Origin of the sequence: Ancylobacter sp. IITR112, from assembly GCF_041415945.1 — a bacterium.
GTDB lineage: Bacteria > Pseudomonadota > Alphaproteobacteria > Rhizobiales > Xanthobacteraceae > Ancylobacter.
The window spans coordinates 1021450-1135950 of the sequence record NZ_JBGCUS010000001.1 but is presented as its reverse complement, the minus strand read 5'-3'; the positions used below and the strand labels follow the sequence as shown (position 1 = coordinate 1135950).

Genomic DNA, 114501 nt, shown 5'->3' with positions numbered 1-114501 from the left:
GCATGCTCAGCGCGGCGGTGAGCCCGTTCTGGCTGAAGCCATCGCCGAACTGTCCACCATAGGCGATGTTGAGCGAGACGGCGGGCGTCAGGACCATCTCCAGCCCCGCCTCGACCACCGCAACGTCCTCGCCGAGCGGCGCGCCGCTCACCGTGAAGGGCAGTCCGCCGATCAGGAAGGATTGGGTCTGGGTGGGGATGACATCGCCGAAGGCGTGCCGCCAGCCCAGCGTGCCGTGGAAGGTGGCCTGCATCGCCGCGGACGGAAGCGGAGCGGCGAGGCGCAGGCCCAGCGTGGAGAAGGTGGTTTGCGTCGTGGAACCGTCCACCCGCAACGCCGCCGAGCTGCCTGTTTCGGTGTAGCCGTCGGTGTGCAATTGCACATAGGCAAGATTGCCGAACGGCTCCAGCCGCACCATCCCGGCGTCGAGCCCGTAGGCGAGTTCGCCGAAGGCCTGGAAGGTGCCGGCGTTGTGGTCCGCCTTCGCAGCTCCGACGAAGCCCGGCAGGGCGACCGTTCGAGAGAGGTCCACATCCTGCCAGCTATAGGCAAGCCCGGTCCGCAGCGCGAGCGCGTCCCAGGAGCGGCCGGCATAGGCGCCGATATGCCAGTTCTCGCTGCTGCCCGTGGCGGCGTCCGCCGTGCTGTCGAAGCTGGTGCTGCTGTAGCCGCCGAACATGCCGACGCGCCAGTCCTCGACCCGCGTGTCGCCGCCGATGAGGAAGCCGCCCGTATTGCTGTCGAGGCCCCGCGCGTTGGCGTTGCCGTCATAGGAACTCCAGGCGCCGAAAGCCTGCGCCCACAGCGCCGAGGACGGCGACGCGACAGGCGGCGGCGCCTTCATCGGCAAGGCCACTGCCGGGACCGACGGGGCGGCATAGGCGAGCGGCGCCACGGCGATGCCAGCGGATGCCGCGGCCGGGGTGTCGGCCGTCCTCAGCCGGTCGATCACCGCCGCGCGCAGGAAGATGCTGTCATTGAGCAGCACGCTCTTCACCGAGGCGCCGGCCGCGCCGGAAAGTGCCGCAAACCCGGCCGGGGCTGTCGAGGCGTTGAGCGACAGGACCGCATCGCCGAGCGCGCTGTCCAGCGGCGCGCTATCAAGGCTGCGCGCCGCCGCTCTCTGGTTGGGCGTCAGGGCCAACGCGGCGAAAGGCAGGCTGGAGCGGAACGTCTGGACGACAACGCTGTCTTCGCCGTAGTTCACCCCCATGTCGAGAAAGGGATAGGCCGCGGGCGGGTCGCCGCCGGCGAGGGCGAAGGTGCCGTCCACGCCGCTTTCCGCCGACAGGATCGTGTACTGCCGCAGGCCGAGGATCGTGCCGGGTGCCACCACGAGATCCAGCACCGCGCCGTTGATCGAGGCAGCTCCTCCGGCGACAATCAGGTCAGCACCGTCACGGGCCAGTTCGGCCTGATAGGTGGTGCCGGCCGCGAGTTGCACATCGCCCTCGACCTCGACCGTGCCGACGGAATTCCCCGGAGCGATGATGCCGCCGGTGATGTCGAGCGTGCCGCCGATGGTGCCCGAGCCGAAGAACAGGCCGGAGCTTTCGACATTGCCGCTCACGCGGCCATTATTGCCGAACTCTCCCGAGCTGAGCACGTTGCCGTCGATCAGCCCGTCATTCAGCGTCGTGCCCTCATTGACAACTGCGGCGGAGTCGACGGTCCCGGCATTGTAGAAGAACGCGCCGGGCGCCACGTCCACAGCCCCGAAAAGGCTGCCGGTCACCGCCAGCGTGCCGCCGAGCACCCCGGTGCCCCCGGTATAGGTGCTCTCGCCCACCAGAACGAGAATGCCGTCGCCCGCGAGTTCCAGCCGGCCGTCGCCGGTCATGTCGTTGGCCCAGACATCGAAGGCCATGTAGCCCCCGGCGGAAGCGTCCATCTCGATGGTCTGGGTGCAGTCCTCGGCCCCCTCGCCGCCGCAGTTGAGCGCGCCGAAGCCGTCCGCCGCCGCGTACAGATTCAGCCGGGCCCAGCCGCTGCCATTGTCGAAGGCGCTGCCGGAGGCAATCTCGGTGGTCGCGAGCACTTCGCGCCGTTGCGCGGCGTCCAGGTAGGGAAAGCGGGTGGCGATGAGCACTTCGGCGCCCTCGGGCACCACGGGCGCCTCGCCAGTGTCGGAGAAGTCCGGCAGGCCGTAGGTCATGTAGTAGGTGTAGAGGTCGCGGGCCTCGCGGAACTGGTCGGCGGTGGGAATCGCGCCCGCGCGGATGCAGGCGACGACATTCTCCCGGCAGGCGCCGGCATAGGGCGACGAGCCGCCGGAGCCGATATAGGCCTGCAGCGACGCGCTCGCGCCGGCGACATCGGCCGTTCCGACCCCGTAATCCGTGCCGTTCAGCCACATGGCCAGATTATAGGTCGCGATCAGGCGGCCACCGATCACGTCGAGGGGGTAGTGGACCCCGAAGATGTTGCGGCTCAGCCCGAAGTCGATGCCCGCCATGAGGAAGTCCTTGTAATATTGCGGCGCAAGGATTCCGGTGAGAATGGAAAGGGTGTTGCCGGCTGTGGAATGCCCGCTCGGAAAGGCCGGGCTATCGACATAGCCACCCCAGTTCTGGGCCTGGTAACGCGGCGGCACGTCGCTCGACTGCTGGATCGTCACCGCAAGGGCGGATGTCTGCTGCACGGTCCAGGGAGCGCCGTTGATCGCCTCCGACACCACGAAGGGGCGCGGATCGCCCGCTGCCTCGCCGGCATATTGAGGCAAGACGCCGTAGACGCTGTAGCTGGCGCGGTCCGGATCCTCGGCAAAGTGGGTCTTCATCTCGCCCGCGACCGGGCCCGTTACATCCAGCGCCTGTTCGATGATGGTCACATAGGCCGAGCCTGTGGGGAAATTGGTGCCCGGCGACAGAAGCGAGCCCTGATTGAACAGATAGCTCAGATCGGGGCGCGCGAGATTCCAGATGTTGTAATAGGGTACATTACCCTGAAGCTGACTGTTGATCGCCGCCAGCAGCTTTTGCTCGGAGGTCGAGGACGCATAGATCGATTCTTCCGTGGCGAGGTTCTGCTCAAGAATTGCCAGGCCCGCTTCCTCATGCTGGAAAGCGGCGAAGTTCTCGAGAAGCTCAACATTGCAGGAGTGGATGCTGTCGCAGCCGCTCCCTGCCAATGCCGTCCGGGGCAGCGTGAGGACCAGAGCCGCCGCGAAAGCCACACCGGCCGATACCAACTGAAAATGAAAGCGCCCGTCATCCCCATGACGATACACCATGCCCGCCCCTCGTCTCCGACCGCGCCGCAACGGCCGCCCGTAATGAGGCAGACGGCCGAGGCCACAGCCGGCAAAAACGTCCCCAAGACAGGGAAAGGCTAAGGTTCGCCAGGCCGCGCATCAACTAAACGCCGGCGTAAAACCGTCAGCGGCGGGTCGTTGCGGACCGAGTGATGCAAAAACGCCTCAGTAGAGCCCGCCCGTGCCACTGGCGCCCACCGCGCGGTCGGCATCGGGGTTGATGCCGATCGGATTGCCGGCCGCATCGGTCGCGCCGATGATCGAATAGCTGTCCGGCGGCGCGGTGCCCGGCTTGAAGGCTTCGAGAATCGAGGCTTCGCCCGGCCCGGCGCGCAGGCCGGTCTTGGGGTTGATGCGGATCAGCTTGATGCCGGGCGGCACACGGAATGGAACCGCCGGACGGTCAGCCAGCGCCAGCTTCATGAAATCGCGCACCACCGGGGCGGCGAGCGAGCCGCCGGTGGAGCCCTTGCCCATGGGCTTGGGCGTATCGAAGCCGAGATAGACCGCCACCACGAGCTCAGGCGTGTAGCCGACGAACCAGGCGTCCTTTTCCTCATTCGTGGTGCCGGTCTTGCCGGCGATCGGCTTGCCCAGCACCTTGAGTGCCGTGCCAGTGCCGCGCTGGACCACTCCTTCCAGCATCGAGGTGATCTGGTAGGCGGTCATCGGGTCGAGCACCTGCTCGCGCCGGTCGATCAGCACCGGCTCGCTCTGGCCGGACCAGGCGGCGGCGTCGCAGCCGCGGCATTCGCGCTCGTCATGGCGGTAGATGGTCTTGCCGTAGCGGTCCTGGATACGGTCGATCAGGGTCGGCTTGATACGCTTGCCGCCATTGGCGAACATCGAATAGCCGCCGGCCTGCCGCAGCGCCGTGGTTTCGCCGGCGCCGAGCGACATGGACAGCACGGGCAGGAGATTGTCGGAGACACCAAACCGCTTGGCATATTCGACGATCAGCGGCATGCCGAGATCATTGGCGAGCCGCACCGTCATCACGTTGCGCGATTGCTCGATACCGAAGCGCAGGGTCTGCGGGCCGTAGAACTTGCCGGAATAATTCTCCGGCCGCCACGTCGCCTGTCCCTGCTGGGCCAGTTCGAACGGCGCGTCCAGCACGACACTGGACGGGGTATAGCCATTGTCGATGGCCGCCGCGTAGACATAGGGCTTGAAGGACGAGCCCGGCTGACGCATCGCCTGGGTGGCGCGGTTGAACTGGCTCTCATCGAAGGAGAAGCCGCCGGCCATCGCCAGCACGCGCCCGGTCGAGGGGTCCATCGCCACCAGCGCGCCTTCGATCTGCGGCTGCTGGCGCAGGCGCCACTGGTCGGGCTTGCCGTCCACCGGCTCGACATAAACCACGTCGCCCGGCTTGAGCACGCTGGCCACGCCGCCCTTGGCGTTGCGGATCGCCCATTTGGCGCCATCGGCGGTGATCATGCCGACATCGCGCTGGGAGCTGAGCGTGCCGGAACGGTCGCGCTGCGGTTGCAGGCCGATGCGCGCGCCCTTGGCGTCGGAATCGAGCACCACGGCGAGGCGCCAGGGAATATCGGTGAAGGTGCGCACATCGGCGAGGCGCGCGCCCCAGTCGCCCGTTGTCTCGATGCGCGTCACCGGGCCGCGATAGCCGCGCTGCTCGTCATAGCGCGTCAGCCCGTCGAGCAGTGCCTGCTTGGCATAGGCCTGCAGCTTGGGATTGAGCGTGGTGCGCACCGAGAGACCGCCGCCATAGAGCTTGTCCTCGCCATAGCGTTCGAAAATCTCGCGGCGCACTTCCTCGGCGAAATACTCGGCCGAGAAGATATGAGCGCCGGTCGGGCGCACAGTGACATCGAGGTCGGTCTTTTTGGCTTCCTCGGCCTGCGCCTCGGTGATGTAGCCGTTCTCGGCCATGCGGTCGATCACCCAGTTGCGGCGCTCGACGGCGGCGTCGTGGCGGCGGAACGGGTGATAATTGTTCGGGCCCTTGGGCAAGGCGGCGAGATAGGCGGCCTCGGCGATGGTCAGCTCGGAAACCGACTTGTCAAAATAAAGCAGCGAGGCGGCGGCGACGCCATAGGAGCCGATGCCGAGATAGATCTCGTTCAGATAGAGTTCGAGAATCTTGTCCTTGGAATAGGCGCGCTCCATGCGCAGCGCCAGCAGTGCCTCCTTCACCTTGCGGTCGATCGAGACCTCGTTGGTGAGCAGGAAATTCTTGGCCACCTGCTGGGTGATGGTCGAGGCGCCCTGCGGGCGGCGGCCCGAGCCGTAATTCTGGATGAAGGCGTAGGCCGCGCGGCCGATACCGGTCAGGTCGATACCGCCATGGGAATAGAAGTTCTTGTCCTCGGCGGAGATGAAGGCTTCCTTCACCAGCGGCGGAATGTTCTGGATCGGCAGGTAAAGCCGGCGCTCGCGGGCATATTCGGCCAGCAGCGAGCCATCCGCGGCATGGACGCGGGTCATGACAGGCGGCTCGTAGTTCTGAAGCTGGCTGTAGTCCGGCAGGTCCTGCGAGAACTTCCACGCGAAATAGCCCGCGACGGCCCCGCCGACCACGAAGACGATCGTGCCCAGCGCGAACATGAAACCCAGAAACCGCAGAAGCAGCCGCATGCGGCCAGGCCCCCATAAGCTGAGGACGCCACCGCGCTCCTGCACGATGCGAGTCCAGTGTCCGTCGTCGCCCTAAGGGCAGCGTGTGCGCGGCAACTATGGCCTAATCGCGACCGTTCAAGGCCCGGTCGCGGCCAGAGGATCGCCGCCCGTCCGGCCAGTACTGGCCGGCAGCGCCACGGGGATACCCTCCACGGGCCCCTGCGCGGCGAAATAGGCGTCGATCGCCGCGACCATGGCCTCGGTCACACTAGCCTGCCAGGCGGCCGATGTCATGAGCTCAAGGTCCTTGGCGCTGGAAAGATAGCCGAGTTCGAACAGCACCGAGGGAACGTCCGGCGCCTTCAGCACCTTGAAGCCGGCCGATTTCAGCGGCGATTTGTGCATCCGCGCCACGCCGCTGACGCTGCCGGCGAGACTGCGGGCGAAAAGCGCGGAAAAATTGCGCGTCTCGCGCTGGGCGAGGTCGAACAGGATGCCGGCGACATCTGCCGGCTCCTCGGAAAGGTCGATTCCGGCAATGAGATCCGCCTTGTTCTCCGAATCCGCGAGGCGCTGCGATTCGGCGTCGGAGGCGCGGTCGGAGATGGTGTAGATCGTCGCCCCGCGCACATCGCCATCCTTGGAGCCCAGCGAATCGGCGTGCAGCGAGATGAACAGCCGCGCGCCATGTTCGCGGGCGAAGCGCACACGCTGGCCGAGCGAGACATAGGTGTCCTTGGTGCGCGTCATCAGCACGCGGTAGCGCCCGGTCTCCTGCAGGCGCCGCTCCAGTTGGCGGGCGATGACCAGCACCAACTGCTTCTCGTTCACCCCGTATTTGGCGTTCACCGCCCCGGCATCAATGCCGCCATGGCCGGGATCGAGCACGATGACCGGACGCAGATCGCCGGCGGCGGCGACCTCGGCCTGCGGCATCTCCGGCTGGTCGACCGCCCGCTGCGGCGCGGCGGCGGCTTTCAGGAAGCTTTCCCGGTCGGTCTTGACGAGGTCGATGACCAGCCGGGCCGGCTGGTCATCCATCGGTTCCAGCACGAAAGCCTTGTCGACCTTCACCGGCGCCGTCACGTCGAGCACGATGCGGGCCTTGCCCGGCGCGAACAGGCCGAAGCGATAGGCCGAGACAAGACCCCGCCCCTCCTGCCCGGCGGAGGCCGGCAGCGCGAAGATCACATCGGGAATATCAACGACAACACGGTAGGGATCGGCGAGGGTGAAGGCGCCGAGAGGTACGGCGCGTGAGAGGTCGATCACCAGTCGGGTGCGCTGGTCGTCGCCGGCCAGGCGCGCATCGCTCGCCACCACCGGAGCCTCGGCGTCGGCGGCATGGCAGGTGGAAAACCACGCCGGCAGCAGCGCCAGCGCCGCCGCGAGCCAGATATTCCGCATGCCTCTTCGCCACGCCATGGCTGCCCGTCCCTCCTCCTGTTCCGGCCGCCCGCCACGAAGCTGGGGCGCGTGCCCCGTCTTTCTAGCGAATTACGCAGAAAGGGTTAACCAGCCCTTGCGCCGCGCCGCACATCGGCGGGCGGCCGTGGCCGGCGGGCAACGGCGCGGCAGGCGACCTATCGGACGCGATCCTTGCCAAATCGGCATGCGTGCCGCTATTAAGAGCACGCATATGGTTCGCATTCCGGTCGCTCGTCGACGTCCGGCTGTCGCGACCCCTGCGGCGAAGGGCTGCCCAGCAATGGAGGAGCCCGGCACAAGGCGCGAATTCCATTCGGGACCCGTAGCCGTGCCTCGGCGGTCATGTTGACTGCGCGCCCGGGGAACGCGGCCCGGTTTCGTCATTCACGGACGATCGGACGTGAGGTTTCCGCGCGGCGCATTTCGCCGTGTAGCGCCTCATGCTTTCGCGGCTATCTGACGAGAGCCGGACCCTCCGGTCGCGGCTCGCCCTGTTCGGTCGTGTAAGGACGGCAACCAACGATGATGCGTCAGCCGGCAAGTGTGGGTCTCGTGCGCAAGGTGGTTTTCCGCCGCGCACCTGCCCGCAGGCCCGCGACCTGCGCACCGCGTCGGCGCCCCGCCTGCGAGGCTCCCCGTCCTGCCCGCCGCATCCCCTTCACGCTTTCAGTTTCCGCTTACTGGCACGGCCCCAGCCGTCCGGCGTCGCTGGCGACGTCGACGCGGCCGCTGCCCCATATGAGAGTTCAATGGCCAACAAGATGCTTATCGACGCCACCCATCCCGAGGAGACTCGGGTGGTGGTGGTGCGCGGCAACCGAGTCGAGGAATTCGACTTCGAGGCCGCAAACCGCAAGCCGCTGCGCGGCAACATCTACCTCGCCAAGGTCACGCGGGTAGAGCCTTCCCTCCAGGCCGCCTTTGTCGAATATGGCGGCAATCGGCATGGCTTCCTCGCCTTCAGCGAGATCCATCCCGACTATTACCAGATCCCGGTCGCCGACCGGCAGGCCCTGCTCGCCGAGGAAGAACGCCAGCAGCGGCGCGACGCTGAGGCCGAAAACGAGGACAAGCCCAAGAGCCGCCCCCGGCGGACGCGCGGCGCGGCCAAGGCCGCCGAGGGCGACGAGAGCGTCTCCGAGGAGGGCACGGCCGAAGCCGCTGGCGAGAGCGAGAACGAAAGTGCGGGCGAGGCCGCCCCGGCGCGCCGGTCGCGCCGGCGCCGTCCCGCCGATGACGACAGCGGCGGTGAGGCCGGCGAGGTCGAGGAAATCGCCGACGAGGAAGAGATCGTCGACGAGGTCGGCTCCGACGACGCCATGGAAGAAATGCCGGAGCGCGCCGCGCCGCGCGGCCGGGCCCGCACCTACAAGATCCAGGAAGTCATCAAGCGCCGGCAGGTGATGCTGGTGCAGGTGGTCAAGGAAGAGCGCGGCAACAAGGGCGCGGCGCTCACCACCTATCTCTCGCTTGCCGGCCGCTATTCGGTGCTGATGCCCAACACGGCGCGCGGCGGCGGCATTTCCCGCAAGATCACCTCGGCCGAGGACCGCAAGCGGCTGAAGGAGGTCGCCTCCGACCTTGACGTGCCGGAGGGCATGGGCGTCATCCTGCGCACCGCCGGCGCCAACCGCACCAAGCCGGAGATCAAGCGCGACTTCGAGTATCTCCTGCGCCTGTGGGAGAATGTGCGCGAACTCACCCTCGGCTCCACCGCCCCGTCGCTGGTCTATGAGGAAGGCTCGCTGATCAAGCGCTCCATTCGCGACCTCTACAACAAGGACATTGACGAGGTTCTCGTCGCCGGCGAGGAAGGCTATCGCGAAGCCAAGGACTTCATGCGCATGCTCATGCCGAGCCATGCGAAGAACGTGAAGGTCTACAAGGACCTGCAGCCGGTGTTCACCCGCTTCGGGGTGGAAAGCCAGCTCGACGCGATGTTCCTGCCGCAGGTGCAGTTGAAGTCGGGCGGCTATCTCGTCATCAACCCGACCGAGGCGCTGGTTTCCATCGACGTGAACTCCGGGCGCTCCACCCGCGAGCACAATATCGAGGACACCGCTCTGAAGACCAATCTGGAGGCCGCCGAGGAGGTGGCCCGCCAGTTGCGCCTGCGCGACCTCGCCGGCCTCGTCGTGATCGACTTCATCGACATGGACGAGAAGCGCAACAACCGCGCGGTGGAGCGCAGGCTCAAGGACTGCCTGAAGAACGACCGCGCCCGCATCCAGCTCGGCCGCATCTCGCATTTCGGCCTGATGGAGATGAGCCGCCAGCGCATCCGCACCGGCGTGCTGGAATCCTCCACCGAGGTGTGCCCGCATTGCGGCGGCACCGGCCATGTGCGCTCGTCCGCGTCCGTCGCGCTGCAGATGCTGCGCGGCGCCGAGGACATGCTGCAGCGCTCCAACACCCATAATCTCGTTATCCGCACCCGGGCGGAGAACGCGCTCTATGTGCTCAACCACAAGCGCGCGCATCTGCACGAGCTGGAAGAGCGCTTCGGTGTGCTTATCACCATCGCGGCGGACCCCACGCTGACCGGGCTGACGCCTTTCGCCATCGACAAGGGCGAGCCGGTGCCGAACCCCATCCCGCTGCCCAAGCCGCCGGAGCTGGTGTTCGAGCCGGAGGACGACATCGTCGCCGACGAAGCCGAGGACGAGACGGAAACCGAGGCGAACGCCGAGGCACCGGCCGAGGCCGAGGCCGGCGAGAACACGGGCCCGACGGCCTCCTCCGGCGACGGATCGAGCGAAGGCGGGCGCCGCCGGCGCCGCCGGCGTCGGCGCCGGCGTGGCGGCGGCGGCAATGGCGAGAATGGCGAGCGTCATGCCGAGGGCGAAGCGGCGGCGGACATGGCCGGCGTTGAGTTCGAGGATGATGGCGAGGATGGCGACGGCGACGAGTCCGCGCCCGAGACCGCGGAGGTCGCGGCCGAGGTGACGGCCGAGGTGTCCAGCGACGCCCCCGCCGCGCCGGAACCGGCCGAGCCGGCCGAGGCTCTGCCCGAGGACGCGGCGATCACGCCGGCCGAAGCGCAGGATGTTGCTGCGGCGGAGCCCACTCCTGAAGCCGTGACGGAAACCGCTGCGGAAGCCGCGCCCATCGAGGACGAGAAGCCGCGTCGCGGCCGTCGCGGCGGCGGACGCCGTACCAAGGCGGCGGCGGCCGAGGCCAGCACGGAGGCCGTGCCGGCCGCCGAAGCAGTTGCTGCGGAAGCGCCCGCCGTGGAAGCCCCGGCGGCGGAGGCGGCGGATGCTGCCGAAGCGAAGCCCAAGCCCCGCCGCCGCCGTTCGACGGTGCGCGAGAAGGCGCCGGCCGCGGTGGAAGGCGATACGGTCAGCGAAAGCGTGAGCGAGGCGCCTGTCGAAGCAGCCCCACCGGAAGCTCCGGTCGCGGAAAGCGCGCAGGAGCCGTCCGTTGCCGCGGAGGCGGCGCCGGTGGAGGCTTCGCCGGCCGAGGAGGCACCCGCTTCCGCCGCACCTGCTCCGTCACCGGAGCCCGACCGCCCGCGCCGTACCGGCTGGTGGCAGCGCAAGATCTTCGGCGAGTGATCGCCGGGGCGAAGCTTCGACCCGCACTTCGGCGACAGGGCGCGCACAGGCGCGCCCTACACGCCCCGAAAACTGAGAACGGCGCCTCACGGCGCCGTTTTTCTTTTCCTAGCCGCCCGCGCTCCTGCCGGCCGGAACCTCCATGCGCGCGCGGTGTTCTGCTCGGGTATGACAGCGATGCGGGGCCTTGAATGATCACCCTACAATGCGGCTACCGGATCGAGGTCGCGTGCGACCGCCCGACCGCCGCCATCACCTTGATCGACCCGCATCCCGAGAGACAGGTCGATATCCTTGATGTCGTCGCGCTCAGCGTCACCGCGCTTGGCGACGGCAGCCCCGTTGCCTCCGACACGTATCAAGACGGTTTCGGCAATATCTGCCGGCGGCTGGTCATCCCGCCCGGCGGCGCGCGCTTCGAAAGCCGCATCAACGTCGCCGATCCCGGCACGCTGGACGTGTTCGACCTCGACGCCATCGAGCACAACCCGGCCGATCTGCCGCCCGAGGTGCTGCAATTCCTGCTGCCGAGCCGGTATTGTGAGGTGGACGATCTGTCCAACACGGCGTGGGACCTGTTCGGCAGCTACGCTCCCGGCTGGAACCGGGTGCAACAGATTTGCAATTTCGTCCACGCGCAGATTCGCTTCGACTATCAATGCGCGCGCAGCACCCGCACCGCTGCGCAGGCGTTCAACGAGAGGGTCGGCGTCTGCCGCGACTTCACCCATCTCGCCGTGGCGCTCACCCGGGCGATGAACATTCCCGCCCGCTACTGCAACGGCTTTCTCGGCGATGTCGGCGTGCCGCCCAACCCGGCGCCGATGGACTATAATGCGTGGTTCGAAGCCTATATTGGCGGGCACTGGCACACATTCGATGCCCGCCACAACGTGCCGCGCATCGGCCGGGTGCTGGTGGCGCGCGGGCGCGATGCCGCCGATATCCCGATGCTTCACACCTTCGGCCCGCATGTTCTGCAGCGCTTCGAGGTGATCACCGAGGAGATCGCGGCCTGACGCCCGCGCCCGGAAATGCCGGGCGTCAGCCCCGCAGCGCCGCCGCGTGGTCCTGCGCCCATTGCGCCACGCTGCGCGGCTCCTTGCCGGTCAGTGTCTTCACCGCGTCGGTCACGCCGGCCGTCCAGCCCTCGCGCACGGGATAGAAGATGCTGGCGAGGAAGCGGGCATAGTCCGCGCCGATGCCGGCGCCGGTGAGGATACCGACGAAGGTGTCGTCATCGACCGGGGCATAGGCGACCGGCTTGCCGATCACTTCCGCAAGAATCGCGGCCGCTTCGGCATAGCTCAGCGCCTGCGGGCCGGTGAGATTGAAGGCCTGGTTGTCGAACCGGTCGGTGGTGAGAACCGCGGCGGCGCTGGCGGCAATGTCGCGCCCGTCGATGAAGCTCGACTTGCCCTCGCCCGCCGGCACGGCGATGGCGCCGGCATGGTCGATGCCCGGCTTCCAGAAGTTCAGGAAATTGTCGGTGAACCAGTTCGGCCGCAGGATCACATAGGGCGTGCCGGAGGCGATGAGCGCCAGCTCGATCTGGCGATAGGGGATGGAATCGTCGGCATCGACGCCGAGCGCGGTCTGCAGCACCACTTTCACCTTGCGGGTAGCGGCAGCCTCGATGACCGGGATCAGCCATTCGCGCGGCGTGGTGACACCGCCCGGCAACAGCACATAGGCGCGGTCGACGCCCTCGAACGCCGCCGCGTAGGTCTCCGGCCGGTCGAAGGCGAAGGCGACGCCTTCCGCGCCCTCGATCGCCGCGCCGCTGCGCGAGGCCGCCTTCACCGCCTCGCCGCGCGCCAGCAGTTCTTTCACCAGCGGCCGGCCGACATGACCGCTCGCGCCGAGAACCAAAATCTTGCCTGCCATCGTCTGTCTCCTTAGTATCTCGTGGAAACCATGTTTCGGATGACAACCTACGCCCGTCCCCCATGTACGCAAGAGAGCACTTTGCGCTCACATGGTGGCGTCGAGGAAACCGGCCCGCCGGTGTCAGCCGCGAGGGAGACCGCGATGCGCTACGCCTACAATGTCTATGAAGACCGGTGCCCCACCCGCATGGTGCTGGACCGGCTGGCCGACAAATGGGCGCTGCTGATCCTCGACCGGCTGGAGGACGGACCGGTGCGGTTCAACCATCTGCGCCGCGACATCAAGGGCATCTCGCAGAAAGTGCTGTCGCAGACGCTGAAGAAGCTGGAGCGCGACGGGCTGGTGACGCGCACAGTGACTCCGACCGTGCCGGTCACGGTGGAATACGCCCTGACCCCGCTCGGCCGCGCATTGGGGGAGACGGCCGCCGCCCTCACCCATTGGGCCGAGCACAATATGGACGCCATCCTCGCCGCCCAGGCGGCCTATGACGCGGCGCTGGCGGCGCGATAAGTCCCGGGCAGACGCCACCCCTCATCCCTCATCCCCGGGCTTGACCCGGGGACCCAGACTGTGCGGCGCAGCAGGACCGCTGGGTGCCCGGGTCAAGCCCGGGCATGAGGGCGGTAGCCCGTCATCCTGAAGCGCGAGCGCAGCGAGCCGCGACGGGCGCAGGCTTGCGCCGCCCTGCCCTCACCCCTTGCGCAGGAAATCGCCGATCCGGTGAACCGCCTCGCGCATCTCGTCCGGCGCACCGGCATAGGAGAGGCGCAGATAATGGTGGCCGCGATGCGGGTCGAAATCGACCCCCGGCGTCGCCGCCACATGCGCCTCGTCCAGCAGCCGCCGGGCGAAAGCGGCGGAATCATCGGTGAAGCGGGCCACATCGGCATAGAGATAGAACGCACCGTCGACGGGCAGGAACTCCGGCAGGCCGGCGGCGGGCAGGCCCTGCGTCAGGATCAGCCGGTTCTCCTCATAGCCGTGCTTGACCGTCTCCATCTCGCCGGCGCCGTCAAAGGCCGCCTCGGCGGCGATCTGCGAGAGGGTGGGCACCGAGATCATCAGGTTCTGCTGCAGCCGCTCCACGGCGCGCACGAGACCTGCCGGCATCACCATCCAGCCGACCCGCCAGCCGGTCATGCAGAAATATTTCGAGAAGGAATGGATGATGGTGGCCTCGGGGCTCACCGCCGCCGCCGTCGAGGCGGGGAAGGAGTAGTCGAGCCCGTGGTAAATCTCGTCGGAAATGAAGCGGATGCCCGCCTCTTCCGCCGTGCGGATCAATTCCGCCAGCGCCGAGGGCCGCATCATCGTGCCGGTGGGGTTGGCCGGGCTCGCCACCAGCACGCCCTTGAGCGGGGCGCGGCGGTGGGCGTCGAGCAGCGCCTCCGGCGTGATGACCCAGCGCGAGGCGGCATCGGTCTCGATCAGCACCGGCTCGCAACCGAGCGCGGTGAGGATGTGGCGATAGGGCGGGTAGCCGGGATTGGCGATCGCTACCCGGTCGCCGGGCTCGAACTGGGCGAGGAAGGTGAGCAGGAAGCCGGAGGACGAGCCGGTCGTCACCACCACCCGGCCAGGATCGAGGTCGAGCCCATAGGTCTCGCCATAATGTCGGGCGATGCGGGCGCGCAGCGAGGGTATGCCGAGCGCGGTGGTGTAGCCGATGCGACCATGGTCGAGCGCGCGCCGCGCCGCCTCGCGCGCGGTGGAGGGCGCCGGCGCCGCCGGCTGGCCGACCTCCATATGGATGACATGCCCCCCCGCCGCCTCGATCCGTGCGGCCCGCTCCATCACGTCCATGACGATGAACGGGGCAATCTCGCTGCGGCGGGAAGCGCCGGCGAGACGCGCGGCGGCCGCGAGGCGGGTTGACGTTGACGCTGAATCCATATTGCTGAACCTTGCCCAATCGCCGCAGCCACGCCGCATTGTCTCGCTCGTGTCGGCGGACGTTCAATAGAAGATGATGACGGGCAGGCTTGACCCTGCCGTCACGACAGCGTCAGTTCCCCCGGAAACATTTCGTGTCGATGGATGATGCCTTCCCTGCTGCTTGACAACCCCTCGCCCGCGCGGCGCCCGAGCCCCGCCGACCGCCGTTCCCGCGGGGGCATTGCCACGCCGCGCCCGACGCCTCGTCCGGGCGTTCGCCTGGCACGGGGCGCCGCATTCCTGGCCGCGGCCGCGCTGCTCGTCCCCGCTGCACCCGCCCAGGCGCAAAGCCGCCAGCCCGGCATCATCCGCGACGCCGAGATCGAAACCCTGCTGCGCGACTATACGCGCCCGATCTTCAAGGTTGCTGGACTGCAGCAGCAGAACATCCAGGTGGTGCTGGTCGGCAGCGACAGCTTCAACGCCTTCGTCGCCGACGGCCGGCGCATCTTCATCAATACCGGCGCGCTCAAGCAATCGAAGACGCCGAACGAGATCATCGGCGTTCTCGCGCATGAGACCGGCCATATCGCCGGCGGCCATCTCGCCAATATGCGCCAGCAACTGGAATCGGCGCAGACCGCGGCGATTGTCGCCATGCTGCTCGCCGCCGGCGGCGTGGCGGCCGGCGCGGCCAGCGGGGCCAATATGGGCGGGGCGGCGGCCGGCGCCATCATGGCGCCGCAGGAAGTCATCCGCCGCACCCTGCTGTCCTATCAGCGCGGCCAGGAAGCCTCGGCCGACCAGGCGGCGGTGAAATACCTCACCGCCACCAAGCAGTCCGCCAAGGGGATGCTGACGACCTTCGAGCGCTTCCAGAACGACCAGATTTTCCTCAGCCAGCGCGTCGATCCCTATGTGCTCAGCCATCCCATGGCGACGGAGCGCATCGCGCTGCTGTCGGAAATGGCCCATAAGAGCCCCTATTTCGACGCCAAGGACTCGCCCGCCCTGCAGGCGCGGCACGACATGATGCGCGCCAAGCTGGTCGGCTTCACCCAGCCGCCGGACACGGTGAGCCGCACCTATCCGCGTTCCGACACCTCGCTGCCGGCGCGCTATGCCCGGGCGATCTCCGGCTATCGCTTCGGCAGCATTCCAGACGCGCTGAACCAGATCGATTCGCTGATCGCGGAACAGCCGAACAACCCCTATTTCTACGAGCTCAAGGGCCAGGCGCTGCTGGAATCGGGCCGCGCCCGCGAGGCGGTGCCGCCGCTGCGCCGCGCCGTGGCGCTGTCAAACGGCAATCCGCTGATCCGCATGCTGCTCGGCCAGGCGCTGGTCGCCAGCGAGGACAAGTCCGCCATGGACGAGGCGGTGCGCGAACTCACCTTCAGTCTGCAGCGCGAGCCCTCCTCGCCGGCCGGCTGGCGCTATCTCGCCATGGCCTATGGCCGTATGGGCGACATTCCCAATGCCGACCTCGCCTCGGCCCAGGCCGCCTATATGAGCGGCGATTTCCGCCTGTCGCGCGAACTCGCCACCCGTGCCCGCAACGGCTTCAAGCTCGGCTCGCCGGGCTGGCTGAAGGCGGACGACATCGTCAACTACAAGCCGCCGGTGGACCCGAACGCCCGCAGCAAGAGAGCCGGCCAGTAAATGGCCGCGCGCGCCCCCTTTCCCCTGGAGAACCCCATGTCGTCCCTCAGCCTCCTCCGCCGCGCCGGCCGCGCGACCCTCGCGCTCGGCCTCGCCGCCGGCCTGCTGCTCGGCGCGGCGCACACGCCCGCCTCCGCGCTCGACGATGCCCAGCGCAAGGAGTTCGAGAGCGTCATCCGCGACTATCTCCTGAACAATCCCGAGGTGATCCAGGAAGCGATCATGGTGCTGCAGCAGCGCCAGGCGGCGGCGGCGGCGAAGCAGCGGGAGGCGGCAGTGGCCGAGCTCAAGCCGCGCATCTATGACACCGCGCGCGGCGTGGTGGTCGGCAACCCGCAGGGCGATGTCACCCTGGTCGAGTTCTTCGACTACAATTGCGGCTACTGCAAGCGCGCCCTCGGCGACATGGTCGACCTCATCAAGGGCGACCCCAAGCTCAAGGTGATCCTGAAGGAATTCCCCGTGCTCGGACCGGGCTCGGTGGAAGCCGCGCGCGTCGCCGTCGCGGTTCGCCTCACCGCCCCGGACAAGTATTTCGACTTCCACAAGAAGCTGCTTGGCGAGCGCGGCCAGGCCAACAAGGACAAGGCGATCGAGGCGGCAGTCGCCGTCGGCGTCGACAAGGCGGCGCTGGAGAAGGCGCTCGACAACCCGGAAGTCAACGCCACGCTGCAGGACGACCTGCAACTGGCCGAGGCGCTCGGCATCGACGGAACGCCAAGCTATGTGCTGGGCGACCAGGTGGTGGTTGGCGCGGTTGGCCACGACCAGCTCAAGGACGCCATCGCCTCCGTGCGCAAATGCGGCAAGACCCAGTGCTGACCGTCCAGGGTTGAACCTCCGGCGCGGACCGCACCCACGGACCGCGCCGGACGATGCCGACCCGCCGGGCCGGGGATAATCCAAGGGAAAGCACGGCAGGGCTTGGCGCGAGGCCAGCCATTGCCTATAAACCCGCGGCCGTCCCGGCATGGGGCCGCCGGCGGCTGGCTCAATGAGGCGCGATGCCCGACACGGTGCATGTTCTCAACGGACCGAACCTCAACCTGCTCGGCACGCGCGAGCCGGAGGTCTACGGCCGTGCGACCATCGCCGATCTGGAAGCCGCCTGCCGCGCCGCCTGCGAGCGCCATGGCCTCGACCTCGTTTTCCGCCAGACCAACCATGAGGGCGAGCTCGTCACCTTCCTGCAGGAAGCGCGCGGCTCGCGCGGCGTGGTGCTGAACGCGGCGGCCTATACCCACACCTCCGTCGCCATCGCCGACGCCATCAAGGCGGCCGGCCTCATTGTCGTCGAAGTCCACCTGTCCAACGTCTTCGCGCGCGAAGCCTTTCGCCACCATTCCTATATTTCGCCGGTCGCCCGCGGGGTGATCTGCGGGCTGGGGATCGACGGCTACCGGCTCGCCATCGACGCGCTCGCCACCGCCGGTGGCAAGATTAGCTGAGGGAGACGGGCGAGCGACCGTCACGGGATCATGATGAAAACCAACAAGCCGAACATTGACCCCGCGCTGGTGCGCGAGATCGCCAACCTGCTGTCCGAAAGCGACCTCACCGAGATCGAGGTGCAGCACGAGGATCTGCGCATTCGCGTCGTCCGTGCCGCCCCCACCGTCTATGCCGCCCCGGTCGCGGCCGCGCCGGCTCCCGTGGCCGCCGCTCCCGCACCGGCCGCCGCCGCGCCCGCCGCCGCCCCGGTGGCCGATGTGTCGAAGCATCCCGGCCTCGTCACCTCGCCGATGGTCGGTACCGCCTATCTCGGGCCCGAGCCCGGCGCGAAGTATTTCGTCGAAGTCGGCGCGGTGGTGAAGGAAGGCCAGACGCTGCTCATCGTCGAGGCGATGAAGACCATGAACGCGATTCCGGCGCCCCGCGCGGGCACCGTGACCAAAATCATCGTGGAGAATGCGCAGCCGGTCGAATATGGCGAGCCACTCCTGATCATCGAGTGAGGCGCGCCTGATGTTCGGCAAGATCCTGATTGCCAATCGCGGCGAGATCGCCCTGCGCGTGCTGCGCGCCTGCAAGGAAATGGGCATCGCCACCGTGGCGGTTCATTCCACCGCCGACGCCAACGCCATGCATGTGAAGCTGGCGGATGAAAGCGTGTGCATCGGCCCGCCGCAGGCCCGCGACAGCTATCTCAACATTCCCGCCCTGCTCGCCGCCTGCGAGATCACTGGCGCCGAGGCGGTGCATCCCGGCTATGGCTTCCTCGCCGAGAATGCGCGCTTCGCGGAAATCCTCATCGACCACGGCGTGCAGTTCATCGGGCCGAAGCCCGAGCATATCCGCATCATGGGCGACAAGATCGAGGCGAAGAAGACCGCCAAGCGGCTCGGCATTCCCTGCGTGCCCGGCTCGGATGGTGGCGTCACCTCCGACGACGAGGCGATGAAGGTCGCCAACGAGATCGGCTATCCCGTGCTCATCAAGGCCGCCGCCGGCGGTGGCGGGCGCGGCATGAAGGTGGCGCGCTCGGAGCAGGAACTCTCCGCCGCCCTCTCCACCGCCCGTTCGGAAGCCCGCGCCGCCTTCGGCGACGATGCGGTCTATATCGAGAAATATCTCGGCACCCCCCGGCACATCGAAATCCAGGTGCTCGGCGACGGCAAGGGCAACGCCATCCATCTCGGCGAACGCGACTGCTCGCTGCAGCGCCGTCACCAGAAGGTGCTGGAGGAAGCCCCCTCCCCGATCCTCACGCCCGAACAGCGCGCCCGCATCGGCGAGACGGTGGCGCAGGCCATGCGCGACCTGAAATATCTCGGCGCCGGCACGATCGAGTTCCTGTACGAGAATGGCGAGTTCTACTTCATCGAGATGAACACCCGCATCCAGGTGGAGCATCCGGTGACCGAGGCCATCACCGGAGTCGACCTCATCAATGAGCAGATCCGCGTCGCCGCCGGCCTGCCGATGAGCGTGACGCAGGACGACATCACCCTCCACGGCCATGCGATCGAGTGCCGGGTGAATGCCGAGCACCCACGCACCTTCCGCCCGTCGCCGGGGCGGATCGACTACTGGCACGTGCCGGGCGGGCCGGGCGTGCGCATTGATTCGGCGGTGTATCAGGGCTATTCGATCCCGCCCTATTACGACAGCCTGGCCGGCAAGCTGATCATTCACGCCGCCACCCGCGAGGAGTGCCTCGCCCGGCTGAAGCGCGCGCTGAACGAGTTCGTGGTGGAAGGTATCGAGACCACGCTGCCGCTGTTCCGCGAACTTGTTGAGAACGACGACATCAAGCGCGGCGCCTATGACATCCACTGGCTGGAGCACTTCCTCGCCGAGGGCGAGCCGGGCGTCTGAGCCGTCGCCGCCCTGCCGGGCAGGACAACCTCATGGCCGGGCACGCCCGGCCATTTTCATGTCCGCCCTCGCGCCGCTGCACCCCGCGCCCGCCTTCACAGCGCCGCCCATCTCGGTCATGCTGGCACCATGTCACATCCGCGCGAACATCAGGTCGAGATCACTCCCGAGGTTCTGCTCAAGGCCTATGCCTGCGGCATCTTCCCGATGGCCGAGAGCGCCGACGATCCCGGCCTGTACTGGATCGAGCCGGAGCGGCGCGGCGTCATTCCGCTCAACGACTTCACCGTGTCGAGCCGCCTCGCCCGCACGGTGCGTTCCGACCGGTTCGAAATCCGCATCGACCATGATTTCGAAGCGGTGATCGACCATTGCGCCGCGCCGGCCGAGGGGCGCGGCTCAACATGGATCAGCCGCCGCATCCGCAAGCTCTATTGCGACCTGCACGCGCGCGGCCACTGCCACTCGGTGGAAGCCTGGCAGGACGGCGCGCTGGTCGGCGGTCTCTACGGGGTGCGGCTGGGGCGCGCCTTCTTCGGCGAGAGCATGTTCCACACCGCGCGCGACGCCTCCAAGGTGGCGCTGGTGCATCTGGTGGCGCGGCTGAGGCGGGGCGGCTTCGTGCTGCTCGACACCCAGTTCGTCACCGATCATCTGCGCAGCTTCGGCGCCATCGAAGTGCCCAAGCGCCAGTACAGCCGGCTGCTGGCTCAGGCGCTGCAGGCGGGTGAGGCGGATTTCTACTGCTGGCCGCCGGGCGAGGCGATCACCGGGTCGGTCTGCTTGCAGTCGGTCAGCCACACATCATAGATCGGGTGCTCGACACCGTGCAGGCCGGGGCTGGAAGCGAACATCCAGCCGCCGAACAGCGGCTGGACCTTGCCATCGAGCGCGATTTCCTGGATCTCGACGAAGCCCGTGGTGTTCTGCTGCTCGCCCTCGGGCCGGGTATAGCAGGCGCGCGGCGTGATGCGCAGCGCGCCGAACTGCACCGTCTCGTTGATCGAGACATCGAAGCTGGTGATGCGGCCGGTGATCTTGTCGAGCCCGGAGAACACCGCCGTCTTGTTCTCGATCTTCTGCTCCGGCGGCTGGATCACCTCGATGTCGCCGCTGGGGCCCACCGTCGCCTGTCCCGGCACTTCCGCCGGCGCCGGGGCGGGGGCACGCGGCGCACCGGCGTCGGGGTCGTCCATGATGGAGGGAACGCCCGGGCCGCCGGGCGGCGAATCGGGATCCTCCACCGGGCCTTCCATCAGCGGCGGCGGCGCCAGGGGCTGCGATTCAACCCCGCCCTGCCAGCCCTGCTGCGCCGACGCCGGCGCGGCGGCGAAGCCGGCCATCAGTGCCGCCGAAAGAAGTGCGGGACGCAGGAAAGCTCGGAAAGCGGAAATGCCGTGCACCGGAAAGCCTCGCGAAGCGCACTGCCCCTCCGGCGCGCGCAGGGGGCCAAGATGCCGGGCAATGCGGCGATGTCGGGGCGGGCGCGCAATCGCGGTGCCTGGCCTCACCTGCCCTGCCGGCGCGGCAGGCCTCACTCGGGGGTCCAGGCCTTGTAGTCTCCCGTCACCGCCGGGCGATGACCGAAGCCGATGGCCGAGCCGGGAGGATGATAGGCGTTGACCGTGCCGGTCGGGTTCGGCCGATGCGGCTTTTCCCACTCGCGCGCCACATAGGTGTCTTCACTCGGCGGCACATCGGAGCGCTGGTGCATCCAGGCGTGCCAGCCGGGGGGAATCGCCGTGGCCTCGGCATAGCCATTATAGATTACCCAGCGGCGCTCGAAGCCGAGGGCCGGGTCGATCTTGCGGCCCTTGGTGCGATAGTAGCGGTTGCCGAACTCGTCCGTGCCGACGAACTCCCCATGCCGCCAGGTGTGGAAGCGCGTGCCCATGGTCTGGGCGTTCCACCAGGTGAAGGTCTCGGTGATGAAGTCGGAAATCTTCACGGAATTCGTCCCTGCGCCGGCCGTCGATCTCGCGCGGAACATGCCACCCGCACCGCGCGAAGTCCAGCCACGCGCGGCCCGGCGCGGCGCTTAACCACGGTGGCGGAACTCCGTGGCATAATAGGCCAGCGCCAGTAGCAGCACCACGCTGCCCGCGACCGTCACCGCCGCCCAGCCGCCGAGCGCATAAAGCGGACTGGCCAGCGCCGAGCCCACCGCGCCGCCGGCGAAGAAGGTGGCGATGTAGAGCGCGTTGAGCCGCGCCCGGATCTCCGGCGCCAGCATGAAGATGGCACGCTGGCCGAACACCAGATTGGCCGTCACCGCGCAGTCCAGCACAATGGCGCCGAGCGCCAGAACGACCAGCGAGGACATGCCGTTGCCGAGTTCGGTCAGCAGCATGCCCGCCAGTGCCAGCGCCAGGGCGAGACCGGTCGCCAGTCTCGACCATCCGCGGTCGGCCAGCCATCCCGCCACCGGCGAGATGACGACGCTGGCGGCCCCTGCCAGAGCGAACAGCGCGATGCCTTGCTGGCCGAGGCGGAACTCCGGCCCGGCGAGTTCCAGCGGCACCGCCGTCCAGAACAGGGTGAAGGCGGCGAACATCGCCGCCTGATAGAGCGCGCGCCGGCGCAGCACCGGCTGCGCCCGCAGCAGGGGTAGGAGCGAGCCGACCAGCCGGGCATAGCTGGTGCGCCCGCCGGGGTGACGCGGCGGCAGGGCGAGGCGCAGCCCCACGGCGAGCGCCAGCATCGTCAGCGCGGCGATCAGGAACACCGCGCGCCAGCCGAACCAGTGCGCCAGCAGCGAGGACACCGGCCGCGCCAGCAGGATGCCGGTCATCAGGCCGCTCACCACGCTGCCGACCTTGCGGCCACGCTCCTCCGGCCGGGCGAGATGCGCGGCGAAGGGCACCGCCACCTGCGCCACCACCGAACCGATGCCGAACACCAGCGCCGCCAGCAGGAACAGCGCCGGCGTCGTGGCGGCGAAGGCGAGGCCGAGACCCGCCGCCGCGCAGAGCAGAATGGCCGCGATGAGCCGCCGGTTCTCGAGAATGTCGCCGAGCGGCACCAGCAGCAGCAGCCCGGCGATATAGCCGAGCTGGCTGACAGTGACGACGAGGCTGGCCAGCGTCTCGTCAAGGCCGACATCGTCGGCGATCAGCGCGATCAGCGGCTGAGCGTAATAAAGATTGGCCGCGCCCAGGCCCGCCGCGAGGGCGAGCAGGAAAAAGGACAGGGCGCCGGCGGCGGGCTGCGCGTCGGAGGCGGAGGTCATGGAACGAGCCGGGTTCAATAAGCGGGGTTGGCTGCCATGTGGGCGAACCCGCCCGCGCTGTCCAGATGCCGATGGGTCAGGAGCGCGCGGCGAACGTGCGAAACCAAAATGGCAAAGCTGCAAGCAGGGGTGATGCCCGTGATCCCCACTGTCCACCGGCGTGTCACGCATGCGCGATTGGCGCTGGACTCACGGGCCGAATCCCCTCTCGATTGGGCTTCGCCCCTGGCGGGCGGGATGATGCGTCACCATCTAGATTTAGCGATTTTTTCACACACTCCACACTAGAGTTTGTGACGCGAGGTTGACGCATCAGAGGGAGTCGGCCAGTTTGGCGCGGTCGGTCGCAGCGTTTGTCTTGCGCCGGCATCATCCAGATTGAAGCGGGCTCCATCGCCGGTACTGAACTCCGGCGGGGCGTTTGTGCGTGTCACGTGCGTACCAACAACACACCGGAACGCAGCGGCGCCCATGCCGTTCGATTTCGGAATGACGGGGTATGCGGACGCAGGTCCGAGGCATTGAGAAATCGCTGCGCAGGCCGGAGGACGGGCCTGCCACGAACCGGGGACGACGAGAATGCGCATCCAGCGCCGTTATACGCAGGCCGGCCGTTCACCCTATGCGGACATCGCGTTCCGCAAGGCCACGAGCGAGATCCGCAATCCCGACGGGTCGGTGGTGTTCCGCCTCGAAGCCATCGACGTGCCCGAGCATTTCTCGCAGGTCGCGACCGACATCATCGCGCAGAAATATTTCCGCAAGGCCGGCGTTCCGGCACGGCTGAAAAAGGCCGAGGAGGAGACCGTCCCCTCCTTCCTGTGGCGCGGCGTCGCCGACGAGGCGGCGCTGGCCAGCCTCCCGCAGAAGGAGCGCTATGTCGGCGAGACCGACTCCCGTCAGGTGTTCGACCGGCTGGCCGGCACCTGGACCTATTGGGGCTGGAAGGGTGGCTATTTCGATTCGGAGGAGGACGCGCAGGCCTTCTTCGACGAACACCGCTACATGCTGGCCATGCAGATGGCCGCGCCCAATTCGCCGCAATGGTTCAATACCGGCCTGCACTGGGCCTATGGCATCGACGGCCCCAGCCAGGGCCACTTCTATGTCGACTATGTCACCGGCGAGCTGACCCGCTCCAAGTCGTCCTATGAGCATCCGCAGCCGCATGCCTGCTTCATCCAGTCCGTCGGCGACGACCTGGTGAATGAGGGCGGCATCATGGACCTGTGGGTGCGCGAGGCGCGCCTGTTCAAATATGGCTCGGGCACCGGCTCCAACTTCTCCGCGCTGCGCGGCGAGGGCGAGAAGCTCTCCGGCGGCGGCCGCTCCTCCGGCCTCATGTCCTTCCTCAAGATCGGCGACCGTGCGGCGGGCGCCATCAAGTCCGGCGGCACCACCCGCCGCGCCGCCAAGATGGTGGTGGTCGATGTCGACCACCCCGATATCGAGACCTATGTCGACTGGAAGGTGAAGGAGGAGCAGAAGGTCGCCGCTCTCGTCACCGGCTCCAAGACCGTCGCCAAGCACATGAAGGCCGTGATGAAGGCCTGCGTGAACTGCGAGGGCGAGGGTGACGATTGCTACGACCCTTCGATGAACCCCGCCCTGAAGCGCGAGATCCGCGCCGCCAAGAAGGCGCAGGTGCCGGAGAACTATATCCGCCGTGTCGTGCAGTTCGCCCGCCAGGGCTACACCGACATCGACTTCCCGATCTACGATACTGACTGGGATTCGGAAGCCTATCTGACCGTCTCCGGCCAGAACTCGAACAATTCGGTGCGCGTCGATGACGCGTTCCTGAATGCGGTCGAGGCCGATGCCGACTGGAACCTCACCTCGCGCATCACCGGCAAGGTGACGAAGACGCTGAAGGCGCAGGAGTTGTGGGAGAAGATCGGCCACGCCGCCTGGGCCTGCGCCGACCCCGGCATCCAGTTCCACACCACGATCAATGACTGGCACACCAGCCCGGCCGGCGGCCCGATCCGCGCCTCCAACCCGTGCTCGGAATACATGTTCCTGGACGACACGGCGTGCAACCTCGCCTCGCTGAACCTGCTGCAGTTCCGCAAGGCGGACGGCACGTTCGATGTGGAGAGCTATGAACATGCGTGCCGGCTGTGGACCGTCGTGCTCGAAATCTCCATCCTGATGGCGCAGTTCCCGTCGAAGGAGATCGCCCAGCTCTCCTATGACTACCGCACGCTCGGCCTCGGCTACGCCAATATTGGCGGCCTGCTGATGACCTCCGGCATCCCCTATGATTCCGAGGAAGGCCGCGCCTATTGCGGCGCGCTCACCGCGATCATGACCGGCGTCGCCTACGCCACCTCGGCCGAGATGGCCAAGGAGCTGGGTCCGTTCCCGGAATACACCCCCAACGCGCCGCACATGCTGCGGGTGATGCGCAACCACCGCCGCGCCGCCTATGGCGAGAAGGCTGGCTATGAGGGGCTGAGCACCAACCCGGTGCCGCTCGACCATGCCAAGGTGCCCGAGAAGCTGCTGGTCGAGCGCGCCAAGGCGACCTGGGACCTCGCCCTTTCGCTCGGCGAGGCGCATGGTTACCGCAACGCCCAGACCACGCTGCTCGCGCCCACCGGCACGATCGGCCTGGTGATGGATTGCGACACCACCGGCATCGAGCCCGATTTCGCGCTGGTGAAGTTCAAGAAGCTGGCCGGCGGCGGCTATTTCAAGATCATCAACCGCGCCGTGCCGCAGGCGCTGCGCACGCTCGGCTATTCCGAGAGCCAGATCGCCGAGATCGAGGCCTATGCCGTCGGCCACGGCTCCATCACCCAGGCGCCGGCGATCAACCACTCGACGCTCCGCACCAAGGGCTTCGATGACGCCATGCTGGCGAAGATCGACGCCAGCGTGAAGGCGGCCTTCGACATCAAGTTCGTGTTCAACCGCTGGACGCTCGGCGACGAGGCGCTGGCCAAGCTCGGCGTGCCGGCCGACAAGCTGGCTGATCCGACCTTCGAGCTGCTGCCCTTCCTCGGCTTCTCCAAGAAGGACATCGAGGCGGCCAACATCCATGTCTGCGGCGCGATGACGCTTGAGGGCGCCCCCTTCCTCAAGACCGAGCACTACCCGGTGTTCGACTGCGCCAATCCGTGCGGGCGCATCGGCAAGCGCTATCTCTCCGTCACCAGCCACATTCTGATGATGGCGGCGGCGCAGCCCTTCCTGTCGGGCGCGATCTCCAAGACCATCAACATGCCGAACGAGGCGACGGTCGAGGACTGCAAGGAGGCCTATCTGCTCTCCTGGCGCCTCGCTTTGAAGGCCAACGCGCTCTACCGCGATGGCTCCAAGCTCTCCCAGCCGCTGAATTCCCAGCTCATCGCCGACGAGGACGACGAGGAAGACGCGGTCGAGGCGCTGCTGGAGAAGCCCGCCGCCGCCCGCGCCACCCAGATCACCGAGAAGGTGGTGGAGAAGATCGTCGAGCGCGTCGTCGCCCTGCGCGACCGCGAGAAGATGCCGGACCGCCGCAAGGGCTACACCCAGAAGGCGGTGGTCGGCGGGCACAAGGTCTATCTGCGCACCGGCGAATATGACGATGGCCGCCTCGGCGAGATCTTCATCGACATGCACAAGGAAGGCGCGGCGCTGCGCTCGTTCATCAACAACTTCGCCATCTCGGTGTCGCTGGGCCTGCAATATGGCGTGCCGCTGGAGGAGTATGTCGACGCCTTCACCTTCACCCGCTTCGAGCCTGCCGGCCCGGTGCAGGGCAATGACACGATCAAATACGCGACCTCGATCCTCGACTATATCTTCCGCGAGCTTGCGGTGTCCTATCTCGGCCGGCACGAGCTCGGCCATGTCGAGCCGGGCGAGTCGCATTTCGACGCGCTGGGCAAGGGCGTCGAAGAGGGCAAGGCCTCGCCGACCACGGCGGCGTCCCGCATGGTGTCCAAGGGGCTGATGCGCGGCAAGAATGTGAGCCTGATGGTGGTGCCGGCCGGCACCACCGCGCCGGGCGCCACCTCCGGCAGCGCCTCGAATGTGACGGCGCTGCGCGGCGGCATCCAGGGCGCCACGGCGCTCAAGGCGACTCCGGAAGAAGACGACGAGGCGGAACTCGGCAGCACCGACGCCCTCCCCTGGTCCGCTCCCGCCCCGGCGGCGAGCGCGCCGACCAAGGCGGAAGCCCGCGCCATCGCCCGCGCCAAGGGCTATGAGGGCGAAGCCTGCCCCGAGTGCCAGAACTTCACCATGGTGAGGAACGGCACCTGCCTGAAGTGCGAGACCTGCGGAAGCACGACGGGGTGTTCGTGAGTGCCTGATCGGATTCCTTGACGCGTCACTGAATCACGCTCAACGGCGCAATAGTTCGCTCAAACGTCGCACGAAGTTCGCTCACCCCGATTTTTAGGGGTGAGCGAGGGTTCGAAGCGGAGATTGCTCGAAGTGCCCGACCTTCAGCTTCACGTCTGAGCGGCGAACTCGCCGGATTAGGCACAGAGTGTCGTGCCATCCAAAGGTCGGGCATTTGACGCCATACTTCGGCTCACTGACAGCCAAAGGTTGGCTCGGACCAGAAAATCAAGGGCTGACGGCGCTTCAATGCGTTGTCAGCCCTTATTTTTCCTGAAATGCCAGACGGCGGGACCGATCGCATGGGCGAGGCCGAAGGACGTCAGCTGATCTCCCCTGGCAGCCCCTCGAGTGCCCCTCAGAGACGTCCGCTTTGCGCCCCACAGCGGTCATTCGGCATCCGCCGCAAAGCGCCCCGATTCCGGTGATTAAATTTGCCGCGGCCGCGTCCCAGAAGCAGGCATGGCGGGCAAGGCACTTTTCGTTCACGACGGCACCTTGGGGCAATATCGGTTTCAGTCTAAGTTCCGGTGGCCTCGCCTAACGAGCGAATTGGCCGCCGCTCGAGCCCACGACGGTAGAAACCTGTCGCCAAGGCGCCAGCAGAAGTATGAGTCTAAGTGCTTGCGCTGACGCGCCTTCGCAATGTGCCCTTCTACTGCGCGGTCGCCAGCAGAAGGGGCACCTCACTGTTGTCCATGCCGGGGATCGGGCGGGCCCGGTGCAGGCAGCAAGATCGACCAAGGTCGCGATGTCCAGTCCCACGATGAGGTCACAGCCACCACTGGTCGTGTGGATCGCGGATACTCCCTTCAGGCCTTCGAGGGCGTGGATCACCCGGTCGGTCATTCATTTCAAAACTTGTAGTTCAGGCCGATCTTGACCGTGTGCAGGTCGATCTCGTCCGTGGCGCTGCGTCCGTTGGTAATGGTGGAACTGCCCGCGTGGTTCGTCGTCGTGTAGACGGGGACTTCGCTCGGCAGGCAGAATTCGCCGCCGCGTCTCTCGCACAGACGCGGGCTCGGCGGCACGATCGTCGTGCCGGTCTGCGTCACGGTCGTATAGTTCTGGCCAACGCCGGCGCGCGCGTTCGGGAAGGCGATGGTCTGGGACGCGAGCCGGGTGAAGCTATAATCGGCCTTCACCGACCAGCGGTCGTTGAGCGCGAATTCCGCACCCCCGCCCAGCGTCCAGCCGGAGCGATCGACCCGCACGCTCTCGATCGAGGCCATCTTGGTCGAGGGGCCGAAGGAATCCGAACCCCACGCCTGGTCCGCCGCATATTGGTCGCGGGTCATCTTCTCGCGGGCGAAGGCCACGCCGCCGGTCGCGTACAGGAACAGCCCGTCCTCGAAGGCATAGCCGATGCGGCCGCGCAGACTGGCCATCTGGTCGATGCTGTAATGCGTCTCGGCTTGCAGCGCCCCGTTGGCGGCAAGCGAGCCCTCTGTCGCCACGGCCTTCTGGGAACCGGTGAGCGAGGTGTTGCTGAAGTCGGCTTCCATGCCGAAGACCCAACGGTTCGCCAGCTGGTAGTTGAAGCCGCCCTGAACACCCCAGAGATAATTGTCCCGCAGGCCGAGATTGGCGGATTCGGTCGCGGCGATGTCGTTCTGCGTGCCGTTCAGCGTCGTCGTGGTGCCATCGACATGCGCCAGCACCCCGCCCGCGTGGAAGCCGGCATAAAGCCCTGTCCAATCCACGCCGTTCCCGTTACGTCGAAGCGGCGGCATGAGCGTGGGCATGGGCTGGTCGCCGCCAAAGGTGCCGGTCAGGCCAGCATAGAAGGTGCGTCCCGGGCCGGGCTGGTTCACCAGGCTGAGCGGATCGACATAGTACTCATCCGTCAGATTCTCGACGCGAATGCTCGCCGTGAGATTCTCGTTGATCTTGTACTCGGCATACACGTCCACAAGGAAGTACGGATCCCAGTTGATCTGGCTGATGAACTGGGCGGCGCCCTGCGCCGTCACCTGGCCGTGGCCGATGGCGCGCGGGCCGATATAGGAAACCTGGCCGCCCAGCGTCAGCGTGTCGTCCAGGAACTTCTGCGACAAAGTGAGATTCAGCATGTATTCCGGCGGAATCTGATTGGTGGCGTAATCTCCGTATAACGTCTTGCTGTCGCAGTTATAGGACGTGCGACAAAATTCGATATCGAGATAGTAATTTGCGCTGAACGCAGCGGTAAATCCGGATTTTTCGTAGCGGGTGGAGAGTTCAAGACCGGAGAACTTGGCACGGTCGATGTTGTAGACCTGCATGCCGTACCACTCATAGCCATCGCCCTGGAAAGGGCGGAACTCCCGGACCACATAGTCCTTCACGTCCCAGTTGAAATAGCTGAACTTCAGCATGGCCTTGTCGTCGGCCGCGAACAGGCCGTCGCGGATATAGTTGACGCCGACTTCCCAATTGCTGGAGCGCTCCGGCTTCAGATCGGGATTGGGAATGATGGTGAAGGCCGATCCAGCCTCGAACAGGCTCGGGAAACGCAGGGCGTTGGAATAGTTCACATAGAACTGGGTGCCGTCCACCGGCTCCACCGTCACCCCGACAGAGGGACTGAAGCCACCCTCGTTCCGCTCCGGCTCCGGGTTCACATATGAGCTGTTGGAGTTGGTGGAGCGGTCGTCGGACCAGTAATGCGAATAGCGCAGGCCGCCATTGAGCGTCAGCCAGTCAAGCGGCTGGTAGGCGACCTTGCTGAACACCGCCGCTTCCTCACGCGCCGCGTCGCGCAGGTTCAGCCAGCCCTCCAGGGCCTGGGAATAACCGCTCGGGCGCGTGTCCTCGCTGAGGTAAGACACGCCGGTGATCAGGTCGAGCGATCCATACTGCTCGAGGGCGAAGGCGGACGTATTGGTCGCGTCCGCGCCCCACATCACGGTGTCCGACCCGGTGCGGTAACCCGCCGGCAGCCCCAGCGATTCCGGCGTGGGAATGGTTGAGCCGCGGCGCGGGTTGCGAAGTTCGAGCCGCGTGGTCCAGAGGTTGGCCTTGAGGTTGACGAGGTCGTTTTCCTCCGGGTCCCAGCGATAGCGCAGCGTGCCGGTATCGACCGAAGTCCCCGCCGTCTGCTGCTGCTGCACGGGCTGCCCGCGTTCGCCGGTGAAGCGGGAGGCGAGCAGGTCGCCGGCCTCGGCGCGATAGCCGGTATAGCCGGCCTGCAGGCTGTGGCCGTCACCGAACCGCACCGTCGACTTGGCGATCCAGGTTTCGGTTTCGAGCTGCGTGTTCAGCACTTCCTCGCCCGGCCGATAATTGGTGAGGCCGCCATTCTCGACATAATCGGGCCATGTCTGGCACCAGGAACCCGAGCACAGTTCGCGCGGCCCGGTATTGACCGGCTTGGCCGCCGAACCATGCGTGCCGGCGAAGTAGTTTCCCTGGTTGCGATAGGCATAGGCGGCGAAGAGGTCGTAATTCTCCTCTTTCACACCGGCGGCGATACTGGCGGAACCGCTGCGCGGGTCGAAGAGGCCGGGACGGTCCATGCCCTGCGTGGAGGGCACGGCGACCGGAGCGGAGTATGGCGAGGAGGGCCAGAGATAGCCCCCCTTAGCGCCGGCCTCGGGCTCCGCCGAATTGGTGCCGAACTCGCCCTTGACGCGCACGCCCCAGGTCTCGCCGGGCTTGACGATGTCGCCGGCGTCGAGGGTGCGCATGGTCACCGTCCCGGCGATGCCACGCGAGGAGACGTCGGACCCCTTGGTGATCTCGATCCCGGCCAGAAGGTCGGGGTCGACATAGGTGCGGTTCGAAAGGCCCTGATAGCCCTGATAGACCGTCACCCCGTTCTCGGCGCCGTCGATCGTGGTCGCGACGCGGCCGAAACCCTGCATGCCGCGGATGTTCATGTCGACGGCCCCGGCGCCGTTGCGCGCCTCGCCCGACATGACGCCCGGCGTGCCGCGAAAGATGTCGGCCGGGCTGCTGCCGCGAAACCGCTCGATGGTTTCCCGCGAGATATAGGCAACGGGCGCCGGCGTCTCGAAGGGGCGTTCGACGGGATTGCCTTCGGTGGAGACCGTGACGACATCGAGCGCGATCACATCGTCAGCGGAGGGCTCGGCGGCGGCGCCTTGGCCGGGACTGCCGATGGTCGCGGTCGAACCGCTGATGCTGTAGGTGAGTCCGGTCCCTTGCAGCAGGGCGTCCAGCGCCTGGCGGGGCGCGTACTGGCCCGAAACCCCCGATGTGTGCCGCCCGCTCAGGACTTCCGACGAGGCGAGGAACCTCATGCCTGACGCCCGCGCCCAGGCGGTCAGGGCGGCGCCGAGGCTGCCGGCGGGGATGCTGTAGGCGGCCTGCTGCTGCGCGAGAGCGGGCGGGCTGTAGGCCGCTGTCGCCAGTGCCGTCGAGCCGAGAAAGAGCGCAAGCTGCGCCTTCGTGAAAACTCCCCCGTCGCGCCGCCGCATCCCGGTTCTCCCCGCCTTGCATATCGCCCCTCGCGGGGGCCTCGACGGGGAAGACGCCGTTGGCGCTCGACCTGACAGCGGAAGGGAAAAGATCGTAATTCTTCTAATTCGCGTGGAGGAGCCTAGTCACTTCTCGGACGGATCAAGGTTAGATAGGGAAGACGCAAGACACGTACCGGAAGCGTCTTTTCGAGAGCCGTGAGAAATTCATCGGCATCCCGGGTCGAGAACATGCCGGTGACGGGGAGGTGCTTCAGCCGATCGTCGGTGAAGAAGATCGCGCCCCGCCGGTAGCGTCCCATCTCGGCGACAACGGCGCCGAGCGGCCGCCCGTCGAACAGGATTTCGCCCCGGCGCCACGCCGTCACGTTCTCGACATCGACGGCATGCGGGCGCCCCAGCCCGGTCGCCGGGTCGAAATCGACGCCGTTCCCTTGTGTAAGGTCGAGCCGCGCTTCCGGCTTGATCAGCGATACGCGCACGGCGTGCTCGGTCACGCTCACCGCCGTCTTCGTGTCGTCGTGGCGTATGTTGAAGGCGGTTCCGAGGGCCTGCACCTCCCCCCCTCCGGCTTCCACGATGAAGGGGCGGGCGGGATCGGCGGCGACGGTGACGAAGATCTGGCCGTCGAACAGCCGGATTCGTCGTTGCGGCGCGGTGAAATCGATGTCGAAACGCGTGTCCGAATCCATCACCACCGAAGAGCCATCGTCGAGCGCCACGGTGCGGATTTCGCCCAGTCCCGTGGCCTGGTCCGCGAACCAGCCGGGGAACGAGCTGACGGCGAGCGCGCCCCCGCCGGCGAGGATCAGGCAGACGGCGAGCGTCCCCGCGGCCTGTCGCGCCATTCGGCGCGGGGGCTTCAGGGCCGGCCCGAGACGGCTCCACACATGTTCGGCCCGTGCGGCGGCTTCGGCATGGCTGGGATGAGCCATCTTCCAGTCGTGATAATCATCCCAGTCCTGCGCCGTCTCGCTCCCGGAATGCAGGTGCACCAGCCAGGACAGAGCGCGCTCCGTCAGCGGGTCGTTCTTGAGGGGGGCGGGTGCCCGACGCGTCATCGGTCGCCATCCATGCCCATGAAGAGGTGCGTGCGTTTCGGCATGACCGTGTGGCGGGCCCTTCTTCTAGAAGCCGGCCTGGCTGAGCCGCGCGACGCAATGGCTGAGCGCTCGGGAGATGTACTTGTTGACCATGCTGGGCGAGACACCGAGCCGGAGGGCGATCTGCGCATGGGTGAGACGCTCGACCCGGTTGAGAATCAGCGCGTTTCGCGCGTTGGCGGGCAGTTCGTCGAGTGCCGCGCGCAATGCCCGATACTCCTGGCGCGCCGAGAGGTGCCGTTCGGCGGACGGCGCGCTGTCGGCGAGCTCATGCGGCGATACCGCATCAAGGGCAAGCACCTGTCCCCGCCGACGCTGGCGACGCGCGAGGTCGAGAATGAGGTTGCTGGCAATCCGCCAGAGGAAGAAGCGGGGCGTCTCGGCCACCGTGTCCGCCCGCTGCACATGCGCGATGTACCGGACGAACGCATCCTGCACGAGATCGGACGCCGCTTCCCTATCGTGCAACTTGCGATAGGCGAACGACGCCAGCTCCCGGTGATATTCCCGGAACAGGACATCCAGATCATCCGACGAGGTCGAGGCAGATCCCATGCCCCGCCTTAGCGCGGAGTCAAAAGCAATGCAAATTCAATAATTTATATAATTTCTAGACTTGCGGAAGGGACCAGCTACCGGGGGGCTAAACGTGGGCGTTTGGCCGATTCCATTGCTAGCGCACGCTGCAATGCCTCAGCAGACGGGGCTCCAAAGGTGCAGCAGCTGGAAGGCTGACGCTCTACAGACATCTCGCCCCGACCTACAGCCTCGTCACGCAGACCCTACCCTGCCTTAATGTGTCGAATGGCGACTTTCGGCATGGCGCGCATTGTATCTGAACGGCCAACGTGGGGTCAGCTACAGAACGGCGGATATCTCCACAGCGCCAGCCGAGACCGGCCAGTCCGCTCCCGGCCCCGATCATGCCGATTGATGGGCATCGCGGGAATGGCAGCTTTCGGGAAACGGGCAGCGACTATGGAACGACAAAGATGGGGTCGATCCAGCGGCAGCCAAGACCGGGCAGTCTGCTCCCGGCACCCGAAGCCGTCCGTGAGTAAGGCGCCGCCATGCCGGTCATTGATCTGGTAGCGGCCACATCAGCGAAATACGGTACGTAGGCACATTGCGCCAACTGCGGGTGGTTCTACACCACTGCGGGTGGTTCTACACCCTCTGGAAGCGGACCTTGCTTAGCCGTCCGTCTCAACTCTACAGTCCAAGCTCGAACATCCAAAAGCTTCGTCAGCCTCATCCTTGAGGCGGTCGTTGCCTCGGGTTCGATCTGGAGATTTATGAGTTGTGCGCAGGGGCCTGGATACGTCGCCTCAGAATTCTCCGGGGCATGAAGCAGGAGCACTTGGCCGAACTTCTCCAGGTTAGTCAGCCGACCTTGTCGCGCCTTGAACGCGGCCTGCTCCAGCCGACAGGCCAGCAGATCGGGAAGCTCGAACACCACCTGCTGCGCCCGAACCAGTCTGCGGACTGAGGTGGTCCCCGAAATCCGGACAGGGAGTTAAGCTTGGTTCGGCCTGACGGAAGGACGAGCCCGATGACCGGGAAGAGGAAGCGATATTCATCGGATTTCAAGGCGAAGGTGGCCCTGGAGGCACTGCGCGGGGAACAGACGGTGGCCCAGTTGGCGGCGAAGCATGGTCTCCACCAGACCATGATCAACGCTTGGAAGAAGCAGGCCATCGAGGGGATGGCCGCAGTGTTCTCCGGCAAGGCGGAAGCGGCCGACGCCGCCCGCGAGAGCGAGATCGACCAGCTCCATGCCAAGATCGGCCAACTGGTGGTGGAACGGGATTTTTTGCGTCGGGCCTCCGGGCGATGAGCGTGGGGGCAAAACGCGACATGATCGAACCGGATCACCCCCGACTACCGATCACGCGCCAGTGCGCCCTGGTCGGCATCAGCCGGTCGGCTTTCTACGGCGGGCCGCGGATCGAAAGCCCCGAGACTCTTGCCATTATGCGGGCGATCGACGGCCAGTTTCTCGAGACGCCGTGGTACGGCTCGCGGCAAATGGTGCGCCATCTGCGCCGGCAGGGGCACGAGGTTGGGCGCAAGCGTGTGCGGCGCCTCATGGCCCGCATGGGGCTGGCCACCATCTACCAGCGGCCGAAGACCACGGTGCGCCACCCGCAGCACCGCATCTTCCCCTATCTCTTGCGCACCATGGCGATCGAGGAGCCCGACCAGGTCTGGTGCGCCGACATCACTTACATCCCGATGCGGCGCGGATTCCTGTATCTGGTCGCCATCATGGACTGGCACAGCCGCAGGGTTCTCTCCTGGCGGCTCTCCAACACCATGGAGGCCGACTTCTGCATCGAGGCACTGGAGGAGGCCTTGTCCCGGTTCGGGCGGCCGAGCATCTTCAACACCGACCAGGGAAGCCAGTTCACCAGCCCGCGCTTCGCAAAGGTGCTGCTGGACGCTGGCGTGCGGATCTCCATGGATGGCCGCGGCCGGTGGATGGACAACGTGTTCATCGAGCGCCTCTGGCGGTCCCTGAAATACGAGTGCATCTACCTCAACGCCTTCGAGACCGGGTCCGAGGCCCGCGCCGGGATCGGCCGATGGATCACCTACTACAACCGCACGAGGCCCCACTCGGCTCTCGGCGGCAGAACGCCGGAGGAGGTCCACATGGCCTGCGACGGCATCAACAAGGCGGCGTGACACACACCAGAACCAAGCTTAGCGAAGCCGCCAAAATGTCCGGCGAATGGGGACCACCTCAGACCGGACATTGGCGAGGCTCGTCAATTCGTCGACCAGCCGAGTGCACCTGATTGACGACCGAACTCACCATCTCCTCGCGGCTTCCCCTCACGCTGGCGGGAAGCCCCGGATCAAGGGATGAGACTCGTCTGGCGGATAAGGAGAACCATGAGGCAGTTCCAACACGCCGCTCCACACGCCCGGCCCGGTGGGCCGCCCCTTCCACCGCACGGCTAACGACGTGATGAGTCCCGCTTTAACGTCGCCGATCGGCGGGCGGCTCGTTGCGCGATGGCATGCCGTTTCAGTCCAAAGTCTATGCCCCCTGCCCTCTTGCGGGACCGGTCCCTCGTTCGGGGGCCGACCGTCAGAAACGATAGTTGAGGCCGATCTCGAGTGTCTGGAGATCAGTGGAATGGGAGGCCGAGTACCCGCCCGGGAGCTGGCGCTCGGGGAACAGACTCGTCTGCGTCAAGGCAAGCCGGCACCGGGTGCGTCGTGCCTGGGGTTGACTGGCGATCATTCGCGACCTGTCCGGCGGTGACGCCCGGGTGGCGGGGGCTCCCGCCGACGACACGCCTTCCGCGTGACGCGGGCCTCGGCGGGCAAGTCACTTCTTAGAAGATATATAAACTATTGAATTTGCAAGAGTAATTACATTTCTGTAGATTGATGGTGATCTTCCGGCCTCTCACTCAACTTCGCTTCATGTCCTCCACCGGCCTGCCCACCGCCGAACTCTACGCCAGCGAGCATGGCCGGCTCGCGCGGCTCATTCAGCGCATCGTCCGCAACGGGGCGACGACGGAAGACCTCGTCCATGACAGCTTCGTCCGCCTGCTGGACCGGCTGAGCGCCGGGGCCGGCATTGCCGACCGGGAAGCCTATCTCACCCGCATCGCGCAGAATCTCGCCATCGACCATAAAAGGCGCGAGAAGGAGCATGTCAGCCTCGACGAGGCCGGGCTGTTCGAGATGGCCGACAGTCGCCCGGATGCCGAGGCCGCGCTGGCGGGACGTCAGGCCCTGGCCCGCACGCTGCTGATCCTCGCCGCCATGCCCGAGCGCACGCGCCGGGCATTCGAGATGCACCGGCTCGGGGAGGCGACGCTGGCCGAGATCGGCGTCACACTCGACATTTCCACCGCCCATGCCGGACGGCTGGTGATGGATGGCTACCGCACGCTGCGCGACGGCCTGAGGGCCGCCGGCTTCGACTGAACCGCCGGGCGGGCGAGAAATTTCCGCGACCGCGCGTCATCGTCTATAGGGTGGCGCGCGAACGGGAACATGGTCATGTCGAGGCCGGCGGACAGCGACGATCTCTGGAACGAGGCGATGGCGCTGCTGCTCGGCTGGCAGGCGCGTCCGGAAGACGAGGCCTCGCGCGAGGCGGTCCGGCGGTTCTGCCTTCGTAGTCCAGAGCACCGCGCAGCCTGGGAGGAAGCCAAGCTGGTCTATGGTCTTGCCGGCAGCGCCATGGCCGAAGGACGGGCGCGGCGGCGCCGCGGCGTCACCCGACGCAAGGCCCTCGCGGGTCTCGGCGCCATCGGGGTCGTCGGCGCGGGTGCCCTGTTCGGCCCCTCCTTGCTGCAGCGCTGGCGGGCCGATTACACGACGACGGTGGCGGAGATCCGCCGCGTTCCCCTGCCCGACGGCAGCGTTCTGACTCTGGGTCCGGAGACGGCCGTCGATATCGCCTTCGACGAACGGCTTCGGCGGGTGGAGGTGCTGGACGGGATGGCGCTCTGCGACGTGGCGGCAGATCCCCGCCCGTTCCAGGGCAATGCCGGCGATCTCAGCGCGGTCGCGCTCGGCACCCGTTTCGAGCTTCGGCACAATGACGAGCGGGCGCTGGTGGCGGTCGAGGAAGGGACGGTCAGCGTCGCCGTCGGCCGGCATGGCGAGGGCACGCTCGAGGCGGGCGACTGGCTTGCCGCGGGTCCGGGCGGCGCCGGGCTGGAGCGGGGGCACCGCGACCCCGGCCAGACCGCTGCGTGGCGCCAGCGGCTGCTCGTGGCCGAGCGCGATCCCGTCGGCGCGGTGGTGGCGGAAATCGCCCGCTGGCGCGCCGGCGAGGTGTTCGTCGCCGATCCCGGCCTGTCGCGCGCGCCGGTCAGCGGGCTCTACGATCTGCAAGATCCCGACGCCGCGCTCGCGGCCGTCGTGGCGCCCTTTGGCGGCAAGGTCCGGCATGTCTCGCCATGGATCACCGTGCTCAGCCGTGTCTGAGCAGCAAAAATTTCGCGCCTCGCAGGAGAAATTGCCGCCCCGACCCCGTCAACACATCAGGAAACGCGCCGATCACCCGTCCGGGCGGCAGGCGCGGCGGGACCGATGGGATGGGGAACAGGATGACGCGGACGGGACGGGCGGGCGCGGGCGGCGCCCTCGCACAGGCAGGCGCGGGCGCCTCCCTGCTGGTGCTGGCCCTGTGGGGCACGCCAGCGGCGGCACAGACGCCGGGGGCTCCGACCGCCGCGGCGCAGCGCAGTTTCAGCGTGCCGGCCGGTCCGCTGCCGGCGGCGCTGGTGGCGTTCGGCCGGCAGGCGGGCGTGCAGATCAGCTATGTCCCCTCGCTGGCGGCGGGCGCTAAAACGGAGGGCGTCTCCGGCAGCATGTCGGTGGAAGCGGCGCTGGCGCGCCTGCTCGCCGGCACCGGCCTCGTCTATGATTTCCAGGGCAGCACGGTGGTCATCCGCCGGCCCGCCGCGGCGGCTGACACGGCGCCGGGCGGCGCCATCGAGCTCGACACCATCGATGTCGCCGGCGACGGCACGGACGGTTTCGTCGCCACCCGCACCGATGCCGGCACCAAGACCAATACTCCGATTATCGAGGTGCCCCAATCGATCTCGGTCGTCACCCGGGACGAGCTCGATGTCCGCAATGTCCAGACCGACGCCGAGGCGCTGACCTATACGCCCGGCATCTATGCCCAGCCCTTCGGCGGCGCCCAGAACCAGCAGAATCCCTATTACATCATCCGCGGCTTCCCCAGCGCGCAGGGCGGCAGCTATGTCGACGGGCTGATCAGCTACATCAATTACCGCTACGAGCCCTATGGCTATTCCCGCTACGACGTGGTGCGCGGCCCCTCCTCCAGCCTTTATGGCCAGAGCGACCCCGGCGGCCTCGTCAACCGCGTCTCCAAGCTGCCGACCGAGGAGACGATCCGCGAGGTCCAGATTCAGGGCGGCAATTTCGACCGGCTGCAAGGCGCCTTCGATTTCAGCGGCGCCATCGACAAGGACAAGCAGTTTCTCTACCGGCTGACTGGCCTGTTCCGCGATGGCAACGCGCCGATCGACTACGACTACGGCATCACCTCGCCGGATGAGCGCCAGTTCATCGCCCCGGCCCTGACCTGGAAGCCGAACGAGGACACCACCATCACCTTCCTCGGCAATTATCTGAAGGACAAGATCGGCCAGGAAAACTCCTTCATGTGGCCGGGGACGCAGCAGCTTACCCACCTCGCCATCCTGCCGTCCGATTACGGCGTGTGGAACCAGGAGCAATATGCGCTCGGCTATCTGCTGGAGCACAATTTCACCGACAACCTGACCTTCCGCCAGAACCTGCGCTACAGCCATATGGACAGCACGATCCGCTCCGGCTGGGTGTGGGACGTGACGGATGGCTGGGCCTCGCGCGTCGTCGACGGCAATGACGAGCGGCGCAGCGATCTCGTGATCGACAACCAGTTCCAGTATGAGGTGCAGACCGGCCCGGTCGCGCACGCCCTGCTGGCGGGCTTCGACTATCAGAACACCTCGGACTGGATCGCCTTCGTCGACAATTGGGACGCGCCGCCGCTCAACATCTTCTTCCCGAACTACAATGTGCCGCTGCCCGAGGCGACGCCGTGGCAGTCGGTCACCTATACCGGCGAAAGCTACGGCCTCTATCTGCAGGACCAGATGAAGTTCGGCGACGGCTGGATCGTCACCCTGAGCGGCCGGCAGGACTGGGTCAATGGGCGTTCGGTCGGCTATGATCTCTATTCGGCCGACCCGATCATCGACGAGACCAGCGACGACGAGAAGTTCACCTACCGCGCCGGCGTGACCTATCTGTTCGACAATGGCGTGGCGCCCTATGCGAGCTATGCCACCTCGTTCCTGCCGCAGACGGGCGTCGACGCCTATGGCAACGCGCTCAAGCCCACGACGGGCGAGCAGATCGAGGGCGGCATCAAGTTCCAGCCGGCCGGCTGGAACGCCATGTTCACCGCCGCCGTGTTCCAGCTCACCAAGCAGAACGTGCCGACGCCGTATGGCGAAGACCCGTATGGCCCGGTGGTGCAGGATGGCGAGATACGCTCGCGCGGCGTCGAACTGCAGGCGACGATGAGCCTGAACGGGTGGAACCTCAACGCCTCCTACACCTATAACGACGTTGTGGTCACCGAGGCGAACCCGGAGGTGCCGAACAGCTCGCTGGCACTCGGCAAGCATCCGCGCTGGGTGCCCGAGCAGATGGCCTCGCTCTGGCTCGACTACACCTTCTCCAGCGGCCGGTTCGCCGGGCTCAACCTCGGCGCCGGCGTGCGCTATGTCGGCACCACCTACGCCAACGCCACCAATACCATCGCCAATGATCCCTACACGCTGGTCGACGCGGTGATCCGCTACGACCTCTCCAAGCTCTGGCCGCAGATGAAGGGCGCCGAACTGGCGGTGAACGCCACCAACCTGCTCGGCACCGAATATGTCACCTGCTTCAGCGCGGCGGACTGCAAATGGGGCGCGCAGCGCACGGTCATCGGCACGCTGACCTATCGATGGTGAGGGTGCGCCGTCCCAGCCGGCGCGACGCCCTCGCCCTGGCCGGGGCGGCGCTGCTCGCGCCGTCCATCGGCGGGGCGGCCGGCACTGATGCGCCCCCGCGCATCGCCGCCCTCGAACTCGACATCGCCGAGGCCATGCTGGCGCTCGGCGTCGCGCCGGTGGCGATGGCGGAGGCGGCGCGGTTCCGGGCGCTGTTTCCCGGCACGCCGCTGCCGGCCGCCTGCGCCGAGCTCGGGGCGTCGTGGGAGCCCAATCTTGAGCGGCTTCAGCACATCGCTCCCGCGCGCATCCTCGCCTCGTCCGACCGGCTGATGCTTGTGCGGCAGCTCCGGCGCATCGCCCCGGTGACGGTGATCGCGACGCAGGAGACGGATGGGCGCCGCCAGCGTGGCGTCGAGCTGCTGCGGCTGATCGGCCGCGACCTCGGCCGCGCGGCCGACGCCGACGCCATACTCGCGTCGGCGGACGCGCGGCTCGCGGCGTTGCGCCGGCGGCTCGCGGGGCGCGACCTTCCGCCCGTCTTCCTCGTGTCGCTGGTCGACGGCGGCACCCATCTCGAATTTTACGGCGCCGGCTGCCTGCTCGACGATGCGCTGCGGGCGCTCGGCCTGCGCAATGCCTGTACGCTCCCCATGCCGGCCTATGGCTGGAGCATCGCCGGCATCGAGCATCTCGCCGACCTGCCGGCGGCCGCGCTGCTCGTGCTCGATTTCGGCGCGCCCACGCGCCGCACGCTGCGTCGGCTCGAGACGGGCGCGCTCTGGCGGCGCCTGCCGCCGGTCGCCGCCGGGCGGATGCATCTTGTGCGGGCGGCGAGCGTTTGGGGCGGCGTGCCCACTCTCGTCACCTTTGCCGGCGAAGTGACAGCGGCTCTGGAAGCGCCGGGTGGAGACGCCGATGGTCGCTGACGCGGCGAGGGCCATGTCCGGCACGCGACCGGCGCGGATCGGCGTAGCGCTAATTCTGCTCGGCGTCGTCGCGGCGACGGCGCTGACGGTGGACGGGCTTGCCTCTCGGCTTCCGCCGGAGCGATGGATCGGCGCGCTGCTCGCTCCCCGTACGGACACCGCGGAGCTGGTGTTCCATTTCGGCCTTCTTCCCCGTCTCGCCGTGAGCCTGCTGGCCGGCGCGGCTCTCGGGCTTTCCGGGGCGCTTTTCGGCAATGTTCTGCGCAACCCTCTCGCGGAACCCTCGACGCTCGGCACCTCGGCGGGCGCGAGCCTTGCACTGGCCGTCGCCACGCTTCACGCGCCCTTCCTGCTCGATCACGGCGGCTTCGGAGTCGCGCTCGCCGGGGCGCTGGCGGCCACCGCCGCGGCTCTGGCCATTGCCTGGCGAAGCCGGCTGTCGCCGCTCGTGCTGATCCTCGCCGGGCTGGTGGTCGGGCTTACATGCAGTGCCGCTGGCGGGGTGCTCGTGCTGCTGGAACATCATCACCTCTCGGCGCTGTTCCTCTGGCAGTCCGGTGCGCTGGCACAGGACGGGTGGCAGGTTGCGGGTGGGCTGGCGCTTCTGGTGGCGGCCGCCGCGGCGGCGTGCCTGCCGCTCCGGCGCCCGTTGGCGGCGCTGGAGCTGGACGACGCCGGCGCGCGTGCGCTGGGCGTGCCGGTGCCGACACTGCGTCTCGCCGCTCTCGCGGCCGCGACGGCCCTCGCCGCCGGCGTCGTCGCCGGCGTCGGTATCATCGCCTTTGTCGGCCTCGCGGCGCCGGCACTGGCGCGGCTTGCCGGGGCACGCGGCGTCGCCGGGCGGCTGATGGCGAGTCTGGGCACGGGGGCGCTGCTGCTCTGGCTGGCGGACCAGCTGACGCAGCTCATTGAACGATCGGCCGGCCTCGGCCCGCCGACCGGCGTGCTTACCGCCCTGCTCGGCGCTCCTCTGCTGCTGGTGCTGCTGCCCCGTCTGCGCGAGCCGCTGCATGCGCCCGCTTCCGCCGATCATGGGCCCGAAGGCCGGTCGTGGCCGTTCCTCGCGGGGGCGGCTGCCGCCACGCTCCTGGTGCTGGCGCTGGCGCTGCTGCTGGGGCGCGGCGAGCATGGCTGGTGGCTCGCTAGCCCGGGCGATCCGGTTCTTCACTGGCGCTGGACCCGCACCGTCTCGTCTTTCGGCGCCGGCGCCATGCTCGGCTTGGCCGGCCTGATGATCCAGCGCGTCAGCGCCAATCCGATGGCAAGTCCGGAGGTGCTCGGCATCTCCACCGGCGCGGCCGCCGGTGCCACCCTTGCCGTGCTGTTCGCCCCGATGGTCGAGCGCCCGCTCGTGCTGGGCGGCGCCTTCGCCGGCGCGGCCGCGACGACGTTCGCGCTACTGATTCTCGGGCGCCGCTCCGGCTACGCACCGGAGCGGCTGCTGCTCACCGGCGTGGCCCTTGCCAGCGTCGTCGGTGCCTTCCTCACGCTGATGATGCTCAGCGGTCATCCGCAGCTCGATCTCCTGTTGCGGATGATGGCGGGCTCGACCTATCTCGCGTCGGCTGACGAGGCCGTGATCCTGGTGGCCGCCGCGGCGGCGGGGCTGCCGCTGCTGGCGCTCACCGCGCGGGCGCTGACCCTGCTTCCGCTCGGCGCGGCGGTGGCGGGATCGCTTGGCCTTGCCGTCCGGCGCGGCCGGCTCGCCATTCTCGTGCTGGTCTGCGGTCTCACGGCGGCGGCGACGCTGGTGACGGGGCCGCTCAGCTTCGTCGGGCTGATCGCCCCCCATGCCGCCCGCCTGCAGGGCATGCGGCGGCCCGGCGCGCAGGGCATCGCCGCCATGCTTCTCGGTGGAACGCTGATGGCTGCGGGGGACTGGCTCGGGCGCAACCTCGCCTTTCCCTGGCAATTGCCAGCCGGGCTCGTCGTGAGCCTCGCCGGTGGCCCCTATTTCCTCTGGCTGATGCTGCGGAGGCACCGATGAACCCCCGCCCGGCAGACGCAACCCGGCCGCTGGAGGTGCTGCCGCCGGAAGTGGCGGGCGCCTATGGCTATGTCAATTCCTGCCTCTGGCTGCCCCCCGGGCCGGGCGGCGCGGTGCCGGGGGTATCGTTGCGGCAAGGCGAGCCGCTCGTCCGGCTCGTCGATGCCTTCGGCGCTTCCTTTTGCGGCTGCGACCACCGCGCCGTCGTCTCCATGTGGTTCCAGATCTACGTCGCCGCCCTGCTGCCGCCGCTGTTCGCCGCCAACACGTATGGCGGGCCCGGGCTGCGCGCCGAACTGGACACGGCCGGCGTGCTGATCGCGGCCGACGGCACCTGCACCGGCTTTGTGCTGGAAGGCGCCGCGCCGGCGCGGGGTGACCCCTTCGAGCGCTTCGGACCCGTTTTCCTCGATCATCTGGCGCCGCTGATCGAGGCTCTGGCCGCCGGGACACACGTCTCGCGGCGGCTGCTCTGGGCCAATGTCGCGGAAAGCCTTCAGGCGATCGCCGCCGTCGCCGAGCACATACCCGGCGCACCGCCGGATGCCGGGGCCGACGCGGATCTGCTGCTCGAATCGCCGCTGTGGCCGGACGGTCGCCGCAACCCGCTCGCCGGGCATACGCGCTACGCGCCGACCGACCACGCGCACCGGGAGCGGTCGCGTCGGGTCTGCTGCCTGCGGCACATGCTCCCCGGTTTCGAGACCTGCCCGGCGTGCCCGGCCCCTCCGGACCGCACGCCATGATGCCGATCCTGACGCTGCTTGCACCGTTTCGCGGGGCGCTGGCGCTCTCCGGCCTTCTGGGCGCACTCGCCAGCGCCGCGACCGTTGCCCTGCTGGCGGCAACCAGCGCGCTGCTGGCCGAAGCGGAGCGGAGCGTCGACATGCTGGCGATTTTCGCCCTGCTCTGCCTTATCGCCTTCGGCGGCAACGCGCTGACCGACGTCATCACCAACAAGGCCGGGCAGAAGCTGGTGGCGGCGCTCCGTCGCTCGCTGGCGGAGGGAATCCTCGCCGCACCGGTGGACCGGCTGGAGCACTACCGCACGCATCGGCTCATGCCGGTGCTGACCGGAGACATCGACGCCATCAGCGACCTCGCCTTCCTGTTCGCGCCGCTCGCCACCGCGGGCGCGGTCATCCTCGGCTGCGTCGCCTACCTCGTCTGGCTGGCGCCGGCGCTGGCGCTGGCGGCATGCCTGCCACTCGCCCTCGGCGCGGGCGCCGTCTATGCGGCGCGAGCCCGGGGCATGGCCGGCTTTTGGGAGGCACGCGACGGCGAGGACCGCCTGCACGCCTCCTACCGCACCCTTATCGAGGGTGCGCGGGAATTGAGGCTAAGCCGATCCCGCCGCAGCGAACTGCTAGAGGGCCGGATGGCGCCCACCATCGAGACCATCCGCCGGGTGAACACACACGCGATCAACATCTTCGTCGTCGCCAACGCGGCCGGCTCGACGCTCTATTTCGCCGTCATCGCCGTGGTGGCGGCACTCGGGGCACGGTTCGGCACATGGTTCGGAACGCAGGCCCCCGAGGTGCTGACCGGTTTCGTGCTGGTGCTGCTCTACATGAAGGGGCCCGTCGATCAGGTCATGCAGTCGCTGCCTGCGCTCGTGCGGGCCCAGGTCTCGCTGCGGCGCGTCGCCGAACTGCGCGAAACCTTCGCGGCGGTGCCGGATCTCCTAACTGACAGGAAGGTGGGTCTCGGGACCTCCGCCTTCGAACGCCTCGCCCTGCGCGGTGTGTGCTACGTCTATCCTCGCGAGGCGGGCCGCGCGTCCTTCTCCGTCGGTCCCCTCGACTTCGCCCTCGAGGCCGGCGAGCTGGTGTTTCTGATCGGCGCCAACGGCTCGGGCAAGACGACCCTCGTCAATCTCCTGCTCGGCCTTTATGCGCCGTCGCAGGGCGCGGTGTATCTGAACGGAGATCGGATCGGCGCCGCGGAACGCGACGCCTACCGGCAGCATTTCTCGGCCGTGCTGTCGGATTATTTCCTGTTCGACACGCTGCCGGCCGGGGCCGAGGCGACGGGTGCCGCCAACCAGATCGCCCGCCTCGGCCTCGGCGAGAAACTCTCCGTCGAGGGCGGCCGGCTTTCCACGCTCGATCTCTCCGCTGGCCAGAGAAAACGCCTCGCGCTGGTGCATGCCTGGCTGGAAGACCGGCCCGTCGTGGTGTTCGACGAATGGGCCGCCGACCAGGACCCGCAGTTCCGGCAGATCTTCTACGAGGAGCTGCTTCCCGAATTGAAACGGCGCGGCAAGGCGATCATCGCCATCAGCCATGACGACCGCTATTTCTACCTCGCCGACCGGCTTGTGCGCATGGATGGCGGCCGGGTCGTCGCCGAGCATGGCACGGATGGAGACCAAGTGGAATGAATGGCCACATCGGGGATTCGATGGCGGCCTTCGTGCTTGAGGAAGCCGGCTTCCGGATCGGGGATCGGGCGCTGCTCGTGCCGACCTCGCTGACGCTGCCGCACCGGCGCGTCGTCGGCCTCATCAGTCCGAACGGCTCCGGCAAGCCCACCCTGCTCAAGCTGCTCGCCCGGCAAATGCCGGCGGGCGCCGGCACGATCCGCTTCGAGGGGAAGGATCTCGCTGCCTGGATCCACCGCGGCTTCGCTCGCCGCGCTGGCCGGCGATTTGACGGGCGCGTGAAATTACGAATGCCCATCCCGTATTCTTAAATATAACAATTCAATATATCTGTTCTTTAGATTGGCTACGGACCATTGAATTTGCCGATTATTTGACGGCTGGCAATAGCTGGGACGTATCAGTCGCCGAAGGCACTCCCACCCATGCTTCATTCCTGCTTTGCAATGGTGATTTTTCTGCAGGAGTGCCGCGACTTCCGAGGGGGCGCGGCATGATATGCTGGCGGCAACGTCTGGAGCGACTGTTCGTGTTCCACGGCCGTCGGCTTGAGGCGATGGTCGCGCGGCGGGTGAAGGACCGCGACGTCGCCGCCGAGATCGTGCAAGATGTGTTCTGCCGAGTGCTGCGGGCCGGGAGCCACGGCACGCTCGATGACGATACCAAGGTGCTCTACGCCTCGGACGCGACGTTCTACAACTGGCGCAAGAAATATGCGGGGCTGATGCTTCGGAGATGCGGCGTCTGCGCCAGCTTGAGGACGAGAACGCCAAGCTGAAGCGGATCGTGGCCGACCTGTCGCTCGACAAGGCCATGTTGCAGGACGTGCTGTCAAAAAAGCTCTGAGGCCTGCGCGCAAGCGTGCGCTTGTGGACAGGCTGCGGGAAGACTGGAAGGTGTCGGCCAGGCGTGCCTGTGCCACGCTGGCGGTTGATCGTGCGCTCTATGCCTACAAGTCGAAGCGGGGCACGCAGGCCGAGCTTAACCAGCGGATCAAGGAGATCTGCGAGACGCGCGTGCGTTATGGCTATCGCCGGGTGCATGTGCTCCTGCGGCGTGAGGGCCGGGTGGTCAATCCGAAGCGGATCTATCGTCTTTACAAAGACTTGGGCTTTCAGTTGCGGAACAAGGTGCCCAAGCGCCGGGTGAAGGCGAAGCTGCGGGCCGACCGCCGTCCGGCGACGCGGAGCAATGAGACCTGGGCCATGGATTTCGTCCACGACCAGCTCGCCACGGTATCCGCGGTTCAGCTATGGGGGCGAGGATGTCGTGCTGACGCTGGAGCGGATCTGCCGCAGCGTGGGCTATCCGCAGAGCGTCCGGGTGGATCAGGGATCGGAGTTCGTCAGTCGGGATCTCGACCTGTGGGCCTATCAGAAGGGCGTGGTGCTCGACTTCTCACGGCCCGGCAAGCCGACCGATAACGGCTTCATCGAGTCGTTCAACGGCAAGCTCCGGGCCGAATGCCTGAACACGCACTGGTTCATGAGCCTTGACGACGCGCGGGCGAAAATGGAGGCTTGGCGCAGAGACTACAACGAGGTCCGTCCGCACAGCGCGATCGGCAACAAGCCGCCGATCGCGCTCATGAATGGCCCTCCGGCATCCCCGCCGGAATGAGCCCTAACCCCGGAATTTTCCAGCTCCGGCTGGCCTAGAAACGGGGAGCGCTTCAGAGCGGCCCCGCCTTCGCCGTGGCCGGATGCACTTCCCCTCCATGCCGTCATGCGCCTGAGCGCGATGGTCGGAGGTTCGGAAATCCGTGGCCCGCAAGTGGCTATAGACAGCCTGGCGGACCCGGAAAGATGGGAGGCGGAGGCCGTCGGCTTCGATATCCTGGCGGGCGGCGAGGTGGAGATCTTCGCCTTCCTGGATCGCCTGCAATCTTCCTTCCTGGACGGCCATGTGCGCCATGGCCCCATCCGCTGTTCGGGCCTGTATGAATGGTTGGCGCACCAGACCGATGATCCGGCCTGTGATCCCATGCGCGAGCTCATGTGGCGCCATGCGGTCGAGACGCTGCCGATCGGCCCGGGAGACACGCTCTTCGGCCGGGAAGTGCCGAGCCGCAAGCTGCATTCGGTGCGGTCCGCGTCCCTGGAGCATGGCCTGCACCCCAAGCCTACCCGCAGGCTGCTGCGCGAGGCTGGCCTCGTCGACGAGGCGTCCGATCGTTTGGCGGATGATCGTGTGGTTGTGGATGCCGGTGAGGCCGATCGTTTCCTGCGCGGGATAGCCGGCACCATGAGTCAGGAGGCGGCGGCACGCCATCTGGCGATCTCGCGGACGCATTTCATGCTGCTGGTGAAGGGGGGCGTGATCCAGCCGCGGATCGCCGGGGCGGTTCGCGAGGCCAACCATGTGTTCCTGCAAGTCGACCTCGATGCCTTCAGGGCCGCGCTGCTGAAGGCAGTCGATCGCGGCCTGGCGATCTCCGAAAGCTGCGCCGACATGCCGACGGCGGCGAAACGGGCATGTTGTTCTTTGGCGGAGATCGTACAGCTGATCATCGATGGGCGGCTTCAACACGTCGGGTTGCGCGAGGGAATGAAGGGTCTCGGCGCGTTGACGGTGGACGTCGAGGAGGTACGCGCGCTTGTCCGGGGAGAGGATCACGGCGGCCTGGCTCTTTCCCAGGTGGAGCGGAACCTTCACACATCGACACGCGCCGTGCGCGCGCTGGTTCGCGAAGGGCTTTTGCCAGTCGAGATGGCGAAGAATCCGGTTCGCCGTCAAATCCAGCCCGTCGTTCGCCCCGGCGTGCTCGCGGAGTTTGAACGCCAGTATGCCTCGCTCCAGACGCTGGCACGGGAGAGAGGCATTGGACACCTCGCCCTGAAGCGCGCCCTGGAAGCTGACGGCATTTCGCCGGCGCGCGATCCGAGTGTCCTTCACCTCACATTGTATCGGCGCGCCGACGTGACGTAGCCGTTGCGCATCGTCCGGCCCACGATCCACCGGCTCCGTCATGATCGGGAGCCGACTCGGCGGCTCGGATCACGGAAATGCCGCAGCCATCGAACAGGTCCCTCATTCCCCCTGTTCGCGCGACTTGGCTGCCGGCGTTACGGCATGCCTCAGGCGGGCGTTCCCTCCCGCTGCGCCATCACGGTGCGGACGGCGGGACGGTCGGCGATGCGGGCGAGATAGGCGCAAAGATGGGGCCAGCCGGACAGGTCGATCTCCTGCCGCCCGGCCCAGCCGAGCACCACGAAGGCATAGGCATCCGCGATGGTGAAGCTGTCGCCGGCAAGATAGTCGCTCGCCGACAGGCGCCGCTCGAGAACCCCGAATGCGCGCGGCAGCAGCAGGGTCTTGATCTGCTCGCGATAGTCCGGCGGCGTGTGCGGCCGGTTGAGCGGCGAGAAGGTTTTATGCAGTTCGGTGGCGATATAGTTCAGCCACTCCAGCACGCGGTACCGGCTCAACTCCGGGTGGGGCGGCAACAGACCGGACTGCGGCGCCAGATCCGCCAAATATTGCAGGATGACGGCCCCTTCCGTCAGAATCTCCCCGCTGTCGAGGACGAGGGTGGGCACCTGCCCCTTGGGATTGATCGCCATCAGGCTGGAGCCGTCGGGAAGCGCCTTGTCACGCAGGTTCACCGTGACCGGTTCGACGGAGACGTTGATCTCCGCCAGCACGATGGCGGTGGCGTCGGAGCAGGAACCGGGGAACTGATAGAGTTTCATCGCGGATCGACCTGAGTGAGGGGCGGCAGGAGCGTGGTGACACGGCGCCACGCGCGGCACGCCATTGCATCGCCTCTCAAAGGAGGCTCGGAGTGAGACGGCAAGGGTTCGGCACCGGTTGACGGTCGGTGCCGCCTCATTTGCGCTGCGGTAGCTTTTCCTTCCGGCTCGCCACGCCGAGAAGCAGGCAGACCAGATGCAGGGCCGGCGCGCCGGCACGCGAAAAGGCGATCTTCTGCAGCGTCGGCCACCATTTCACGAGTGGCATCTCCTTGATCCCGATATGGACGGTCGAGTCTGCGAGGCCCGGCGGATCGAGACGCCGCTTGATCCGCCGCATCCAGGTCGGCACATTGCTGTAGCGCGGCCCGAACAGCTCGATCAGCGGCCCGGCCATGAACGCCATGAAGCCGAGGCGGGGATTGTGGTCCACGAGGTTGAGATGCCTCAGAAAACCCTTCCAGCCCGCCGCGACGCCGGCCACCGTGCCGGCGCGCGAGGCGAGAATATTCTCGGTCCAGAGCTGCCGGCTCTCGGTCGGCCACACCCAGCAGCCCTCGATCCCGTCCGCCGCGAAATTGCGGCCCGGTACCCGTTCCTTCTCCATCAGCGACTCGCTGGCCCGGATCACATCCGGCAGCAGGTTGAACGTATCCATGACGCCGAAGCTGGTGCCGCCGGATCCGGCGCCGCGGAAGACGCGGCTCACATAGAGCGAGGTGACGAGCGAGCGCAGCAGCACCTCGCCATCGCCCTGCGGGAGGGCCATCATCCGCCCCCCGGTGTCGGCGACGATGTGGCGGACGGTTTTCTCCTGATAGGCCGTCTCCCCCGCCGAATGCCCGATGGTGAGGATCTGCCAGGCGAAGCGATTTTCCGCACGGGTGCATTCGGGCAGATCGCCGGCCTCCCTGCGGCTGGCATATTCGCCATTGCTCGCCGTCAGCGTCCAGCCGATATGGTTGGGCGGCATGCGCAGCAGCGCGTAGGCAACGCCCGCGCGGTTCAGCCGGAACGTCGCGTCGCGCATCTGCTCCACAGTGTCCCAGACGGGAAGGAACAGGCGCATGTTCGGCTCCAGCGCCATGCCGCGCATCGGGCTCGTCCCGGTCAGGGTGAGGCTCGGCGCGCCGGCCCATGGGTAGAGCTTATAGCCGATGCGGGTGAACACGCCGAGGCCGCCATTGGCACCGATCACGCCGCGCAGCATGCCGCGCAGGCCGGGCCCCGGCCCCTCCTCGCTGAACCAGTCCTCCTCGCCGCCGAGCGCCCCGAGGCGGACGATGTCGCCCGTGGGCGTCACCCACTCGACACCGAGAATGTTGCGAAAATTCGCGCCGGTGCTCGCCCCGGTGATGCCGATGCCGAGAAAGGAGGTGGCGGAGGCGAGCGGTGAGTGCGACGGTCCGGCGCCGACGATGTGGCAGTTCAGCCCGACCTTCATCGCCTCCGCCTGCAGCCGCCCCGCCGTCAGATAAGGCTCGATCACCGCCATCTGGTTGGCGGCGTCCAGCCTGACCAGGCGGTTCATCCGGCACAGGTCCAGCACCACCACGTCCTCGGCCGCGCTGAGATAGGTTCCGCCATTGCCGGAACTCAACGGGCGAAACCGGAGATTGCGCGCCACGCAGCATTTGATGATCGCCGCCACCTGCTCGGTCGTGTCGGGCATGACCACGGCGATCGGCCAGTTCTTGAGAAATTTCGGCCCCGGCATCGAGCCGACCCCGGCATTCCAGGCATAGCTGCAGACGATGCTCGGGTCATTGGTGGCATGGGCCTCGCCGACGATCGCCTGCAGCGCGAACAGAACTTCCTTGCGGTCTTGCGTCATGGTCAGATTTCCGCGGCCGGGGTGAGCGAGGGAGCGGCCTGTCGGCTGCGGGCGAACTCCACCAGCCCGACAACCGCGATCGGGATCTGCTCGGTCACCGCCACCTCCTTCATGTGGCGCGCACAGGCGGTGCAACTGGTGACGAGAGTCTCCGCCCCCGTGCGGTGCGCTTCCCGCAGCCGGTGCACCGCCGCCGCCTGGGCGAAAGCGGGATTCGCCTCCTTGGCCCCGCCCCCGGCGCCGCAGCAGAAGGTGAATTCGCGCACGCGCTCCATCTCCACGATCTGCGCACCCGCCGCTTCCAGCACATGGCGCGGCGCGTCATAGACGCCCTGGACGCCGAGATGCAGTTCGGCGGTCGGCCGCAGGGCGGGCAGCGAGTTATAGACGACGACGGTCTCCGCCTGCCGGGGGCGCCGCTCCTCTCCGAGCCGGCCGAGACGGCAGGAATCGTGATAGGTCACGAGTTCGGGCGCGGGCTGCGCAGCCGCGGCGGCGAGGTTTTGCGCCAGCCATTGCGACACATGGACAATCTCGACGCCGTCCAGCGCGATGCCGAGGCGGGGATAGATGTTGCGGAAAGCGGAGAAGGAATCGTCGCCATAGACGATCAGCGTGTCGGCCCCGCTCTCCTTCACCCAGGCCGCCGTGCGCCGGGCCAAGTCGGCCGCCAGTTCCTGGTCGCCGACATCATAGGCGAAGCCGCCCGTGTCGGGCTCATCCGCGCCACCCACGGCGAAATCGACACCCCGTCGCGCGAGTTCCGCGCAGACAAAGAGCAGGGACGGCCATTCATCCGCGTCGAACGCCGCGGTCCCGACATGGAACAGGCACCGTGCCCGCGCCTTGGCGGTCTGCTTCAACTCCAGTCCGGCGAACCAGTCCGCCCGGCGGCTCTCCGGCAGGCCCAGGGCGTTGCCGGCGTGGCGCAGATGGTCAAGCATCGCCCGCAGGGGCGCCGGCGCATGCCCATCGGCCGTCACCTTGCGCCGCAGCGCGTAGAGCGAATCCAGCGGCTCGACGAATTCGGCGAACAGGGTCTTGCAGCTCGTATCGCAGCCACCGCACATGGAGCACGAATAGACGTTGTCGATGAACGCCTCCGTGTACTCCGTGCGCTGGTGCAGCAGCGCATAGGCGGCGATCAGCTTTCCCCCGCCCGTGTAGGAAAAGAACTTTCCGTAATGGACGCTCGGACAGATCTCCGCAAAGGCCTCGCTGCGGATTTCAGGTACCCATTTGCAGAAGGTGCAGCGGGTACAACTGGCGATCTTGTCGTGCAGGCTTTCAAGAGTGGTAGCGGTCATTGGAAGCCGAGCCTCCCGGGATTGAGGATGTGGTCGGGATCGAAGATGGACTTCGTCTCGCGCAGCAGCGGCAGGATGGTGGAGTTGCGACGGAAGGCCATCTCGGCCCAGGCGCCATAGGGCCGGCTGAAGAAGCCGCCCTGGGCGCAGCAGGCCTCGGCGAGGTCGGCGGCGATGCCGTCGGCTGCCGCCACCGCGAAGGTCGCGTCGGGGTCATGGGCCAGCACGAATTCGAGATGGCAATTGCGCCCATGGAGCCGGGGCTGGACATAGACGGACAAGGTCACGCCAGGGGCGCGGGCGACCCGCTCCTGCGCCAGGGCGACGAAGCGCTCGACCCGGTCCAACTGCGTCAGGAAGAACACGGAGCGGTGCGCGCCCGCGATGCGATCCTTATAGTCGTCGGCGGGCGGGCGGGCCTGTAGGGCGGAGATCTCCTGCGCGGAACGCCCGCCCAGTTCGTCGACCGCCGCAAGCCCGGCCTTCGCGGCGAGATGCGCGAGATCCTCGCGCTGATAGGCGATCCGTTCCTCGGGGAACTCCGAACAGGCGGCAAGCTGCACATACAGCACGAAGGGTGGCAGCCCCGCCGCCACCTCCGCGATACGTTCGGGCTCGGTCTCCAGCACCGCGGCCAGATGCACGCCGCTGGCGATGAAGGTCGCACGCCCGATGCGGCGGCGATGCAGTTCGAGCGAGAGACGCGCGAGCGGGGCGAGGCTGTCGGCGCCCACAAAGCACGCCTCCTCCAGCAGCGGCAGCCGCTCGCAGAGAATGGCGGCCCAGCACAGGATCGCCAGCGTTCCCTGCGAACCCTGAACCACGCGCAGGAAGTCGGTGCCCGCCGGCCCGACAGCGGTGAGGTAGCGCAGCCCCGCCGCCCAATTCTCATCGAGCGAGCCGCTGATGGCGGCGCCGCCGGTGCGGAACGTCTCTCCCGTGCCGAAGACGAGTTGCGCGCCGCCGAACGGGTCCACCACATCCCATTGCTCGGATGACTGCAGGGTAGGCTCGCGTTCGAGATAGCTCGCCAGTACCGATTTTCCGGCGCGGGGCAGCAAGGGTTTGAAGGCACGCAGACCCTGCGGGGCCAGCAGGGCGTCGAGGGCGCCGAAGGTGACGCCGGGCTCGATAACGGCGACCGCGTCCTGGCCGTCGACCTTCAGCATCTGGTCCATGCCGCCGAGATCGACGAACAAGGTGGGCTGTTCCGCGGTGGCACCGCGCCGGCGCGGGCCCGGCGCGGAACTGAACGTCGTCAGCGCCATGCCCTGCTCCCGCGCCCACCGCACCAGCGCCGCCACCTCCTGCGTGCCACGCGGGCGCACCACGCCGAGGGGCGGGGCCTCGCGGCCCGTCGGGCGCGCAGGCAGATAGGCCGAGAGGCTGGCCTCCTCGACGTTCAGCCCGCTGGCGCGCAAGCCGCCGAAATCGGGCGTCCGCGGTCGATGGCGCCGGAGCGCCGCCTGGCGGGGGAATGCTGGCATGGTGCTGTCCCTCTTGATGGAGCGGCGCACGGCCGCGGCGCCCGCATGCGTCATCGGGCCCCCGCACGCGGCGGGCGCGAGCCGGTGGTGCTGGACGAACGGCATGGCGGCGATCGCGTGCTGGCACGGGTTAGCGTGTCCACCGGCGCGGCATTGGCGTGATCAGGTCGCCTCCCGGGCGACCCTGGGGTTCTTGGTCTTGGGTTGTTGAAAACGGATCATCACCAGGATGAGGACATAGTCAATATACTTGACTATAATAATTCAATATACCTCTCTGCTCCCACCCGGAACCGCCCTCGATCGTCCACCGCCGCAGGCGGCTTGAACCGAACGGAACCCGGCCCTAGCCTGCGCGCCGGCAGGCCGAATCCCGGGAAGCGACACCCGCCAACGGACGGACGGAAGTGATGAAAGCGCGCCCCCTCCCCATCCTGCCCAAATTGCTCCGCGCCATTTACTGGTTCGACGAGGCCCTGCGCGCGACGCAGGTGCGGATGGGCCAAACCCCGGTGACGCGGGCGCAAGCGATGCTGCTGATCAATGTCGCCTTGGGCGAGCGCCGGCCGGTTCGCCTGGCGCGCGCGCTCGGAGTGACGAAGCAGGCAGTCAGCCTCATGCTGGCGGACCTCGCGGCGGCGGGGGCCATTGTGATGCAGCCCGACCCGGACGATGCGCGAGCCTCGCTGGTGGCGTTCAGCCCGGCCGGAATGAGCGATCTCGAAGTCATCTTCGCGGCGCTCGCGGAGATGGAGACACATCTCGCGACGGTAATCGGCGAGGACCGAATGACCGTGCTGCGGGCGATCCTCGACATGGAGTGGGGCTCGGCGCCCGCCCTCACCGCACCGGACACCGCCAAGGCGCCTCGCGCGCCCGAATCGCCCGCGCACACCACGGCCCCGCGCGCCTCGCGGCGCAAGGCTCGGCGCTGACGCCCGCGAAGACACGCGGTACCCAGCAGTCCCGCACGGGCTGAAACTGGTCAATTTTCTTGTCGTTGCGGTCGTATTTCTGCTGCGGGTGCTCCGGCGCGGAGAGGCGGCAGGCACGCGCAGGCTGCAGAAGAACCGCCCGCCGAAGCGCGCGGCAGCCACTTACCGGCTAAAAATGTATTTTATTGATTGACATATTTTTTTCATCATGCAACCAAAGTTGCAATCATAAAAATTTCCTTGGGAGGAACACGTGGCTTTTCCATCGGACCCCATCCCCCGCCCCGCCTTCCGCACGCCTGCGGATGCGCCCGGCCCCGCGCCCATGGCGTGCCCGAAGCCGCCGGCACCGTCTCACCGGTCTGCGCGCCGGTCGGCATGCCGGCGTGCGGGGCGGGGGGCCGTTCACCTCGCCCTGCCGCTGGCGCCCCCTTTCCCGGGGGCGACCGTCGGAGGCGGCAATGGCACATGTTGACGCCGCCTCTTCGCGCCTCGCGCTGATCGTTGGCCATACGGCCGGCATGATCGACATGGTGTCGCTGCCCATCTGGGTCGGCGCGTTGCTGGCGGGCTATGGCTACACGCCGGCGCAGGCTGGAGGGCTGGTGACCGCCTTCCTCATCGGTGTCGTGGTCGCCAGCAGCGCTCTCGCGCCCCTGTTCCACCGATGGCCGATGCGCTGGGTGCCGGCGCTCGGCTTTGCCGGGGCCAGCCTCGCCTTTCTCGGCCTCTGGTTCGCCCCGGGCTTTTCCGCGTTTCTTGTCCTGCATCTGAGCGCCGGCCTCTGCGTGGGCGCCGCGCTTTCGGCCACCCATGGCACCATCGGCCGCACACGCAACCCGCACCGCACCTTCGCCTTCGCCACCATCGGCTTCGGGATCTTCGGCGCCCTCTTCGTCGTGTTCGCGGTTCAGGTGATTGCCGCAACGGCGCCGGCGAGCCTCTTTCTCATCTTCGCGGGCATCATGGCGATCGCCGCGACGGTCATGCTCATCCTGTTTCCCGCGAGCGAGGCCCCGCCGCCGACGCCCATCGCAGAGCCGGCGCCAGCCGCAGCGGCGCCACGGTTCAAGCCGGCGGTCTGGCTGCTGATCGCCGGCCTGCTCGGCATGAACTTCAACCAGTCGATGAACTTCAGCTTCGTGGAGCGCGTCGGCATAGATCAGGGTTGGCCGGCGTCGTCGGTCAGCGGCGTCCTCATCGCCGTCGCGCTTGTCAGCCTGCTGTCGGCGCCGCTGGCCGTGCTGCTGGAGAAGAGGCTCAACCCGCTTCATGTCGGCATGGCGGGCGCCCTGCTCCAGGCGCTGCTTTCGCTCGGGGTGACGAGTTCCCCGGCCTTTGCCGGTTATGCGGCCTGCGCCTGCCTGATCCCCTTCGTGATGATCTTCTCGCACACCTTTCTGTTCGGACTGATGTCGCGGGAAGAACCCACAGGGCGAGCGGTAGCCGCCAATCCCGCCATCACCATGGGCGGCGGCGCGCTGGGCCCGCTGATGGGTGGCATATTGGTGCAGACCCTGGGCTATGGCGGCCTTAGCGCGGCCACGGCTTTCGTCTCCACCGTGGTCATCGCGACCCTGCTCTGGGCCGGCGGCCAGATGCTGGCGCGACCGGTCGTGACGCGGCGCGCGGTGGCCAAGGAACCGGCCCGCTAGTCGGGTGCCGTTCCCGTAGCCGGCGGCGCCGCTCGATGCCGCCGGCCTATCGACCGGCTCTGCGCGCGTCGTCGCTGCGGCCGAGACCGTTCAGAACCTGAAATGACAGTGCGATCCGGCCGTCCGGGGCTCATCCGCAAGGAGACCGCCCGCCGGCGACGCATGTCCACCACCATCAACCTATAAATCCGGGGGCGGAAAATGACCTTCAACGCCAAGAAGACCTTGATGATAGCCGTCGCGGCGGCCGTGCTGGCAAGCGGCGCCCCGGCACAGGCGCAGCAGGATCTGCTCGGCGATCCCGATCCCGACGCCCTAAGCCAGCCGCCCGCGCCCGCCGGCCCTCTCACCAGCGTCGGCGAGGCCCTTCGCCAGATCGGCATCGACATGCGGCTGGACTTCGTCAACCTGTACTCGAACGCCCCGAATTTTGGCTACAAGACGGGCCAGTCGGGGAATTACGGGTTCCTGATCTTCGACACGACGCTCAACCTGTCGGAACATTTCAAGATCCGGTGGCAGGAGACCGTGAATACACCGGTCTACAACGTCGAAGATTACTATTTCCAACTGGCAAACGGCTTCTTCGCCACACTCCCCGTGCTCGACACGGCGACCGATCTGACGCGGCTCACCGCGCTTGGCGTCTTCCTGGACGGAAATCTCGAAATCGAGGCGGGCCGGATGAATATGTGGCCGGATTTCTTCCGGACGGAATATTGCGCAGGCATCGGATGCATCGCGCAGATACGCGCGCTGGTCCTCAACGCGCCGGGAAACACTCTGGCGGAATGGGGCGGCCGCGTCAGCTACAACCTCTCGCCGACGACCGTCATCGGCGCGGTGGTGACCGAGAACAACCCGGACAACTGGCAGACAGGCAATGGCTGGGACTGGGGCGAGGGCAATTCCGACGGCTACACCGCGGTCGCCCACATCGCGCAGCGCGAGAATTTCATGCAGAATCCGCTGCCGCTGAGCTACGAGATCGGCGCCTACCGATCCTCCACCCCTTACTATGACGCGCTCTACAATCCCGGATGGGGCAACCCCACCTTCGGTCCTGACCCGATTGTGGTGCAGCACGACGGCGGGACGAACGGCATCTTCGCGCAATTGCGCAAGGTGGTGTGGAGCGAACCCAATGGCACCCCCTTCCCCGAGAACATCGCGCTCTATGGCGGCGCCTTCTACACCTTCGGCGACGGCCAGGCCTACCCGCTCGAAGCCTATGCCGGCATCGAATATGGCGGGTTCTGGGCGCAGAACCCGATGACCTCCATTGGCGCAACGATCCATTATCTGGGCCTCAGCCAGGAACGCGCCGATTATGAAACCAATGCACGCCTGTTTTTCTCCGGCGATTACGATCCGCAGCCGCGTGACACCTATCAGATCGACGTTCACGCGCGGTTCGGCGTCTCCAAGTTCGGCATTCTGGAAGTGGGTGCCGCCTATATGATCAACCCGAACACGACGTTACTTGCCGATTATTCCAGCAGCCGAATGAAGGACGGCTTCGTGATCTATGCCGGCCTTTACATGGATCTCGGAACGCTCCTGGGCTTGTCCAAGCCGCTGATGCGGTAGCGCGGCAATCTCGCTCAAATAAAATATTTTTTCTTGACTAAAATATTTTACCTGGCGAGATAGGCGCCATACAAAGCCAAAATGGGAGGCACGCTTGACGTATTTGATCCGCCAGATGGGGCACGTGGTCGTTTCGACGCCGGACCCGCTGGCTGCCGCTCAGGACCTTGCCGCGGTGGTCGGCCTGCGCATCACCGAACAGGCTGCAGATGCGGTCTATCTCTCCAGCAATGACCGCCACCACGAAGTGACCTATGTGCGCGGCGCCCCGAGCATCATCGCCATCGGTCTTGAAGCGGAAAGCCCCGACGCGGTGGACGAGGTGCATCGCCGGGCCGTCTCCGACGGCCTCACCGTCCTGAGCGACCGTCCGATCGGCCCGCATTATGACAAGGCGGTGCGGATCGTCGCCCCGGGCAACGCCATCTTCGAGATTCACACCCCGATCGCCCGCAACCAGCGCCGTCTCTACAATTACGGCGGCGGACCGCGCCCCCGGCGCATCGAGCACATCAACGCCTTCGCGCCGGACACGCTGGCCTTCGGGGAGTTCTGCGAGAAGACCCTTGCCATGAAGCTGTCGGACAAGACCGCCGACGAGGGGCTGCGCTGGTACCGCGCGGCCGATGGCTTCCACCATACCATTGCCATGGGCCCCGGCCCGAGCGGCCTGCACCACTATGCCTTTGATCTCCATGCCATGGAGGATCTGATGGGCATCGCCGACAATCTGGCCCGCCTCGATCGCGCGCTGGTGTGGGGCCCCGGCCGCCACGGCGCCGGCGGCAACATCTTCACCTACTACGCCGACCCCAATGGCTGCCTGGTGGAGAATTCCATCGAGCTCGACCGCATCGACAATGATGCGACCTATGAGCCGCGTAGCTGGGACATTTCGGAAGGGCTGGCCGGGCGCTGGCTCAACCTGTGGGGAACGCCCCCGACCCCGGCCTTTCTGCGGCCCGGCCTCGCCTTCGCGGGCTGACATCGCCGGACAAGCCGGCGTCACCGACGCCGGCGCCGGCATCCCATGTTCGGGAGGAAAACATGGATTTCGACGTCATCATCATCGGCTACGGCCCGACGGGGAAGGTTCTCGCGCGCAAGCTCCTGGATGGCGGCCACCGCGTCGCCATCGTCGAGCGCTGGCCGGCCGCCTATCCTCTGCCGCGCGCGGTCGGCTTCGATCACGAAATCATGCGCATGTTCCATGCCCTCGGCGTGAGCGACGCGGTCGAGGCCATTTCGCGGCCGATGGAGCACTACGTCTGGTACAATGCCGAGTGGAAGGTCCTGCTGGACATGGACCATGCGGGCGGCTCCATCTCGGGCGGGCCCGGCGGCTATCTGTTCAACCAGCCGGATCTCGAACGGGTGCTGGAAGCCGACCTCGCCGGGCGTCCGGGCATCACCCTGTTCACCGGCCATGAGGCGCTGGCGGTGCGCGATACGGGCGAGCGCGCCGAAGTCGACATCGCGCCTTTCCAGGAAGGCGTGGCGGAAAAGCCCGCCCCCACCCTGACGCTGACGGCACGCTATGTCGTGGGCTGCGACGGTGCCAACAGCCTGGTGCGCGAGACCATGGGCGTGCCGACCCGCGATCTCGGCTTCGATGAATCCTGGCTGGTGGTGGATATCCTGCCCAAGGATAGCGCGCAGCTTCAGCTCCCCCTGGCGGCTCAATGGTGCAACCCCGCCCGACCGACAACGATCATCAGCGGCGGGCGGACCAACCGGCGCTGGGAGTTCATGCTGCTGCCGCACGAGACGCCGGACGATTTTTCCAGCGAGGAAAGCGTCTGGGCGCTGCTGTCGCGCTGGGTAACGCCGGCCAACGCGACCCTTATCCGCAAGGCGACCTACCGTTTCCGCTCGCTTGTGGTCGATGGCTGGCGCAGCGGCAGGCTGCTTCTGGCTGGTGATGCCGCCCATCGCATGCCGCCCTTCATGGGTCAGGGCATGTGCGCGGGCCTGCGCGACGCCTGGAATCTGAGCTGGAAGCTCGACCGCGTGCTGCGCGGCGCCTCGCCCGAAAGCCTGCTCGACAGCTATGAGGCCGAACGCTCTCCCCATGTGGAAGCGGTAATCCGCATCTCCATGGGGCTCGGCAAGGTGGTCTGCCTGCCCGATCCGGAAGCGGCGCGCCAACGGGACGAAGCCTTCTTCGCCGGGCAGGTGCCCCCGCCGCCGCCCTTTCCACCGCTGGTGGCCGGCATCATTGACGGGCCATCGCGGGTAGCCGGAGCTGGCCTTCTGTCCCCGCATGACGAGTTGGAGAGCGCTGGGGGGCGCGTGCGGCTCGACATGGCGGCGGCGGACGGCTTCGTCCTGGTTTCGCGCATGCCGGTCGACCATCCCGCGCTGGAGCGGCAGCGTATTGCCACCGTCATTCTCGACGGCACGACGCTGAAGGATGCCGCCGGCCGGCTGACAGGCTTTCTGAACCAGCTCGGCGTGACGGCAGTACTCATGCGGCCGGATTTCTACGTCTTCGGCTCCGCGGCCACACCACAGGACATCCCTGCACTTCTGGACCGCCTCGAAGAGACACTCTGCCTCGCCCGCAGCGCCGACAGAGCCGCCTGAGCGGGCGACGCGCGCGCCCAGCCCGTGCCGCCCCGGGGCGGCATCGTCCCACAACCTACCGCGCCGGTCGATCGTCACCGATCCCGCCGCTCCTGCCTTAAGAGGAAAGGCCCATGACCTTCAAACTGCAAAGCGGCTTGCGCTATCGGATGCCGGTCGTCTTCGGACCGGCGCCCGGACCGCGCCAGAAGCCCGGCGGCGGGATGTGGCTGCCGGAAGAAACCGGCCGGATGAATTCCGAATGGATGGCCATCACCTATCTGACCGCCCGGGAGAAGCTGGAAGCGCTTCTTCCTCCGGGATTTGAGCTGCGGGGCGAGCCCCTCGTCTGCGTTTCCTGCGCCTGGTTCAAGAACCTCTATTGGCTTGCCGGCCGGGGCTACGGAATTCTGAGCATCGACATTCCCGTCACCTATTACGGGCGGGACGAGACGCTCGAAGGCTCGTTCTGTCCGGTGATCTGGGAAGGCAGCCCGGATGCGGTGCTGACCGGGCGCGATGAACTCGGCTTCTCCAAGCTTTACGCGGACATTGCCGAGATCAGCCACGGTGCCGATGGAACAACCGCCTCCTGTTCGGCCTCCTGGCTCGGCTTCACCTTCTTCGACATCGCCCTGACCGAGCTTAGGGAAGAAGACGCCGCGCCGAGCCTGCCCGGCGTCGGGGGAGGTGCGGCGATGTATTATAAATACGTGCCGAGAACCAGCATTGGCGGCAGCGAGGGCGCCGATGTGGCTTATGTGACCACGCCGGCCCCGAAGCGCGAGGCGGGCGGCAAGCCGGACAACATCACCTTCGACGGCTTCGACTTCAAACGCTGGTCGGCCAAGGGCAGCTTCCAATGGCACCGGGCGACGTTCGAGCAGCTGCCGCTGCAGGCCCACATCGTCAACACCCTCGCCGATCTCGACATTCTCGCGATCACCAAGGTGGAGATGGTCGCCTTTTCCGGGCCGGGCATCGCCGTCAGCCTCAACACCATGCGGGCCATCGCCCCTGCCAGCCATCATCAACCCTGACTTCGCCTGGAGCAGCAGACATGAAACTCATCCGTTTTACCGTGGGCGGCCGGACGCGGCTCGGCAAGGTCGTGGGCGACTCGGTCGTCGACCTGACCGATGCGGCGGAAGGCTGCGGCAACTCGATGCGCAGCCTGTTATCGGCTCTGCCGACGTTGCGAGCGGCGCTGGAGGCGGCGAACTCCCCGCTCTATGCGCTCGCCGACGTGGTGCTCGAAGCCCCCATCGACGATCCGCAGAAATTCCTCGCCATCGGCATGAACTACAAGGCGCATGCGGAAGAGGCCGCCAGCGCCGGCATCCACGTGCCCGATACGCAATTATGGTTCAACAAGCAGGTGAGCTGCATCACCGGGCCGTTCAGCCCCGTCATCCTGCCGCGCGAATCCAAGCAGATCGACTACGAAGCCGAGATGGGCGTCGTTATCGGCACGCGCTGTCGCCACGTGTCGCGGCAGGAGGCCCCCGGGGTGATCGCCGGCTATTTCGTCGGCAATGATGTGAGCGTCCGCGACTGGCAGTTCCGGTCGCCCACCTTCACCCTGGGCAAATCCTTCGACACGCACGGCCCCATCGGACCGTGGATCACCACGGCGGATGAAGTGCCCGATCCGCACGATCTCACCCTGACCCTGGCGCTGAACGGCGAAGAGCGCCAGCGGACGTCCACGCGCGACATGATCTACGACATCTTCGAACAGATCTCCTATCTCTCCACCGTGATGACGCTGGAGCCGGGCGACATTCTTCTCACCGGCACGCCGGCCAATGTCGGCATCGCCACCCAGACCTTCATGCAGCCCGGCGACATTGTGCGCGTCGAGGTCACCGGGCTCGGGGCGATCGAGAACATGTTCATTCCGGAACCCGTTGCCTGATGCCAGCGGCGATCAGGGCAACGCCGTAATCACATGTGACCGCGGTGACGCCGGAAACGGCGCCGCCGCGGCGCAGGTCCGTCGCGGCAGGAAGGAAAAGCGCGCCGGTCAGGCGCACCTCCCCTCCCCGGCCCATTCACATCGTCAGCGGTTCCCAGCGCAGATTGGTGCTTTCCGGCGGCCGGCTTGCCAGAAGGGCCGAGGCGGTCTTGCGCAGATGCTCGGCCAGCAGGCTGCAGGCAACGCCCGTATCGTGGCCAATCGCCGCCTGCATGATGCGCTCATGCTCGAAATCGACATCGCGGGCGCCCACGCTCGGCGTGCCGGCCAGCAGGCGGCGATAGCGCTCGGCCTGGAGAAAGAGCTGCCCGCGCAGCTTCAGCCACCAGCTATTGGCGCAGGTGGCGACAAGCGCGGCATGGAACTGCGCATGCAGATCCGACCACGCCTCGTTCATCCGAAGATCCCGTCCCGCGCCGACACTCTTGGGCGTCATCGCCAATTGATGATGGGCGGCGATCAGATCGGCCTCCCAGCGCAGTGTTCGATGCTCCATGGCGCTGGCGAGGCAGCGGACCTCGATCTCGACCCGAACCTCGGTCAGGTCGCGCAGATCCACGGCGGAAACCGGGGCGGCGAAGAAGCCCCGTTGCGCCTCCGCGACGACGAGCCCGTCGGAGGTGAGGCGGGAGAGCGCTTCGCGAACGGCGCCCGGGCTGACCTTGCCCCCCTCGCTCAGACGATCAATGGCCAGACGCTCATTGGGCAAATAGCGGCCGTCGAGAATATCCTTCTTGATACGCTCATAGGTTTCCGCCGTACGGCTCTTGCTCGTCATTCCTGCCCCCCGCCTGCGCGGCTGTGGCTATCATGAAAATCGCTGATCAACGAATAAATATATTTATCTCACAGGGCCGCAACAACCGCGCGGCAAAAGGGCCGGGCATGTCAGGGGTGTCGCCGGCGCCGGGATCGCCGGGCCGTCAGCGGCGCCGCGCGACCCCGAGCCGCCGCTGATCCGATGCCGCCCGCCCACCGTAAAGCGGGCGATGACGCAGCTTCAGGCCACGCCCCTATCGAACGGACCCGTCCGCGCCACGGCCTGGCTGCTCGCGGGGGCTGGCACGCTGCCATTCATCGACGGATTTGGCGATGCGCTGCTGTTCGGCGGCACCGCGCTGGGTGCCGTCCACATCTATGCCGCCCTCATCGCCTCCTTCATCTGCGGCATTCACTGGGGCGCGGCGCTGTTTGCCCCCGGCGGACTCGCGCTCCGCCTCTTTCTGCTCAGCAACGGCGCCGCGCTGATCGGCTGGCTGGGGGCGCTGCTGCCGGCCCGGCCGGGCTTTCTGCTGCTCGGGGCTCTCTTCGCCGCGCTGCTGCTGGTCGACCGCCATCTCTGGCGCGCGGGGCTGTGGCCGCTCTGGTTCTGGCATCTGCGCCTCGCCATCACCGCCGTGGTGGTCGGCGCCTGCCTGTGCATTGGTCTCGGGGCATGAGCGGCGGCGCCGAAGTTACGGTGTGGTACGATTCCGGCTGCCCGCTCTGCCGGCGCGAGATCGCGCTGATGCGGCGTCTGGACAGGCGGCGACGCATCGCCTTTGTCGATCTGCAGACCGCAGAGACCTGCCCGGCCGACCGGCAGGCCATGCTGGCGCGGCTGCATGCCCGCGAAGACGGCGAGCTGCGCTCTGGCGCCGCCGCCTTCGCCGCCATGTGGCGGCAGATTCCGCTGCTCCGCCCCCTCGGCCTCGCCGCCCGCCATCCGCGCGTGCTGGCGCTGCTGGAGCGCGCCTATCTCGGCTTCCTGCGGCTGCGCCCGCGCCTGCAGGGCCTCGCCCGCCGCCTGGAAGGCGCGCCCCGGTGAGCCGCGCGGTGGTGATCGGGGCTTCTGGCGGCATCGGCTCGGCGCTGATGCAGGCGCTGCGGGACCAGGGGGCGTTCGACGCCGTCATCGGCCTGTCGCGCCGCTCCACCCCCGCGCTCGACCTGTGCGAGGAGCAAACCATCGCCGAGGCCGCCGCTCATGTTGCGCGCATTGGCGTCCCCACACTCATTATCGACGCCACCGGCCTGCTGTCCGACGCGACACTGCAACCGGAAAAGGCGCTGAAGGCGCTCGACCCGGCGGCGATGGCGCGCGCCTTCGCGATCAACGCCATCGGCCCGGCGCTGCTGATGAAGCACTTCCTGCCGCTGCTGCCGCGCGACGCGCCCGCTGTGTTCGCGACCTTGTCGGCCAAGGTCGGCAGCATCGGCGATAACCGGCTGGGCGGCTGGTACAGCTACCGCGCCTCCAAGGCGGCGCTGAACCAGATCGTGCGCACCGCCGCGATCGAACTCGCGCGCACCCATGGCCTGGCGACCTGCGTGGCGGTGCATCCCGGCACGGTGTCGACGCCGCTGTCGCAGCCCTTCGCCAAGGTCGGGCTGCAGCCGCTGGCACCTGCGACGGCGGCGCGGGAGCTTCTCGCCGGGCTGGCAAGGCTGGGACCTGTCGACAGCGGCGGCTTCTTCGACCGCCACGGCGCGCCCCTGCCCTTCTGAGCCCGCCCCCGGCCCACTCGGCCGCAGGAGATGACGACGCCATGGCGCGCATGCGCAAGAAGGCCGATCTGCCCACCAAGCCGTGCCGCGCCTGCGGCCGGCCCTTCGCCTGGCGGCGCAAATGGGCGCGCGACTGGGAGCGGGTGCTCTACTGCTCCGACCGCTGCCGCTCCGCCGCGGCCACCGGCCGCGCGAAGGAGGGCCGCGCATGAGCCCGCATCTGCGCTTCGTGCTCGGCGACCAATTGACCCGCGAGGTCTCCTCGCTCGCCGATCTCGACCCGGCACGCGACATCGTGCTGATGGTCGAGGTGGAGGTCGAGGCCCGCTATGTCCCGCATCACCAGCAGAAGATCGCCTTCCTGCTGGCCGCCATGCGCCATTTCGCGCAGGCGCTGCGCGCGGAGGGCATCCGTGTCGACTATGTCCGCCTCGACGATCCCGCCAACACGCAGAGCTTCTCCGGCGAGATCGCCCGCGCGGTCGAGCGCCACGCCCCCGCCTCGGTGATCGTCACCGAGCCCGGCGAATGGCGGGTGCGGGCGATGATGGCGGACTGGGCCGAGACCCTGCCGGTGCCGGTGCATATCCGCGAGGACGACCGCTTCTTCTGCTCGCATGCCGAGTTCGCGGCGCTGGGGCGGGCGCGCAAGACCGGGCGGATGGAATTCTTCTATCGCGAGATGCGCCGACGCACCGGCCTTCTCATGCGCGGCGACGCGCCGGAAGGCGGCCAGTGGAACTTCGACCCGGAAAACCGCCGGGCGCTGCCGCGCGGCCTTCGCGTTCCGCCGCGCCAGCGCTTTACCCCGGACGCACTGACGCGCGCGGTGATCGACCTCGTCGCCGCGCGCTTCGGCGGGCATTTCGGCGATCTCGAACCGTTCGGCTGGGCGGTGACGCGGGCAGACGCGCTGCGGGCGCTTGACCATTTCATCGAGGACACGCTGCCCGGTTTCGGCGACTATCAGGACGCGATGAAGGCGGGCGAGGACTTCCTGTTCCACGGCCTCCTGTCGCCTTACCTGAATTGCGGCCTGCTCACGGCGCGCGAAGTCTGCGCCCGCGCCGAAGAAGCCTTTCGCAGCGGCGCGGCGCCGATCAACGCCGTGGAAGGCTTCATCCGCCAGATTCTCGGCTGGCGCGAATTCGTGCGCGGCATCTACTGGGCGGAGATGCCCGCCTATGCCGACAGCAACCATCTCAATGCCGGGCGCGATCTGCCGGCGATGTACTGGACCGGCGAGACGCCGATGCGCTGCATGGCCGAATGCATCGGCGCCACCCGGCGGCATGCCTATGCCCACCATATCCAGCGGCTGATGGTCACCGGCAATTTCGCGCTGCTCGCCGGGGTGGCGCCGGCGCAGATCGAGGAATGGTATCTCGCCGTCTATGCCGACGCCTTTGAATGGGTGGAACTGCCCAATGTGCATGGCATGGTGATGCATGCCGATGGCGGGCGGCTGGGCTCCAAGCCCTATGCCGCGTCGGGCGCCTATATCGACCGCATGTCCGACTACTGCAAAGGCTGCGCCTTCAATCCCAAGGTCAAGCGCGGGCCGGGCGCCTGCCCGTTCAATTATCTCTACTGGAACTTCCTGATCGAAAACGAGAAGCCGCTCTCGGCCAATCCGCGCCTCGCCATGCCCTACCGCACGCTCGCCCGCATGCCGGCGGCGCAGCGGGCCGAGATCGTCGCCGACGCCACAGCCTTTCTCGACAGCCTGCCGTGAACAGGCGTGGCGGTGCCCGCTGCGTCAGTCGTCGAGGTGGAGATAGGTGGCGTCGAAATCGGCGACGGCGCACAGGCGATCCCAGTCGAGGATGGTCAGCCGCTTGTTGCCGAGCTGGATCAGCTTGTCCGCCCGTAGCTTCTGCAGGGTCCGGTTGACATGGACGACCGAAATGCCGGCGGCATCGCCGAGTTCGGCCTGGGTCATCGGCCATTCGCAGGAATTCTGCTCGGTCAGGCCGACGGCGTTGAGGCGGAGGAACAATTCGCAAAACAGATGCGCGAGCCGCGCATCGGCGCTGCGCTGGCCGACGGTCGCCACCCATTCGCGGTAGATCGCCGCGTCCACCAGCGTGGTGCGCCACAGCGCCGAGGCGAGGCGCGGATGGTCGTTGCACAGATTCTGCAAGGCTTCATGCGCCACCAGCGCCACCGTGCATGGTGTCACCGTGTCGAAGGCGATGTCCATCACCTTGAGATGCAGGCTTTGCAGGTCGGGAATGTCGCCCGGCACATAGAAGGAGGCGATCTGCCGCCGCCCCTCGCCCAGATGCTTGGAGGCGCAGATGAAGCCGTCGAGCAGAACGAAGCAGCGCTTGGGGCGGTCCCCCTCGCGCACCAGATGGTGGCCGGCACGAAAGGAGGCGATCTGCACCGGGAGCCGGCGCAGCACCTCCTGCTCCTCCGGCGTGAAGCGCCGCCCATAGTCGAGCTTGCGCAGCACATGGTCGGAATTGGCGATCATTGTAGCTTCCACCATGCCGGGCGGAAGCTCCGCACTTTCAGCCATCGGCTCGCCCTCTACGCGGCGGAAGTCGGGTGAGCTATTACATAGGCTAATCGGGCGCGTTACCTAGCCCTCGCCTTCCACTGGGCGCTGCCGCGTGTGGATGGTGATGGCGAGAAGCACCGCCCCGGTGGCGTCGCGCACCGTCATTTCAAAGTCGCCCGGAACGGGAAGAGACCCGTCCAAATCCCGCAGGATCTCCCCCGTCGTCGCCACCGCCTGCCTCCATGCCGCGGCCTCGTCGGGGAGATCGACAAGCGCGGGAGCGGTCTCTCCCGTCCACTGGAAGGCGAATGTCGGCACGGCGGACCCACTCTCAACCGTTGGATATCGGGGGACAAACGCCGGCTCGGGCCGGGCGTTCCCGCTCAAATCCCCGTCGCCTCGCCCCGTCTCCGGCGCCGATTATCCTGTGTTAATGAGCCGGACGGGCGTTTCTGATCTTGGTGAAGGGTGACATTCGCCGATTCCGCGCTCGGGGCAGGCTCAACACAGGCGGGGTGATGCCAGGCTCGGAAGGCTTTCTGTTCGCACCGCCGTCCTGCGCCGCCGCCAGGGCAAAGCCCGGCATACCGCGCCGCAGCTCCGGCAAAAGTACCGGTGCGCGGCGGCGCTCGGGCCTTGGCACGCGGCGCCGCTCTTGCGATGTTTCGCGCGGCTCCCACCGGTTGCGATCATAAGCCCATGGCCTCGTCCCTCGGAATTGCGAAATCGCTCACCGGCATAGCGGGCTTCGATGAGCTCACCCATGGCGGACTTCCCACCGGCCGGCCGGCGCTGGTGTGCGGCTCGGCCGGATGCGGCAAGACCCTGTTCGCCTCCACCTTCCTGCTCAACGGCGCCCGAAGCTTCGGCGAGCCCGGCCTGTTCGTGACCTTCGAGGAGCGGCCTGCCGACATCGTCGACAATGTCGCCTCGCTCGGCTTCGACATGGGCGAACTGATCGACGCGCAGAAGATCGCCTTCGAGCATATCGCCATCGACCCCTCGGAGTTCGCCGAGGCGGGCGAGTACGATCTCGAAGGGATTTTCCTGCGGCTGGAACTCGCCATCGACCAGATCGGCGCCCGCCGCGTGGTGCTCGACACCATCGAGAGCCTGTTCTCCGCCTTCTCCAACCCGGCCATTCTGCGCGCCGAAATCCGGCGCCTGTTCGACTGGCTGAAGGAAAAGGGCATGACCACGGTCATCACCGCCGAGCGCGGCGATGGCACGCTGACGCGCCAGGGGCTGGAAGAATATGTCTCGGACTGCGTGATCCTGCTCGATCACCGGGTGCAGAACCAGATTTCCACCCGGCGCCTGCGCATCGTCAAATATCGCGGGACCGCCCACGGCACCAACGAATATCCGTTCCTGATCGACGAGGAAGGATTCAGCGTTCTCCCCGTCTCGGCGCTGGGCCTGAACCACAAGGCGCATGAGGAGCGCATCTCCAGCGGCATTCCCGATCTCGACGCCATGATGGCCGGCGGCGGCTTCCATCGCGGCTCGTCCATCCTGCTGTCGGGTGTCGCCGGCTCCGGCAAATCGTCGGTGGCGGCGAGCTTCATTGACGCCACCTGCCGTACCGGGCAGCGCGCGATCTATTTCTCCTTCGAGGAATCCGCCGACCAGGCGGTGCGCAACATGCGCTCGGTGGGCACCGATATGGGCGGCTGGATCGAGGAAGGTAGCCTGAAATTCATCGCCGCGCGCCCCACCTTCTACAGCCTGGAAATGCACCTCGCGGTGATGCTGCGCGAGATCGTCCGCTTCGGCCCGGCCACGGTCGTGCTCGACCCGATCTCGGCTTTCATGGAAAGCGGCGACCCATTCGAGGTGCAGGCCATGCTGCTGCGCATGGTCGACTTCCTGAAGAATCGCGGCATTACCGGCATCTTCACCCATCTCATGCACGGCCAGGACGGCACGGCCGCCACCGATGCCGGCCTGTCCTCGCTGATGGACGGCTGGATCCTGCTGCTCAACCGCGAGGCCGGCGGCGAGTTCAACCGCGAGCTTTACCTGCTCAAGGCGCGCGGCATGGCCCACTCCAACCAGGTGCGCGAGTTCGTCATGACGGATAACGGCATCCGGTTGCTGCCGCCCTATCTCGGCGCCAACGGGGCCCTCACCGGCTCGGCCCGGCGGCAGGAAGAGGCCCGCGCCCAGCAGGACGAGGCGCGGCGTCTGGCGGAAGTCGACCGGCTGCGCCAGCAGATCGAACAGCGCCGCCGGCGCACGGCCGCGCAAATGGAAGCACTGCGCGCCGAACTCGACGCCGACGAGGCGGATTTGAGCGCCCTGCTGCGGGCGGAAGAAGACTATCTGCGGCTACGCGCGGAAAGCCAGGCGGCACTGAAAGCGAGCCGCAAGGCCCAGGCGCGGGGAGATGTATCGACATGACCGAGGAACCGGCGCGCCCGCGCAAGCTTATTCTGTACGTCGCCGGCCAGACGCCCAAGTCGCTGGCGGCGATCGCTAATCTGCAACGCATCTGTGCCGAGAAGGCACCGGGCCGGTACGAGGTCGAAGTGGTGGACCTGAAGAAGAACCCGGAACTCGCGAAGGCGCACAGCATCGTCGCCATCCCTACCCTCGTGCGCGAACTCCCCGTCCCGATCCGCAAGATCATCGGCGACCTCTCCGACGAACAGAAAGTGTTGGTGCATCTCAAGATCGGTGACGAATGAACGCGCCCGCGGACGAGGCCAGCGCCATCATCGCCGAGCTGGAGCGGCGTCTGGCGGAGGCCGAGGAGACCCTCGCCGCCATCCGCCTCGGCGAGGTCGACGCGCTGGTGGTCCGCGGGGCCGATGCCGACGAGATCTTCACCATCGAGGGCGAGGCCGGCTATCGCGACTTCATGGAGGCGATGGACCCCGGCGCGGTCGCGCTCGATAGTCTCGGCCACGTTCTCTACGCCACCCAGCGTGTCGCCACGCTGCTTGGCGTGCCGCTCGACCAGTTGCAGGGCCGCCATTTCAGCGAAACGCTGAGCACGGAGAACAGCGCCCGCTTCGAAGCCCTGCTCGCCGCCGCCGCCGAAGGCAAGCCCGTGGCCGGCGCGCGTTTCGCCGGGCGCAGCGACAGCCATTTCGACATCTCCATCGGCGCGATGCGGATCGGCACCGTTTCCGGCTATGCCGTGACCTTCACCGATGTGACCGAACGGGTCCGCGCCGAAGCCGCCGAGCAGAATGAGCGCATCGCCCGCGCGGTTATCGCTTCGGCCAATGAGGCGGTTCTGGTGTGCGACCGCTCCGGCATCGTCACCCATGCCAATGCGGCGGCGGCCGGCGTGCATGACGGGGAACTGGTCGGCCACCGCTTCGCCGATGTGGTCACGCTGGTGTTCCCCGGCGCCACCGGGCTGATGCAGAGCGAGGATTTCATCGCCCTCGCCCTTTCCGGCACCCCGGTCCAGGGCATTGAGGCCGTCGCGCCGCAGGCGCCGAAGGTGAAGGATTATCTGGTCAGCATCGCGCCGCTGCGCGTCATTGGCGACCAGATCAGCGGCTGCGTCATCACCATGGTCGATCTCTCGCAGCGCAAGGCCGCCGAGCAGCAGCAATTGCTGCTGATGGCCGAGCTCGACCACCGGGTAAAGAACACGCTCGCGCTGGTGCAGTCGATCAGCAGCCGCACCCTGTCGGCCGAGGACACGCTGGAGGGCTATCAGGTGGCGTTTTCCGGCCGGCTTCAGGCGCTGGCCGCGACGCATAATCTGCTTGCCGTGCGGTCCTGGTCGAACCTGCAGATCGGCGATCTCCTGGCCGCCGAACTCGCGCCCTATCTCGACCAGGGCGCGGACCGCATCTTCGCGCAGGGGCTTACCTTCTCCGTGGTGCCGCGCGCCGCCGTGGCGCTGGGGCTCATCCTTCACGAACTGACGACCAATGCGGTGAAATACGGCGCCTTGTCCAATGACCGGGGCACAGTGTCGGTCGTCGCGGCGCCGCGCGAGTCGGAGGACGCACCCTTTGTCATCGACTGGCGCGAGAGCGGCGGGCCGCCGGTCGGCGCGCCGACGCGCCGTGGGTTCGGCCGCACCGTCATCAGCCACAGCCTGCGCTATTCCGCCACCGGCAGCGCCGAGCTGAATTTCGAGCCCGGCGGCATTCACTGCCGGATCGTCGTGCCGCGCGAGGATGTGGTCGTCTAGCGAGTCCCGAGGCTATTTCAACAGATCCTGCAGGCTGGTCGGCGGGCTTTCCTTGCGCGACAGATCGAGCCCGAGCAGCAGTTCGGAAATGTGCTCGCGCATGATCGCCGCCGCCTTCAGCGGCTCGCCTTCGGCGATGGCGTCGACCAATTCCCTGTGCGCCTCGCATTTGCAGGTGGTCTCGCGCTGCGTCCAGTACAGCGCGATGATCAGCGAGGAATGCGAGACGAGATCACGCACGAACTCGGTATAGATGGAGTGGCCAGCGATTTCGGCGATGACGACATGGAAGTGCGCGGAGAGCGCGATGGCTTCCGCCGCATTGGCGTCCTGCGCCAGCGCCTCCCGCTCCTTCGCCAGATGCTGCTTGAGCAGCGCGATGTCGGCGGGCGTCGCCATCCGCGCCGCCAGCGCGGCGAGCTGCGGCTCGATCAGCCCGCGCGCCTCGAACACCTCGCGCGCCTCCTTGGTGGAGGGACTGGCGACGAAGGCGCCGCGATTGGGTTCCAGCCGCACCAGCCGGTCATGCGACAGCGCCTGCAGCGCCGCGCGCACGACAGTGCGGCTCACCGCATAGATGGCGGCGAGCGCATCTTCCGGCAGCTTGGTGCCGGGGGCGAGCTTGCGGCCGATAATGGCTTCGCGCAGCGCCGCATAGACGCCTTGCCAGCGTGCGGCGGGCTTCTCAGTTTCGGGAACGGTCACAAGCATCTTCTTCGCTCTTGCCGTTCCGGCATTGGCACGTAACGTGAATCCCGGTCCCCCGATCAGCCGTACTATCGAGTGCCGCCCGTCACGTCGTCAAGCGCCGGGAGAAAAAGGGGAAAAAATCCCCGTGAAGGGTTTGGCACGGGGCGGCGCGTAGCCGCCGGCCTTGGAGGTGCGCAGCCCCAGATGCACCAGCGCCTCGGCGAGCTTCACCGCGCAGGAGACACCGTCGAGCACCGGCACGCCGACCTCGCGCGACAGCCGGGCGGCGAGGTCCGCCATGCCGGCACAGCCCAGCACGATCGCCTCGGCGCGGTCCTCGGCGAGCGCGCGGCGCATCTCTTCCAATATCCGGGTTGCGGCATCGGAGCCGGGCTCCTCCAGTTCCAGCACCGCCACTTCGGAGGAGCGCACCCGGGCGCAGCGCTCCATCAGCCCGTAGCGCTTCAGATTGTGCTCAATAGCCGGCACCGAGCGCGCCAGCGTCGTCACTACCCCGAACCGGCCCGCCACAAGGCTCGCCATGTGAAACGCCGCCTCGCCAATGCCGATCACCGGCGCGGAGGTGGCGCAGCGCGCGGCATCGAGGCCGGTATCGTCGAAGCAGGCGATGATATAGGCGTCCATGTCGGGGTGCCGGCGCATCTCGCCGATCAGGCCGGGGATGGAGAACACCTCGTCATAATAGCCTTCGATGCTCACCGGCCCGTCCGGCGGGTTGACGGCGATCACCTGCGTCCCCGGCGCGGCCGCCTGCTGCGCCGCCGCGCCGATCTTCGCCGTCATCGACGCGGTGGTGTTGGGATTGACGACCAGAATGCGCATGGGGGGTCCTAGATCTCACCGCCGAGATAGAGCTTCTTGATGCGGTCATCGACCAGCATCTCAGCGGAACTGCCGCTAAGGGCAATGGAGCCGATGGTCAACGCATAGGCCCTCTGCGAAATACGCAGCGCCATGCGCGAATTCTGCTCGACCAGCAGCACGCTCACCTTGTCGTCGCGGTTGATGGCGACGATGGAACGGGCGATGTCCTGCACCAGCTTGGGCGCCACGCCGAGCGAGGGCTCGTCCAGCAGCAGCAGGCGGGGACGGGCCATCAGCGCGCGGCCGATCACCAGCATCTGCTGCTCGCCCCCGCTCATCGTGCCCGCCGGCTGGGAATAACGCTCCTTCAGCCGGGGAAAGCGCGTCAGCACCATGTCCAGCGATTCCTGAATCTCCCCCTTGGACGAGCGCGTGAACGCACCCATCAGCAGATTGTCGCGCACCGACATCAGCGGGAACACCCGCCGACCCTCCGGCACCATGGAGATGCCGGCGCGGACGATGTCGTCGGAAGCCATGCCGTCGAGGCGCCTTCCATCGAAGGTGATCTGTCCCGAGCGGATCTTGCGCAGGCCGGTGATGGCCCGCAGGATCGAGGACTTGCCGGCGCCGTTGGCGCCGATCAGCGCCACCGTCTCGCCTTCATTGACGGCAAGCGAGACGCCCTTCAGCGCGTAGACGTGATCATAATAGAGATGAACGTCGTCGAATGAGAGAAGATGTGTCATCGCTACATTCCGATCGACTCGTCCTCGACCCCGAGATAGGCGTCGATGACATCCTGGTTTTCCTGAATTTCCTTCGGCGTGCCCTCGGCGATCTTCTGGCCGAAATTCAGCACCACGATGCGATCGGAAATGTTCATCACCGCCGGCATGTCGTGCTCGACGAGCAGGATGGTGACCCCGCGGTCGCGCACGCCGCGCACCATCTCCACCGCGCGCCGGGTTTCGTCGTGGTTCATGCCGGCGAAGGGCTCGTCGAGCAGTAGCACCGCCGGGTTGGTGGCGAGGCCGATGCCGATGCCGAGCGCCCGCAAATGGCCATGCGGCAGGTTGGAGGCGATCTCCTCGCGCTGGTGGCCGAGGCCGAGGAAGTCGATGATCTCGTCGGCCGAGCGGGCAAAGCCGGCCTGGTCCTCGCGCGCGGTGCGGGTGCCGAAGAAGAAGCCGGTGAGACCGGCGCGCGCGCGCAGATGGTGCGCGATGATGATGTTGTCGCGCACGCTCATGGTCTTGAAGATGGTGGTTTCCTGGAAGGTCCGCACCACGCCGAGCCGCGCCACCTTGTGCGGCGACAGGCCGGAAATGCGCTGGCCGCGGAAGCGCACCTCGCCCTCGGTGGGGGTGACGAAGGAGGCGATCTGCTTGAACAGGGTCGACTTGCCAGCCCCGTTCGGCCCGATCACCGAGAGGATTTCATGCTCCTTCACCCCGAAGGAGATGCCGCTATTGGCGATCAGCCCGCCATAGCGCTTGGTGAGATTGGAGACTTCAAGAACGTAGCCCATGCTCAGGCTCCCTTCTTGCGGGGCAGCCGCAGGCTGAGCAGCCCATTGGGCAGCACCAGCATCAGCACGATCAGCGCGCTGGAGAAGATGAGAAGCTGGTAGGTGCCGGTCTGGAACAGCATGTCCCAGCCGAAATACAGCGCGAAGGTGCCGAGGATCGGCCCCAGCACATAATGGAGGCCGCCGAGGAAGCAGTTCAGCATGAAGTTGACGGAATCGGCGACCGTGAAGCTCGAGGGATAGATGGACTGCGAGATCGCCGCGAACATCGCCCCGCCGAGCCCGCCGAGGAAGGAGGAGATCGCATAGGCGAGCAGGCGGATCGAGGCGATGTTGACGCCGATGGAGGACGCAAGCTCCTCATTCTGCTGCAACGACAGGCAGATATGGCCGATGCGCGAATGCACGAGGCGGTACAGCGCGCCGAAGCACAGCACCAGCAGCAGCACGGCGGCGATATAGAAAGCGAGGCGCGGATTCTCCAGCGTGGCGAAGTCCGGGATCAGCGTCAGGCCGAACAGGCTGACCCCGCCCGGCAGCGGGATGGAGACGATGCCCTTGGCGCCATTGGTGATCGGTACGGCGAGGGCGAGAAGGCGCATCACCTCGGTCAGCGTCAGCGTGACCATGGCGAAGTAGACGCCACGCAGCCGCAGGATCGGCAGGCCGATCAGCACGCTGGCGAGCGCGCAGACGAGGCCCGCCGCCGGCAGGGTGAGCCAGAACGACACGCCATAGGTCGTGACCAGAATGGCCGAGACATAGCCGCCCAGCAGCGCGAAGGCGCCCTGGCCGATATTGATGCGGCCGATATAGAAGGTCAGCCACACACCGCCGCTGATGATGGCGAGCAGCGCGACCGAGGTGAGGGTGTAATAGAGGTCGCTGCGCCCGGTCGCGGCGATCAGGGCCGGCACGCCGACCAGCAGGAACAGGACGAAGGCGGCGGCGAGGAGAAGCTTGCTTGCGTTGTTCACCGGTTCAGCCCCACGGCTTGCCCATCAGCCCGTTGGGGCGAAGGCTCAGGAACACCATCAGCAGCACGAAGATGACGAGGTAGGTCACGTCGCCGAACTCGCGCAGCACGTTCAGCCCGACCGATTCCATCATGCCGAGGATAAAGCCGCCGGCGATGGCGCCGCCGACGACGCCCGCGCCGCCGATCATCACCATGAGGAATGCCTTGATCGAGATCGGGCCGCCAATGCCGGAATTGACGCCGGTAATCGTCACCAGCAGGCCGCCGACGACACCCGCGAGCAGCGCGCCGAGCGCGAAGCCGATCATCGAGTAGCGGTCGACATTCACGCCCATCAGTTGCGCCGCCACCCGGTCCTGCGCCAGCGCCCGCATGGCGCGCCCGGTGCGGCTGTACTGCATATAGGCCATGAAGGCGGCGATCATCGCGATGGCGACGACGCCAACCAGAATGCGGTCATAGGGCATGACCAGGCTGTCGGAGATGAACACGCCATTGATGATCTTCGGCACGCCGCGCTGCTTCTCGCCGAACAGGATGAGAATGATGGCGTCCATCAGGAAGGCGATCGCCGCGGCGAGCAGCATGGTGCTCTCCTCGCGCGAACTTCGCCGGATCACCGGGCGGAAGAGGAATTTCTCCACCAGCGCGCCGACAATGGCGAGGGTCAGTGCCGAACAGGCCAGCGCCAGCACGAAGGGCAGGCCGAGCTGGCCATAGATCGTGTAGGTGACGAAGCCGCCGAGGACGTACATCTGCCCATGGGCGAAGTTGAGCACGTTCATCAGCGCGAAGATGAGGGTCAGTCCGAGCGCGATCAGCGCATATTGCGCGCCGAGATACAGCCCGTTGGCGATAACCTGTTCCATCCGAGGATCTCCATCGGTGAGAGGCCGGCACGCAGGCGCGCACCGGCCTCAACGGGGGTGAAGAGCCTTCAGTCGACTTCGCCGACGAACAGGGTCTCGAACTTGCCGTCCTTGTACTGTGTCACCACCATCGGCACGGAAAGCTGGCGCTTCTGGCCGAAGGAGGTGGCACCGACATATTTCAGCGTGCCGTCCTTCACATAAGGATTGGGCGCGCTGAACGTGTCGATGGTCTGCTTGAATTCGGCGACATCGTTGATCGCCTTCGGATTGGCCTTCAGCGTTTCGATGATGTAGTCGAGCGCATAGACCTTGGTGTTGGACTCGTCATTATACTCGCCATACTTCTTGGTATAGCGGTCGATGAACTCGTCCATGGTCTTGGAGCGGATCTCCGGCGTCGAGGCGCCGCCGACCGAGATGAAGCCATCGGCCAGTTCGCCGGCGCCTTCCTGCAGCACCGCCGCGTCATGCGCGGTCTCGGTGGAAATGAGGCCGGTATAGCCGAGCTCGCGCGCGGCGCGGATCAGCAGCGGCGCATTGCCGGGCGAGACGCCGGACAGCACCAGCAGATCGGGCTTCAGCCGGATGATCGGCGTGAGGACAGGTGTGAAGTCACGGGTGTCGTTGGGATAGGTGTCGTTCTGCGCCACCACCTCAAGGCCCAGCGCCTTGGCCGCCGCCACGCCGCCATCGCGCTGGCTCAGCGGGTCGGATTCATTGGCGGCGACAAAAGCCACCGTCTTCACGCCCTTGTTTTCCTTCAGATACTTATAGATGGCCGGCGCCGACTGATAGTTCGCGACCATGCCCAGCACGGCGTTGGACGCCGGCTTGGTGTAAAGCTCCTTGGGGAAGGCATAGGGGAAATAGATGATCCCCTTGGATTCCGCGACCGGCCGCACGGCGGCGGCGCCGTCATCGACATTCGGCCCCACGACATAATGGATGCCCTCCTGCGCCATCTTCTCCATGCCGGCAATGGCGCGCTTGGGGTCCTTCTGGTCGTCAAAGGTGACGATGCTGATCTTGTAGGTGTCGTCGCCGATCTTCACCCCGCCCAGTTCGTTGAGCCAGTCGGCGCGGACCTGCATCGAACGCACATTGGAGGTGCCCCAGGCGGCGGCGGGGCCGCTGGTGACGCCGACGAAGCCGATCTTCAGCTCCTTCTCGGCCGCGTGGAGAGGGCCGAAACCGGCCGAAAGGGCAAGCAGGGAGACGGCGGCAAGGGCCGTGCCCCTCAGGACTGAGCGACGTGTGATCATTCGGGTGCTTCCTCTGTGAACCGACACGGTCGGCGCCTTGGCGGCGCTCTGGTCTCCCGCGTTCGGCCGGATCAGAGTACACGCCCGGAGGATTGTCAACATTGACGGATATTTTTGGATACAATATCGTATGCGAAAGAAAAACAGCGCCGCGACCTTTGCCGGCCGCGCCTGCCGCTTGACCTTTTTCCCCTTCCTTCCAGATACTTGTGACAGCATGGCCCCGCATACGCCCTATCCCCGCGATCTTCTCGGCTATGGCCGCGCGGCGCCCGATCCCCGCTGGCCGGGCGGGGCGCGGGTCGCCGTCCAGTTCGTGGTCAATTATGAGGAAGGCGGCGAAAACTGCCTGCTGCACGGCGACGCCGCCTCCGAAGCCTTCCTCTCCGATGTGCTCGGCGCCCAGCCCTGGCCGGGGCAGCGGCACATGAATGTCGAGAGCATGTATGAATATGGATCGCGTGCCGGCTTCTGGCGGCTGCGGCGCATTTTCCGCGAGCGCGACCTGCCGGTGACGGTCTATGGCGTCGCCACCGCGCTGATGCGCTCGCCGGAGCAGGTGGCGGCGATGAAGGAAGATGGCTGGGAAATCGCCAGCCACGGACTGAAATGGATCGACTACCGCAACATCCCCGAGACGGAAGAGCGCGCGCATCTGCGCGAGGCCATCCGCCTTCACCGCGAGGTGACGGGCGAGCGCCCGCTCGGCATGTATCTCGGCCGCACCTCGGAGAACACGCAGCGTCTGGTGATGGAGGAAGGCGGCTTCCGCTATTCCTCGGATTCCTACGCCGACGACCTGCCCTATTGGCTGAACGGTCCCACGGGCCCGCATCTCGTCATCCCCTACACGCTCGACGCCAACGACATGCGCTTCACCAACGCGCAGGGCTTTGCCCATGGCGAGGACTTCTTCGTCTATCTGCGCGACAGCTTCGACCAGCTCTATGAGGAGGGCGCCGACGCCCCGCGCATGATGACGGTCGGCCTGCATTGCCGCCTCGCCGGCCGCCCCGGCCGCGCCCGCGGGCTGGTGCGGTTTCTCGACCATCTCGCGCGCCATGACCGTGTGTGGATTCCCCGCCGCATCGACATCGCCGAGCACTGGCACCGCGAGCACCCGCCGGTAGCGGTATGAGCAGCGCCCCCTCCCCCCTGCCGCGCGGCGCAGCGCTGATGGCGCGGCTCAATGAGCTCGCCCGCCATTCCGACGAGCCGGGCCGGCTGACCCGGCTCTATCTCTCGCCCGCCCATCGCAGCGCGGCGCGGCTCGTTGCCGGCTGGATGGAAGAGGCCGGGATGAGCGTGCACATGGATGCCGTCGGCAACGTCATCGGCCGCTATGCCGGCCAGACGGCGGACGCGCCGGCGCTGCTGCTCGGCTCGCATATCGACACGGTGCGCGACGCCGGCAAATATGACGGCAATCTCGGCGTGCTCGCCGCCATCCAGGCGGTGGCCGAGCTGAACGCGCAGGGCGAGCGCCTGCCGGTCGCGCTGGAGGTGATCGCCTTCGGCGATGAGGAAGGCGTGCGCTTTCCCGTCACCCTTTCCGGCTCGCGCGCCATCGCCGGCACGCTCGACCCCTCAGTTCTTGAGGCGCGCGATGCCGATGGCATACGGCTGGGCGACGCGCTCGCCGCTTTCGGCGGCCAACCCGACGCCCTCGCCAGTGCCCGGCACGAGGCCAGCGACGTGGCGGGTTATGTCGAACTCCACATCGAGCAGGGCCCGGTGCTGGAAAGCGAGGATCTCGCCGTCGGCATCGTCACCGCCATCAGCGGCGCCAGCCGCTTCACCCTCGACATCGACGGCGAGGCCGGCCATGCCGGCACGGTGCCGATGCATCTGCGCCACGACGCGGTGGCGGCGGCGGCGGAGATTGTGCTCGCGGTGGAGGATCTGGCGCGGCGCACGCCCGACCTCGTGGCGACGGTCGGCTGCTTCACCGCCCTGCCCGGCGCGGTGAATGTCATCGCCGCCGGCGCCCGCCTCACCCTCGACATACGCAGCCCGCGCGACGAGGTGCGGCTCGGCGCCATCGCCCAATTGCAGCGGAGCTTCGACGCCATCGCCGCCCGGCGCGGGGTCGCGCTGCGGCTGCAGCGCTTCTACGAGGCGCCGGCGGTGGCCTGCGACGACGATCTGCAGGCGCGGCTCGCGCGCGCGGTGGAACGTCAGAACATCGCCCCCCGGCGGCTGCCGAGCGGCGCCGGCCATGACGGGCTCGCCATGGCCGCGCTCTGCCCGGTGGGCATGCTGTTCGTGCGCTGCGCCGGCGGCGTGAGCCACAGCCCCACTGAGTCGATCACCGTCGAGGATGCCGGGACGGCGGTCGCCGTGCTGCTCGATTTCCTCCGCGATTACGCGCCGCCCCGGCGCCCAGCCTGCTGACAGGTACCCCATGTCCACGCTTGCCCACCGCCTCGCCGACTTCATCGACCAGGAGCGCGCGCGCCAGATCCGCTTCCTCGCCGAGATCGTGCGCTTTCCCTCCGACAATCCGCCCGGCGACTGCGCCCCGCATGCCGAGCACACCGCGCGGCTGATCGAAGCGCTCGGCTTCACCGTCGAGCGCCATCGCGTGCCGGACGAGCTGGTGCGCGCCAATGGCATGGTGTCGGCCACCAATCTGATCGTGCGCCACCGTTTCGGCGAGGGCCCGGTGGTGGCGCTCAACGCCCATGGCGATGTGGTGCCGCCGGGCGAAGGCTGGACCCATGACCCCTATGGCGCCGAGATCGTCGATGGCTGGATGTATGGGCGCGGCGTCGCCGTCTCCAAATCCGACTTCGCCACCTATCTCTGGGCGCTGATCGCGCTGAAGCAGAGCGGCGCGGCGCTCGGCGGCACGGTGGAACTGCACTTCACCTATGACGAGGAGGCCGGCGGCGAGATCGGGCCGGGCTGGCTGCTGCGCGAAGGGCTGAGCCGGCCGGACTACGCCCTTTCCGCCGGCTTCTCCTATGGCGTCGTCAACGCCCATAATGGCTGTCTGCATCTGGAAGTCGAGGTCAACGGCCGCTCGGCCCATGCCGCCAAGCCCTTCACCGGCATCGACGCGCTGGAAGCGGCCAATCATGTGCTGAGCGCGCTCTATGCCTGGCGCAAAGGGCTGGCGGCGCGCGTCTCCGCCATTGCCGGCATTGGCAGCCCGCAAATGACGGTGGGGCTGATCCGGGGCGGCATCAACACCAATGTCGTGCCCGACCGCATCACCTTCCGCCTCGACCGGCGGATGATCCCGGAAGAGAACCCGGCCGAGGTGGAAGCGGAACTGCGGGCGGTGATCGCGGCGGCGGCACAGGATTTCCCGGATGCCCGGGTGGAGGTGCGCCGCATCCTGCTCGCCACCCCGCTCACCCCGACCCCGGCCTCGCAGCATCTGAGCGCGCTGCTGTGCCGCCATGCCAGCGACATCATGGGCGAGACGGTCGAGGCCGTCGGCGTGCCGCTTTACACCGATGCCCGGCTCTATGCCGCCGCCGGCGTGCCGACCGTGCTCTACGGCGCCGGCCCGCGCTCCATCGAAGAGGCGAACGCCCATCGGGCGGATGAGCGCCTGCCGCTCGACGAACTGAACCGCGCCACCAAGGTGATCGCGCTCACTCTGGCCGATCTTCTCGGCGCCCGCCCGGCATAGGGATCGGCCTCGGGGAGAGGCCCCGCCGGGCGGCGGCCGCGCCGACGCCCGGCCTCACCAATTCAGCGGCACCTGCCTGGCGCAAAAGAAAGCCGCCGGCCCGGCGGGGCCAGCGGCTCTCCCTTGTTTACGCAGAAGCCGGCGGCAGGCGCCGGCCCCGTAGGGCTGGATCAGCCGACGCGCAGGTTGACCGCGGAGGTCTTGCCGGAACGCTGGTCGGTCTGCAGCTCGAAGGACACCTTCTCGCCGTCACGCAGGCCCTGGAGGCCCGAACGCTGAACCGCGCTGATGTGGACGAACACGTCCTTGCCAGCGCCATCGGGCTGAATGAAGCCGTAGCCCTTCTGATCGTTGAACCACTTCACGGTGCCGGTCTGGGTAGACATTAGGATAGTCTCACGTATCGAGGTTGCACATCCGGCCTGGCCGGGGCCATGCCGCTGGGTCGAATTTGGAAGAAAAGCTGAACGTGCACCCGCAGGTGAAACGGCCCAGAGTCCAGCCAAAGTCTGCGCGAGAGACTAGCGCGAATGGCTGTGTTTGCAAGAGGCGCGACGGGCGGAAGCAGTAGTTCCGCAGCGAAATGTCGCCGCTCCGGGAGCGACGACATTGTATTGATTCTCATCGGACGCGAACGACCGATGCGGGGCCCGCCGGCTCAGAGCGGACGGAGATTGACCGCGGAGGTCTTGCCCGAGCGCTGGTCCGTCTGCAGCTCGAACGAGATCTTGTCGCCGTCGCGCAGCCCCTGCAGGCCCGAGCGCTGCACCGCGCTGATGTGGACGAACACGTCCTTGCCGCCATTATCGGGCTGGATGAAGCCGTAGCCCTTCTGCTCGTTGAACCACTTAACCGTGCCGGTATCCGCCATCAGAGACAACCTTCGAGACCAGTGAGACCCCGGCGGCCTCTCAGCGAGCCCGCCGCACCGCGCGCATCCGCCTGCCGGCGGCGCCTTGCGGCAGCCCTCGTCCGGCGAATGGGCGACGGGGGGTAGCTTGGGCAAAAATGTGTCAATTCCACGGCGAAAACCGCCACATTCGCGCCATAAAGCAACCGGACGGCGAAAACTTACGTTACGTCAGCTTCGCGCCCTGTGCGACCGGAACGACGGCTCCCCGCGCCAGCGCTCAATAGCAGTAGTTCTTGCTGACCTTGACCACCTGCCCGTTGGGGTAGCGGTACAGGCACTTGCCGCTCGACCAGTAGTAATAGGACTTCTTCTTGTTCTTGTCGCTCTGGTTGCCGATGATCGCGCCGGTGGCGCCGCCGATCACCGCCCCCGCCACCGCGCCGCCGGCATTGCCACTGGCGGCGCCGCCGATGATGGCGCCGGCCGCCCCGCCAATGATCGCCCCCGCCGTCGTGTCATTGGCCCGCGCCGCACCGGGGGCAGCGGCAAGAAGACCGCCGGCCAGCGCCAGCGTCGCGAACATCAGGGGGGCGCGCATGAGAAGCTCTCCGGGGAGGCGGGGCCGTGCGGCCCCGCAGGTCATGAACATCCCGCCGCGACCTTCGCCGCGACGGGATGACGTTCGCCCGAGGGTATCATGAAGCCGTCGGGAGCAGAAGCGCGCCGGCCGGCGCGCCCTGCCCCCGCATACTCAGCCGTGCTGGGCTTCCACCACCGCGATGGCGGTCATGTTGACGATGCCGCGCGCCGTCACCGAGGGGGTGAGCACATGGGCGGGCTTGGCCGGGCCGAGCAGGATCGGCCCGACGGGAAGCGCGTCGCCGAACACCTTCACCATCTGGTAGCTGATATTGGCCGCATCGAGATTGGGCATTACGAGGATATTCGCCACGCCCTGCAGCCGCCCGCCCGGCAGCACCCGCTCGCGCATTTCCGGCACCAGCGCGCTGTCGCCCTCCATCTCGCCATCGACCATCAGGTCGGGGGCGCGCTGGAGAACGAGGTCGAGCGTGCGGCGCATCTTCTTGGCGCTCTCGTCGTCGCGGCTGCCGAAGTCGGAATGCGACAGCAGCGCCACTTTCGGCTCGATGCCGAAGCGGCGCACATGCGCGGCGGCAAGCTGCGCCATCTCCGCGAGGTCCTCGGCGGTGGGGTCGGTCTGCACCTGGGTGTCGCACAGGAAGAATGCGCCCTTCTGCGTCAGCAGCATGGACAGCGCCGCCACGTCGCGCACGCCGGGGGCGAGGCCGATAATGGTGCGGATATGGCGCAGATGGCGGATGAACCGGCCTTCCACCCCGCACAGCATGGTGTCGGCATCGCCGCGCACCACCGCCAGCGCGGCGATCACGGTCGGCGTGGTGCGCACCAGCGTGCGGGCGAGTTCGGGCGTCACCCCGCGCCGGCCGGCATGCTCGACATAGGTGGTGACATAGTCGCGGTAGCGCGGATCGTCCTCGGGATTGATGAGGTCGAATTCGCGCCCCGGCCGGATCGACAGGCCGAAGCGCTGCAGCCGGGTTTCCACCACCGAGGGACGGCCGATCAGGATCGGGCGGGCGATACCCTCCTCCACCACCACCTGCGCGGCGCGCAGGATGCGCTCATCCTCGCCCTCGGCATAGATCACCCGCTTGGGCGCCTGCTTGGCGAGGGCGAAGATCGGCTTCATCACCAGGCCGGAGCGGAAGACGAAGCGGTCGAGCTGTTCCTGATAGGCGTCGAAATCGGCGATCGGCCGCTTGGCGACACCCGACTCCATCGCCGCCTTGGCCACCGCCGGGGCGATGCGCAGGATCAGACGCGGATCGAAGGGCGAAGGAATGAGCGAGGTGGGGCCGAACACCGGCGTCTCGCCGCCATAGGCGCGGGCGACGACATCGGACGGCGTCTCGCGCGCCAGCTCGGCGATGGCGTTCACCGCCGCGACCTTCATCTCCTCATTGATCGTCGTCGCCCCCGCATCGAGCGCGCCGCGGAAGATGAAGGGGAAGCACAGGACATTGTTGACCTGGTTCGGGAAGTCCGAACGGCCGGTGCAGATCATCGCGTCGGGGCGCGCGTCGCGGGCGAGATCCGGCATGATTTCCGGGGTCGGGTTGGCCAGCGCCATGATCAGCGGGCGGTCGGCCATGGTCTTCAGCATTTCCGGCTTGAGCACGCCGCCGGCGGAGAGGCCGATGAAGATGTCGGCCCCCTCGATCACTTCGGCCAGAGTGCGCTTGTCGGTCTTCTGCGCGAACACCCCCTTATAGGGGTCCATCAGCTTCTCGCGGCCCTCATAGACCACGCCCTCGATGTCGGTGACCCAGATGTTCTCGCGCCGGGCGCCCATGGAGCGCAGCAGGTTCAGCGTGGCGATGGCGGCGGCGCCGGCGCCCGAGGTGACGATCTTCACGTCTTCCAGCTTCTTGCCGCCAATGTGGAGCGCATTGACGATGGCCGCCACCACGATGATGGCGGTGCCATGCTGGTCGTCATGGAAGACCGGGATCGCCATCTTCTCGCGCAGGCGCGTCTCGATCTCGAAGCATTCCGGCGCCTTGATGTCTTCGAGATTGATGCCGCCGAAGGTCGGCTCCAGCGCCGCCACCACGCTCACCACATGGTCCGGCTCCAGCGCGTTGATCTCGATGTCGAACACGTCGATGCCGGCGAATTTCTTGAACAGCACCGCCTTGCCTTCCATGACAGGCTTGGAGGCTTCCGGGCCGATATTGCCGAGGCCCAGCACGGCGGTGCCATTGGAGACGACGGCGACGAGGTTCTGCCGGGCGGTCAGTTCGGCCACAAGCTCCTTCTCCGCCGCGATCGCCTCGCACACGGCGGCGACGCCGGGCGTATAGGCAAGAGCGAGGTCGCGCTGGTTCGCAAGCGGCTTGGTGGCCTGGATCTCAAGCTTACCGGGACGCGGGTTGCGGTGATAGAACAGCGCGCCAGAGCGCAGATCGTCGGAGATGTAAGAGGCCATCGCTTTTTTTCCTTCCCCGGAGCGTGGCGGGGGAGCATAGGCATTCTACTCCGGCACACAACGGCTTTCCCATTTTCTGGTGCTGGACTTTCGGCGGTTGGTTTAAGGTAGGGCATCCGCCGCGACGGCCCGGCGAAACCCGTCCGCCCCGCTCGCCCACCAGGCCACCCCCGCTCGCCCCCCAGGTCAGCCTCGCATGCGCAAGCCTTTCCTCATCGCTCTCATCGCCCTCCTTGTCGTTGGAATCGTCGGCTATTTCGGCGTCGGCGCCTATATCAACCATGTCGCGCGCAGCGAGGTCGATTCGGCTCTCGCCACCCTTCGGGCGGGCGGCACCGAGGCGAGCGTGAGCGATGTACGCTACGATCTGTTCGCCGGCCGCTTCGAGATGCACGGCCTCTCCCTCGCCGGCCCGGCACAGGGCTCGCTGAAGATCGGCACGCTGGTGGCCAACGGCATCGAGCAGCGCGCCGACCGCGTCTTCGCCCGGGAGGTGGACCTTGCCGAGGTGACGCTGAGCCCGCCGCTCGGTGTCGCCGGCGCCGACACCACGCAATATCATGCCCCGCACGCGGTCATCACCGCGGTGGAATTTCCCATCCGCGCGCCGGTGGACGGCACTCCGCCACAGATCGCGCTGAGCTTCCTGCGCCAGATCACCGCCGAGCGCGTCGATATCCCCGCCTCCACCGGGACCGGCAGCAGCGGGACGGGGGAGACGCGGGTGACCACCGAGGAGACCAACGGCGCCATCCGGCTCGACGCGCTCGCCAAGGGCCGCTTCGCCAGCGTCGCCGCCGAACCCTCGCGCTTCACCATCAGCGGCGCGCAGGGCAACCTCGGCGCAGGCTCCGTGGGGCGGGTCGAGATCAAGGGCTTCGATCTCGCGGCGCTGCTGATCCTTGTCGATTCCGAACTGCGCGAGGCGAGCGACGAGTTCGTCACCCTGTACGATTCCATCTCCATGGCCGATTACGAGATGACGCTGGAAGGCGGCATCGCGCAGCGGATGAAAAGCCTGGCGATGAAGGAGGTGGCGATCCGCCCCGCCGCCATTCCGGTCGAGAGCATCATCGCCATGCGCGGGCAGATGGAGCGGCTCGCGGCCGCCGGCACCCAGGCCCCGCCGGAGGAGGCCGCCGCACTGTTCCGCCTGCTCGCCGGCATCTATGACGAGGGCATCCGCCTCGGCGGTCTTTCCATCGACACGCTGGAAGGCACCGCCCCCGGCGGCGTCGCCTATGGTGTCGGCAGCTTCGCTCTCGGCGTCGTCGATGGCGGGCGGATGGCCAGCCTGACGCTGGAACGGCTCACCGGCACCGGGCCGGAGGGCGGCACGTTCGAACTCGGCCGCTTCGCGCTCAGCGGGCTGCGCGCCGGCACGCTGATGGCGCTGCTGGCCGACACCGCCGAGAATCCCGCCACGGTCGGCCGCTGGCCGGCGCCGTTCTTCAACACGCTCGAATCCGTCGCCATCGACAAGCTGAAAGCCCCGACGGAAGACGGCTCGCCGCTCGACATCGACCGCTTCGCCCTCACCTGGACCGCCGAGCCGGACGCCCTGCCAACCCGCATTTCCGCCACGCTGCGCATGAGCGGCCCCACCGCGATGATCCATGCCGGCAACTCCGCCTTCGCGCTGGTGCCGGGCCAGATGGCCCGGGCGAGCGTCGCCATGGATTTCGCCGCCGTCTGGAACGAGGCCGACGACACGGTGGTGGTCGAACCCGCCTATGTCGAAGTGTCCGACGCCTTCACCTTCAATGCCCGCCTCACCCTCAGCGCGGTGGATGACTCCGTCTTTTCCCCGCAGCCGGACGAGGCGCTGGCGGGCGCGGGCGAGGTGAATCTCGACGCCCTCGACCTCACCCTCACCGATGCCGGCCTTTACGACCAGAAGCTGGAGCAAGCGGCCAAGGAACAGGGCCTGAAGCCGGAGGAAATCCGCCAGCTCTTCGCCGGCTTCGCCGACCTTCTGCTCGGCCAGGCGGTGACGGACCGGCCGGAGCTCGGGCCGGCGGTGGATGCCTTCGTCCGCTTCGTGCAGACGCCGATGAGCACGCTGTCGCTGCGCATCACCCCGCGCAACCCGCCGCTGCCGATGATGCTGATCGTCGAGGCGCTGAACAGCGAGGACCCGCTGTCGCTGGTCGACGAGCTCGACATCACCACCCCCGCCGCACCCTGAACCCGGCGCCCCCAGAAAGCAGAAAGGGCGGCCAGTGGCCGCCCTTTTCGTTTCGTCCCGACCGTGCCGCTCTCACTTCTCCGGCAAATTGGTGCGGATGTGCAGCTCGCGAAGCTGCTTCGGGCTCGCCTCATTGGGCGCGCCCATGAGGATGTCCTGCGCCTGCTGGTTCATCGGGAAGATGGAGATTTCGCGCAGATTGGTGGTGCCGCACAGCAGCATCACGATGCGGTCGACACCCGCCGCCATGCCGCCATGCGGCGGCGCGCCATACTGGAAGGCGCGGTAGAGGCCGCCGAAGCGCTCCTGCACCGTCGCCTCGTCATAGCCGGCGATCTCGAACGCCTTCACCATCGCCTCGGGGCGATGGTTGCGGATGCCGCCGGACGCGATCTCATAGCCATTGCAGGCGATGTCGTACTGGAACGCCTTGATGGTGAGCGGATCCTGGGTGTTCAGCGCCTCCAGCCCGCCCTGCGGCATGGAGAAGGGGTTGTGCGAGAAGTCGACCTTCTTGTCGTCCTCGCTCCACTCATAGAACGGGAAGTCGACGATCCAGGCCAGCTCGAAGCGGTCATGGTCGACCAGCTTCAGTTCCTCGCCCACCTTGGTGCGGGCGCTGCCAGCGAACTTCACGAACTTCTCCGGGTTGCCGGCGACGAAGAAGGCGGCATCGCCTTCCTTGAGGCCGAGTTGCTGGCGGATGGCTTCCGTGCGCTCGGGCCCGATATTGTTGGCGAGCGGGCCGGCGCCCTCCCCGCCCTCGCGCCACATGATGTAGCCAAGCCCCGGCTGGCCCTCGCCCTGCGCCCAGCTATTCATGCGGTCGCAGAAGGCGCGGGAGCCGCCGCCGGTGCCGGGGATCGCCCACACCCGGTTCTTCGGGTCTTCCAGCATCCGCGCGAAGACCTTGAAGCCCGAGCCGCGAAAATGCTCGGACACGTCCTGCATCTCGATGGGGTTGCGCAGATCCGGCTTGTCGGTGCCGTATTTCTGCATCGACACCGCATAGGGGATGCGCGGCCAGTTCTTCGTCACCGGCTTGCCGTCGGCGAAGTCCTCGAACACGCCGGTGATGACCGGCTCGACGGCGGCGAAAATGTCTTCCTGCTCGACGAAGCTCATTTCCAGGTCGAGCTGGTAGAACTCGCCGGGCAGGCGGTCGGCGCGCGGGTCCTCGTCGCGGAAGCAGGGGGCGATCTGGAAGTAGCGGTCGAAGCCGCTCATCATGATCAGTTGCTTGTACTGCTGCGGCGCCTGCGGCAGGGCGTAAAACTTGCCGGGGTGCAGGCGCGAGGGCACCAGGAAGTCGCGCGCGCCTTCCGGCGAGGAGGCGGTGAGGATCGGCGTCTGGAACTCGAAGAAGCCCTGCGCCTTCATCTTCGCCCGCATGGCGTCGACGATGGCGCCGCGGGTCATGATGTTCTTGTGCAGCTTCTCGCGGCGCAGATCGAGGAAGCGGTAGCGCAGCCGCGTCTCCTCGGGGTACTCGACATCGCCGAAGACGGGCAGCGGCAGTTCGGCGGCGGGGCCCAGCACCTCGATCTCGGTGGCGTACATTTCCACCTGGCCGGTCGGCAGTTCCGGGTTCTCGGTACCGGCGGGGCGCAGGCGCACGCGGCCGTCGACCCGGATCACCCATTCCGCCCGCACCATCTCGGCCAGCTTGAAGGCCGGGCTGTCGGGGTCGACCACCACCTGGGTGAGGCCGTAATGGTCGCGCAGGTCGATGAACAGCACGCCGCCATGGTCGCGGATGCGATGGCACCAGCCGGACAGCCGCGCGGTGGTGCCGACATCGCCGGCGCGAAGGGCGCCACAGGTGTGCGAGCGGTAGCGGTGCATGGCGTCTTCCCGGAGTTGGTGCCGCCGAGGCCGGCGGATCATAGCAAAACACCCCTCACGCGGGGCGCGCGGAGGGGTGCATGCGAGGCTCGGCTTTGTCAAGACGAGACGGGCGCCCGCAACAGGCGCCCGTCCGTTCTCACGGCACGTAGCGCAGGGTCAGCCCGCCGACGCCCAGCGCCAGCGAGGCGCCGACATTGCCTTCGACCGAAACCGGGTTGAGCGCGATCGACTTGTCGGAACCCACCAGCACATTGGCGCCGACGCCGACACCCAGCGCCACGTCACCGGTCACGCCGCCATAGGGGCCGGCCAGCGCGCCGGGGGCGACCGACTTGGTCAGCGCCAGCACGCCCCAGGTCAGCACGCCGCCACCGGTGACGCCGAGCTCGACGCCGATATTCTTGATGGTGCCGGCATAGCGCTGCTCCGGGCCGTTATCGGCCGGGGTGTAGGTGCAGGTCAGCTCCTGCTTGGATTCGATCAGCATGCCGATGCTGGCGCCGGCATTGCACACAAGCACCCCCGCCTTCACCCGCTCGGCGGCGGACGCTGGCACGAAGGAAAGCGCCAGGGCGGCGGTGGCGAGAGCGAAGACGGTCTTCTTCATGGATATCCCCCAGAGATGGGCGGCGGGGCCGCCGGAAAGGCTTGGCGACTCGTCGCCAGCCATTGATCATCGTCCATGGAGATTACGGCATGATTTCGGGGTCGAAACGGGGCCGCGAGTCCGATATGTAAAAAATCGACATGAACATGATCACAACCACCGACGAACTCGCCGCAGCCTGCCAACGGCTCGCCCGCCATCCGTTCATCACCATCGACACGGAATTCCTGCGCGAAACCACCTTCTGGCCCAAGCTGTGCGTCGTGCAGATGGCCAGCACGGAGGAAGCGCTGGTGGTCGACGCGCTGGCGGAAGGCATCGACCTCGCCCCGTTCTTCGCGCTGATGTCGAATGAAAGCGTGCTGAAGGTTTTCCACGCCGGCCGGCAGGATATCGAGATCGTCTGGCACCTCGCCGGCATCATCCCGACTCCGGTATTCGACACCCAGGTCGCCGCCATGGTGCTCGGCCATGGCGATTCCATCTCCTATGACCAGCTCGTGCAGCGCCTCACCGGGGAAGTGCTCGACAAGTCGCTGCGCTTCACCGACTGGTCGCGCCGCCCGCTCTCGGCGGCGCAGGTCGCCTATGCCGAGGCCGATGTCACCCATCTGCGCGATGTGTTCCTCAAGCTCGACGCCGACCTGAAGAAGCGCGGCCGCGCCGACTGGGTGGGCGAGGAAATGGCGGTGCTGACCTCGCCCGACACCTACCGGCAGGAGCCCGAGCGCGCCTGGGAGCGGCTGCGCTCGCGCGCCCGCAAGCCCAAGGATCTCGCCGTGCTGATGGAAGTCGCCGCCTGGCGCGAGCGCGAGGCGCAGGCCCGCGACACGCCGCGCTCGCGCATCCTCAAGGACGACGTGATCGGCGAGATCGCCTCGCAGCACCCGACCACGATCGAAAAGCTCGGCCAGCTCCGCGCCATCCCCAAGGGCTTCGAGCGCTCGCGCGCCGGCGAGATGATCGTCGAGGCGGTCAAGGCGGGCCTTGCCCGCGACCCCAAGACGCTGCCGCGCATCGAGCGCGACAAGCCGCTCTCCAACGGTGCCTCGGCCACGGTGGAACTGCTGAAAGTTCTGCTGCGCATGACCTCCGAGCAGCATGGCGTCGCCGCCAAGGTCATCGCCACGGTGGATGATCTGGAGCGCATCGCCTCCGAGGACGCGCCGGATATCGGCGCGCTGCGCGGCTGGCGGGCCGAACTGTTCGGCGACCGCGCCATGGCGCTGAAGGCGGGCCGGCTGGCGCTCGCCATGCAGCGCGGGCGGGTCATCGCCATCGAGCGGGCGGCGCTGGAAAAGGCGGCGGCGGATTAACCGCCGCCCGCAGCCCGCGCCAGCCGCAGTTCCACCAGCAGCGCCCGCAGCAGGTCCGGCTCGTCCCAGGGCACGGCATGCCACAGCGCCCGCAGCGCCTCATCGGCCGGGCCGGGCATCAGCGCCTGCGGAAACAGCGCGACCCGGGCCTCCGTCGCGACGGTAGCCGGCGCGTCTTCTCCTGGCGCCTCGGGCCGCAAATGTCTGAGCAGCAGCGCCACCAGGTCGAGCCCGGCGCGAGCGCCGAAGGGCAGGATCGGCGTCGGCCTTGCGTTGCATTCCAGCAGCCAGGCCTTGTCCTCGGCATCCACCAGAAAATCGAAGGAGACGAAGCCGGAGGCGCCGAACGCCGTCACCAGCGCCGCCGTCGCCGCGACGAGATCGGGCCGGGGCACATAGTGCAGCACGTCGGCGGGGAGAATGTCGCGCGCCCGCCGCTCCGCCACGGCGGTCAGCACGCCGAGCGTGCGCCCTTCGCGGGCGGCGGCGCAGCTCACCGCCAGCCGGCCCTCAATATAGCGCTGCACGCTCACCTGCTGCGTGGGCTGTACCCAGTCGCGCTGGCGCAGCCGCGCCTTCAGCCGGCTCCAGCGGGAACGCGGCCGCATCCACTGCGCGCAGGTCGCGTCCACTTCCGCCGGCGTCCGGCAGATGCGTACGCCGCTGCCGCCGCAACTGCGCGGCCGCTTCACCACCACGGGATAGCCGAGCCGCCGCGCCGCCGCCTGCGCCTCCTCCGGGGTCGCGGCGAGAACATCCTCCGGCGCCCGCACGCCGAGAACGCGCGCCAGACGCTGGGTCTGCGGCTTCAGGGTGCGCGCCGGCAGCGTGTCCAGCCGGCCGAGCGAGCGGGCGAGGCAGGCGGAAAGCGCCGGCGACAGCGCCGGCAGGCCCGGCCGGCCCGCCTGCGCCAACGCATGGTCGAGCAGCCACAACGCCCGCTCGTCGCAAGGCACCAGCAGGACCGGCGCGAAGGTCGCCACCGCCCGTTCCACTGCCGCCAGCAATTGGCGGGCGTTCAACGTCTCGGCGAGCGGAAAGCGGGCGGTGACATGTCGGGAGCGGAACATCAGGCTGGCGCGGCTCGCCAGCGCCCCCACCTGCGCCCCCGCCGCGGCGAAGGCGGCGGGCAGCCGGCAGCTCGAAATATGCCGCGCGTCGAGCGCCAGCAGCAGCACCCGCGCAGGCGCGGGCCCGCCGGCCGACGCGGCCGCCGTCTCGGTGATGCAGTTGAGCACGCCACGGCCCCCGCCGGCGCAGATCTGCGCTTCCGGCGGCGCTTCTAGCCGTGCCGGCGGGAGAAATCCAGCCGGCGGAACCGGTGCGCGCGGCGCGCGAGAGGAGGGATGACCGATCAGGTCTGGAGCAATTCCCGCAAAAGTTCATAGCGGTTTTGCGATAGGAATTGCGTATAATCAGAGGGCTAGAGCCTTTCCGGTGAATGCGAATTCACCGGAAAGGCTCTAGTCGGCCAGCACCACCGCTTCGCGCCCGATCAGCCGCGCCAGCGTGCGCAGGCGGCTGGCGATCCGGTCGCCGCTGAGCGGGGCGAGTTCGCCGCGTAGCTGCAGCGAGAGCTTGCCGCGCTCCACGGTGAGCGGCGTCAGCGGCAGCGTGCCCGGCATGGCGGCGGAGAGGATATAGCCGACCCGCATCGCCGCACCGAGAATGCGCGCCCGGTCCAGGAGCCGCGCCGAGACCAGTTCGCGGATGCGCGGCGAGAGATCCTCGTCCACCAGCCCGACATGACGGTAATAGATGGCGAGCGCCAGGAAGGCGCGGCCGGGATGGTCCACCCCGATGAAGGAGGCGTGGGCGATGAGATTGAGGCTCTGCTCGCCGCGATAATCGGGATGCGCCCGCCAGCTAATATCGGAGAGCAGGCAGGCGGCATGGCGCAGCCGCTTCTCCTCCACGCTTTCGTCGATGTGACTGGATTTCATGAACTGGTCGGTCCAGTCGATCAGTTCCCAGCCATGGGCGGGGGAGCGGGCACGCACCTCGTTCAGCTCGGCGGCGGCGGAGATCAGCGGGTCCTGGCTGCGGTCTTCCTCGCTCAGCAGCTCATAGAGCAGCCCCTCGCGCACACCCTGCGCCGAGATGAAGACATTGGCCGGCTTGCCGATGCGGATCAGATGTTCCAGCACCAGCGCGCCATAGGGCAGCAGCGGCCGGCGCACATCGGAGACGGTGTCGATGCGCGAGAGCGTGTCGATCGGCACCTGCCGCACCAGCCGGCAGAATTCCAGCGCCTCGCGCGCGGGAATGATGTAGCCGTGCATCACATGCAGGGGATAGCCGCGCTGGAACATGTGCAGCCGCGCCAGCGCGCGCCAGGTGCCGCCAACCGCATAGAAGGTCCGCCCCTTGAGATGTTCGAGATGCGGTTCCTTGGTCAGCAGGTCCTTGACGATCTTGTCGGCCTTCTTCAACGAGCGGCCGGAGGTGTCCTGCAGCGCGAGGCCACCGAGCGGAAAGGTGACGCCGGAGCCGATGCGCTGGCCGTGCAGGTCGGCCAGTTCCAGCGAGCCGCCGCCGAGGTCGCCGACCACGCCATTGGCATGATGCACGCCGGAGAGAATGCCGAGCGCGGAAAGCTGCGCCTCGCGCTTGCCGGAGAGCACCTCCACCTCGCTGCGGCAGATCTCGCGGCAGGCATTCACGAAGTCCGGCCCGTTGGCGGCGTCGCGCGCGGCGGCGGTGGCGAGCACATAGAGCGTGCCCACCCCCATGCGGTCGCACAGCACGCGGAAGCGGCGCAGCGCGGCCAGCGCCTTTTCCACCGCGTCCGGGTTCAGCCGCCCGGTGGTCAGCACCTCCCGGCCGAGCCCGCAGGAGGCCTTCTCGTTGAAGATCGGCGTCGGCGAGCGCGACAGGCGCTCATAGACGACGAGGCGGACGGAGTTGGAGCCGATATCAATCACGGCGACCGACATGCCGGACAACAGGCCGTGTCCGGCATCACGCAAGGCTTCGCTCATGCGCTCAATTCCGCTCCCGTCGGCGCAGGAGGTTGCGCGGCGAGGAATCCTTCAGCGACTTGCCCCGTCCCGACAGGCTTGGATTGGTCATGAAATACTGCTGCGCGTTGAACCTTTCCTCGCCCTCGCCGGGCAGGATGCGCTGCGAGGTGCCGTCCGGCATCACGCGCCAGCTCTGCTGGTTGTCCTGCAGATTGGCGACCATGATCTGGTCGAGAATCTGCATGTGCACCGTCGCATTGGTGATCGGGCAGAGCGATTCCACCCGGCGGTCGAGATTGCGCGGCATCAGGTCGGCCGAGGAGATGTAGACGGCGGACTGGGCGTGCGGCAGGCCGTGGCCATTGCCGAAGCAGTAGATGCGCTCATGCTCCAGGAAGCGGCCGACGATGGACTTGACGCGGATATTCTCGGAGAGGCCCGGCACGCCCGGACGCAGGCAGCAGATGCCGCGCACGACGATGTCGATCGGCACCCCGGCCTGGCTGGCGCGGTAGAGCGCGTCGATCACCATCGGATCGACCAGCGAGTTCATCTTCAGCCAGATCGCCGCCGGCTTGCCGGCCTTGGCGAATTCCACCTCGCCGTCAATATGGTCGAGAATGGTCTTCTTCAGCGTCAGCGGCGCGATGGCCAGCGCTTCCAGCCCCACCGGCTCGGCATAGCCGGTGATGAAGTTGAAGATGCGCGCCACGTCGCGGCCGATCGCCGGGTCGGCGGTGAAGAAGGACAGGTCGGTGTAGATGCGGGCGGTGATCGGGTGATAATTGCCCGTGCCGACATGGCAGTAGCTCGCCAGCGTGCCGCTTTCGCGGCGCACCACCAGCGACAGCTTGGCGTGGGTCTTCAGCTCCAGGAAGCCGAACACCACCTGCACGCCGGCCCGTTCCAGATCGCGCGCCCAGCGTATATTGGCTTCCTCGTCGAAGCGCGCCTTGAGTTCGACCAGCGCCGTCACCGACTTGCCGGCTTCCGCCGCCTCGGCCAGCGCCTTGACGATGGGGCTGTCGGAGGAGGTGCGGTAGAGCGTCTGCTTGATGGCGACGACATTCGGGTCGCGCGCCGCCTGGCGCAGGAACTGCACCACCACGTCGAAGGATTCATAGGGGTGGTGAACCACCAGATCCTTCTCGCGAATGGCGGCGAAGCAGTCGCCGGCATGGTCGCGGATGCGCTCGGGGAAGCGCGGATTATACGGCTTGAACTTGAGGTCCGGCCGGTCGACGCCGACAAGCTGGCTGAACTCGTTCAGCGCCAGCACGCCGTCGACGAGGAAGATCTCGTCCCCGGCGACGCCAAGCTCGCGGGCGACGAAGAGGCGCAGCTCCTCCGGCATGGCGGCGTCGATTTCCAGCCGGATCACCTGCCCCAGCCGGCGGCGCTTCAGCGCCGTCTCGAACTGGCGCATCAGGTCCTCGGCCTCTTCCTCCACTTCGAGGTCGCTGTCGCGGATGACGCGGAAGCCGCCCTGGCCCTTCACCTGATAGCCGGGGAACAGGCGGCCGATGAACAGGCCGATCATCTGTTCGAGGGTGATGAAACGCTGCACCCCGCCCTCGCCGTCCGGCAGGCGGATGAAGCGGTCGACCTTGGCCGGCACGCGGATCAGCGCGTTCATCGCCCGCCCGTCAGTGATGCGGGAGAGCTGCAGCGCCAGCGAGAAGCCGAGATTGGGGATGAAGGGGAAGGGATGCGCCGGGTCGATGGCGAGCGGGGTGAGCACCGGGAACACATGGGCGAGGAAGAAATCGTCGAGCACCGCCCGGTCCGCCCGCTCCACATCCGCGCCGTCGACCAGCACGATGCCGCAGCCGATCAGCGACTGGCGCAGTTCGCGCCAGCGCGCCTGCTGGTCGGCGGCAAGCTGAGCCGCCGCCGCGCCGATGCGGGTAAGCTGTTCCAGCGGGTTCAGCCCGTCCGGGCTGCGCACGGTGTAGCTCTCGCGCACCTGCTCCTTCAGGCCGGCGACGCGGACCATGAAGAATTCGTCGAGATTATTGGCCGAGATGGAGAGGAAGCGGAGCTGCTCCAGCATCGGGTGCTCGGTATTGGCGGCTTCCTCCAGCACCCGGCGGTTGAATTCGAGCCAGGAGAGTTCGCGGTTGATGAAGCGCTCGGGCGACTTCATCAGTTCGTCCTCCAGCGGGCGCGGCGGTACCGTCGGCTGGATGGGCATTTCGGTCAGTTCGACAGGCTGTTCCGCCGGCATTTCCGTCTCGCTCACCGTGGTAACTCCATCCTCTTGGCGGGGGGTCCGCTTCGTTCGGCGCGAAGGTCGCCGGGCAACATGACGGCTGGATGACATGTCCGTATTAACCCGTGGTGAAGTCGTTGAAGGGGAGGCCGGCGGCCGGCTCGGCGTCGTCGCGGCTCTCGCCCCGCTCCCGCAGCAGCGCGGCGGCGAGCGCGCGGGTCAGCGGGCGCTTGCGCGCCAGCGCCTCGCGATCGAGGTCGGCGACCACGTCGCGCAGCCCGGCGATGGAGCGCTCGACACGCGGCAGCAGATAGGCGAGCAGCGCCTCGTCGGGCACGATCTGCCGGTCGGCGAACAGCTTCACCGCCACCGCCGCCAGCAATTCCTCGTCCGGTGCGCCGAGCCGCACCACCGGCAGCGCCCGCAGCCGCGAAGCGAGGTCGGCGGTGGCCAGCGTTTCCGCCAGCGCCGCCGGCAGCCGGGCCGAGGTGATGAGCAGGCTCGCTCTCTGTTCGCCCACGAGGTTGAGCAGATGGAACAGCGCGGCTTCCGGCACCTTCCCGGTGCCGAGATCCTCCACCACCAGCGCACCGCCGCCGATGAGGCCGGGCACGGCGGCGATGTCGAGCGCCGCCGCCGGCACGATGGGCGCGCCGGAGGCCTCGGCGAAGATGGCGGCGAGATGCGACTTGCCCGAGCCTTCCGGCCCGACCAGCGCGACGCTGCGCCCCGGCCAGTCCGGCCAGGAATCGATCAGCGCCAGCGCCGCCTCATTGGCGAGGCCGGGCAGGAAATCGTCCCGCGAGCGGCTGTCGGCATGGGGCAGGTCGAGGGCGAGCTGGCGGGCGCCCATGCTCAGCGCATCCGGCTGTCGGGCAGGTAGGGAATCGGCGCGGGGGCGCTGAGCCGTTCGTCTTCGCCCTCTCCGGTATAGAGCGGGCTCTCCAGATACTGGTTGATGGCGAAGCGCACCAGCACCCCCACCGCCGCCGCCAGCGGCACCGCCAGCAGCAGGCCGAGGAAGCCGAGCATATAGCCGAAGGCCAGCAGCGCGAACATCAGCCATACGGGATGCAGGCCGACACTGTCGCCGACCAGCTTGGGCGAGAGGATATAGCCCTCGACGAACTGGCCGAAGACGAAGATGCCGATGACGATGGCGATCATCGTATAGTCCGGGAAGAACTGGACGATGGCGACGCCGGCGGCGAGCACCAGCCCGGTCAGCGAGCCGACATAGGGGATGAAGCTGATGATGCCGGAGACGAAGCCGATGACGAAGCCGAAATTCAGCCCGGTCATGGTGAGGCTGACGGCATAGAAGCTGCCGAGGATCAGGCACACCAGCGACTGGCCGCGCACGAAGCCGGCGATGGCGCCGTCCATCTGCCCGGCAATGCTGCGGATGGTGGCGCGGTGGCGCACCGGCAGCCACGAATCCACCTTGTCCACCATGCTGTACCAGTCATTGAGGATGTAGAACGCCACCACCGGCGTGATGACCAGCAGCGAGAACACCGAGAGCAGCGCCTGCCCGCCGGTCCACAGCCCCTGGATCAGGGTGAGCATGTAGGAGGCGCCCTGCGACACCAGCTCGTTCAACCCGGACTGGATGCTGGGCAGCCGGTCGCCGACGAAGTCGCGCAGCCACGCGGCGCGCTCGCCCTCTCCGGTCAGCAGATTCTGCAGCTTGCCGATATAGTCCGGCAGCCGCTCGATGAAGGCGGCAAGCTGCGAGCCGAAGATCGGCAGCACCAGCAGCATGAGCAATATGGCGAGCAGCAAAGTGAGGGTGATCGTCGCCAGCGAGGCCACCAGCCGGTTGATGCCCCGGCGCTGCAGCCAGGTCGTCACCGGGTTGAGGAAATAGGCGAGCGCCAGGCCGGCGACAAAGGGCAGGAGCACGCTCGACAGCAGCCATGCCGCCGCGATGAACAGGCCGAGCATGGTCAGCCAGAACGTCACCTGCTTGTGCCACGCCATTCGTCCACCGCCTCTCGCCCGCGCCGTGCGCCTTCCGGCGCGTTGTCCTTATAGATACAGGAAAACGGCGTGCGTGCGACGCACAACCCGCAGGACGGCGCCTCTCCCCCGCCATTCACAGCCGCTTTCCCCAGGGCAATCGTGGCCTTGGCGGCGGCGGCGTGGCAGAAGGCGGAACGTTCCAGGGAGGAAGACCGGATGGTGCAAGACCCGCTCTATACCGATGCGTCGCTGGTCGCCTTCTACGATGCCGAGAATGACGGCGGCGCCGACCATGCCTTCTGCGCCGACCTCGCGCGCGGCGCACGTTCCGTGCTCGATCTCGGCTGCGGCACGGGCGCGCTGCTGGCGTCCCTCGCCAACCCGGTCCGCGTCGGGGTCGATCCGGCGGGTGCGATGCTGGACGTGGCGCGTGCCCGCCCGGGCGCGAGCGGCGCCGAATGGATCGAGGCGGATGCCCGCACGCTGCGCCTCGGGCAGCTTTTCGATCTCATCGTGCTGACCGGGCACGCCTTCCAGGTCTTCCTCACCGATGACGACCAGCATGCCGCCCTCGCCACCATCGCGGCGCATCTGGCGCCGGGCGGGCGCTTTGTCTTCGACAGCCGCAACCCGGCCAGGCGCGAATGGGAGGAATGGCAGCCACACAATTCGCGACGCTTTGTCGACCACCCCGCCCATGGAAGGGTGGAAGCCTGGAACAGCGGTACGCATGACGACGCCTCGGGCATCGTCACCTATGGCACCTATTACCGGCTGGCGGACGGACGCACGCTAAGCGCACAGAGCCGCATCCGCTTCACGCCGCGCGCAACGCTGGAACAGCGGATCGCTGAGGCCGGGCTCAAGGTGGAGCGCTGGCTCGGGGACTGGAACGGGGCACCAGCCGGGGATGCCTCCCCGGAATTCATTCCGCTAGGGCAGCTTTCGCCGGCGTGAGCGCCACCTGATGACGGCGCCGGCCCCGCATGCCAAAAGGCAGCGTCGCGCCGGCCCGGCGCAGCGTTCGGATGATCCCATGCGTTCTTCGCTCGTCACCTCAGGCATCGTCGCCGCGCTTGTCGGCTTCGGCGGCACGCTCACCCTCATCGTGGCGGCGGCGCAGGCGCTGGGAGCAACGCCGGGGCAGATCACCTCGGGCGTCATCGGCCTGTGCCTGTCCATGGCGTTCACCTCCGCCTGGCTCGGCTGGCGCCACCGCATGCCGATCATCACCGCCTGGACCACGCCCGGCGCGGCGCTGATCGCCGCCTCGCACGGCCTCACCATCGAGCCGGCGGTCGGCGCCTTCGTCGTTGCCGGGTTGCTGATCCTCGTCACCGCCGCGGTCAAGCCGCTGGGCGAACTGGTGCAGCGCCTGCCGGTGGCGATCGCCGCCGCCATGCTGGCGGGGGTGCTGTTCCGCTTCTGCACCGGCGTGTTCACCGCCGGCCAGACCGACCCGCTGCTGGTGCTGCCGCTGGTGCTGCTGTTCCTGGTGGCGCGGCGCATCTCGCCCTTCGGCGCGGTGCTGGCGGTGCTGGTGCTCGGCATCGCGCTCGCCTTCATGCTCGGCCGTGTCGGCCCGCTGCCCGCTGGCGTGCCGTGGCCGAGCGTCGAGCTGATCGTGCCGCAGTTCGACCTGCAAGCGCTGATCGGCGTCGGCATCCCGCTCTATATCGTCACCATGGCTTCGCAGAACCTGCCGGGCTTCGCCGTGCTGCAGGCGGCGGGCTACAAGCCGCCGGCCCCCTCCATCCTCGCCTCGACCGGCATCGCCTCGCTGATAACAGCGCCCATCGGTTCACTCACCAGCAACCTCGCCGCCATCACCGCCTCCATCTGCACCGGACCGGACACCCATCCCGACCCGGACAAGCGCTGGCTGGCGACGCCGTTCTATGCGCTCACCTATCTCGTGCTCGCCGCGTGCGGCGCCGGCGCGGTGGCGCTGATCGCCGCGCTGCCGCGCGAACTGGTGGCGACCTTCGCCGGGCTCGCTCTGCTCGGCCCGCTGGTCAATGCGCTGGGCGCGGCCATGGGCGATGCCGCCAAGCGCTTTCCCGCGGTGCTGACGCTGGCGGTCACCGCCTCGGGCCTGTCGCTGTTCGGGCTCGGCTCGGCCTTCTGGGGGCTCACTGCCGGTCTCATCGCGCTCGGCATCGAGCATGCGGGGCGGCGCGGCTGAGGGCAAAGCCGCCCGCCACCTTGCCCGCCACGCCAGAAGCGGTTAATCCGCCAGCATTGTTCGGGGATGCATGATGACCGGTACGGAAAAAGGCCTTAGCTATCGCGATGCGGGCGTCGACATCGACGCCGGCAACCGGCTGGTCGATCTCATCAAGCCGCTGGTCAAGGCGACCCGCCGGCCGGGCGCGGATGCGGATATTGGCGGCTTCGGCGGCGTGTTCGATCCCAAGGCCGCCGGTTTCAAGGACCCGCTCATCGTCGCCACCACCGACGGCGTCGGCACCAAGCTGAAGATCGCCATCGAGACCGGCCGGCACGAGACCATCGGCATCGACCTCGTGGCGATGTGCGTCAACGATCTGGTGGTGCAGGGCGCCGAGCCGCTGTTCTTCCTCGACTATTTCGCCACCGGCAAGCTGGCCCCCGAGGTCGGCGCCACCATCGTCGCCGGTATCGCCAAGGGCTGCCAGGAATCGGGCTGCGCGCTGATCGGCGGCGAGACGGCGGAAATGCCGGGCATGTATGCCGAGGGCGATTACGACCTCGCCGGCTTCTCCGTCGGCGCGGTGGAGCGCGGCGAGCTGCTGCCCTCCCCGAATGTCCGCCCCGGCGACGTGCTGCTCGGCCTCGCCTCCTCGGGCGTGCATTCCAACGGCTATTCGCTGGTGCGCCGCATCGTCGAGGTCTCGGGCCTTGGCTGGGACGCGCCCGCCCCCTTCGCGCCGGAAAAGGCGCTGGGCGAGGCGCTGCTCACCCCGACACGGCTCTATGTGAAGTCGGCACTGGCGGCGATCCGCTCGACGGCCAAGGTCAAGGCGCTGGCCCACATCACCGGCGGCGGCCTCACCGAGAACCTGCCGCGCGTACTGCCGAAGAACACGGTCGGGCGCATCGACCTCGACGGCCTTCCCGTGCCGCCAGTGTTCCGCTGGCTGGCGCAGGTCGGCAAGGTGGCGCCGGAGGAGATGCTGCGCGCCTTCAACTGCGGCATCGGCATGGTGGTGGTCTGCGCGCCGGAAGACGCGGAGACGGTGGCCGATGCCTTCGCCAATGCCGGCGAGCAGGTGGTGCATCTCGGCGTCATCGAGCCCGGCGAGGGCGCCGCGCACACCGTCTATGACGGCACGCTCGCGCTCGACACGCCGCTCTGAGCCGCGCGACGCCATGACCAAACCCCGCGTGGCCGTCCTCATCTCCGGGCGCGGCTCCAACATGATGTCGCTGATCGAGGCGGCGGCGGCGCCGGACTTCCCGGCCGAGATCGCGGTGGTGATTTCCAACCGCCCGGACGCGCACGGCCTCGCCCGCGCGCAGGCCTGCAACATCCCGACCCGCATCGTCGATCACAAGGCGCATGCCGACCGCGCCGCCTTCGACGCCGCGCTCGACGCCGTGCTGGTGGAGGAACAGGCGGACCTCGTCTGCCTCGCCGGCTTCATGCGGCTGCTCACCGCGCCCTTCGTCGAGAAATGGGCCGGGCGGATGATCAATATCCACCCTGCCCTGCTGCCGAGCTTCAAGGGTCTGCACACCCATGAGCGGGCGCTGGCGGAAGGCGTGCGCATCCATGGCTGCACCGTGCATTTCGTCACGCCGGAAATGGATGTCGGCCCCATCCTCATGCAGGCCGCCGTGCCGGTGCTGGACACGGATACGCCGGAGACGCTCGGCGCCCGCGTGCTGGCGCAGGAGCATGTGATCTACCCCGCCGCGCTGCGCATGGTCGCCGATGGCCGGGCGCGTCTCGACGCCGGGCGGGTGGTGCTGGACGAGTTCGTGCTCGCCCCGCCGGCTCTGGTGGTGCCCCCGGTCGGCTGACAGCACCGGCCGGGAGCTTTTGCCTAGATCATTCACTGTTTCACGAAGACAATGAATGATCTAATTCTTTGTTTTATCGCGTTTTCTTCACGCGAACCGGTATCCACTTCGCTCGAAAACGCTTTAGCCCGCCACGAACCCGCTCATCGTTCCGACCAGCAGCACGCCGACCGTGGCGCCGGCATCCTGCAGCCCCACGGTCTTTTCCTGAAACGCCGCCGCCTTGCCGTGCTGCGCCACCATGGTCTTGGTGCGCTCCAGCGCCGCCTCGGCCGCGTCGCTTGCCGCCTTCAGCGCCGGCGCCAGAGCGAGGCCGGAGGCCGCCGCCTGTTCCAGCGCGCCGGCCACGGGGTCCAGCACGTCGAGAATGGTCTTGTCCCCGAGCCTGGCCTTGCCGCGCTCGGCGATGCCGGTGGCGAAGGCGCGCCAGAACGCCGCCGCCTCAGCAGTGCCGATCGCCTCCGCCCCCTCCAGCGCCTTGGCGCCGCGCAGGAAGCCGGTGGCGGTGAGCGTGCCCATGGTGGAGGGCGCGGTCTTGGCCATGATCGCGCCAGCGGAACGCAGCAGCTTGGTGAGGCCCGCCGCCGCCCCTTCCGCCGTCACCGTGTCGGCGGCCGCAGTGAAGGACTTCGCCATGGTGATGCCGAGATCGCTGTCGCCGACCTTGCCGTCGAGCGCGATGAGGAATTCGCGCTGCGCGGCGAACATGTCGCGCCAGCGCTGGAAGAGGCCGATCAGATCGTCGGCGCGGATCGCGTCCATGCTCGCACCTCAGGCCTTGACGTGGGAGAAGAACGGCGTGTGGACCGGGGCGGCGACCAGCGGGTCGAGTTCCGCGTCGAGCTTCAGCACCGAGATGGAGGCGCCAGCCATTTCCATCGCGGTGGCGAACTCGCCAATCCACACATGCTTGACCTTGGAACCGCGTTCCTCGAACAGCTGCGACACCCGGCGGAACAGGATGTAAAGCTCCTCCTTCGGCGTGCCGCCAAGCCCGTTCACCAGCACGGCGAACTCGTCGCCCTCGCCCGCCGGCAGTTCGGCGAAAATGCGCTGCATCATCTCGTCGACCACCGCATCGGCCGGGGCGAGCTTGGTGCGGCCGATGCCGGGTTCGCCATGAATGCCCATGCCGATTTCCATCTCGTCCTCGCCGACGGAGAAGGTGGCATGGCCCACTTCCGGCACCACGCAGCTCGACAGCGCGACGCCGATGGTACGCACATTCGCCCGCGCCTTGTCGGCGAGGCGGGTCACCTCGTCGAGCGAGAGCATGTTGGCCGCCGCCGCGCCGGCCACCTTGTAGACGAAGAAGATGCCGGCGACGCCGCGCCTCTTGTGCTCCTCGCCGACGACGGAGGAGGCGACATCGTCATTGCCGATGACCTGCTTCACCGTGATGCCGTCAATGTCCGCCAGCTCGGCCGCCATGTCGAAATTGATGATGTCGCCGGTGTAGTTGCCATAGATGTAGAGCACGCCGGCGCCCTGATCGATGTACTTGGTCACCTCGTGCATCTGGTCGGCGCTGGGCGACTGGAACACGCCGCCCACCGCGCAGCCGTCCAGCATGTTGTCGCCGACATAGCCGAGGAACAGCGGCAGATGGCCGGAGCCGCCGCCGGTGGCGATGCCCACCTTGCCCGGCTTGCGCGCGGCGACGACGAGGCAACGCTTGTCGTCGTTCACATAGGTCACCTGGGGATGAGCCCGGTAGATGCCGTCCAGCATCTCGTCGACGAAATGCGCGGGATCGTTGAGAAACTTCTTCATAGCGGTCCTCTTGAGCTCATTATTTGGCGTCTGTTTCAGGTCTTCTTCTGGCTGAACACGAAGAAGGCAGCGGCCAGCAGGATGAAGCCGCCCACCACCACGCGCTGCCAGGTGGAGGGAATGCCGACCATGACCAGCACGCTGTTCACCACCACCACCAGCAGCACGCCGAGCAGCGTGCCGAGCACGCTGCCGGTGCCGCCGGTGATGCGCGCGCCGCCCAGCACGACGGCGGCGATGACGTTGATCTCGCTGCCCACCAGATCGAACGGGTTGGCCTGCCGGTTGGCGCAGGTGTGGATGATGCCCGCAAGGCCCGCGAGGCCGCCGGCATAGGCGAACAGGAAGATGTGGATGGTCCGCAGATTGTAGCCGAGCCGCTCCGCCACACTGGCATTGCCGCCGACCGCGAAGATGGCGCGGCCCATCAGCGTGCGGTTGAGCATCCACCAGGTGATCAGCGCGGCGATGGGCAGCACGAGGAAATAGAACGGCAGGGTGATGGTGCGCCCGTCGGCGGCGTCGAACTGCAGCAGCGGCATGCGGCCGAACGCGCCCATCTGCGGCGGCAGCGACATGATCCACACCGTGCCGATGAAGGCGAGCAGGATGCCGCGAAACAGATATTGCGTGCCGATGGTGACGATCAGCGACGGCACGCGCAGATAATGCACCAGCAGCCCGTTGACCACGCCGAGCCCCGCCCCGCCGAGCACCGCCGCGAGGATGATCAGCGCCATCGGCGCGTCGGGGAAGTGGTTCTTCACCAGAAGGGTGAGTGAATACATGGTGAAGGCGGCGATGGCGGTGAAGGACACGTCGATGCCGCCCGCCGCCAGGATGATGAACACGCCGAGCGCGAACAGCCCCATCACCACGCTGGAACGGCCGATGTCGATCAGCGAGGAGGGCTGAAGGAAGGCGGGATTGGCGATCGCCACCGCGACGCAGATCGCCACCAGCAGCACGAAGGTGATGACCTCCGGCCGCCGGCGCACCAGTTCCAGCAGCGGGCGGCGCGGGGCGACGGGCAGCGCCGCGACATCGGTGGGGGTCGTGCTGGTCATGAAAGCGTCTCCGGCGAGGCGGAAGGCTGCGGCCGCGACGCCAGCATGGCCTGATAGAGCTGTTCCTCGGTGGCGCTGGCGGCGTCGCATTCGGCGACGATGCGGCCATTGCTCATCACGAGGATGCGGTCGCAGTTCTGCAGAAGCTCCGGCAGGTCGTCGCTGACGATGACGAGGCCCATGCCGGCTTCGGCAAGCTGTTGGATCACCTTGTAGATCGTGTCCTTGGAGCCGACATCGACGCCGACCGTCGGGCCGTGCAGCACCAGCAGTTTCGGCAGGATCGACAGCCAGCGGCCGATCAGCACGCGCTGCTGGTTGCCGCCCGAGAGCGCGCCGACCGGCAGGTCGATATTCCCGGTGTTCAGCCGCATATCCTGCGAGATCTTGTCCGCCAGCGCCCGGCCCTTCGCCCGGTCGACGATGCCGGCAGCATTGGCGAGGTCGCGCACCACGAGCGCGATCTCGTTCTCGAAGATCGACTTGTCGAGGAACAGCCCCTCGCCCAGCCGGTCTTCCGGCACATAGCCGATGCCGAGGCGGATGGCCTGCGAGGGATGCTCGATGCGCCGCACCTCGCCATTGAGGCGGATGCGCCCTTCCGCCGCCGGGGTGACGCCGGCAATGGCGGTGGCGAGTTCGTTGCGGCCGGAATCGGCGAGGCCGGTAATGCCGAGGATTTCGCCCCGCCGCAGGCTGAAGCTGACGCGGCCGAGGCTCGGCGGCAGCGCCAGCCCTTCCGCCGCGAACAGCTCCTCCGCCATCGGCGCGCCGGTGCGGTAGCGCGCGCCGTCAATATGGCGGCCGGTCATCATCTCCGTGAGCTGGTGCTTGCTGTAATCGGCGAGCGGCCCCTGCCCCACGCATTGCCCGTCGCGGAACACGATGGCGTGGCCGCCGATGCGGTAGCACTCGTCGAGCTTGTGGGTGACGAACAGCACCGCGACATTCTCCGAGCGCAGGCGCTCGACCACGGCGATGAGATTGTCGACCTCCCGACGGGTGAGCGAGGTGGTCGGCTCGTCCATGATCACCATCTTCGCCCGTGTGGCGATGGCGCGGGCGATGGCGACCAGCTGGCGCTGCGCCAGCGGCAGGTCGGAAACGATAGTGGAGAGATAGGCCGGCGCCGTCGGCAGCCCGACCACCTCCAGCGCCGCCTCGGCGGTGCGCGTGAGGCGCGAGCGATCGAACAGCCGCCCGAGCCGGCCGCCATGGGCGACGAGCTGCTCATTGAGCGCCACATTCTCCGCCACGGTGAGGTTGGGCAGCAGCGAAAGGTCCTGATAGACGGTCTCGATGCCGGCGGCGAGCGACTGGATCGGGTTGAGCGCGCGGAAGCTGCGCCCTTCCAGCACGATCTCGCCCTCGTCCGGGGCATGGGCGCCGGACATGATCTTGATGACGGTGCTCTTGCCGCAGCCATTCTCGCCCAGCAGATGATAGGCCTCGCCGGGCTGAATCGTGAAGCCGACGCCGCGCAGCGCATGCACGCCGCCGAAGCGCTTGTGGATGCCGCGCAGTTCCAGAAAGGCGCCGGAGGCGGCGCCCGGGGCGCGGGAGAACGTGGCGTGGGACAGGTGGGACACGGGCGACCCCTTCCTCGATGGACGGCGCGGCGAGCCGGCGCGTGGGAGAGCCGCCGGAGACGCGCGCGGCGCCTCCGGTGGCCTTTTTCAGGGGATCAGAAGAGGTATTCCTTGTAGTTGGTCTTGTCGGCCAGGACCATGCCGTTGCCGATGATCAGCACGCCCTCGCCGGGGCCCTTGGTGACCTTCACCTTCTCATAGCCGGGCACGCCGAGATTGGCGCCGTCCTCGATCTTCTTGCCGGCGATCAGGCTCTTGGCGACGGAGTTCATCGCCATGCCGGCCTTCTGCGGATCCCAGAAGCCGATGGCGGTGATGGCGCCGGATTCCAGCAGGTCGGCCGAGGGGTTCGGCAGGCCGGTGCCGACCAGGCACACCTTGCCGGAGAGGCCGGCCTCGTCGATGGCGCGGCCGACGCCGAGCACGTCATTGCCGGCCGAGGTCTGGAAGCCCTTGATGTCCGGGTGCTTGCGCAGGATTTCCTTGGCCTTCTCATAGGTGCCGTTGGCGTCGTCGAACGATTCATTGTTCGGGTCGACCAGCACCATCTCCGGATGGTTCTTGGCGTTGGCCTCGCCGGCGCCGACCCACTGCATATGCGTGCGGCTGCCGAGCGAACCGACGAAGGTGGTCCACTTGCCCTTGCCGCCCATGCACTGGGCCAGACGCTCGTTCAGCGCCTTGCCGTAATCGGCATTGTCGAAGGCCTCGACATCGGCATGGGTGTTCTTCTGGTTGTCGGCCTCATGGGTGACGACGATGATGCCGCGATCCATGGCGCGCTTCAGCGTGCCTTCCAGCACGGACGGGTCCATCGGCACCACGGCGAGGCCGTTCACGCCCTTGGCGACGAGATCGGTGACGATCTGAAGCTGCTGGGCGGCATCGGCGGTGGCGGGGCCGTACTGGGTGGCGACCACGTCGGGGTTTTCCTTCTGGAACAGCTTCACGCCGGTTTCCATGCGGTCGAACCACGGAATGCCGCTGATCTTCACCACGGTGGCGATCACCGGCTTGTCCTGCGCCAGCAGCGCGCCGGCGGAACCCGCCACCAGAGCCACGGCCATGGCCGAGCCCAGCAGCATTTTGGTCGAGAGAGCTCCCATCATTTCCTCCATTGTTGTTGCTTCCCTCATGTCGAGTTCCGATGCGTGAGGGGGTCGCATCACACGAGCCGTTTGCTCTTGTTGGGCATCAGCAGGCCGGCCACGTCGTAGCGGCCGACCGCCAGGAAGGTGAGCAGCAGCGCGCCCCAGGCGAAATCGCGGACGAAATTCGAGAGCCCGGCGAAATTCAGCATGCTGGACATGAGCTGCAGCGCGATCGTCGCCAGCACCACGCAGATCACCCGGCCATAGCCGCCCTCCGGGCGCACGCCGGCCATGACCGCGATGAGGATGGCGATGAGCAGGTAGGAGGTGCCGTAATCCCACTTCACGTTGACGTTGCGGGCGGCGATGATGATGCCGGCGAGGGCGGAGAGCAGGCCGCTGGTCGCATAAGTGGCGATCAGCACGCCGGTCTTGGGAAAGCCGGCGAACAGCGCCGCCTTGGGATTGGTCCCCATCAGCATCAGCCACAGCCCGAAGGGAGTGAATTTCAGCAGCGCGGCGATGAAACCGGCGACACCGATGAAGATGAGGAAGCTGATCGGCACGCCGAGAAACAGGCCATTGCCGATCTCCGCCAGCAGGTCCGGCGTACCCACCGCCACCGCGCGCCCGTCGGAGGCGACCACCGCCAGCCCGGTGAACAGCATCTGCGTGCCGAGCGTGCACAGGATCGGGGTGATGTTCAGCCGGCTGATCAGCAGCCCGTTGAACGTGCCGCCGAGGAGGCCGACCACCAGTGCGCCGGCGATGAAGGCGAGCGAATAGGCCGCCGGCTGGTCGGCGCTGGACAGGAACGAGCCGACGACCACCGCCGAGACCACGCCGGAGAGATTGGCGAGAGCGATGCCGGAGAGGTCGATGCCGCCATTGCCGGCGCACATGGCCAGCATGACGCCGATGGCGAGGAAGCCGATCTCCGGCAACTGCCCGGCCATGGACTGGAGATTGAAGGGCGACAGGAAGGCGCCGCCGGAAAGGGCCGCACCCAGTGCCAGCACCGCCACATTGATGGCGATGAGCATGACCAGCTGTCCGCCGGTGGCTCGCATGGTCTCCTCCCGGAGTCGCGCTGGCGCTTTTAGTAAACTCTGACCAGCTTCACTAAATTCGTAGCAAAGGCTTTTGCGCGGCGCAAGCGCGCCGGGACGCCCCACCGGCACAGTTTTGCGCGCCGTTCACCCCTGCCGCCACGGGGAGCGCGATGAAAAAAGCGGCAGCAATCGCCTACCCCTGCCCGGCCGCGACGCCGCCCCACGCTCCGCCGACAAAAGCCTTATAGGACAGCTTTTCTGACGCATTCTCCCGAGCGGCGCCGTCCTCGCACGGATGCCGTGCACCCCGCTGCGCGCCGCCCGGCGCCGCCTTGCACCGCACAAAGGACAGGCAGCCCAGCCCACCCCGCCACGGCGCCCCGCACCGTTTTTGCAAGACAGTTGCACCTGCGCGGTTTTTGGCTTAACGCTCGAAAAGGAGCCCGAATGTTTACTAAACAAAAATCGCACCCCGGGTGCATATCGGGCTTTCCAAGGATGCGTAGCCGGACATGAAAGCCAAAACGTCTTTCACCATTCGGGACATTGCCGGGGCGGCGGGCGTCTCGCCGGCCACGGTCTCCCTTGTCCTGAACGGCAAGGGGGAGATCTCCGGCCTCACCCGCGCCCGCGTCCTGGAGGCCGCCGCCCGGCTCAACTATGTGCCCCGCCTCGCCAAGGCGCGGCCGGAGGCCGCCGGCACCATCCGCTTCCTCAAGATCGCCAAGCACGGCCACACCGTGAACCGCGACCACAGCGTGTTCATCTCCGACTACATCGACGGCATGTCGGCGGAAGCGACGCGGCGCGGCTATGCGCTGGAAGTGGTCAGCCATGAAGGCCAGGGCATGACGGCGGTGGCCGACATGATCGCCGTCGCCCCGGTCAGCGGCCTCATCGCGCTCGGCACCGAAATGTCGGAATCCGACATTCGCGTGCTGCAGGGCGTCGGCCGGCCGATCGTGTTCATCGACACCTTCTACGATGTGGTCGAAGCCAATTTCGTCAACATGAACAATGAGGACGCGGTCCATCAGGTGATGGCCCGGCTGTGCCAGCAGGGCTTTGCGCGCATCGGCTTCGTGGCGAGCCATGTGGAGACGACGAATTTCCATCTGCGCCGCGCGGCCTTCCACCGCAACGCCGCGCGGCTGGGTCTCACCATCGACCCCGCCCATATAATCTCGGTCGAATCCACCTTTGACGGCGCCCATGTCGATACCGTCAAGGCGCTCGGCGAGGGGCTGGAGCTGGCGGACGCCTATTTCTGCACCAACGATGTCATCGCCTATGGCTTCATCAAGGCGCTGCGCGAATTCGGCCTGCGCATCCCCGAGGATGTGGCGGTGATCGGCTTCGACAATCTCCCACTCAGCGCCACCATGGAGCCGGCGCTGACCACGATCGACGTGTCGAAGCGCAAGATCGGCAATCTCGCCGTCACTCTTCTCGACGATCTCATCAACGCCGCCGAGCCACAGCGGCCGGTGAAGATTCTCGTCGGCGCCAGCCTTGTCACCCGCGCCAGCGATCGCGGCCCCGCCGATCCCCGCCCCGCCCCGCGCGCCGTGCGCCGCCGCGGCGTCGCCCAGACCGCGTGAGGAGAGCCGATGCCGACGCTCGCCATGCTGCACACCGTGCCGGCCCTGGTCGAGACGCTGGAGCCACTGGCGGCACAGGCGCTGCCGGGCTGGCGCCTCGCCCATAAGGTGGATGAGAGCCTGCTGGCGGAAACCATCCGCGCCGGCGAACTCACCGAGGCGACGCGGGAGCGGCTCGCCGAGGCGGTGCGCCACCTCGCGGACGATGCCGACGCGGTGCTCGTCACCTGCTCGACGCTGGGCGAGGCGGTGGACACGCTGCGGCCGTCCACGCCGGTGCCGCTGTTCCGCATCGATCGCGGCATGGTGGAAGAAGCGGTGCGCCGCGCCCGGCGCATCGGCGTGCTGGCGACGCTGCCCACCACGCTGGAACCGACCGGCCGCCTCATCGAGGCTACTGCAGCCGCGACAGGGCGCGAGGTCACGATGCTGGCCCGGCTGTGCGAGGGCGCCTTCGCCCATCTCGCCGCCGGCGACCGCGACAGCCATGACCGGCTGGTGCGCGAGGCTTTCGACGCCCTCGCGCCCGAGGTCGAGCTGGTGGTGCTGGCGCAGGCCTCGATGGCCCGCGCCCTGCCCGCTTCCGCCGGGGAGACGGTGACGGTGCTCACCAGTCCCGAACTCGGCATTGCCGCCGTCGCGGCCACATTGACAGGTCGCACCCCAGCGACCGCGCTTTCCGGGAGAGAGCCCTGATGAAATACCGCACGCTCGGCCGCTCTGGCCTCAAGGTTTCCGCCCTCAGCATGGGCACCTTCTCCTTTGGCGGGGTCGGCGCCTTCGCCATGGTCGCCAATCACGGCGTCCCCGAGGCCCGCCGGCTGGTCGACACCTGCCTCGATGGCGGCATCAATGTCATCGACACCGCCAACATGTATTCGCTCGGCCGCTCCGAGGAGATCGTCGGCGAGGTGCTGGAAGGGCGGCGCGACCGCGTGCTCATCTCCTCCAAGGCGCGCATGCGCATCGGCGACGGGCCGAATGACGAGGGCGTGTCGCGCTATCACCTCATCCGCGAATGCGAACGCAGCCTGAAGCGCCTGCGCACCGACCATATCGACATCTATTTCCTGCACGAATGGGACGGGCTGACGCCGCTGGACGAGATGCTCTCGGCGCTCGACGCGCTGATGCGCGCCGGCAAGATCCGCTATATCGGCTGCTCCAACTATTCCGGCTGGCACATCATGAAGGCGCTCGGCATCGCCGAGGCCAAGGGGCTGCCGCGCTTCGTCACCCAGCAGATTCACTACACGCTGGAAGCGCGCGAGGCGGAATATGAACTCCTGCCGATCGCGGTGGACCAGGGCGTCGGCGTCATGGTGTGGAGCCCGCTGGCCGCCGGCCTGCTCTCCGGCGCGTTCAGCCGCGACAAATTCCCGGCCGATTCGCGTCAGGCCGCCGGCTGGGACGAGCCGCCGATCCGCGACCGCGAGCGGCTGTGGCGCATTGTCGATGTGCTGAACGACATCGCCAGCGCGCGCGGCGCCACGGCGGCGCAGATTTCCATCGCCTGGTCGCTGTCCCGCCCCGGCATCGCCTCGCTGGTGGTGGGCGGCACCGAGGAATCCCATTTCCGCGACAACATCGCCGCCGTCGATATCGAGCTGACGGCGGAGGAGCTGGAACGGCTGAATCTGGTGAGCCGCCCGCCCTATCTCTACCCCTATTGGCACCAGCACAATTTCGCCCGCGACCGCTTCAACGACGGCGACTGGGCGCTGCATGCCAGCTATGAGGACCTCGGCCAGGTCTGACGCCGGATCCCGCGCCGGCGGCGCCCGCCTTATCCGGGTCAGCGCGGCATTCTGGCCGCAAGCAGCTTCCGGCTGGCCTTGCGGGCGGCGCTGAGCGCGCGGCTGATCCCGCCGGCGCGGGGCATCGCCTCCGGCCGCTCCGCGAGGGCGTCGGCGAGCCGCGTCAGCAGATCGCGCGCCACCGCCGCCGGCACGATGCTCTCCTCGATATGCCGCGCTGCCCGCGCGCCCCGCCGCGCCGCTTCGGCGGGATCGCCGGCCACCGCGCGCAGCGCCGCCACCGCCGAGGCCATGTCCGGCTCGGCCCAGCGCTGGTCCGGCGTGTAGCTCGCATTGGCCTCGCCCGGCACCACTGGCGCCAGCGACCAGTCGACGAAATAGGCGGTCTCTGGCGCCAGATAGGCGGTCGGCCCGCCCCAGCCGGTGATGATCACCGGCCGCCCGGCGCAGGCGGCCTCGAAGGCGCCGAGGCCCCAGCCTTCGGCGCGGCACAGCGAGACATAGCAATCGCCGAGTTCGTGCAGCGCCGCGATCTCGCCATCGGGCAGATCGTCGGTGAGCAGGCAGATCGGCGGCGGCAGCCGGCCATGACGCAGCACGGCGCGGCCGATCATCGCCTCGAATTGCGGCCGCACCGGCACCGCCTCGCCCTCATGCCCGGGATCGCGCCGCACCCGCTCCAGATCATGCGCCGTGGTCTTGATCACCAGCGCCACCTTGTCCTCCGCATGGAACGCCTCGGCGAAGGCCGCCACCAGCGGGCCGATGGATTTGCGCTCCAGCCAGGTCGCGACGGTGTAGAACACCCGCCGTCCGGCGAGCGGCGGCAGGCGGCTCAACAGCCGCGCGCGGTCCGCGTCCGTGGCGCTCTGCGCCGGCCGGGGCAGATGCGGCACCACCCAGATCGGGATCGTGACGCCGCTGTCGCGAAGCACCTGCCGGTTCCAGTCGGTCGGCACGATGACGGCGTCGAGCGTGTTGATCAGCGCCGGCCAGTGGCGCGGCAGCCGGTCGGTCTCCCATACCGTATGGCCGATGACGCAGCGCGTGCCCCGCCGCCGCTCGCGCGCCAGAAAATACGGGTAATATTCCGGCACGAAATGGATGATGGCGGCCTCGCACGCCGCCGCGTCGTCGCGCAGGCCGATGAGATCCTGCGGACCCGCCTCGGGGGAGAGCGCCGGCGCATAGCCGAGGCCCAGCCCGCCGCCCGGCAGCAGCGGCTCCCAGACAAGCCCGATGCCGGCCGCGCGCAGCGCCCGCACCAGCGCGGCCGCGGCCACCGCATAGCCGCTGCTGTCGCCAAGGCCGATATAGCGCAGCGTTGGGCGCCCGGCGGGCGCAATGATCGTCATGGCAGGCCACCCGGTGGCGAAGAGACGCTGCGCAGCGCATGCCACATCTTCACCGCCATGTCTTTTTTCGCAGCCATGTCTTTTTTCGCGGCCATGTCTTTGCCACCCGCCGCCTGCCCGCCGACGTGAAGCCATGGCTGATCGGGCATGATCGGACACTATAGTGGTAATATAGAGAGCCGGCTTCCTCCCTGAGCGTGCACACGACCCCGGTCCATGCCAGTAAGAATTTGAAATATTGAAGGCGAAACTGGGACATTTGGCGTCTGCCGCCGCGTTACCACCGTGCTGTGGGGGCAACATTGCTTCTCTAATCTCCAACTCATCTTGACGAGGGCCGGCGGTCACACCTAGGAGGGAGCCGGGCGGGCAGCACGACGCGAAGCGACTTTGCCGGGGACGACAGAGGAAGGCGCGGGCGACGTGACGGCGATCGAGACAGAACCGACAGCGCGAGCGGGGCGACCGGCCGGCGTGGCGCGCGTCCCGATGGCGCCGGTCCGCGACCGTTCATCTTTCACCTCGCCCGGAGGCAGGCGGAACGAAAAGCCGTGGTGATGGACGCGACACTCCCCTCCTCCGCCTCCCGCCCCGTGGCGCGCGCGCGGCGCATTCCCAATGTCTATCATTTCGTCTTCGGCCTGCGGCCGCAGACCGAGCCCTTTCACCTCCTGCATTATCTGTGTCTGGCCTCCTGCCTTGAGGTGAACCGGCCGGATCGGCTGATCGTCCATCTGCACAACCGCCCCTTCGGGCCGCTCTGG

The 114501-nt window shown here is 67.5% G+C and carries 93 protein-coding genes and 1 pseudogene (2 of these 94 cut by a window edge); 50 read left to right on the top strand and 44 right to left on the bottom strand.

The annotated features are described in order from the left end of the window. The 3 genes from AAC979_RS05105 to AAC979_RS05095 form a co-directional block, all read right to left on the bottom strand. Positions 1-3232 carry the 5' portion of an autotransporter domain-containing protein gene (locus AAC979_RS05105; protein ID WP_371345764.1) on the bottom strand. It extends 8 nt beyond the left edge of the window, so only the first 3232 of its 3240 coding nucleotides appear in the window; the start codon lies at positions 3230-3232; its stop codon lies off the left edge, out of view. A 186-nt stretch (positions 3233-3418) separates the two neighbouring features. Then, complete coding sequence (locus tag AAC979_RS05100; protein ID WP_371345763.1) at positions 3419-5857, bottom strand: penicillin-binding protein 1A; 2439 nt, start codon at positions 5855-5857, stop codon at positions 3419-3421. A gap of 117 nt (positions 5858-5974) precedes the next feature. Beyond that, complete coding sequence (locus AAC979_RS05095; RefSeq protein ID WP_371345762.1) at positions 5975-7246, bottom strand: N-acetylmuramoyl-L-alanine amidase; 1272 nt, start codon at positions 7244-7246, stop codon at positions 5975-5977. 770 nt (positions 7247-8016) lie between these two features. Here AAC979_RS05095 and AAC979_RS05090 point away from each other — a divergent pair. Together AAC979_RS05090 and AAC979_RS05085 are read left to right on the top strand one after the other, a co-directional pair. Continuing rightward, positions 8017-10824, top strand: a complete 2808-nt coding sequence (locus AAC979_RS05090) for a ribonuclease E/G (RefSeq protein WP_371345761.1) — start codon at positions 8017-8019, stop codon at positions 10822-10824. A 191-nt stretch (positions 10825-11015) separates the two neighbouring features. Next, entirely contained in the window at positions 11016-11843 is an 828-nt protein-coding gene (locus tag AAC979_RS05085; protein WP_371345760.1) for a transglutaminase family protein, read from the top strand. Positions 11844-11868: 25 nt separating this feature from the next. On the opposite strand, the gene AAC979_RS05080 is transcribed toward AAC979_RS05085, so the two are convergent. Next, complete coding sequence (locus tag AAC979_RS05080; protein WP_371345759.1) at positions 11869-12711, bottom strand: SDR family oxidoreductase; 843 nt, start codon at positions 12709-12711, stop codon at positions 11869-11871. Positions 12712-12855: 144 nt separating this feature from the next. Here AAC979_RS05080 and AAC979_RS05075 point away from each other — a divergent pair, with 144 nt between their 5' ends. Further along, positions 12856-13227, top strand: coding sequence for a winged helix-turn-helix transcriptional regulator (locus AAC979_RS05075; RefSeq protein ID WP_371345758.1), 372 nt, complete (start codon positions 12856-12858; stop codon positions 13225-13227). A 180-nt stretch (positions 13228-13407) separates the two neighbouring features. Here the strand turns inward: AAC979_RS05075 and AAC979_RS05070 are convergent, their stop codons facing one another. After that, a complete protein-coding gene (locus AAC979_RS05070) occupies positions 13408-14610 on the bottom strand; it encodes a pyridoxal phosphate-dependent aminotransferase (protein ID WP_371345757.1) in 1203 nt (400 codons plus the stop codon). Between the two features lie 144 nt (positions 14611-14754). Between AAC979_RS05070 and AAC979_RS05065 the strand changes: the two genes are divergently transcribed. The 6 genes from AAC979_RS05065 (at position 14755) to aat (ending at position 20382) form a co-directional block, all read left to right on the top strand. Next, a complete protein-coding gene (locus tag AAC979_RS05065; RefSeq protein WP_371345756.1) occupies positions 14755-16254 on the top strand; it encodes a M48 family metalloprotease in 1500 nt (499 codons plus the stop codon). A 36-nt stretch (positions 16255-16290) separates the two neighbouring features. Next, entirely contained in the window at positions 16291-17076 is a 786-nt protein-coding gene (locus tag AAC979_RS05060; RefSeq protein ID WP_371345755.1) for a DsbA family protein, read from the top strand. Between the two features lie 182 nt (positions 17077-17258). Then, positions 17259-17702, top strand: a complete 444-nt coding sequence (gene aroQ, locus AAC979_RS05055) for a type II 3-dehydroquinate dehydratase (protein WP_371345754.1) — start codon at positions 17259-17261, stop codon at positions 17700-17702. 33 nt (positions 17703-17735) lie between these two features. Beyond that, positions 17736-18209: an acetyl-CoA carboxylase biotin carboxyl carrier protein gene (accB, locus tag AAC979_RS05050; protein WP_371349001.1), complete on the top strand. Its 474-nt coding sequence runs from the start codon at positions 17736-17738 to the stop codon at positions 18207-18209. Between the two features lie 10 nt (positions 18210-18219). After that, on the top strand, positions 18220-19572 hold the full coding sequence (gene accC / locus AAC979_RS05045) for an acetyl-CoA carboxylase biotin carboxylase subunit (RefSeq protein WP_371345753.1): 1353 nt from the start codon (positions 18220-18222) through the stop codon (positions 19570-19572). 129 nt (positions 19573-19701) lie between these two features. Next, the gene (gene aat / locus AAC979_RS05040; RefSeq protein WP_371345752.1) at positions 19702-20382 is read left to right on the top strand and encodes a leucyl/phenylalanyl-tRNA--protein transferase; all 681 of its coding nucleotides are present in this window, start codon (positions 19702-19704) and stop codon (positions 20380-20382) included. Here aat and AAC979_RS05035 read toward each other — a convergent pair. The 3 genes from AAC979_RS05035 to AAC979_RS05025 all read right to left on the bottom strand — a co-directional run bounded on the left by AAC979_RS05035 (position 20313) and on the right by AAC979_RS05025 (position 22801). Continuing rightward, complete coding sequence (locus tag AAC979_RS05035) at positions 20313-20915, bottom strand: DUF2155 domain-containing protein (RefSeq protein ID WP_371345751.1); 603 nt, start codon at positions 20913-20915, stop codon at positions 20313-20315. The genes aat and AAC979_RS05035 overlap by 70 nt on opposite strands. 191 nt (positions 20916-21106) lie before the next feature. Then, positions 21107-21562 (bottom strand): NADH:ubiquinone oxidoreductase subunit NDUFA12, encoded by a 456-nt coding sequence (locus tag AAC979_RS05030; protein WP_371345750.1) that lies wholly within the window; start codon positions 21560-21562, stop codon positions 21107-21109. A 48-nt stretch (positions 21563-21610) separates the two neighbouring features. Continuing rightward, a complete protein-coding gene (locus AAC979_RS05025) occupies positions 21611-22801 on the bottom strand; it encodes an MFS transporter (RefSeq protein WP_371345749.1) in 1191 nt (396 codons plus the stop codon). 579 nt (positions 22802-23380) lie between these two features. Between AAC979_RS05025 and AAC979_RS05020 the strand changes: the two genes are divergently transcribed. After that, positions 23381-27097 (top strand): vitamin B12-dependent ribonucleotide reductase, encoded by a 3717-nt coding sequence (locus AAC979_RS05020; RefSeq protein WP_371345748.1) that lies wholly within the window; start codon positions 23381-23383, stop codon positions 27095-27097. A gap of 893 nt (positions 27098-27990) precedes the next feature. On the opposite strand, the gene AAC979_RS05015 is transcribed toward AAC979_RS05020, so the two are convergent. From AAC979_RS05015 to AAC979_RS05005, 3 genes are all read right to left on the bottom strand, one after another. Further along, a complete protein-coding gene (locus tag AAC979_RS05015) occupies positions 27991-31557 on the bottom strand; it encodes a TonB-dependent receptor domain-containing protein (protein WP_371345747.1) in 3567 nt (1188 codons plus the stop codon). Positions 31558-31679: 122 nt separating this feature from the next. Next, positions 31680-32618, bottom strand: a complete 939-nt coding sequence (locus AAC979_RS05010; protein WP_371345746.1) for a FecR domain-containing protein — start codon at positions 32616-32618, stop codon at positions 31680-31682. Positions 32619-32684: 66 nt separating this feature from the next. Beyond that, complete coding sequence (locus tag AAC979_RS05005) at positions 32685-33215, bottom strand: RNA polymerase sigma factor (RefSeq protein ID WP_371345745.1); 531 nt, start codon at positions 33213-33215, stop codon at positions 32685-32687. A gap of 790 nt (positions 33216-34005) precedes the next feature. Here AAC979_RS05005 and AAC979_RS05000 point away from each other — a divergent pair. The 12 genes and pseudogenes from AAC979_RS05000 (at position 34006) to AAC979_RS04945 (ending at position 48392) form a co-directional block, all read left to right on the top strand. Next, positions 34006-34149, top strand: a complete 144-nt coding sequence (locus tag AAC979_RS05000) for a multiprotein-bridging factor 1 family protein (protein WP_371345744.1) — start codon at positions 34006-34008, stop codon at positions 34147-34149. A gap of 63 nt (positions 34150-34212) precedes the next feature. Beyond that, a protein-coding gene (locus AAC979_RS04995) for an IS3 family transposase (RefSeq protein ID WP_371345425.1) occupies positions 34213-35348 on the top strand; the annotation gives its coding sequence in 2 pieces (ribosomal slippage) (positions 34213-34468 and positions 34468-35348; 1137 coding nt in all). 750 nt (positions 35349-36098) lie between these two features. Then, entirely contained in the window at positions 36099-36611 is a 513-nt protein-coding gene (locus tag AAC979_RS04990; protein WP_371345743.1) for an RNA polymerase sigma factor, read from the top strand. Positions 36612-36686: 75 nt separating this feature from the next. Continuing rightward, positions 36687-37622, top strand: a complete 936-nt coding sequence (locus AAC979_RS04985) for a FecR family protein (protein WP_371345742.1) — start codon at positions 36687-36689, stop codon at positions 37620-37622. A gap of 122 nt (positions 37623-37744) precedes the next feature. Beyond that, positions 37745-40183 carry a TonB-dependent siderophore receptor gene (locus AAC979_RS04980; protein WP_371345741.1) on the top strand — a complete coding sequence of 813 codons (2439 nt, stop codon included), beginning with the start codon at positions 37745-37747 and terminating at the stop codon, positions 40181-40183. A gap of 2 nt (positions 40184-40185) precedes the next feature. After that, positions 40186-41091 carry an ABC transporter substrate-binding protein gene (locus AAC979_RS04975; RefSeq protein WP_371345740.1) on the top strand — a complete coding sequence of 302 codons (906 nt, stop codon included), beginning with the start codon at positions 40186-40188 and terminating at the stop codon, positions 41089-41091. Continuing rightward, the gene (gene fhuB, locus AAC979_RS04970; protein WP_371345739.1) at positions 41081-43078 is read left to right on the top strand and encodes a Fe(3+)-hydroxamate ABC transporter permease FhuB; all 1998 of its coding nucleotides are present in this window, start codon (positions 41081-41083) and stop codon (positions 43076-43078) included. Before AAC979_RS04975 ends, fhuB begins: the two co-directional genes overlap by 11 nt. After that, positions 43075-43824, top strand: a complete 750-nt coding sequence (gene fhuF / locus AAC979_RS04965) for a siderophore-iron reductase FhuF (RefSeq protein WP_371345738.1) — start codon at positions 43075-43077, stop codon at positions 43822-43824. The genes fhuB and fhuF overlap by 4 nt, the downstream gene beginning before the upstream one ends. After that, positions 43821-45464 (top strand): cyclic peptide export ABC transporter, encoded by a 1644-nt coding sequence (locus AAC979_RS04960; RefSeq protein WP_371345737.1) that lies wholly within the window; start codon positions 43821-43823, stop codon positions 45462-45464. Before fhuF ends, AAC979_RS04960 begins: the two co-directional genes overlap by 4 nt. After that, positions 45461-45775: an ATP-binding cassette domain-containing protein gene (locus AAC979_RS04955; protein ID WP_371345736.1), complete on the top strand. Its 315-nt coding sequence runs from the start codon at positions 45461-45463 to the stop codon at positions 45773-45775. The genes AAC979_RS04960 and AAC979_RS04955 overlap by 4 nt, the downstream gene beginning before the upstream one ends. A 311-nt stretch (positions 45776-46086) precedes the next feature. After that, positions 46087-47084, top strand: a pseudogene (locus AAC979_RS04950) (integrase core domain-containing protein). 105 nt (positions 47085-47189) lie between these two features. Next, positions 47190-48392 (top strand): hypothetical protein, encoded by a 1203-nt coding sequence (locus tag AAC979_RS04945; RefSeq protein ID WP_371345735.1) that lies wholly within the window; start codon positions 47190-47192, stop codon positions 48390-48392. Between the two features lie 149 nt (positions 48393-48541). Here the strand turns inward: AAC979_RS04945 and gstA are convergent, their stop codons facing one another. From gstA to AAC979_RS04925, 4 genes are all read right to left on the bottom strand, one after another. Next, positions 48542-49156 (bottom strand): glutathione transferase GstA, encoded by a 615-nt coding sequence (gene gstA, locus AAC979_RS04940; RefSeq protein ID WP_371345734.1) that lies wholly within the window; start codon positions 49154-49156, stop codon positions 48542-48544. Between the two features lie 136 nt (positions 49157-49292). After that, positions 49293-50990: an FAD-binding oxidoreductase gene (locus tag AAC979_RS04935; protein ID WP_371345733.1), complete on the bottom strand. Its 1698-nt coding sequence runs from the start codon at positions 50988-50990 to the stop codon at positions 49293-49295. Positions 50991-50992: 2 nt separating this feature from the next. Beyond that, positions 50993-52297: a (Fe-S)-binding protein gene (locus AAC979_RS04930; protein ID WP_371345732.1), complete on the bottom strand. Its 1305-nt coding sequence runs from the start codon at positions 52295-52297 to the stop codon at positions 50993-50995. Continuing rightward, on the bottom strand, positions 52294-53784 hold the full coding sequence (locus tag AAC979_RS04925) for an FAD-binding oxidoreductase (protein ID WP_371345731.1): 1491 nt from the start codon (positions 53782-53784) through the stop codon (positions 52294-52296). Before AAC979_RS04925 ends, AAC979_RS04930 begins: the two co-directional genes overlap by 4 nt. 410 nt (positions 53785-54194) lie before the next feature. Between AAC979_RS04925 and AAC979_RS04920 the strand changes: the two genes are divergently transcribed. The 7 genes from AAC979_RS04920 to AAC979_RS04890 all read left to right on the top strand — a co-directional run bounded on the left by AAC979_RS04920 (position 54195) and on the right by AAC979_RS04890 (position 62447). Further along, entirely contained in the window at positions 54195-54719 is a 525-nt protein-coding gene (locus AAC979_RS04920) for a MarR family winged helix-turn-helix transcriptional regulator (protein WP_371345730.1), read from the top strand. 461 nt (positions 54720-55180) lie between these two features. After that, a complete protein-coding gene (locus tag AAC979_RS04915) occupies positions 55181-56374 on the top strand; it encodes an MFS transporter (RefSeq protein WP_371345729.1) in 1194 nt (397 codons plus the stop codon). Between the two features lie 201 nt (positions 56375-56575). Next, complete coding sequence (locus tag AAC979_RS04910; protein ID WP_371345728.1) at positions 56576-57964, top strand: carbohydrate porin; 1389 nt, start codon at positions 56576-56578, stop codon at positions 57962-57964. A gap of 94 nt (positions 57965-58058) precedes the next feature. Next, on the top strand, positions 58059-58949 hold the full coding sequence (locus AAC979_RS04905; RefSeq protein WP_371345727.1) for a VOC family protein: 891 nt from the start codon (positions 58059-58061) through the stop codon (positions 58947-58949). A gap of 62 nt (positions 58950-59011) precedes the next feature. After that, a complete protein-coding gene (locus AAC979_RS04900) occupies positions 59012-60550 on the top strand; it encodes a bifunctional 3-(3-hydroxy-phenyl)propionate/3-hydroxycinnamic acid hydroxylase (protein WP_371345726.1) in 1539 nt (512 codons plus the stop codon). 113 nt (positions 60551-60663) lie between these two features. After that, complete coding sequence (locus tag AAC979_RS04895) at positions 60664-61569, top strand: acetoacetate decarboxylase family protein (protein ID WP_371345725.1); 906 nt, start codon at positions 60664-60666, stop codon at positions 61567-61569. Positions 61570-61589: 20 nt separating this feature from the next. Further along, a complete protein-coding gene (locus tag AAC979_RS04890; protein ID WP_371345724.1) occupies positions 61590-62447 on the top strand; it encodes a fumarylacetoacetate hydrolase family protein in 858 nt (285 codons plus the stop codon). A gap of 136 nt (positions 62448-62583) precedes the next feature. Here AAC979_RS04890 and AAC979_RS04885 read toward each other — a convergent pair whose 3' ends face one another. Next, positions 62584-63285, bottom strand: coding sequence for a GntR family transcriptional regulator (locus AAC979_RS04885; protein WP_371345723.1), 702 nt, complete (start codon positions 63283-63285; stop codon positions 62584-62586). 211 nt (positions 63286-63496) lie between these two features. On the opposite strand from AAC979_RS04885, the gene AAC979_RS04880 reads away from it, so the two are divergent. Genes AAC979_RS04880 through AAC979_RS04860 form a run of 5 tightly spaced genes read left to right on the top strand, consistent with a single transcriptional unit; the run spans position 63497 to position 66729 of the window. Next, positions 63497-63946, top strand: a complete 450-nt coding sequence (locus AAC979_RS04880; protein ID WP_371345722.1) for a DUF3429 domain-containing protein — start codon at positions 63497-63499, stop codon at positions 63944-63946. Continuing rightward, entirely contained in the window at positions 63943-64314 is a 372-nt protein-coding gene (locus AAC979_RS04875) for a DUF393 domain-containing protein (protein ID WP_371345721.1), read from the top strand. Before AAC979_RS04880 ends, AAC979_RS04875 begins: the two co-directional genes overlap by 4 nt. Further along, positions 64311-64994 (top strand): SDR family NAD(P)-dependent oxidoreductase, encoded by a 684-nt coding sequence (locus tag AAC979_RS04870; RefSeq protein WP_371345720.1) that lies wholly within the window; start codon positions 64311-64313, stop codon positions 64992-64994. The genes AAC979_RS04875 and AAC979_RS04870 overlap by 4 nt, the downstream gene beginning before the upstream one ends. 41 nt (positions 64995-65035) lie before the next feature. Then, positions 65036-65206 (top strand): DUF2256 domain-containing protein, encoded by a 171-nt coding sequence (locus AAC979_RS04865; protein WP_371345719.1) that lies wholly within the window; start codon positions 65036-65038, stop codon positions 65204-65206. Further along, complete coding sequence (locus AAC979_RS04860) at positions 65203-66729, top strand: cryptochrome/photolyase family protein (protein ID WP_371345718.1); 1527 nt, start codon at positions 65203-65205, stop codon at positions 66727-66729. The genes AAC979_RS04865 and AAC979_RS04860 overlap by 4 nt, the downstream gene beginning before the upstream one ends. A 24-nt stretch (positions 66730-66753) precedes the next feature. Here AAC979_RS04860 and AAC979_RS04855 read toward each other — a convergent pair whose 3' ends face one another. Further along, positions 66754-67518, bottom strand: a complete 765-nt coding sequence (locus tag AAC979_RS04855; RefSeq protein WP_371345717.1) for a Crp/Fnr family transcriptional regulator — start codon at positions 67516-67518, stop codon at positions 66754-66756. 63 nt (positions 67519-67581) lie between these two features. Further along, positions 67582-67818 carry a hypothetical protein gene (locus tag AAC979_RS04850; RefSeq protein ID WP_371345716.1) on the bottom strand — a complete coding sequence of 79 codons (237 nt, stop codon included), beginning with the start codon at positions 67816-67818 and terminating at the stop codon, positions 67582-67584. A 381-nt stretch (positions 67819-68199) separates the two neighbouring features. Between AAC979_RS04850 and kaiC the strand changes: the two genes are divergently transcribed. The 3 genes from kaiC to AAC979_RS04835 are packed head-to-tail and all read left to right on the top strand — an operon-like array spanning position 68200 to position 71662. Beyond that, positions 68200-69903, top strand: a complete 1704-nt coding sequence (gene kaiC, locus AAC979_RS04845) for a circadian clock protein KaiC (RefSeq protein ID WP_371345715.1) — start codon at positions 68200-68202, stop codon at positions 69901-69903. Continuing rightward, complete coding sequence (locus AAC979_RS04840; RefSeq protein ID WP_371345714.1) at positions 69900-70190, top strand: circadian clock KaiB family protein; 291 nt, start codon at positions 69900-69902, stop codon at positions 70188-70190. The genes kaiC and AAC979_RS04840 overlap by 4 nt, the downstream gene beginning before the upstream one ends. Then, complete coding sequence (locus AAC979_RS04835; RefSeq protein ID WP_371345713.1) at positions 70187-71662, top strand: HWE histidine kinase domain-containing protein; 1476 nt, start codon at positions 70187-70189, stop codon at positions 71660-71662. The genes AAC979_RS04840 and AAC979_RS04835 overlap by 4 nt, the downstream gene beginning before the upstream one ends. Before the next feature lie 12 nt (positions 71663-71674). On the opposite strand, the gene AAC979_RS04830 is transcribed toward AAC979_RS04835, so the two are convergent. The 7 genes from AAC979_RS04830 to AAC979_RS04800 form a co-directional block, all read right to left on the bottom strand. Then, positions 71675-72373: a GntR family transcriptional regulator gene (locus AAC979_RS04830; protein WP_371345712.1), complete on the bottom strand. Its 699-nt coding sequence runs from the start codon at positions 72371-72373 to the stop codon at positions 71675-71677. 90 nt (positions 72374-72463) lie between these two features. Next, the gene (locus AAC979_RS04825) at positions 72464-73195 is read right to left on the bottom strand and encodes an aspartate/glutamate racemase family protein (RefSeq protein ID WP_371345711.1); all 732 of its coding nucleotides are present in this window, start codon (positions 73193-73195) and stop codon (positions 72464-72466) included. An 8-nt stretch (positions 73196-73203) separates the two neighbouring features. Beyond that, entirely contained in the window at positions 73204-73926 is a 723-nt protein-coding gene (locus tag AAC979_RS04820; RefSeq protein ID WP_371345710.1) for an ABC transporter ATP-binding protein, read from the bottom strand. Positions 73927-73928: 2 nt separating this feature from the next. Beyond that, complete coding sequence (locus AAC979_RS04815) at positions 73929-74708, bottom strand: ABC transporter ATP-binding protein (RefSeq protein WP_371345709.1); 780 nt, start codon at positions 74706-74708, stop codon at positions 73929-73931. A 2-nt stretch (positions 74709-74710) separates the two neighbouring features. Further along, complete coding sequence (locus tag AAC979_RS04810) at positions 74711-75685, bottom strand: branched-chain amino acid ABC transporter permease (protein WP_371345708.1); 975 nt, start codon at positions 75683-75685, stop codon at positions 74711-74713. Between the two features lie 4 nt (positions 75686-75689). Next, on the bottom strand, positions 75690-76556 hold the full coding sequence (locus tag AAC979_RS04805) for a branched-chain amino acid ABC transporter permease (RefSeq protein ID WP_371345707.1): 867 nt from the start codon (positions 76554-76556) through the stop codon (positions 75690-75692). 68 nt (positions 76557-76624) lie between these two features. Next, positions 76625-77821 carry an ABC transporter substrate-binding protein gene (locus tag AAC979_RS04800; RefSeq protein WP_371345706.1) on the bottom strand — a complete coding sequence of 399 codons (1197 nt, stop codon included), beginning with the start codon at positions 77819-77821 and terminating at the stop codon, positions 76625-76627. Positions 77822-78038: 217 nt separating this feature from the next. On the opposite strand from AAC979_RS04800, the gene puuE reads away from it, so the two are divergent. From puuE to AAC979_RS04785, 3 genes are read left to right on the top strand one after another with little or no spacing between them, the layout of a single operon-like run. Further along, positions 78039-78959, top strand: coding sequence for an allantoinase PuuE (gene puuE, locus AAC979_RS04795; RefSeq protein ID WP_371345705.1), 921 nt, complete (start codon positions 78039-78041; stop codon positions 78957-78959). Next, entirely contained in the window at positions 78956-80215 is a 1260-nt protein-coding gene (locus AAC979_RS04790; RefSeq protein WP_371345704.1) for an allantoate amidohydrolase, read from the top strand. Before puuE ends, AAC979_RS04790 begins: the two co-directional genes overlap by 4 nt. Positions 80216-80225: 10 nt before the next feature. Beyond that, complete coding sequence (locus AAC979_RS04785; RefSeq protein ID WP_371345703.1) at positions 80226-81464, top strand: M20/M25/M40 family metallo-hydrolase; 1239 nt, start codon at positions 80226-80228, stop codon at positions 81462-81464. Positions 81465-81634: 170 nt separating this feature from the next. Here the strand turns inward: AAC979_RS04785 and AAC979_RS04780 are convergent, their stop codons facing one another. The 4 genes from AAC979_RS04780 to AAC979_RS04765 form a co-directional block, all read right to left on the bottom strand. Continuing rightward, entirely contained in the window at positions 81635-81850 is a 216-nt protein-coding gene (locus tag AAC979_RS04780) for a cold-shock protein (protein WP_013165949.1), read from the bottom strand. A gap of 272 nt (positions 81851-82122) precedes the next feature. Further along, entirely contained in the window at positions 82123-82335 is a 213-nt protein-coding gene (locus AAC979_RS04775; RefSeq protein ID WP_371345702.1) for a cold-shock protein, read from the bottom strand. Positions 82336-82594: 259 nt separating this feature from the next. Next, positions 82595-82915, bottom strand: a complete 321-nt coding sequence (locus AAC979_RS04770) for a glycine zipper domain-containing protein (RefSeq protein WP_371345701.1) — start codon at positions 82913-82915, stop codon at positions 82595-82597. 153 nt (positions 82916-83068) lie between these two features. Continuing rightward, positions 83069-85348, bottom strand: a complete 2280-nt coding sequence (locus AAC979_RS04765; RefSeq protein WP_371345700.1) for an NADP-dependent malic enzyme — start codon at positions 85346-85348, stop codon at positions 83069-83071. A gap of 196 nt (positions 85349-85544) precedes the next feature. On the opposite strand from AAC979_RS04765, the gene AAC979_RS04760 reads away from it, so the two are divergent. Continuing rightward, the gene (locus AAC979_RS04760; RefSeq protein WP_371345699.1) at positions 85545-87536 is read left to right on the top strand and encodes a hypothetical protein; all 1992 of its coding nucleotides are present in this window, start codon (positions 85545-85547) and stop codon (positions 87534-87536) included. Between the two features lie 72 nt (positions 87537-87608). Here AAC979_RS04760 and aspS read toward each other — a convergent pair whose 3' ends face one another. Together aspS and AAC979_RS04750 are read right to left on the bottom strand one after the other, a co-directional pair. Then, a complete protein-coding gene (gene aspS, locus AAC979_RS04755; RefSeq protein ID WP_371345698.1) occupies positions 87609-89381 on the bottom strand; it encodes an aspartate--tRNA ligase in 1773 nt (590 codons plus the stop codon). Positions 89382-89520: 139 nt separating this feature from the next. Then, positions 89521-89991, bottom strand: coding sequence for a DUF992 domain-containing protein (locus tag AAC979_RS04750; RefSeq protein ID WP_371345697.1), 471 nt, complete (start codon positions 89989-89991; stop codon positions 89521-89523). Between the two features lie 140 nt (positions 89992-90131). Here AAC979_RS04750 and rnd point away from each other — a divergent pair, with 140 nt between their 5' ends. Next, on the top strand, positions 90132-91307 hold the full coding sequence (gene rnd, locus AAC979_RS04745) for a ribonuclease D (protein ID WP_371345696.1): 1176 nt from the start codon (positions 90132-90134) through the stop codon (positions 91305-91307). Here rnd and AAC979_RS04740 read toward each other — a convergent pair. The 5 genes from AAC979_RS04740 to AAC979_RS04720 form a co-directional block, all read right to left on the bottom strand. Then, complete coding sequence (locus AAC979_RS04740; protein ID WP_371345695.1) at positions 91304-92545, bottom strand: hypothetical protein; 1242 nt, start codon at positions 92543-92545, stop codon at positions 91304-91306. The two genes, rnd and AAC979_RS04740, sit on opposite strands and share 4 nt — an antisense overlap. A 225-nt stretch (positions 92546-92770) precedes the next feature. After that, complete coding sequence (locus AAC979_RS04735) at positions 92771-94288, bottom strand: Ppx/GppA family phosphatase (protein ID WP_371345694.1); 1518 nt, start codon at positions 94286-94288, stop codon at positions 92771-92773. Positions 94289-94292: 4 nt separating this feature from the next. Further along, positions 94293-96497 carry an RNA degradosome polyphosphate kinase gene (locus AAC979_RS04730; RefSeq protein ID WP_371349000.1) on the bottom strand — a complete coding sequence of 735 codons (2205 nt, stop codon included), beginning with the start codon at positions 96495-96497 and terminating at the stop codon, positions 94293-94295. A gap of 103 nt (positions 96498-96600) precedes the next feature. After that, positions 96601-97335, bottom strand: coding sequence for a chromosomal replication initiator DnaA (locus AAC979_RS04725; RefSeq protein ID WP_371345693.1), 735 nt, complete (start codon positions 97333-97335; stop codon positions 96601-96603). Positions 97336-97337: 2 nt separating this feature from the next. Further along, the gene (locus AAC979_RS04720) at positions 97338-98465 is read right to left on the bottom strand and encodes an AI-2E family transporter (protein ID WP_371345692.1); all 1128 of its coding nucleotides are present in this window, start codon (positions 98463-98465) and stop codon (positions 97338-97340) included. A gap of 201 nt (positions 98466-98666) precedes the next feature. Here AAC979_RS04720 and AAC979_RS04715 point away from each other — a divergent pair, with 201 nt between their 5' ends. The 4 genes from AAC979_RS04715 (at position 98667) to purN (ending at position 102452) form a co-directional block, all read left to right on the top strand. Then, positions 98667-99404 carry a trans-aconitate 2-methyltransferase gene (locus AAC979_RS04715; RefSeq protein ID WP_371348999.1) on the top strand — a complete coding sequence of 246 codons (738 nt, stop codon included), beginning with the start codon at positions 98667-98669 and terminating at the stop codon, positions 99402-99404. A 79-nt stretch (positions 99405-99483) separates the two neighbouring features. Then, entirely contained in the window at positions 99484-100632 is a 1149-nt protein-coding gene (locus AAC979_RS04710; protein ID WP_371345690.1) for a benzoate/H(+) symporter BenE family transporter, read from the top strand. Positions 100633-100702: 70 nt separating this feature from the next. Then, positions 100703-101785 (top strand): phosphoribosylformylglycinamidine cyclo-ligase, encoded by a 1083-nt coding sequence (purM, locus tag AAC979_RS04705; RefSeq protein WP_371345688.1) that lies wholly within the window; start codon positions 100703-100705, stop codon positions 101783-101785. A 13-nt stretch (positions 101786-101798) separates the two neighbouring features. Continuing rightward, the gene (purN, locus tag AAC979_RS04700) at positions 101799-102452 is read left to right on the top strand and encodes a phosphoribosylglycinamide formyltransferase (RefSeq protein WP_371345686.1); all 654 of its coding nucleotides are present in this window, start codon (positions 101799-101801) and stop codon (positions 102450-102452) included. A gap of 123 nt (positions 102453-102575) precedes the next feature. Here purN and AAC979_RS04695 read toward each other — a convergent pair whose 3' ends face one another. The 6 genes from AAC979_RS04695 to AAC979_RS04670 all read right to left on the bottom strand — a co-directional run bounded on the left by AAC979_RS04695 (position 102576) and on the right by AAC979_RS04670 (position 109042). Further along, positions 102576-103214, bottom strand: a complete 639-nt coding sequence (locus AAC979_RS04695; RefSeq protein ID WP_371345685.1) for a dihydroxyacetone kinase family protein — start codon at positions 103212-103214, stop codon at positions 102576-102578. 9 nt (positions 103215-103223) lie between these two features. After that, positions 103224-104225 carry a dihydroxyacetone kinase subunit DhaK gene (locus AAC979_RS04690; protein WP_371345683.1) on the bottom strand — a complete coding sequence of 334 codons (1002 nt, stop codon included), beginning with the start codon at positions 104223-104225 and terminating at the stop codon, positions 103224-103226. 35 nt (positions 104226-104260) lie between these two features. Continuing rightward, complete coding sequence (locus tag AAC979_RS04685) at positions 104261-105292, bottom strand: ABC transporter permease (protein ID WP_371345682.1); 1032 nt, start codon at positions 105290-105292, stop codon at positions 104261-104263. After that, positions 105289-106881, bottom strand: a complete 1593-nt coding sequence (locus AAC979_RS04680; RefSeq protein ID WP_371345680.1) for a sugar ABC transporter ATP-binding protein — start codon at positions 106879-106881, stop codon at positions 105289-105291. The genes AAC979_RS04685 and AAC979_RS04680 overlap by 4 nt, the downstream gene beginning before the upstream one ends. Positions 106882-106976: 95 nt before the next feature. Further along, complete coding sequence (locus AAC979_RS04675; RefSeq protein WP_371348998.1) at positions 106977-107966, bottom strand: substrate-binding domain-containing protein; 990 nt, start codon at positions 107964-107966, stop codon at positions 106977-106979. An 80-nt stretch (positions 107967-108046) separates the two neighbouring features. After that, positions 108047-109042 (bottom strand): ABC transporter permease, encoded by a 996-nt coding sequence (locus AAC979_RS04670; RefSeq protein WP_371345678.1) that lies wholly within the window; start codon positions 109040-109042, stop codon positions 108047-108049. Between the two features lie 494 nt (positions 109043-109536). Here AAC979_RS04670 and AAC979_RS04665 point away from each other — a divergent pair, with 494 nt between their 5' ends. From AAC979_RS04665 to AAC979_RS04655, 3 genes are read left to right on the top strand one after another with little or no spacing between them, the layout of a single operon-like run. Continuing rightward, on the top strand, positions 109537-110625 hold the full coding sequence (locus AAC979_RS04665) for a LacI family DNA-binding transcriptional regulator (protein WP_371345677.1): 1089 nt from the start codon (positions 109537-109539) through the stop codon (positions 110623-110625). Positions 110626-110634: 9 nt separating this feature from the next. Continuing rightward, positions 110635-111321: an aspartate/glutamate racemase family protein gene (locus tag AAC979_RS04660; protein ID WP_371345675.1), complete on the top strand. Its 687-nt coding sequence runs from the start codon at positions 110635-110637 to the stop codon at positions 111319-111321. Further along, positions 111321-112382: an aldo/keto reductase gene (locus tag AAC979_RS04655; protein WP_371345673.1), complete on the top strand. Its 1062-nt coding sequence runs from the start codon at positions 111321-111323 to the stop codon at positions 112380-112382. The genes AAC979_RS04660 and AAC979_RS04655 overlap by 1 nt, the downstream gene beginning before the upstream one ends. Before the next feature lie 38 nt (positions 112383-112420). Here the strand turns inward: AAC979_RS04655 and AAC979_RS04650 are convergent, their stop codons facing one another. Next, entirely contained in the window at positions 112421-113737 is a 1317-nt protein-coding gene (locus tag AAC979_RS04650) for a glycosyltransferase (protein WP_371345672.1), read from the bottom strand. After that, positions 113734-113886 carry a hypothetical protein gene (locus tag AAC979_RS04645; RefSeq protein WP_371345670.1) on the bottom strand — a complete coding sequence of 51 codons (153 nt, stop codon included), beginning with the start codon at positions 113884-113886 and terminating at the stop codon, positions 113734-113736. The genes AAC979_RS04650 and AAC979_RS04645 overlap by 4 nt, the downstream gene beginning before the upstream one ends. A 408-nt stretch (positions 113887-114294) precedes the next feature. Between AAC979_RS04645 and AAC979_RS04640 the strand changes: the two genes are divergently transcribed. Further along, positions 114295-114501, top strand: the 5' portion of a protein-coding gene (locus tag AAC979_RS04640; RefSeq protein ID WP_371345669.1) for a glycosyltransferase. 720 nt of this gene lie beyond the right edge of the window; only the first 207 of its 927 coding nucleotides appear in the window; the start codon lies at positions 114295-114297; its stop codon lies off the right edge, out of view.

What these genes read in the sequence shown, in the direction of transcription:
- AAC979_RS05100 (WP_371345763.1), bottom strand. Translation starts at nt 5,857, where the DNA reads ATGCGGCTGCTTCTGCGGTTTCTGGGTTTCATGTTCGCGCTGGGCACG.
- AAC979_RS05095 (WP_371345762.1), bottom strand. Translation starts at nt 7,246, where the DNA reads ATGCGGAATATCTGGCTCGCGGCGGCGCTGGCGCTGCTGCCGGCGTGG.
- AAC979_RS05090 (WP_371345761.1), top strand. Translation starts at nt 8,017, where the DNA reads ATGGCCAACAAGATGCTTATCGACGCCACCCATCCCGAGGAGACTCGG.
- AAC979_RS05085 (WP_371345760.1), top strand. Translation starts at nt 11,016, where the DNA reads ATGATCACCCTACAATGCGGCTACCGGATCGAGGTCGCGTGCGACCGC.
- AAC979_RS05080 (WP_371345759.1), bottom strand. Translation starts at nt 12,711, where the DNA reads ATGGCAGGCAAGATTTTGGTTCTCGGCGCGAGCGGTCATGTCGGCCGG.
- AAC979_RS05075 (WP_371345758.1), top strand. Translation starts at nt 12,856, where the DNA reads ATGCGCTACGCCTACAATGTCTATGAAGACCGGTGCCCCACCCGCATG.
- AAC979_RS05070 (WP_371345757.1), bottom strand. Translation starts at nt 14,610, where the DNA reads ATGGATTCAGCGTCAACGTCAACCCGCCTCGCGGCCGCCGCGCGTCTC.
- AAC979_RS05065 (WP_371345756.1), top strand. Translation starts at nt 14,755, where the DNA reads ATGATGCCTTCCCTGCTGCTTGACAACCCCTCGCCCGCGCGGCGCCCG.
- AAC979_RS05060 (WP_371345755.1), top strand. Translation starts at nt 16,291, where the DNA reads ATGTCGTCCCTCAGCCTCCTCCGCCGCGCCGGCCGCGCGACCCTCGCG.
- aroQ (WP_371345754.1), top strand. Translation starts at nt 17,259, where the DNA reads ATGCCCGACACGGTGCATGTTCTCAACGGACCGAACCTCAACCTGCTC.
- accB (WP_371349001.1), top strand. Translation starts at nt 17,736, where the DNA reads ATGAAAACCAACAAGCCGAACATTGACCCCGCGCTGGTGCGCGAGATC.
- accC (WP_371345753.1), top strand. Translation starts at nt 18,220, where the DNA reads ATGTTCGGCAAGATCCTGATTGCCAATCGCGGCGAGATCGCCCTGCGC.
- aat (WP_371345752.1), top strand. Translation starts at nt 19,702, where the DNA reads ATGTCACATCCGCGCGAACATCAGGTCGAGATCACTCCCGAGGTTCTG.
- AAC979_RS05035 (WP_371345751.1), bottom strand. Translation starts at nt 20,915, where the DNA reads ATGGCCGGCTTCGCCGCCGCGCCGGCGTCGGCGCAGCAGGGCTGGCAG.
- AAC979_RS05030 (WP_371345750.1), bottom strand. Translation starts at nt 21,562, where the DNA reads ATGTTCCGCGCGAGATCGACGGCCGGCGCAGGGACGAATTCCGTGAAG.
- AAC979_RS05025 (WP_371345749.1), bottom strand. Translation starts at nt 22,801, where the DNA reads ATGACCTCCGCCTCCGACGCGCAGCCCGCCGCCGGCGCCCTGTCCTTT.
- AAC979_RS05020 (WP_371345748.1), top strand. Translation starts at nt 23,381, where the DNA reads ATGCGCATCCAGCGCCGTTATACGCAGGCCGGCCGTTCACCCTATGCG.
- AAC979_RS05015 (WP_371345747.1), bottom strand. Translation starts at nt 31,557, where the DNA reads ATGCGGCGGCGCGACGGGGGAGTTTTCACGAAGGCGCAGCTTGCGCTC.
- AAC979_RS05010 (WP_371345746.1), bottom strand. Translation starts at nt 32,618, where the DNA reads ATGACGCGTCGGGCACCCGCCCCCCTCAAGAACGACCCGCTGACGGAG.
- AAC979_RS05005 (WP_371345745.1), bottom strand. Translation starts at nt 33,215, where the DNA reads ATGGGATCTGCCTCGACCTCGTCGGATGATCTGGATGTCCTGTTCCGG.
- AAC979_RS05000 (WP_371345744.1), top strand. Translation starts at nt 34,006, where the DNA reads ATGAAGCAGGAGCACTTGGCCGAACTTCTCCAGGTTAGTCAGCCGACC.
- AAC979_RS04990 (WP_371345743.1), top strand. Translation starts at nt 36,099, where the DNA reads ATGTCCTCCACCGGCCTGCCCACCGCCGAACTCTACGCCAGCGAGCAT.
- AAC979_RS04985 (WP_371345742.1), top strand. Translation starts at nt 36,687, where the DNA reads ATGTCGAGGCCGGCGGACAGCGACGATCTCTGGAACGAGGCGATGGCG.
- AAC979_RS04980 (WP_371345741.1), top strand. Translation starts at nt 37,745, where the DNA reads ATGACGCGGACGGGACGGGCGGGCGCGGGCGGCGCCCTCGCACAGGCA.
- fhuB (WP_371345739.1), top strand. Translation starts at nt 41,081, where the DNA reads ATGGTCGCTGACGCGGCGAGGGCCATGTCCGGCACGCGACCGGCGCGG.
- fhuF (WP_371345738.1), top strand. Translation starts at nt 43,075, where the DNA reads ATGAACCCCCGCCCGGCAGACGCAACCCGGCCGCTGGAGGTGCTGCCG.
- AAC979_RS04960 (WP_371345737.1), top strand. Translation starts at nt 43,821, where the DNA reads ATGATGCCGATCCTGACGCTGCTTGCACCGTTTCGCGGGGCGCTGGCG.
- AAC979_RS04955 (WP_371345736.1), top strand. Translation starts at nt 45,461, where the DNA reads ATGAATGGCCACATCGGGGATTCGATGGCGGCCTTCGTGCTTGAGGAA.
- AAC979_RS04945 (WP_371345735.1), top strand. Translation starts at nt 47,190, where the DNA reads ATGCGCCTGAGCGCGATGGTCGGAGGTTCGGAAATCCGTGGCCCGCAA.
- gstA (WP_371345734.1), bottom strand. Translation starts at nt 49,156, where the DNA reads ATGAAACTCTATCAGTTCCCCGGTTCCTGCTCCGACGCCACCGCCATC.
- AAC979_RS04935 (WP_371345733.1), bottom strand. Translation starts at nt 50,990, where the DNA reads ATGACGCAAGACCGCAAGGAAGTTCTGTTCGCGCTGCAGGCGATCGTC.
- AAC979_RS04930 (WP_371345732.1), bottom strand. Translation starts at nt 52,297, where the DNA reads ATGACCGCTACCACTCTTGAAAGCCTGCACGACAAGATCGCCAGTTGT.
- AAC979_RS04925 (WP_371345731.1), bottom strand. Translation starts at nt 53,784, where the DNA reads ATGCCAGCATTCCCCCGCCAGGCGGCGCTCCGGCGCCATCGACCGCGG.
- AAC979_RS04920 (WP_371345730.1), top strand. Translation starts at nt 54,195, where the DNA reads ATGAAAGCGCGCCCCCTCCCCATCCTGCCCAAATTGCTCCGCGCCATT.
- AAC979_RS04915 (WP_371345729.1), top strand. Translation starts at nt 55,181, where the DNA reads ATGGCACATGTTGACGCCGCCTCTTCGCGCCTCGCGCTGATCGTTGGC.
- AAC979_RS04910 (WP_371345728.1), top strand. Translation starts at nt 56,576, where the DNA reads ATGACCTTCAACGCCAAGAAGACCTTGATGATAGCCGTCGCGGCGGCC.
- AAC979_RS04900 (WP_371345726.1), top strand. Translation starts at nt 59,012, where the DNA reads ATGGATTTCGACGTCATCATCATCGGCTACGGCCCGACGGGGAAGGTT.
- AAC979_RS04895 (WP_371345725.1), top strand. Translation starts at nt 60,664, where the DNA reads ATGACCTTCAAACTGCAAAGCGGCTTGCGCTATCGGATGCCGGTCGTC.
- AAC979_RS04890 (WP_371345724.1), top strand. Translation starts at nt 61,590, where the DNA reads ATGAAACTCATCCGTTTTACCGTGGGCGGCCGGACGCGGCTCGGCAAG.
- AAC979_RS04885 (WP_371345723.1), bottom strand. Translation starts at nt 63,285, where the DNA reads ATGACGAGCAAGAGCCGTACGGCGGAAACCTATGAGCGTATCAAGAAG.
- AAC979_RS04880 (WP_371345722.1), top strand. Translation starts at nt 63,497, where the DNA reads ATGACGCAGCTTCAGGCCACGCCCCTATCGAACGGACCCGTCCGCGCC.
- AAC979_RS04875 (WP_371345721.1), top strand. Translation starts at nt 63,943, where the DNA reads ATGAGCGGCGGCGCCGAAGTTACGGTGTGGTACGATTCCGGCTGCCCG.
- AAC979_RS04865 (WP_371345719.1), top strand. Translation starts at nt 65,036, where the DNA reads ATGGCGCGCATGCGCAAGAAGGCCGATCTGCCCACCAAGCCGTGCCGC.
- AAC979_RS04860 (WP_371345718.1), top strand. Translation starts at nt 65,203, where the DNA reads ATGAGCCCGCATCTGCGCTTCGTGCTCGGCGACCAATTGACCCGCGAG.
- AAC979_RS04855 (WP_371345717.1), bottom strand. Translation starts at nt 67,518, where the DNA reads ATGGCTGAAAGTGCGGAGCTTCCGCCCGGCATGGTGGAAGCTACAATG.
- kaiC (WP_371345715.1), top strand. Translation starts at nt 68,200, where the DNA reads ATGGCCTCGTCCCTCGGAATTGCGAAATCGCTCACCGGCATAGCGGGC.
- AAC979_RS04840 (WP_371345714.1), top strand. Translation starts at nt 69,900, where the DNA reads ATGACCGAGGAACCGGCGCGCCCGCGCAAGCTTATTCTGTACGTCGCC.
- AAC979_RS04835 (WP_371345713.1), top strand. Translation starts at nt 70,187, where the DNA reads ATGAACGCGCCCGCGGACGAGGCCAGCGCCATCATCGCCGAGCTGGAG.
- AAC979_RS04830 (WP_371345712.1), bottom strand. Translation starts at nt 72,373, where the DNA reads ATGCTTGTGACCGTTCCCGAAACTGAGAAGCCCGCCGCACGCTGGCAA.
- AAC979_RS04825 (WP_371345711.1), bottom strand. Translation starts at nt 73,195, where the DNA reads ATGCGCATTCTGGTCGTCAATCCCAACACCACCGCGTCGATGACGGCG.
- AAC979_RS04820 (WP_371345710.1), bottom strand. Translation starts at nt 73,926, where the DNA reads ATGACACATCTTCTCTCATTCGACGACGTTCATCTCTATTATGATCAC.
- AAC979_RS04815 (WP_371345709.1), bottom strand. Translation starts at nt 74,708, where the DNA reads ATGGGCTACGTTCTTGAAGTCTCCAATCTCACCAAGCGCTATGGCGGG.
- AAC979_RS04805 (WP_371345707.1), bottom strand. Translation starts at nt 76,556, where the DNA reads ATGGAACAGGTTATCGCCAACGGGCTGTATCTCGGCGCGCAATATGCG.
- AAC979_RS04800 (WP_371345706.1), bottom strand. Translation starts at nt 77,821, where the DNA reads ATGATCACACGTCGCTCAGTCCTGAGGGGCACGGCCCTTGCCGCCGTC.
- puuE (WP_371345705.1), top strand. Translation starts at nt 78,039, where the DNA reads ATGGCCCCGCATACGCCCTATCCCCGCGATCTTCTCGGCTATGGCCGC.
- AAC979_RS04790 (WP_371345704.1), top strand. Translation starts at nt 78,956, where the DNA reads ATGAGCAGCGCCCCCTCCCCCCTGCCGCGCGGCGCAGCGCTGATGGCG.
- AAC979_RS04785 (WP_371345703.1), top strand. Translation starts at nt 80,226, where the DNA reads ATGTCCACGCTTGCCCACCGCCTCGCCGACTTCATCGACCAGGAGCGC.
- AAC979_RS04780 (WP_013165949.1), bottom strand. Translation starts at nt 81,850, where the DNA reads ATGTCTACCCAGACCGGCACCGTGAAGTGGTTCAACGATCAGAAGGGC.
- AAC979_RS04775 (WP_371345702.1), bottom strand. Translation starts at nt 82,335, where the DNA reads ATGGCGGATACCGGCACGGTTAAGTGGTTCAACGAGCAGAAGGGCTAC.
- AAC979_RS04770 (WP_371345701.1), bottom strand. Translation starts at nt 82,915, where the DNA reads ATGCGCGCCCCCCTGATGTTCGCGACGCTGGCGCTGGCCGGCGGTCTT.
- AAC979_RS04765 (WP_371345700.1), bottom strand. Translation starts at nt 85,348, where the DNA reads ATGGCCTCTTACATCTCCGACGATCTGCGCTCTGGCGCGCTGTTCTAT.
- AAC979_RS04760 (WP_371345699.1), top strand. Translation starts at nt 85,545, where the DNA reads ATGCGCAAGCCTTTCCTCATCGCTCTCATCGCCCTCCTTGTCGTTGGA.
- aspS (WP_371345698.1), bottom strand. Translation starts at nt 89,381, where the DNA reads ATGCACCGCTACCGCTCGCACACCTGTGGCGCCCTTCGCGCCGGCGAT.
- AAC979_RS04750 (WP_371345697.1), bottom strand. Translation starts at nt 89,991, where the DNA reads ATGAAGAAGACCGTCTTCGCTCTCGCCACCGCCGCCCTGGCGCTTTCC.
- rnd (WP_371345696.1), top strand. Translation starts at nt 90,132, where the DNA reads ATGAACATGATCACAACCACCGACGAACTCGCCGCAGCCTGCCAACGG.
- AAC979_RS04735 (WP_371345694.1), bottom strand. Translation starts at nt 94,288, where the DNA reads ATGAGCGAAGCCTTGCGTGATGCCGGACACGGCCTGTTGTCCGGCATG.
- AAC979_RS04730 (WP_371349000.1), bottom strand. Translation starts at nt 96,497, where the DNA reads ATGCCGGCGGAACAGCCTGTCGAACTGACCGAAATGCCCATCCAGCCG.
- AAC979_RS04725 (WP_371345693.1), bottom strand. Translation starts at nt 97,335, where the DNA reads ATGGGCGCCCGCCAGCTCGCCCTCGACCTGCCCCATGCCGACAGCCGC.
- AAC979_RS04720 (WP_371345692.1), bottom strand. Translation starts at nt 98,465, where the DNA reads ATGGCGTGGCACAAGCAGGTGACGTTCTGGCTGACCATGCTCGGCCTG.
- AAC979_RS04710 (WP_371345690.1), top strand. Translation starts at nt 99,484, where the DNA reads ATGCGTTCTTCGCTCGTCACCTCAGGCATCGTCGCCGCGCTTGTCGGC.
- purM (WP_371345688.1), top strand. Translation starts at nt 100,703, where the DNA reads ATGATGACCGGTACGGAAAAAGGCCTTAGCTATCGCGATGCGGGCGTC.
- purN (WP_371345686.1), top strand. Translation starts at nt 101,799, where the DNA reads ATGACCAAACCCCGCGTGGCCGTCCTCATCTCCGGGCGCGGCTCCAAC.
- AAC979_RS04695 (WP_371345685.1), bottom strand. Translation starts at nt 103,214, where the DNA reads ATGGACGCGATCCGCGCCGACGATCTGATCGGCCTCTTCCAGCGCTGG.
- AAC979_RS04690 (WP_371345683.1), bottom strand. Translation starts at nt 104,225, where the DNA reads ATGAAGAAGTTTCTCAACGATCCCGCGCATTTCGTCGACGAGATGCTG.
- AAC979_RS04685 (WP_371345682.1), bottom strand. Translation starts at nt 105,292, where the DNA reads ATGACCAGCACGACCCCCACCGATGTCGCGGCGCTGCCCGTCGCCCCG.
- AAC979_RS04675 (WP_371348998.1), bottom strand. Translation starts at nt 107,966, where the DNA reads ATGCTGCTGGGCTCGGCCATGGCCGTGGCTCTGGTGGCGGGTTCCGCC.
- AAC979_RS04670 (WP_371345678.1), bottom strand. Translation starts at nt 109,042, where the DNA reads ATGCGAGCCACCGGCGGACAGCTGGTCATGCTCATCGCCATCAATGTG.
- AAC979_RS04665 (WP_371345677.1), top strand. Translation starts at nt 109,537, where the DNA reads ATGAAAGCCAAAACGTCTTTCACCATTCGGGACATTGCCGGGGCGGCG.
- AAC979_RS04660 (WP_371345675.1), top strand. Translation starts at nt 110,635, where the DNA reads ATGCCGACGCTCGCCATGCTGCACACCGTGCCGGCCCTGGTCGAGACG.
- AAC979_RS04655 (WP_371345673.1), top strand. Translation starts at nt 111,321, where the DNA reads ATGAAATACCGCACGCTCGGCCGCTCTGGCCTCAAGGTTTCCGCCCTC.
- AAC979_RS04650 (WP_371345672.1), bottom strand. Translation starts at nt 113,737, where the DNA reads ATGACGATCATTGCGCCCGCCGGGCGCCCAACGCTGCGCTATATCGGC.
- AAC979_RS04645 (WP_371345670.1), bottom strand. Translation starts at nt 113,886, where the DNA reads ATGCCCGATCAGCCATGGCTTCACGTCGGCGGGCAGGCGGCGGGTGGC.